The organism is Streptomyces sp. HNM0645 (assembly GCF_030056615.1).
GTDB lineage: Bacteria > Actinomycetota > Actinomycetes > Streptomycetales > Streptomycetaceae > Streptomyces > Streptomyces marianii.
The window spans coordinates 1-114211 of sequence record NZ_JASHLT010000002.1 but is presented as its reverse complement, the minus strand read 5'-3'; the positions used below and the strand labels follow the sequence as shown (position 1 = coordinate 114211).

Genomic DNA, 114211 nt, shown 5'->3' with positions numbered 1-114211 from the left:
CGCCGGGCGGGCGGGGGCGCCGGTCGCCGGTCACCAACCGTCCGCCGCGGGCGGCGCCGGACATGCCTGCGGCCGTGGTGGGGGCTCGGGGTCATCCCCGCCACGGCCGTCACGAGGTCTAACGCCTCACCTCGTCCTCGGTCACGCCCCGGACGCGGTGCATCGGCGACATGCCGGCGCCGGGCGTCGTCGGACCGGTCCGCGCCCGCCGTCCGCCTCCGGCGGGGGAACGCCCGTCCGTCCGCCCGTGGTCGGTATGCCCTTGTACTCCTTCTTTCGGCGGAGTCGCCCCGCTCACCTGTTGCCTGTCCGTCCGGTCCGCATTTGACTCGTTCTCTGCGGACGCCCGTCGCCCACGGGGTGCCTCACGGAGGTGGCAGTGATGCTCTCGGCCCGAAGCCTTTTCCAGGAGATCCTGGAGAACGACGATTCCTACCAGCTCTTCTGTTCGATCGCGGCCAGCGGTGAGGCCCAGGGCGGCTGGGAGAACGGCCGCATCGCCGCGCTCGTGCCCGACACCATGCGGGCGCTCGCGCCGAAGATCACCCGGCACGGCGCGGACGAGGACAAGCACGGCCGGATCTTCAACGCCCTGCTGAGGAAGCGGGGTCTGGACCCGGTCTGCGTCCCGCCCGAGACCGACTACACGATGCTCCTGGAGCGGCAGGGGATCGGACTGGCGCACGAAAAGCTGCGCCGCGACGAACGGCTCACCGAGCGGGACATCGTCGTCTACCTCTCGCACAGCCGGGTCACCGAGCAGCGCGCCGCCGACCAGATGGACATGCTGGTGAGGTTCTTCGGCGACCACCCCGAGGTCGGCAGGGCCGTCAGGCAGATCTGCAACGACGAGGACAACCATCTCTCCTACTGCCACGAGGAACTGCTCCGCCTCGCCCGCGCCGGGCACGGGCGCGCCATCCAGGGCACCCTGCGTGAGTGCGCCCTCACCGAGATCGCCGTCTACCGGGACGTCAGCCTCGCGGTCATGGCCCACATGGGGCGGATCCTGAAATGGCCCAGGTCCAAGTCGGCGGTGCTCGCCGGCGGTATCCACGCCCTGTACGCCTTCGAACGCGCCGGTGGCTGGCGGCGCATGGTCACGCTCAGGATGCCCGAGCGCCGCGACGCCCTCGGCGGTCCCGCGACCACGGCCCCCGTCGTCTGAGGCCCGGCGGGGCCTGGAGCCGATGCCGGTGACATCGCGGCGCTCCGGCGCCGGCCGCCCGCACTTCGTTGCGGGCCGTCCGCGTGCGGGAGTCCGCCGAGTCACCGGCCAGGGCACGGTCGCACGGCACTACAGCCAGCCGCGGCGCTTGAACAGCCGGTACAGCCCGTACACCACGAGGACCATCAGGGCGATCGCGGCCGGATAGCCCCACTTCCAGGTCAGCTCGGGCATGTGCTCGAAGTTCATGCCGTAGACGCCGGCGACCAGTGTCGGCACCGCCGCCATGGCGGCCCAGGCGGAGATCTTGCGCATGTCGTCGTTCTGCCGCACGCCCGTCTGCGCGAGGTGGGCGGACAGCACGTCGGACAGCAGCCGGTCCAGTCCGTCCACCTGCTCGTTGGCACGCGTCAGATGGTCGTCGACGTCGCGGAAGAACGGCTGGGAGTGCTCGTCCACGAAGGGCACCGACGCACCTGCGAGCTTGGCCATCGGTGTGGTCAGCGGCCCGGTCGCCCGCCGGAACTCGAGCACCTGCCGCTTGAAGCCGTAGATCTTGGCAGCCGTGTGCCGAGTGTCGCCGACGGGTGCGAAGACGGCGGCCTCCAGCTCCTCCAGATCCACCTGGAGCTCGGCGGCCACCTCGATGTAGCGGTCCACGACGGCGTCGCTGACGGCGTACAGCACGGTCGTCGGACCGTGGCGCAGGACGTCCGGGTCGGCCTCCAGCCGCCGTCGCACCGCCCCGAGGGGCGCGGCCTCGCCGTGCCGCACCGTCACGACGAAGCAGTCGCCGACGAAGACCATCACCTCGCCGGTGCTGACCGTGTCCGACTCCGGCTCGTACACGACGGGCTTGAGGACCACGAAGAGCGAGTCGTCGTAGACCTCCAGCTTCGGCCGCTGATGGGCCTTGAGGGCGTCCTCGACGGCCAGCGGGTGCAGCCCGAACTCACTGCTGACGCGGTCGAACTCCTCCTCGTTCGGCTCGTGCAGCCCGATCCACAGGAACGTGTTCCTGGACGTACGGGCCAGTGCGAGCGCGTCGGAGAGATCCTCGGGGCCCTCGGTCCGGCGGCCGTCCCGGTAGATGGCGCAGTCCACGATCACGGCGCGCATTCTTCCGCCCCCGCGCCCCGCGCGCACCTCGGCGGCGCGAACCGCCGGGGCGCACCGCCCAGTTCCCGCCGGAGGGAGGGCCGGACGAGCCGCCCGGCGTGCGGGTCATCACCCGGTCCCCCGAACACGTCCTAGGCTGGCCGTCATGGCCACGTTGATCCTCGTACGTCACGGACGGTCCACCGCCAACACCGCTGGGGTCCTCGCGGGCTGGACGCCGGGCATCGCGCTCGACGAGCACGGCACCGCGCAGGCGGCCGCCCTGCCCGCGCGGCTCGCCGGGCTGCCCCTCGCGGCCGCCGTCACCAGTCCGCTGCAGCGCTGCCGGGAGACCCTGCAGCCGCTGCTCGACGCACGGCCGGGCCTCCCGCTCCACGGCGACGAGCGGATCGGCGAGTGCCACTACGGAGAGTGGTCCGGCCGCAAGCTGACGGAACTCGCCGGCGAGCCGCTGATGGAGGTCGTCCAGCGGCACCCGTCCGCCGCGGCGTTCCCCGGCGGCGAGTCGATGCGGGCCATGCAGGGCCGGGCCGTCGACGCCGTGCGCGACTGGAACGCCCGGATCGAGCGGGACCACGGCGAGGACGCCGTGTACGTGATGTGCTCCCACGGCGACGTCATCAAGTCCGTCGTGGCGGACGCCCTCGGCATGCACCTCGACCTCTTCCAGCGGATCCACGTCGAACCGTGCTCCGTGACGGCGATCCGCTACACCCGTCTGCGGCCCTTCCTGCTGAGGCTCGGCGACACGGGTGACCTGGACTCCCTCCGGCCGCGCGAGAACGTGAACGAGCCCCGTGAGGGCGGGACGGACGGGTCGGCGGTGGTCGGCGGCGGCGCGGGCGCACCGTGATCGACGGGCGCAGTAGGGTGGACGGGCCGAACCCCGGAAGCCCGCTTCCGGCACCGAAGATCCTCTGAATCCAAGGGAGCAGGACGTGACCCGTCAGGTGTTCCTGTACGACCCGCCGGAGCGTTTCGTGGCCGGCACGGTCGGGCTGCCTGGACGTCGTACGTTCTTCCTACAGGCTTCCGCAGGGGGGCGGGTGACCAGCGTCGCCCTGGAGAAGACCCAGGTGGCCGCCCTCGCCGAGCGGATCGACGAACTGCTCGACGAGGTGGTGCGGCGCACCGGGGGCAACGCCCCCGTCCCGGCCGTCGCCCCCACGGACATCGCCGACACCGCACCGCTCGACGCGCCGGTCGAGGAGGAGTTCCGGGTCGGGACCATGGCGCTGGCCTGGGACGGCGAGGAACAGCGCATGATCGTCGAGGCCCAGGCCCTGGTGGAGTTGGACGCGGACTCCGAGGAGGACCTCGCGGAGGCCGAGGAACGGCTGTTGCAGGACGAGGAGAACGGTCCGCCGATGCTGCGCGTGCGGCTGACCGGCGCCCAGGCGAGGGCCTTCGCCAAGCGCGCGCTGGACGTCGTCAACGCGGGCCGGCCGCCGTGCCCGCTGTGCAGCCTGCCGCTCGACCCGGAGGGACACGTATGCCCGCGCCAGAACGGATACCGCCGCGGAGCGTGACCGCGCACGACGGGCACCTGGAACTCCTCGCCCGGGGCGAGATCACCGTGCGCGGCCGTATCCGCGAGGCGTCCAACGCCGCGCTGTACTGCGCCGTCGCCCTCGACGGCCGGGAGGCGCACTGCGTCTACAAGCCCGTCGCCGGCGAGCGCCCGCTGTGGGACTTCCCCGACGGCACGCTGGCCCAGCGCGAGGTGGCCGCGTACGAGCTGTCCGAGGCCACCGGATGGGGGCTGGTGCCGCCCACCGTGCTCCGGGACGGTCCGTACGGCGAGGGCATGTGCCAGCTGTGGATCGAGGCCGATCCGGAGCAGTCCCTCCTCGCCCTCGTCGACGGCGACGAACCGGAGGACGGCTGGAGGGCGGTCGGCCTCGCGGAGGTGGGGGAGGGGCGCACGGCGCTCCTGGTGCACGCGGACGACGCCCGGCTGCGCCGGCTCGCCGTGCTCGACGCGGTGATCAACAACGGCGACCGCAAGGGCGGGCATCTGCTTCCCGCGGCGGACGGCCGCCTGTACGCGATCGACCACGGTGTCACCTTCAACGTGGAGGACCGTCTGAGGACCCTGCTGTGGGGCTGGGCGGGAGAGCCGCTGACGGAGGAGGCCCTGGCCGTCCTGGAGGTCCTGGACGCATCCCTGGGCGACGGGGAACCGCTGGCCGGGCGGCTGTCCGAGCTGATCACCCGGGACGAGAAGGCCGCCGTGCGGGGCCGGGTACGGGCGCTGCGCACGAGCGCCCGCCACCCGGAGCCGGCGGGCAACTGGCCCGCGATTCCCTGGCCGCCCGTGTAGGGCCCACGGGGCATGCCGGAACCTCGCAGGCGCGACCAGGTTCCCGGGGCGGTCCGGAAGGCCGTGGCCGCACGTCCGGCCGGGTGCCGGCGTGGCCGGGCCGCCGAGTCGGCGATCCCACGCGTCCCGGCCGCGCGCCGATCCGCCCCCGGCCGTGGCCGAGTGCGGGTCCGCCCGGGCACCGGACCGCAGCCTCTACCCCCACGACCGGGGCAGGCGCAAGAGCGCCTAACCGGCCAAGAGAGGGCTCCGGTTCGTATCCGGAACATGCATCCGGTTACGCTCGTGACATGCATGCCTGGCCCGCTTCCGAGGTCCCCGCCCTGCCCGGCACGGGCCGCGACCTCCGGATCCACGACACCGCGACCGGCGGCCGCGTCACCCTCGCCCCCGGTCCCGTCGCCCGCATCTACGTCTGCGGCATCACCCCGTACGACGCGACCCACATCGGTCACGCGGCGACCTACAACGCGTTCGACCTCGTCCAGCGCGTGTGGCTCGACACCAAGCGGCAGGTTCACTACGTCCAGAACGTCACCGACGTGGACGACCCGCTGCTGGAGCGCGCCCAGCGCGACGGCCAGGACTGGACCGAGCTCGCGGAGCGCGAGACCACCCTGTTCCGCGAGGACATGACCGCGCTGCGGATGCTGCCCCCGCGGCACTACATCGGCGCCGTCGAGGCCATCCCGGGAATCGTTCCGCTCGTCGAGCGGCTCCGGGACGCGGGTGCCGCGTACGAGCTCGACGGCGACGTCTACTTCTCCGTCGAGTCCGACCCCCACTTCGGCGAGGTGTCGCACTACGACGCGGAGGCGATGCGCGCGCTGTCCGCGGAGCGCGGCGGCGACCCCGACCGCGCCGGCAAGAAGAACCCGCTCGACCCGATGCTGTGGATGGCCGCCCGGGACGGGGAGCCGAGCTGGGACGGCGGCAGCCTCGGGCGCGGCCGGCCCGGGTGGCACATCGAGTGCGTGGCCATCGCCCTCGACCACCTCGGCATGGGCTTCGACGTGCAGGGCGGCGGCTCCGACCTCGCGTTCCCGCACCACGAGATGGGCGCCTCGCACGCCCAGGTCCTCACCGGTGAGCACCCGTTCGCCCGGGCCTATGTGCACGCCGGCATGGTCGCCCTGGGCGGCGAGAAGATGTCCAAGTCCAAGGGCAATCTCGTCTTCGTCTCCGCGCTGCGCCGTGACGGTGTGGACCCGGCCGCCGTCCGGCTGGCCCTGCTGGCGCACCACTACCGTGCCGACTGGGAGTGGACCGACGAGGTGCTCCAAGAGGCCGTGGAGCGCCTCGGGCGCTGGCGTGCGGCGGTCTCCCGGCCCGACGGGCCCTCCGCCGACGCGCTCGTCGAGGAGATCCGCGCCGCCCTCGCCGACGACCTGGACGCGCCGGCGGCGCTCGCCGCCGTGGACCGCTGGGCCGAGACCCAGCGCACCGAGGGCGGTACGGACGAGGGCGCGCCCGGCCTGGTGTCGCGCGCCGTGGACGCCCTGCTGGGTGTCGCCCTGTAGTCCGGACGCGCAGCCGGGGGACCGCCCCCGGTGTACCGGCCGCCCCCGCACCCTCACGGGATGCTGTTGGTCGACCCGCAGCATCCCACGGGTCCGGGGGCGGCTGTTTGCCTTGCCCATGGCGGAACGCTCGCTCTGCGCCAAGGGCTGTCCCACAATCCCCGGGAGACCGGCGCGCGGCGTCGGATGCGGTGCGTCGCGAGGCGGAAGCTCGTCCTCGTACCCGGAGCGGTGACCGCTGCGAACTCGGCACCTCCGAGGTGACCCTGCGCGTCTGGAAGCCACCGCTGCGATCGGCCCGCCTTCGGCTCCGACCTGGACGCCGCCTCGAAAGCCGCCCTGGAGCGCGGCAAGCGGCCCTCCGCCGCGCCGACGGCACCCGGCTGGGCCGAGAAGACGCGGGGCCTGAGCGGGACCGGGAACCGGGACGCCCCGGATCCTGTCGCCTGGCGCGGAGGAGCAGTACCCCGGCGAGGGAACGCAGAACGGCCGCGGCAGCACCTCGCACCGCGACAGGACCGTCGGGGTTCGGGGTCGGGATCGACGGCGACTGGAACGACGGCGGCCACCCCAACCCCGTGTCGATCCCCCTCTCCTCGACCGGCTACGACGTCCACCGCAGCACCTACGCGCCCAACACCTCTTCTTCGGCGACCCGGTGACCACCACCGCCCGGGAACAGCGCTTCGGCGCCTACCGCTTGAGGCGGTGTTCCGATTCGAGACGGACGGCGAGGTCCGGTGGACCTCGCCCGAAACGACCGGGGCCTCGGCGACCGTACCCGGCGCGGGCGACGCCACCGGCGCCCGGTACGTACGCCCGAAGGCCATCGACACGGACGGCTCCAAGTCCGTCGACCACGCGGACTGGCCGGCGTCCCGCTTCCGCTGCGGCTGACGGATCCGCGGGTCCCGCGTGGCCCCGGCGGGACCGCCGGACCGGAACGGGAGACACGTGAGCGGGTGGTGCCGGAAAAGCCGGCACCACCCGCTCACGCGCGCTGAGTACGTCTCTCCGAGCAGCCTCCGAGGAGTCAGTCCTCCGAGGACTCCGAGGACTCCGGGGAATCGGGCGATTCGGAGGACTCGGGAGGCCCCGACGGCCCGGTGGACCCGGACGACTCAGGCGTCACGGAGTCGTCGTCCTCGGACCCGTCCGACCCGTGCTCGGCGCGCTGCGGCTTCGGCGGCCTCGTCCGTCCGCTCGCGGTGTCCCGCAGGTACGAGCCGTCCCCGCCCTCCGTGGCATGACCGCCCGGCCCCTGCCCGGGGCCGCCGTCACGACGGCGCAGGTACCGCTCGAACTCCCGGGCGATGGCCTCGCCGGACGCCTCGGGCAGTTCGGCGGTGTCCCTGGCCTCCTCCAGCGTCTGCACGTACTCCGCCACCTCGCTGTCCTCGGAGGCGAGTTGGTCCACGCCGAGCTGCCAGGCCCGTGCGTCCTCGGCCAGTTCGCCGAGCGGGATGCGGAGGCCGATGAGGTCCTCCAGCCGGTTCAGCAGCGCCAGTGTCGCCTTCGGGTTCGGCGGCTGGGAGACGTAGTGCGGTACGGCGGCCCACAGCGACACCGCCGGGACCCCGGCGTGGGTGCAGGCCTCCTGGAGGATGCCGACGATGCCGGTCGGGCCCTCGTAGCGGGTCTCCTCCAGATCCATCGTCCTGGCCAGATCCGGATCCGAGGTGACACCGCTCACCGGCACGGGCCGCGTGTGCGGGGTGTCCCCGAGCAGCGCGCCCAGGATCACCACCATCTCGACGCCCAGCTCGTGGGCGAAGCCCAGCAGCTCGTTGCAGAACGAGCGCCAGCGCATCGACGGCTCGATGCCGCGGACCAGCACCAGATCGCGGGGCTTCTCCCCGCCGACCCGCACCACGGAGAGCCGTGTCGTGGGCCAGGTGATCTTCCGTACCCCGCCGTCCAGCCACACCGTGGGCCGGTTGACCTGGAAGTCGTAGTAGTCCTCGGCGTCGAGCGCCGCGAACACCTCGCCCTTCCACTCGCGGTCCAGGTGCGCGACCGCGGTGGACGCGGCGTCGCCGGCGTCGTTCCAGCCCTCGAACGCGGCCACCATGACCGGGTCGATCAGCTCGGGAACCCCCTCGAGCTCGATCACCCAGGCCTCCTTCCGACGTTCCCTCTCGTACGCCCCAACCTTACGGCTTCGGGGGCGCCCGCCCGCAGTCCCCGTGCACGGCAGGGTGAACTTCCGTACGGCAGCGGCCCGGGCCGCGGGACGCCCGTTCCGGCCGGAGATCCATCCGAGCCGTCACCCCGATCCGCCGGGGCATGCCCGGACCTCCGGCCTGCGACGACGCCTTCCACCGGATGGCCGAGAGGCCCGGTGCCCGACGGTTGCGACGTCGTGAACGCGCAAGGGGCCGTCGCCGACGGACCGGGACGGACCGGGCCGACGGCCGGCGCGGACCTCGTCGAGGACGTACTACGACGGCTGGAACTCGCCCGTGGGACGGCCGGTCCGGCCGTCCTGCCGTTCGCCGCCCGCTGCGTCGAGTACCTCGACCACCTCCACGAGCACGTCACCGACCCGCCGTGGTCCACCGGGGACACCACATGGCACCACGGGTACCCGGCTTCTCCTCCCGCATGAGGGTCCGGACCACCCGCCGCGCGGTGCGAAGCGGTACGACGGCCCCGGACCGGCCCGGGCGTCCCACCCCGCGCGCCGGAACTCGGGTCGCCCGCCGAGTCCGGTGCGTTCCGGTCAGAGCGCGGACCCGAGCCACCGCTCCGCGCCCGCGATGTGCACCGTCGCCCAGGACCGGGCCGCCTCGGAGTCCCGGTCGCGCAGCGCCGCCAGGATCGCCCGGTGCTCGTGGAGCGTACGGCCGGCCGCTTCCCGCCGGGTGAGGGCCCGCCACCCCCGGGCCCGGACGGCCGGCCCGGAGAGCCCGTCCGGCAGGGAGCAGAGCACGGTGTTGCCGGAGGCCCGCACCATTCCGTGGTGGAACTCCAGGTCGGCGCGGACCAGTTCCTCCACCGAGGGCTCCGGACCGAGCGCGTCGAGCCGCGCCGTGAGTCGCTCGAGCTCGTCACCCGCGACGGCGGACGCCGCCATCGCCGGCGCAGCCGGCTCCAGGAACCCGGCGCACGGCCGGGAACTCCGGGACGGTGTCGTCGCGGTGGAAGTCCACGACGAAACCCAGCGCCTCCGGCGGCAGTCGGGGGTCCGGGCCGGTCACGTACGTGCCGTCGCCGTGGCGCACGTCGAGGACGCGCATCAGCGACAGCCGCTGACCGCCTCGCGGAGCGCGTTCCTCGACAGGCCCGGTCCGGCCGCGAGTTCGCTCTCCCCGGGCAGCCGGTCGCCGGGGCGCAGTGCACCGGGGACGATCATCCGCTTGATCTTCCACGGTCTCGGCGACGGACACGGTCTCCCCCTCGCGCCGCCGGGTCGCCCGGTGCCCGGGCGTACGACGAGGGCGGCTCCGCAAGGAGCCGCCCTCGCCGCACGGACCGCGCCCGCTGCGGTCCCGTCTCAGGCCCGCTTGTGCAGCAGGTTCTCGACCTTCCCCCGGATCTCGTCGGTGGCGAGGCCGCGGATCGTCAGCGTGGTGCGGCGGCGCAGCACGTCGTCCGCCGTCTCGGCCCATTCGTGGTCGCGCGCCCACACGACCTGGGCCCAGATCTCCGGGGCGTCCGGGTGGATCCGCTGTGCCAGGTCGGGGTTCTCGTTCGCCAGCCGGGCGATGTCGAAGGACAGCGATCCGTAGTGCGTGGCGAGGTGGCGCGCGGTGTCCGCCGACATCCGGGGCCCGGGCGCCGGGGCGTCCACCAGCAGCCGGTGCGCGACGGCGCGCGGGTTGGCGATACCGGGCAGCGGGAGCTTCTTCGGCAGGTGCGAGATCGGCTCCATGTCGTCGGCGAGCGGCCGCCCCGGAAGCTCGGCGAGCTTGTTCAGCACCGTGCGGCCGATGTGGCGGAACGTCGTCCACTTGCCGCCGGCCACCGACAGCATGCCGCCGCGGCCCTCGGTGACCACGGTCTCCCGCTTGGCCTTGGAGGTGTCGCCGGGGCCGCCCGGCAGCACCCGGAGGCCGGCGAAGGAGTAGGTGATCAGATCGCGCGACAGTTGCTGGTCGCGGATGGAGAAGGCGGCCTCGTCGAGGATCTGGGCGATGTCCTTCTCGTTGACCGAGACGTCCGCCGGGTCGCCCTCGAACTCCTCGTCCGTCGTGCCGAGCAGCAGCATGTCCTCCCAGGGGAGGGCGAAGGTGATGCGGTACTTGTCGATCGGGGTGGCCAGCGCGGCCTTCCAGGGGGAGGTGCGCTTGAGGACCAGGTGCGCGCCCTTGGAGAGCCGGATCGAGGGCGCCGCGTCCGGGTCCTCCATCCTGCGCAGGTGGTCCACCCACGGGCCGGTCGCGTTGAGGACCAGCCGGGCGGTGACACCGAACTCGGTGCCGTCCGTGCGGTCCCTGAGCTCGGCGCCGGTGACCCGGCCCTTGGTGAAGCGGAGTCCGGTGACCTCGGCGTGGTTGAGGACGACCGTACCCGACTCGGCGGCCGCGCGGACCGCCATGAGCGCCATGCGAGCGTCGTTCATCTGGTCGTCGCCGTAGACGGCCACGGCCTTGAGGTTCTCCGTGCGCAGCTCGGGCACGTCACGCTGGGCCTTTGCGGGCGAGATGACGTGGCCGACGCCGTCGCCGAACGCGGAGAGCGCCGAGTAGGCGAAGACTCCCGCGCCGAGCTTGGCCGCGCCGTGCGGTCCGCCCTTGTAGACGGGCAGGTAGAAGGTCAGTGGGTTGGAGAGGTGGGGCGCCACCTCCCGGGAGAGGGCACGGCGCTCGAAGTGGTTCTCCGCCACGAGCTTCACGGCGCCGGTCTGCAGATAGCGCAGACCGCCGTGGAGCAGTTTGGAGGAGGCGGAGGAGGTGGCGCCGGCGAAGTCGCCGGCCTCCACCAGCGCCACCCGCAGCCCGGCCTGCGCGGCGTGCCAGGCCGTGGAGATGCCCAGGATGCCGCCGCCTATCACCAGGAGGTCGTAGGTCGCCTTCGCAAGCTGCTCCCTCGTCTCGGCGCGGCTCGGGAGGGAACCGGAGGCCGGGTGCGTCCCCAGCGAGGGGACGCTCTGCAGGGTGGTCATTCTCGATTGCTCCTCGTCAGCTCTCGTCGTGCTCGAGCCAGCCCATGGTCCGCTCGACGGCCTTGAGCCAGTACTTGTACTCGTGATCACGCTTGGCAGCGTCCATGTGGGGGGTCCACTCGGCGGCCCGGCGCCAGTTGGCGCGGAGCGCGTCGGTGTCGGGCCAGAAGCCGACGGCCAGGCCGGCGGCGTAGGCGGCGCCGAGGCAGGTGGTCTCGGCCACCATCGGACGCACCACCGGCACGTCGAGGAAGTCCGAGAGGGTCTGCATCAGCAGGTTGTTGGAGGTCATTCCGCCGTCGACCTTCAGGGAGGTCAGCTCGACACCGGAGTCCTTGGTCATGGCGTCCGTGATCTCGCGCGTCTGCCAGGCCGTGGCCTCGAGCACGGCGCGCGCGATGTGCGCCTTCGTGACGTACCGGGTGAGGCCGGCGATCACACCGCGGGCGTCCGAGCGCCAGTACGGGGCGAACAGACCGGAGAACGCCGGGACGACGTAGGCGCCGCCGTTGTCCTCGACGGACGCGGCGAGCGTCTCGATCTCGGGCGCGGTGTTGATGAGGCCCATCTGGTCGCGCATCCACTGCACGAGGGCGCCGGTGACGGCGATGGAGCCCTCGAGCGAGTACACGGGGGCCTCGTCGCCGATCTTGTAACCGACGGTGGTGACCAGACCGGAGTAGGAGTTGATGATCTTGCTGCCGGTGTTCATCAGCAGGAACGTGCCGGTGCCGTAGGTGGACTTCGCCTCACCCTCGGAGAAGCACGTCTGGCCGAACAGCGCGGCCTGCTGGTCGCCCAGCGCCGAGGCGACCGGGACGCCCGCCAGGACGCCCTCCTTGACCTCTCCGTACACCTCGGCGGAGGAGCGGATCTCCGGGAGGACCTCCATCGGCACCTGCATGGACTGGGCGATCTTCTCGTCCCACTCCATGGTGTGCAGGTTCATCAGCATGGTGCGGGAGGCGTTGGTGACGTCGGTGACGTGGTGGCCGCCGTCGACGCCTCCGGTCAGGTTCCAGATGACCCAGGAGTCCATGGTCCCGAAGAGGATGTCGCCACGTTCGGCGCGCTCGCGCAGGCCCTCGATGTTGTCGAGCATCCAGCGGACCTTCGGGCCGGAGAAGTAGCTCGCCAGCGGCAGGCCGGTCTCACGGCGGAACCGGTCCTGGCCGACGTTGCGCCCGAGCTCCCTGCAGAGCGCGTCGGTGCGGGTGTCCTGCCAGACGATGGCGTTGTGGACGGGCTCACCGGTGTTCTTGTCCCAGAGCAGCGTGGTCTCGCGCTGGTTGGTGATGCCGATGGCCTTGACGTCGGCGGCGGTGATGCCGCCCTTCTCGATGGCCCCGGCGACGACCTCCTGGACGTTGTTCCAGATCTCGGTCGCGTTGTGCTCGACCCAGCCCGGCTTCGGGAAGATCTGCTCGTGCTCCTTCTGGTCGACGGAGACGATCCGACCGTCCTTGTCGAAGACGATGCAGCGGGACGATGTGGTGCCCTGGTCGATGGCCGCGATGAAGGGGCCGGCGGTGTGTGCGTCGGTCACGGTGTGCTCCTGGAAGTCTGAGGAAGGGACGTACGGCTCAGGCGAAGGCGATCTGGTAGATGCCCGCGGCGATGGCGGCACCGATCAGGGGGCCCACCACGGGGATCCATGCGTAGCCCCAGTCGGAGCCGCCCTTGTTCCGCATGGGGAGCAGGGCGTGCACGATGCGCGGGCCGAGGTCGCGGGCCGGGTTGATGGCGTACCCGGTGGGACCTCCGAGGGAGAAGCCGATGCTGGCGACCACGAGGGCGACGATCAGTCCGCCGAGGACGCCGAGGCCCTTTCCGCTGTCGTTGAGGCCCATGGTGAGTACGGCCAGCACCAGTACGAGCGTGCCGATCATCTCGGTGGCCAGGTTCTGCCAGGCGTTCCGGATCTCCGGACCGGTGCAGAAGATGCCGAGCACGGGGCCGGCCTTCGGGGCGGACCTCTCGTCGACGAGGCCCTCCTCGAGCGGCGGAGGCACGAGCTCCGGGTCTTCCAGATGGGCCTTGAAATGACCGTAGTACGTGACCCAGGCCAGGAAGGCGCCGACCATGGCGCCTATGAGCTCGCCCGCCATCTGCACGGGGACGTTGCTCCAGTCGCCGCTGGTGATCGCGATACCCAGCGTGACTGCGGGGTTGAGGTGCGCACCGGACAGGGGGCCCGCGATGTAGACCGCGGTCATGACCGCGAAGCCCCACCCGAAGGCGATGGCGACCCAGCCGGCGCCCTGTGCCTTTGAGCGCTTCAGTACGACGGCGGCGACCACGCCGGCGCCGAGGAGGATGAGTACGGCGGTACCAATGATCTCGCCGATGAAGATGTCGGAGCTGGACACCCGCGACTCCTTTGTCCTTCGTCCAGGGGAAGGCGAACCAACGGGTCCCTCCGTGGTTCGCGCCCTCGGGGTGAGAGCGATACCGGCCCTTGGCGTTGCCACACTCTAGCGCGTATTGCCGGTAGGTGTTCGACAATGCCGACCGATGCACGGCAGTTTTGTCCTCTGGTTAACACGACGTCAAGGGTTGTGTGGCCGAAAACCGTTTCGTTATCGATGGTGCGCCCGGAAGGGCGAAATCGCCCGCTGTGAGGGATCTCGGCCGGTGGGGAACCCGGCGCGGCGCCGGGTGCCGAGCGGTGTGGGACGGGTGCGGGCCGTGTCCGTCGGCCTGTCCGGTCGGCCGCGAGGGGGCGGCCTGGCGTGGGCGTGCGGGGGAGCGGCGGGGCGCCGGAAGGCGGGAGGCGGGAGGCGGGAGGCGGCCGTGCGGCGGCCGGGCCGTGCCGGACGGAGCCCTGCGGCTCGGTGCGGGGTGGCGCCCTGTGCGGCGACGGCGACGGGCGCCCGGGCCGGCCGAGGGCGGGTGGGGAGCGCGGGCCGGGGCCGAGGGGCGTGTCCGGCCGTGCGGCGGCCGAGCCGGTGGATCAGAAGCGGCCGGCGCCCAGGTCCCGGGAGACGGCGCGGGCGCAGTCCCGTACCGCGGCGACCAGCTCGGCCCGCAGCTCCTTGCCGTCGTCGCACACCCGTTCCACCGCGCCGGTGATGGCGATAGCGCCGACCGGCATCCGTCGGCGGTCGTGGATGGGCGCGGCCACCGCCGCGACGCCCTCCCAGGTCTCCTCCACGTCGGAGGCCCAGCCCCGTGCCCGGGTCCGGTCGAGCTCGCCCTCGAAGGCCCGCAGGGCGGTCACGGTGCGCGGGGTGAACGCCTCCCGGTCGATCTCCAGGGCCTCGCTGTGGGCGACGGGGTCGTACGCGGAGAGCACCTTGCCCAGGGCCGTGGAGTGCAGCGGCTGCATCGCGCCCACCTCCAGGACCTGACGGCTGTCGTCCGGGCGGAAGACGTGGTGGACGATCAGGACACCCTGCTGGTGCAGGACGCCCAGATGGACGCTCTCGCCGCTGGAGCGGGCCAGGTCGTCCGTCCAGACCAGCGCGCGGGCCCGCAGCTCGTGGACGTCCAGGTAGCTGTTGCCGAGCCGCAGCAGCTCCGCGCCGAGCTGGTAGCGCCCGGACGCCGGGTCCTGCTCGACGAACCCCTCCGCCTGGAGGGTGCGCAGGATGCCGTGGGCGGTGCCCTTGGCCAGATCCAGGGAGGAGGCGATGTCCGACAGGCCGAGACGGCGCTCGCCACCCGCGAGCAGGCGCAGCATCGCCGCCGCCCGTTCCAGTGACTGGATGTTCTTCGCCATCGTCCCGGCCCTTCTACCCAACCTCGTTCGACAATGCTGAACACTATCGGCCGATGCCGAATAGTTGTTACTGCCGGAACAGTGTGGCAAGTCCATGCTCACCCGGTCATCACCAGGGAGACACGGAGTCCACCTCCTGGACCGCTCCGCCGTGCCGCGCCCGGCACGGCTACGCTGGCCGGGTGCGCCTTCCGAGGGAAGCCGCAAAGCCGACAGCCGTCGCACTTCAGGGAGTACCTTCATGGCCTCGTTGCCGACCCCTTCCGCCGACAGCCCGACTTCCGCAGGCAGCGGTACGTCCCGCGACGGCCGTGCCCGAGCCGACGCCCTGCGCCGCGCGCTGGCGACCCGTGTGGTGGTCGCCGACGGTGCGATGGGGACGATGCTCCAGGCGCAGGACCCCACCCTCGACGACTTCCAGAATCTCGAGGGTTGCAACGAGATTCTGAACGTGACCCGCCCGGACATCGTCCGTTCGGTCCATTCCGCCTATTTCGAGGTGGGTGTGGACTGTGTGGAGACGAACACGTTCGGCGCGAACTTCGCCGCGCTGGGTGAGTACGACATCCCCGAGCGTGTGTTCGAGCTGTCCGAGGCCGGTGCCCGGATCGCCCGCGAGGTCGCGGACGAGTTCACGGCGTCCTCGGGGCGGCAGCGGTGGGTGCTGGGATCGATGGGTCCGGGGACGAAGCTTCCGACGCTGGGCCACGCCCCGTACGTAGCCCTGCGCGACGCCTATCAGCGGAACGCCGAGGGTCTGATCGCGGGCGGGGCGGATGCGGTGCTGGTGGAGACGACGCAGGACCTGCTGCAGACGAAGGCGTCCGTCCTGGGCGCCCGCCGGGCGATGGACGCGGCCGGCCTCACGGTGCCGTTGATCTGTTCGGTCACGGTCGAGACGACGGGCACGATGCTGCTCGGCTCGGAGATCGGTGCGGCGCTGACCGCGCTGGAGCCGCTGGGCATCGACATGATCGGTCTGAACTGCGCCACCGGCCCCGCGGAGATGAGCGAGCACCTCCGCTACCTCGCCCGGCATGCACGCGTCCCGCTGTCCTGCATGCCGAACGCGGGTCTGCCGGTCCTGGGCAAGGACGGCGCGCACTACCCGCTGACAGCCCCGGAGCTGGCGGACGCACAGGAGACGTTCGTGCGCGAGTACGGGCTCTCCCTGGTGGGTGGCTGCTGCGGGACGACGCCGGAGCACCTGCGGCAGGTCGTGGAGCGCGTCCGCGGTCTGGAGCCCGCCGAGCGCACTCCGCGCCCCGAGCCGGGTGCCGCGTCGCTCTACCAGACGGTGCCGTTCCGCCAGGACACCTCGTACCTGGCGATCGGGGAGCGGACGAACGCCAACGGGTCGAAGAAGTTCCGCGAGGCCATGCTGGACGGCCGCTGGGACGACTGCGTGGAGATGGCCCGGGACCAGATCCGCGAGGGCGCGCACATGCTCGACCTGTGCGTCGACTACGTCGGCCGGGACGGCGTGGCGGACATGGAGGAACTGGCGGGCCGGTTCGCCACGGCCTCGACGCTGCCGATCGTGCTCGACTCCACCGAGGTGGAGGTGATCCGCGCCGGACTGGAGAAGCTGGGCGGCCGTGCGGTGATCAACTCGGTGAACTACGAGGACGGCGACGGGCCCGAGTCGCGGTTCGCCAAGGTCACCGCGCTGGCCCGGGAGCACGGCGCCGCGCTGATCGCGCTGACGATCGACGAGGAGGGACAGGCCCGTACGGCGGAGAAGAAGGTGGAGATCGCCGAGCGGCTGATCGAGGACCTCACCTCGAACTGGGGGATCCGCGAGTCGGACATTCTCGTCGACACCCTGACGTTCACCATCTGCACCGGCCAGGAGGAGTCCCGCAAGGACGGCATCGCCACCATCGAGGCGATCAGGGAGCTCAAGCGCCGGCACCCCGACGTGCAGACGACGCTCGGTCTGTCGAACATCTCCTTCGGCCTGAACCCGGCCGCGCGGATCCTGCTCAACTCGGTCTTCCTCGACGAGTGCGTCAAGGCCGGCCTGGACTCGGCGATCGTGCACGCGAGCAAGATCCTGCCGATCGCCCGCTTCGAGGAGGAGCAGGTCGCCACGGCACTGGATCTGATCCACGACCGCCGCACCGAGGGATACGACCCCCTGCAGAAGCTGATGGAGCTGTTCGAGGGGGCGACGGCGAAGTCCCTGAAGGCGGGCAAGGCCGAGGAACTGGCCGCCCTCCCGCTGGAGGAGCGTCTGAAGCGGCGCATCATCGACGGCGAGAAGAACGGCCTGGAGCCGGACCTGGACGAGGCGCTCCAGGACCGCCCGGCGCTCGACATCGTCAACGACACGCTGCTGGACGGCATGAAGGTCGTCGGGGAACTGTTCGGCTCGGGGCAGATGCAGCTGCCGTTCGTGCTGCAGTCGGCCGAGGTGATGAAGTCGGCGGTGGCCTATCTGGAACCGCACATGGAGAAGTCGGACGCCGAGGGCAAGGGCACGATCGTGCTGGCCACCGTCCGCGGCGACGTCCACGACATCGGCAAGAACCTGGTGGACATCATCCTGTCCAACAACGGCTACAACGTCGTCAACCTGGGCATCAAGCAGCCGGTCTCGGCGATCCTGGAGGCCGCCGAGGAGCACCGGGCGGATGTGATCGGCATGTCCGGACTCCTGGTGAAGTCCACGGTGATCATGAAGGAGAACCTGGAGGAGCTGAACCAGCGCAAGCTGGCGGCCGACTACCCCGTCATCCTCGGCGGCGCCGCGCTCACCCGAGCCTACGTCGAACAGGACCTCCACGAGATCTACGAAGGCGAAGTCCGCTACGCCCGCGACGCCTTCGAGGGACTCCGCCTCATGGACGCCCTCATCGCGGTCAAGCGCGGCGTCCCCGGCGCCACGCTGCCCGAGCTGAAGCAGCGCCGGGTACGGAGTACCGCCACCGCGGTCCTCGAGGAGCGGCCGGAGGAGCAGGGTGCCGTGCGCTCCGACGTAGCCACCGACAACCGGGTGCCGGAGCCCCCGTTCTGGGGCACGCGGGTCGTCAAGGGCATCCAGCTCAAGGAGTACGCCTCCTGGCTGGACGAGGGGGCGCTGTTCAAGGGCCAGTGGGGCCTCAAGCAGGCCCGCACCGGCGATGGACCGTCCTACGAGGAGCTCGTGGAGACCGAGGGCCGCCCGCGGCTGCGGGGCTGGCTCGACCGGTTGCAGACGCAGAACCTGCTGGAGGCGGCCGTGGTGCACGGCTACTTCCCCTGTGTGTCCAAGGGCGACGACCTGATCCTGCTCGGCGAGGACGGCTCGGAGCGCACCCGCTTCACGTTCCCGCGCCAGCGCCGCGGCCGCCGGTTGTGCCTCGCCGACTTCTTCCGCCCCGAGGAGTCCGGCGAGACCGATGTCGTCGGCCTCCAGGTCGTCACCGTCGGCTCGAAGATCGGCGACGCAACCGCCAAGCTCTTCGCCTCCGACTCGTACCGCGACTACCTCGAACTCCACGGCCTGTCCGTCCAGCTCGCCGAGGCCCTCGCCGAGTACTGGCACGCCCGGGTCCGCGCCGAGCTCGGGTTCGCGGGCGAGGACCCGGCGGAGATCGAGGACATGTTCGATCTGAAGTACCGCGGCGCGCGGTTCTCCCTCGGCTACGGAGCCTGCCCCGACCTCGAGGACCGCGCCAAGATCGCCGAGCTGCTGGAGCCGGAGCGCATCGGCGTCAAGCTCTCGGAGGAGTTCCAGCTCCACCCCGAGCAGTCCACCGACGCCATCGTGATCCATCACCCGGAGGCGAAGTACTTCAACGCGCGGTGACGAACCGCGCGCTTCGATCGCGGGAGTCGTACACTGGTCGGTCCCATACAGGCCGGTCGCCCGATTTGGCGGCCGGCCTGTGCGTCCCCGATGGAGGTGTCCGGATGACCAGTACGGTCCCCGCGTCCCTGGCCCGCACGGCGGGCGGCTCCGCCCTGCAGGCCGTCTTCCTCGACATGGACGGCACCCTCGTGGACACCGAGGGCTTCTGGTGGGACGCGGAGCGCGAGGTCTTCGCCGACCTCGGCCACGAACTGGACGAGGCATGGCGTGACGTGGTCGTCGGCGGTCCCATGACCCGAAGCGCGGGCTACCTCATCGAGGCGACCGGTGCGGACATCACCCTCGCCGAGCTGACCGTGCTGCTCAACGAACGCTTCGAGGCCCGCATCACCCGCGGTGTGCCGCTGATGCCCGGGGCCGAGCGCCTGCTCACCGAGCTGACTGCGCACAACGTGCCCACTGCCCTGGTCTCCGCCTCCCACCGGCGCATCATCGACCGGGTGCTCGCCTCTCTGGGCCGCGACCGCTTCGCGCTGAGCGTGGCGGGGGACGAGGTGCCCCGTACCAAGCCCCACCCCGACCCGTATCTGCACGCGGCCCGGGGACTGGGCGCCGATCCCGCCCGTTGCGCGGTCATCGAGGACACCGCCACGGGTGTGGCCTCCGCCGAGGCCGCGGGCTGCAGGGTCGTGGCGGTCCCGTCCGTGGCTCCGATCGCCCCGGCGGACGGGCGCATGGTGGTGGGCTCGCTCGAGGAAGTGGATCTGTCATTTCTGCACACCCTGATCACCCGGATGAACTGAATCATTCACCGAGAGTGCAGAGGAATATCCACGGAAACCAAGGGCGGTTGACCGTGTATTTTCCGTGACCATCCATCGCGCGTGACGTTCATCACGCGCGATGCTGCATAAATAGCGCGGCGACGGCGGGCGAGGTCCGATCTGCGGTGATTCGGGTATGCCTATGTGTCCGGATTGATGATGCGGTGTACGAATCATTCCGGCGCGTGAATATCGACTCCTCGCCATGCCCGCTCATCGCGTCGCAGTCCCCAACTCGGGCCCGGTCAAGCGCTCCTGGCGCAGCCACTAATCTCGTCGCGAGAGCTTCGCCGCACCACCGGCGTGTCACGGGGACCACCCACTTCGCCGTGCCCGCAGGACCGATCGCCCCCGCATCCCGGCCCGATCGCACCGCCCCGAACGGGCGGCCGCGGCGGAGCATCCCGCAACCGCTGCATCCCAGTGAGGGATCGAGGGAGAAAGTCCAGGATGAACCGCAAGGCTCTGGTGCTGCCGGCCCTGATGGGCCTGCTCGCCCCCGTACTCGCCGCCTGTGGCACCACGCCCGGGGCGCCGGACGGAGGCAACGCCATAGTCGTCGGGACCACCGACCGGTTCGTCGTCGACAGCGGGAGCCCGGCGCCCTTCGACCCCGCCTTCGCCTACGACACCGGCGCCGAGGGGGAGGCCCTGGAGTCCGGCGAGATCGACATGATGGCCCGCGCCGTGTCCCCGGAGCAGATCAGGGATCTGCGGGAGCACCCGAAGGACGGCGTCGAGCTCAGTGAGGTCCCCGGGCTGGAGATCCGCTACCTCGGTTTCAACACCGATCACCCGTCCGTCGAGGACAAGGCGGTCCGCCAGGCCATGGCCTCGGTCGTCGACCGCGGAGAGATCGTGAGCAATGTCTACGGCGCCACCGCCGAGCCGCTCCACTCGCTGATCCCCACGAGCATCACCGGTCACACCAACGCGTTCTTCGAGCGCTACGGCGAGCCCGACCGCCGCAGGGCGGCCCGCGTCCTGGACGAGGTCGGCGTCGCCACCCCGGAGAAGCTCACCCTCCACTGCACCACCGACCACTACGGCTCCGGCACGGCGAAGGAGTTCGCGGCGCTGCGCGACCAGCTCAACGCCACGGACCTGTCCGACGTGACGGTCAAGGGCACGGACTGGTCCGAGTGCCGTCCCGCGCAGAAGCGGGGCGACTACGCCGTCTACGGCCTGGGCTGGTTCCCCGACTTCCCGGACCCGGACAACTACATCGCCCCGTTCCTGGACGAGGACAACTTCCTCAACACCCCCTATGTGAGCACCGCCGCGCGCAATCAGCTCATCCCGGAGTCCCGCCGCAAGGCCGACCGCAGTGCCGCCGCCCTCCCCTTCGCCAGGCTCCGGGACATCGTCGCCACCGATGTCCCGGTGCTGCCGCTGTGGCAGGGCAAGCAGCACGTCGCCGCCCGGTCGGACGTCAACGGAGTCGAGTGGACGCTGAACGCCTCCTCCGACCTCCAGTTGTGGGAACTCGAGCGCGGCACCGCCTGACCCTTCATGACCCGGTCGCGAAGGGCGCGGCCGGAAACGAGAGCAAGAGGCAAGGTTCTGTGAAGGCACGATTCAAGCGCACGACGGCGCCGCTGGCCGCGGGGCTGTCCGCCGTACTGCTGGCGGGCTGCGGCTCGGAGCACGGCGACGGGTCCGACGGCGACGGTGTCCGGGTCGCCGTCGGCATCTCCGACGACGTCCTCGCCACGGACCCCGCGGACGGTTACGACCCCGGCTCCTGGCTGCTGTTCAACAACGTCTTCCAGTCCCTGCTGGCCTTCCCGAAGGGCAGCTCCACCCCGCAGCCGGAGGCCGCGGAGAAGTGCGGCTTCGAGAGTGGCAGCACGGTCTACCGCTGCACTCTCCGCGAGGGCCTCAAGTTCAGCAACGGCAACGACCTGACCTCGAAGGACGTGAAGTTCTCCTTCGAGCGCGCGCTGAAGATCGCCAGCGACTCCGGTCCCGGCCCGCTGCTGTCGACCATCGACCGCATCGAGACGCCCGACGAGCGCACCGTCGTCTTCAAGCTGAAGGTCCCCGACGCCACCTTCCCGAGCAAGATCGCCTCCGGTGCGGGCTCCATCGTGGACCACCGCGAGTACGAGGCGGGCTCCCTGCGGACGGACGGCAAGGCGGTCGGCTCCGGCCCGTACAAGCTCGACTCCTTCAGCGACGAGGAGGCCGTCTTCTCGGTCAACCCCGAGTACAAGGGCAACGCCGAGGTCCGGAACACCGGCGTCACCCTGACGTTCTTCCGGGGCGACCAGAAGGGCCTCGGCTCGGCCCTGAAGCAGGGCGACGTCGACGTGGCCTACCGAGGCCTCACCGCCCAGGACATCGACGGCCTCCAGGCCTCCGTGGAGGCCGGCAAGCAGGGCATCGCGGTCGTCGAGGGCAACAGCGCCGAGGTCCAGCACCTGGTCTTCAACATGAACCACCCGGTCACCGGCAAGCTCGCCGTGCGCCAGGCCTTCGCCTACCTCGTCGACCGGGACGCCCTGGTCCGCGACGTCTACAAGGGCACCGCCGAGCCGCTGCACTCGATCGTCCCGGCCGGCATCGCCGGTCACAACACCGCCTTCTTCGACCGCTACGGGGGCCACCCGCAGCCGGACAAGGCCCGCAAGGCCCTGCGCGAGGCGGGCATCGACGAGAAGGTGAAGCTCACCCTCTGGTCCACCCCGAGCCGTTACGGCCCGGCCACCGACCTGGAGATGGCCGCGATCGCGCAGCAGCTCAACAAGAGCGGTCTGTTCCAGGCGGACGTCAAGTCGGTCGAGTTCGAGAAGTACGAGAAGGACGTCCAGGCCGGCAAGTACGGCGTCTACGTCAAGGGCTGGGTCCCCGACTACCCGGACGCCGACAACTTCACCCAGCCGTTCTTCGGCGACGGCAACGTCCTCGGCAACAACTACGAGAACAAGCAGATCACCGGCAAGATCATCCCGGAGACCGCGGCCGTGGCGGACCGGGCCTCCACCGGTGACAAGTTCGCCCAGCTGCAGAACATCGTCGCCGACGAACTGCCGATCCTCCCGCTGTGGCAGGGCAAGCAGTACGCCGTCTACAACGGCAACATCACCGGCCTGGAGTGGACGCTCGACGCCTCCACGGTCTTCCGCTTCTGGGAGATCAAGAAGGGCTGACACCCGTCCCACGGCCGGCCCGGTCCGGCCGTACGCGGAAGACCCCGGTGGCCGACGGCCACCGGGGTCTTCCGCAGGTGCGGCAGCGGCGGCCGGTCCATACGGAGGCGCGGCCGCCGTGGAGCGCTCACGGCTCGCCACGGGACGCCACGGCCGATTCCCGCGGCCGGGGGCGCCGCCGCCCCGCCCGGTACCGCAGGCCGCCGCCCGCGCCGGTCACTGCGCTCCCGGCCGCACCAGTCCGCTCTCGTAGGCGTACACCGCCGCCTGGACCCGGTCGCGCAGGCCCAGCTTCGTCAGGACGTGGCCCACGTGCGTCTTCACCGTCGTCTCGCTGACGAAGAGGTCCGCCGCGATCTCGGCGTTCGACAGTCCGCGGGCCACCAGCTTCAGGACCTCGACCTCGCGCTCGGTCAGGGTGTGCAGTGTGTTCGGCGCCGTTTCCTCGCCCGACGGCAGATGCCCCGCGTACTTGTCGAGCAGCCGCCGCGTGATGCTCGGTGCCAGCATCGCCTCGCCGTCCGCGACCACCCGGATCGCCTGCACCAGCTCGTTCGCCGGGGCGTCCTTCAGCAGGAAGCCGCTCGCGCCCGCCCGCAGCGCCTCGACGACGTACTCGTCGAGGTCGAACGTGGTCAGCACCAGCACCTTGGCCGGGCCGTCCCGCTCGGGGCCGGTGATCTGGCGGGTCGCCTCGACGCCGTCCATCCGCGGCATCCGGATGTCCATCAGCACCACGTCGGGCTGCAGCGCCCGCACCTGGTCCAGGGCCTGCAGGCCGTCCCCGGCCTCACCGACCACGGCGATGTCCTGCTCCGCCTCCAGGATCATCCGGAAGCCCGTGCGCAGCAGCGGTTGGTCGTCGACGAGTAGGACGCGGATAGCCACGGAATCTCCTCAGGAATACGGGACCGCCCCATTCTGCCCTGCCCGCCGGAGGCCGACCTCGCCGGGCGACCCCGCTCCGGGGCACCGGGCGCGCAGTGCGTCAACCCGCGGGGACCACGGGCAGCGGGTACACCGGCGGTGTTCCGCCGAACTCCGGGCACAGGGCCCGGTGGTCGCACCAGCCGCAGAGCTTGGTCGGACGCGGCCGCCAGTCTCCTGTCTCCGTGGCCCGCATGATCGCGTCCCACAGGGCCAGCAGCTTGCGCTCCACCCGCTCCAGGTCCGCCGGGACCGGGTCGTACGTGAGCACCTCCCCGCTGCCCAGGTACACCAGCTGCAGCCGCCGCGGCACCACGCCCTTCAGCCGCCAGACCACCAGGGCGTAGAACTTCATCTGGAACAGCGCGCCCTCGCTGTACTCGGGGCGCGGCGCCTTGCCCGTCTTGTAGTCGACGATCCGCACCTCGCCCGTGGGCGCCACGTCCACCCGGTCGATCACCCCGCGGAGCCGCAGCCCCGACTCCAGCTCCGTCTCCACGAACAGCTCGCGCTCGGCCGGCTCCAGCCGCGTCGGGTCCTCCAGCGAGAACCAGCGCTCGACCAGCGCCTCCGCCTCGGACATCCAGCGCGCCAGCCGCTCGCCGTCCTCGTCCCGGGCGAACAGCTCGCCGAGCTCCGGCCGCGACTCCAGCAGCCTGTCCCACTGACCGGGGACGAGCGCCTTGGCACGCGGCGGCGTGCGCTCCACGGCCGGCGCGTCGAAGAGCCGCTCCAGGACCGCGTGCACCAGCGTGCCCCTGGTGGCCGCCTCGCTCGGCTTCTCCGGCAGCCGGTCGATCACCCGGAAGCGGTAGAGCAGCGGGCACTGCATGAAGTCGCTCGCCCGGGAGGGCGACAGCGACATCGGCGGCCGTCCCTCCGGCGGGGAGGCGGGAGAACCCTCCGGCGGGACCGGATGCCCGTCGGCCGCGCCGGACTCGTCCACCGGAAGGGGCCGCGGCGGCACCACGGCGGCGGGTGGCGGCACCTCGGCCGCGGACGCCGGGGCCTCCGCGGCGGGCGGCGGCACCTCCACGGGGTGCGGCGGGCCTTCCGGAACGGGCGGCTGACTCGTACTCATGACTCAGACCCTACGGCCCGCCACCGACAGCGAGCGGCATACCATCGACGTCAGACCCTCTCGCACTGCATGATCGAGCGAGCCACGCCTCGCCACGAAGGGAACCCGTGAAGAAGGACGAGGAGAGCGGCGAGCGTACGCGCGCGCGGTCCGGCACGGGGGAAGCGGACCCCGGCGGCAGACACGACCGCTCCGCGGAGCCCGGCGGCGGCATCCTCATGGGCCGCCCCTTCGGCGTGCCCGTGTACGTCGCCCCCAGCTGGTTCCTGGTCGCGGCCCTCATCACCTGGGTCTTCGGCGGCCAGCTGGACCGGGTCCTGCCGGAGCTCGGCGGCGCCCGCTATCTCGTGTCGCTGTTCTTCGCGGTGGCCTTCTACGCGTCCGTGCTGGTCCACGAACTGGCCCACACCGTGGTGGCGCTGCGCTACAAGCTGCCCGTGCGGCGGATCCAGCTCCAGTTCTTCGGCGGAGTCTCGGAGATCGAGAAGGAGTCGGAGACCCCGGGCCGGGAGTTCGTCCTCGCGTTCGTCGGGCCGTTGCTGTCGCTCGTTCTCGCCGCCGTCTTCTACGCCGGTATGCGGGCCGTCGAGCCCGGTACGGTACCGGGCGTGCTGCTGGCGGGGCTGATGATCTCCAACCTCATCGTCGCCGCCTTCAACCTGCTCCCCGGACTGCCGCTGGACGGCGGCCGGATGCTGCGCGCGGTCGTCTGGAAGATCACGGGCAGGGCGATGAGCGGAACCGTCGCCGCCGCCTGGGTCGGCCGCGCCCTCGCCGTCGCCGTACTGATCGGACTGCCCCTCCTCACCCACACCGGCGCCCTCGGCAACCCCACCGAGGACATCGGCGGCATGGAGACCGTCACCGACGCCCTGCTCGCCGCCATCCTCGCCGCGATCATCTGGACCGGTGCGGGCAACAGCCTGCGCATGGCCCGCCTGCGGGAGCACCTGCCCGAACTGCGTGCCCGGGCCCTCACCCGGCGGGCCGTCCCCGTCGGCTCGGACACCCCGCTGTCCGAGGCGCTGCGGCGCGCCAACGAGGCCGGCGCCCGCGCCCTCGTCGTGGTCGACGGGCACGGCGACCCGACCGCCCTCGTCCGCGAGGCCGCGATCGTCGGCGTCCCCGAACACCGCCGTCCCTGGGTCGCCGTCGGCGGTCTCGCCCAGGACCTCACGGACGGCATGAAGGTCCCCGCCGAACTCGCCGGCGAGGCACTGCTGGACCGGCTGCGCGCGAATCCGGCCACCGAGTACCTGGTGGTGGAGGAGACCGGGGAGATCTACGGAGTGCTCTCCACGGCGGACGTCGAGCGGGCCTTCGTGGCCGCGATGGCCCGCCCCGGCTCCTGAACCTCGTGGCACGGGCGGCTTCCCGCACCCCATACACTGGTCACATGTCCGAACCGACCGGTGCCGCCCGCCGTCGCGGGCCCTTCAAGGTCGGGGACCAGGTCCAGCTCACCGATCCCAAGGGACGCCACTACACGTTCACGCTCGAGGCCGGGAAGAACTTCCACACCCACAAGGGTTCCTTCCCGCACGACGAGCTGATCGGCGCCCCCGAGGGCAGTGTTGTCCGTACCACGGGAAACGTCGCCTACCTCGCGCTGCGCCCCCTGCTCCCCGACTACGTCCTGTCCATGCCCCGCGGCGCAGCCGTGGTCTACCCCAAGGACGCGGGGCAGATCCTGGCCTTCGCCGACATCTTCTCCGGGGCCCGCGTCGTGGAGGCGGGTGTCGGCTCGGGCTCGCTGAGCGCCTTCCTGCTGCGCGCCATCGGCGACGACGGCATGCTGCACTCCTACGAGCGCCGTGAGGACTTCGCGGAGATCGCCAAGGGCAACGTCGAGCGCTACTTCGGCGGACCGCACCCGGCCTGGACGCTGACCGTGGGGGACCTGCAGGACAACCTCTCGGACGCCGACGTCGACCGCGTCATCCTGGACATGCTCGCGCCCTGGGAGTGCCTGGAGGCCGTCTCCAAGGCGCTCGTCCCCGGCGGCATCCTGTGCTGCTACGTGGCGACCACCACGCAGCTCGCCCGGACCGTCGAGTCCGTCCGCGAGATCGGCTGCTACGCCGAGCCGCAGCCGTGGGAGTCCATGATCCGCAACTGGCACGTCGAGGGGCTGGCCGTGCGGCCGGACCATCGGATGATCGGCCACACCGGCTTCCTGGTCACCGCCCGCCGGCTCGCGGACGGCGTGGAGCCGCCGATGCGCCGCCGCAGGCCCGCCAAGGGCGCCTACGGCGAGGACTACGAGGGCCCCAACAAGGGCTGAGCACCCGTCAGCGACCGCCCCGCGCCCGGATCCGGGCGCGGGGCGGAGGCGTTTTCACAACACTCCCGCACCCAAGCCGACTTCCGGTCACCGCGGGGGAACTCGACAGTGGCCCCGACGCGTTGGATCGCGCCGGGCGGATTGCACCGGTTTTTCGCCACGGCGGTTTCGCACCCCGCCGTTCCCGTGCCCTGTGACGTGTGGCACGATGCGGGCACCCCACCGGAACCGCTGCTCACAGGAGACGCCTCGGTGCAGACCTCCGCCGTCCCGGATCTCGCGCACACCCACGCCCGCCCGGTGCACTGGCTGGCCACCGCGACGGCGATGTCCGCGGTCGTCGCCTTGGCGGGACTGCTGCAGCCGGACCACGCCCGAGCGGGCCAGCCCGGGAGCCGGGAAACCGCCGCGGCGGCCGCCGCTCCGGCGCCCGCCCCCGACGCCGACGGCGTCGCGCTGCCCCTGGAGTGCGGCGGGGCGCAGACCGTGGTGGTCGGGCGGGCCACCGGAGACCTGGACGGCGACGGCGCCCGGGAGACGGTCGTGGCGGCGCGCTGCGAGGCCGGTTCCGGCACCCCGCCCAGCGGGGTCTACGTACTGGCCCGGTCCCGCGCCGGGGAGTCCCGCGTCGTCGCCACCCTGCTGGAGCCCGCGCGACGGCAGAGCGTCGGTGAGCTCGCCGTCCGTGACGGAGTCGTCACGGCCGAACTCCTCGGGTATTCGTCACCGGACGTACCGCGCTGCTGCCCGGACGAGCGGGAGACGGTCAAGTGGCAGTGGAGCGGGGGGAAGTTCGTCGAGTCCGGCGTGGACGGGGATGCCACCGGGAGTATGTGAGGGGTCACCCACGGTCCGCGGGGCGGGGCTACTCGGCGTCGGGCCCGTACACCTCGGTCCTGTCCGAGACGCGGCGTACATGGATGCAGTCGCCGGGGCACTCCTTGGCCGAATCGATGACGTCGGTCAGCAGCGGCAGCGGTACGGGTGTTGTGGCTCCCGGGTCCTGCAGCAGCTCGTCGTCGGCGCTCTTCACGTAGGCCAGGCCGTCGATGTCCAGCTCGAAGACCTCGGGCGCGTACTGGGCGCAGATGCCGTCGCCGGTGCACAGCTCCTGGTCGATCCAGACTTCGAGAGCCTCGTTCATGTCGCCTGCCGTTCCTGCGCGGTGTGCATCAAGCCGTGTGTGTATCAATACGGGCCAGCCCTGACGGGTGTTGACCGTTCCGACCATACAACCGCCCGCTTTCCGATGTTGATGGGTGGGTATTCCCCTGGCGTGAGGGGCAGCGCAAGGGTGAAGATCGGACACACCCCTTCCGTCTTTGTGATCTAGGGGTTTCAATCACCACCCACCCAGGTAGGGTCAGGAAGCGTCCAGCTCCCCTTGGAGGAGGTGAGGACCGTGGCAGCCCACGACGACGACAACAACCGCGGCTTCCGGCCGGGGCGGGGGTCTGAAGACCCCGCCGGCCAGGTCGCCTATCTCGAGCAGGAAATCGCCGTCCTGCGCCGCAAGCTCGCCGACTCTCCGCGTCATACGAGGATTCTCGAGGAGCGGATCGTCGAGCTGCAGACGAACCTGGCCGGCGTGTCCGCGCAGAACGAACGACTGGCGAACACGCTCCGTGAGGCCCGAGACCAGATCGTGGCCCTCAAGGAAGAGGTCGACCGGCTCGCGCAGCCGCCGGCCGGCTTCGGTGTCTTCCTGCAGGCCAACGAGGACGGCACCGCCGACATCTTCACCGGCGGCCGCAAGCTCCGGGTGAACGTCAGCCCCGGCGTCGAGGCCGAAGAGCTCCGGCGCGGCCAGGAGGTCATGCTCAACGAGGCGCTCAACGTGGTCGAGGCCATGGAGTTCGAGCGCACCGGGGACATCGTCACCCTCAAGGAGATCCTCGAGGACGGCGAGCGGGCCCTGGTGATCGGGCACACCGACGAGGAACGGGTGGTGCGGCTCGCCGAGCCGCTGCTGGACGTCACCATCCGCCCCGGCGACGCCCTGCTGCTCGAGTCCAGGTCCGGGTACGTGTACGAGGTCGTGCCCAAGAGCGAGGTCGAGGAGCTGGTCCTCGAAGAGGTCCCGGACGTCGACTACGACAAGATCGGCGGCCTCGGGGGTCAGATCGAGATGATCCGGGACGCCGTCGAGCTCCCGTACCTCCACCCCGACCTCTTCAAGGAGCACGAACTGCGGCCGCCGAAGGGCATCCTGCTCTACGGCCCGCCCGGATGCGGCAAGACGCTGATCGCGAAGGCCGTCGCCAACTCCCTTGCCAAGAAGGTCGCCGAGGTGACCGGTCAGCCCGCGGGGAAGAGCTACTTCCTCAACATCAAGGGCCCCGAGCTCCTCAACAAGTACGTCGGCGAGACCGAGCGGCACATCCGCCTGGTCTTCCAGCGCGCGCGTGAGAAGGCCGGTGAGGGCACGCCCGTCATCGTCTTCTTCGACGAGATGGAGTCCCTCTTCCGCACCCGCGGCTCCGGTGTCAGCTCGGACGTCGAGAACACGATCGTTCCCCAGCTGCTCGCCGAGATCGACGGCGTGGAGGGCCTGGAGAACGTGATCGTGATCGGCGCCTCCAACCGCGAGGACATGATCGATCCCGCGATCCTGCGGCCCGGCCGGCTCGACGTCAAGATCAAGATCGAGCGCCCGGACGCGGAGGCGGCGAAGGACATCTTCGCGAAGTACCTCACGCCGTCGCTGCCGCTGCACGCGGACGACCTCTCCGAGCACACCGGTTCCAAGGAAGCGGCCGTCCAGGGCATGATCCAGTCGGTCGTGGAGCAGATGTACGCGGAATCCGAGGAGAACCGCTTCCTCGAGGTCACGTACGCCAACGGCGACAAGGAAGTCCTCTACTTCAAGGACTTCAATTCCGGCGCCATGATCCAGAACATCGTGGACCGGGCGAAGAAGATGGCCATCAAGGCGTTCCTCGACCACGACCAGAAGGGTCTCCGCGTCGCGCACCTGCTCCAGGCCTGCGTCGACGAATTCAAGGAGAACGAGGACCTGCCGAACACCACGAACCCGGACGACTGGGCCCGGATCTCCGGAAAGAAGGGCGAGCGGATCGTGTTCATCCGCACCCTCGTCACCGGAAAGCAGGGCGCGGACACCGGACGCTCCATCGACACGGTGGCGAACACCGGTCAGTACCTGTAGATCGCAGCCCGGCTGCGGATGTCCTGGGGCTCCCCTTGGAAAACGGGGGAGGGCATCCGCAGCCGGCTGCTTTCCGAAGGGTTCCGGACGGGTAATCGCACCACACAGGGCAATGACCGAATTGATCTCCCCACCAGCGCAGAGGCGTTCTAGGCTCGTCCGTACCGCCGCGTCGCGCCGTGCGGGGACGGGCACCGCACACGCAACGGAGAACGAGCGGTACTTGAGCGCCGCTCCCGGACGGGAGCGCCGCCGGGCAAGGAGGGCCGCATGACCGTACGGCGAGTAATGGGCATCGAGACGGAGTACGGGATCTCCGTCCCCGGCCACCCGAACGCCAATGCCATGCTCACCTCGTCCCAGATCGTCAACGCCTACGCGGCGGCGATGCACCGGGCGCGCCGCGCCCGCTGGGACTTCGAGGAGGAGAATCCCCTGCGCGACGCCAGGGGCTTCGACCTGGCCCGTGAGGCGGCCGACTCCAGCCAGCTCACCGACGAGGACATCGGCCTGGCCAACGTGATCCTCACCAACGGCGCCCGGCTCTACGTGGACCACGCCCATCCCGAGTACAGCGCCCCCGAGGTCACCAACCCCCGCGACGCCGTGCTCTGGGACAAGGCCGGCGAGCGGATCATGGCGGAGGCGGCCGAGCGCGCGGCCCAGCTGCCCGGCGCCCAGCCCATCCACCTGTACAAGAACAACACCGACAACAAGGGCGCGTCCTACGGCACGCACGAGAACTACCTGATGAAGCGGGAGACCGCCTTCTCGGACATCGTGCGGCACCTGACGCCGTTCTTCGTGTCCCGCCAGGTCGTGACCGGGGCCGGCCGGGTCGGGATCGGCCAGGACGGCCACGAGCACGGCTTCCAGATCAGCCAGCGGGCCGACTACTTCGAGGTGGAGGTGGGCCTGGAGACCACCCTGAAGCGGCCCATCATCAACACCCGGGACGAGCCGCACGCCGACGCGGAGAAGTACCGCCGGCTCCATGTGATCATCGGCGACGCGAACCTGTCCGAGATCTCGACCTACCTCAAGCTCGGTACGACCGCGCTGGTGCTGTCGATGATCGAGGACGGTTTCATCAACGTCGACCTGGCCGTCGACCAGCCCGTGCGCACGCTGCACCAGGTCTCCCACGACCCGACGCTGCAGCGGCTGGTCACGCTGCGCAGCGGGCGGACACTCACCGCGGTCCAGTTGCAGATGGAGTACTTCGAACTGGCGCGCAAGTACGTCGAGGACCGCTTCGGCGCGGACGCGGACGAGCAGACCAAGGACGTCCTGGTGCGCTGGGAGGACACGCTCAACCGGCTCGAGAACGACCCGATGAGCCTGTCAGGGGAGCTGGACTGGGTCGCCAAGCGGGAGATCCTGGAGGGCTACCGCAGGCGCGACGACCTCGACTGGGACGCGGCCCGGCTGCACCTCGTCGACCTGCAGTACGCGGACGTGCGCCCCGAGAAGGGGCTCTACAACCGCCTGGCGGCCCGCGGCAAGATGAAGCGGCTCCTGGACGAGCCCGACGTCGAGCGGGCCGAGAGCAAGCCTCCTGAGGACACCAGGGCGTACTTCCGCGGCCGCTGCCTGGAGCAGTACGCGGACGACGTGGCGGCCGCCTCCTGGGACTCGGTGATCTTCGATCTGCCGGGCCGGGACTCCCTGCAGCGCGTACCGACGCTGGAACCGTTGCGTGGTACACGTAACCATGTCAAGGAGCTCCTTGACCGGTGCCGGACGGCGGAGGACCTGGTCCGTGTCCTCTCCGGGGGCTGAAACGGCCCGCGTCCGGGAATCATGGAGGTGGGCCCCGGACGTTGAGGAAAGTGCGGGGCCGATGTCGGACCCTCCTTGTAGGGTCTGATCTTGAGTCCGAACCAAGCGGGCGAACCGAGCGGGGTGAGGGATATGGCGACCAAGGACACCGGCGGCGGGCAGCAGCGGGCCACGCGCTCCACCGAGGATGTCGAGGAGCAGGCGCAGGACGCGCAGGCCTCCGAGGACCTCAAGGAGCGCCAGGAGAAGCTGTCCGACGATGTCGACTCCGTGCTCGACGAGATCGACGACGTCCTCGAGGAGAACGCGGAGGACTTCGTGCGGAGTTTCGTGCAGAAGGGCGGCGAGTAGCGCCCCCGGCTCCCGTTGGGACAGCCCCGTCCTCCGTTCCCGGCAGCGGTCCGCGCAAGGCGGCCGGTGCCGGGACGGATGACCGGCTACGGCACGGGTAGTGTCCGTGCAGTGCATGCAAGATCGGCCCGCGGCTCGTCAGCAGGCGGGCCGCCGCCTATCCGGAAGGAAACGCGTGGAAGCCAACCCTCGTAGCACCGGGCGTCTGCCGGCAGCCTTCCTGACGCCCGGCTCGTCGTCGTTCATGGATTTCCTCGGCGAGCACTCCCCCGAACTGCTCCCGGGCAAGCGTGTCCTGCCCCCGGTGCAGGGCGTGATCGAGGCACCCCACGGCACGACGATCGTCGCCGCGTCCTTCCCCGGCGGCGTGGTGCTCGCCGGTGACCGGCGGGCCACCATGGGCAACATGATCGCCCAGCGCGACATCGAGAAGGTCTTCCCGGCCGACGAGTACTCCGCCGTCGGCATCGCCGGCACCGCGGGCCTGGCGGTGGAGATGGTCAAGCTGTTCCAGCTCGAGCTGGAGCACTTCGAGAAGGTGGAGGGGGCCCAGCTCTCCCTCGAGGGCAAGGCGAACCGTCTGTCCACGATGATCCGCAGCAATCTCGGCATGGCCATGCAGGGCCTCGCGGTGGTCCCGCTCTTCGCCGGCTGGGACGTCGACCGGGAGAAGGGCCGGATCTTCTCGTACGACGTCACCGGCGGTCGTTCCGAGGAGCACGGCTACGCCGCGACGGGTTCCGGGTCGATCTTCGCCCGCGGGTCCATGAAGAAGCTCTTCCGCGAGGACCTGACCGAGGAGCAGGCGCTCACGCTGGTCATCCAGGCGCTCTACGACGCGGCCGACGACGACTCCGCCACGGGCGGGCCCGACGTGGGCCGCCGTATCTACCCGATCGTCACCGTCATCACCGACGAGGGCTTCCGCAAGCTGACCGAGGCCGAGACCTCCGAGATCGCCCACGCGGTCCTGGAGCGCCGGAGGGAGCAGCCCGACGGCCCGAGGGCCTCGCTGCTCTGATGTTCCCCAGGACACCGCTGGGCGGTGACTCCTCGCCACTGACAGAAAGGGACGGATAGCCGGTGTCGACGCCGTTCTATGTCTCACCACAGCAGGCGATGGCCGACCGGGCGGAATACGCCCGCAAGGGCATCGCGCGCGGCCGCAGCCTGGTCGTGATGCAGTACGCCGACGGCATCGTCTTCGTCGGCGAGAACCCGTCCCGCGCGCTGCACAAGTTCAGCGAGATCTACGACCGGATCGGCTTCGCCGCGGCCGGCAAGTACAACGAGTACGAGAACCTGCGCATCGGCGGCGTCCGCTACGCCGACCTGCGCGGCTACACCTACGACCGCGACGACGTGACGGCCCGCGGCCTCGCGAACGTCTACGCGCAGACGCTGGGCACGATCTTCTCCAGCGCCGGCGAGAAGCCGTACGAGGTCGAACTGGTCGTCGCCGAGGTGGGCACGTCGCCGGAGGGTGACCAGATCTACCGGCTGCCGCATGACGGCTCGATCGTGGACGAGCACGGCTCGGTCGCGGTCGGCGGCAACGCCGAGCAGATCAGCTCCTTCCTCGACCAGCGGCACCGGGACGGGATGTCCCTCGCGGAGGCGCTGAAGCTAGCGGTGCAGGCCCTGTCCCGTGACACCAACGGCGGCGAACGGCAGATCCCCGCGGAGCGCCTGGAGGTCGCGGTCCTGGACCGCACCCGTCCCCAGCAGCGCAAGTTCAAGCGGATCGTGGGCCGCCAGCTCTCCCGCCTGCTCGGGGCCGACGACGCCGCCGCGGCTCCGACGGAGGCCCCGTCGGACGAGGAGACCCCGGAGGACGAGGCGTAGCCCGCGGCTCCGTCCGTTCTCTTCTCCCGCCCGCACACGCCCGTGACCCGCGGGCGGGGCGCGGGCGTGTGCGGGCGGGGCCACGGCACGGTCAGGGGCCGCTGACGCGTCCCCGCGGCCCCCTGTGCGCGAGGCCCCCCTCCGGGCAGGTGTGCGGGCGCGCCCTCAGGCCCTCGCTGCGGGGCCCGTGGAGCCCCTGGGGACGAGGGTGACCGGGAGGGCGCCGGACGCCGGGGGGCGGGACGAGAGGACGTCGAGGAGCGCGGTCATGCCGGCCTGGCCGATCCGTTCGGCCGGGAGGCGGACCGTGGTGAGCTCCGGCTCCACCGCCGTCGCCAGGGCCAGATCGTCGAAACCGGTCACCGAGACGTCCTCCGGTACCCGGAGCCCCAGGCGGCGGACCGCCTTGCAGGCGCCGGCCGCGAGGATGTCGTCGTCGCAGACCAGGGCGGTGGGCCGCGGTCCCGGACCGGTCAGCGTGCGCCCCGCCGCCGTCAGCGCACCGGACACGTCGAGCGGCGACGGGACCGTCCGCAGCTCCGCCTCCGGCACCGTCCGCAGGGCCGCCTCCAGGGCCCGGGCCCGTACCTCGAAGGTCCAGGACGGCACCGCGGAGGCGAGATGGACGAAACGACGGTGCCCGAGGCCGAGCAGATGGTCCGTCACCTGCCGCATGCCGTCCGCGACGTCCAGGTTCACATGGGCCGCGGACCCCTGGTCCGAAGGGTCGCTGTCCAGCATCACCAGCGGCAGATCGGATCCGCGGATCGCGTCCAGCGCCCCGACCGCCATCGAGGAGGCGATCACCCCGTCCAGGGCGGCACGCGCGGACGCGAAGGGGTCCCGGGCGGGTCCCACGCCCTCGGGGGAGGGGTACAGCACCACACCGAAGCCGTGCTCGGCGGCCACCGCGGCGGCGCCCCCGTACACGCGTGCGAAGAACTCGTTGGTCAGGGCGGGCACCACCAGCAGAGCCGTCCGCGTCCGGCCGAGCCGCAGATTGCGCGCGGCGAGATTCGGCCGGTAGCCGAGGTCGGACGCCGCGTCGCGCACCAGCCCGGCGGTGCGCTCGGACACCCGGCCGCGCCACTTCCCGCCCAGCACCAGCGACACCGTGGCCTGGGACACCCCGGCCGCGCGCGCCACGTCCCTGCTGGTCGGTCGTGCTCCGCCGGCGGCGGGCTCCCGGGTCTGCACACTCGCCTCCGCGCTCGGTCCCCTGCGCCGCGGGAGTGGACTCGCGGCTTCTGACATGGTACGTATGACGCATCAAGTTATACGTAAAACTTCCCTGGTCCGGACGCGAGCCGGCCAGGGCGGGAGCGAAGAGGCGGAAGCGATGGGCGCCGGAGCATCCGGGTACGTGGACATCCTCAAGGCCCCCCACGCGGCACGCCTGCTCGCAGGCACGCTCGTGGGCCGGCTGCCGAACGGAGTCGCGCACATCGCGATCGTGCTCTTCACCCGGGCCGAGGGCGGGAGCTACACCCTCGCCGGCGCCCTCGCGGCCGTCTACGGACTGACCACCGCCGTGGGCCAGCCGCTCCTCGGCCGCATGGTCGACCTGCACGGGCAGCCCCGTGTCCAGCTCCCCGCCGCCGTCCTGTCCGGTCTCGGCATGGCCGCGCTCGCCGTGGCGGGCATCGGCTCGCTCCCCGTGGCCTACGCCGCCGTCGCCGTCGCCGGGTTCTTCACCCCGCCGCTCGAAGGCGGGCTCCGCGCCCTCTGGCCGGACGTCCTCGGCCACCGGGAGGACCGGGTGCACCGTGCCTACGCCATGGACGCGATAGCCCAGGAAGTCATGTTCACAGTCGGTCCGCTGCTGGTCACGCTGCTGGTCTGGCTGATGTCGCCGGCCGCCTCGCTGCTCGTCGTCAACGCACTGGGCGTGCTCGGCGCACTCTCCGTGGTGGTCTCCGGGCCCTCCCGGGCCTGGCGCTCCGCGCCCCGCGAGGCCCACTGGCTCGGCGCTCTGCGCTCACCGGGGCTGCTCGCCCTGCTCGGCTCCTTCTTCTTCGTCGGCCTGGCCCTCGGTTCGATCACGGTCGCCGCCTTCGCCTACGCCGACGGCCGCGGTGGTGACGCGGTGTACGGATGGTTCATGGCGGCCCTGGGTCTCGGCGCCCTGGTCGGCGGCGTCGCCTACGGTGCGCGCGACTGGGCCGGCGCGCCCGAGCGGCGGCTGCGGGTCATCACGGGGCTGCTGGCCCTGGGCTATCTGCCACTGATGCTCACCCCGGGCGTTCCCGCGATGACCGCGCTCGGTGTCGTCTCGGGGCTGTTCCTCGCACCCGCGATCGCCTGCGCCTTCATCGTCGTCGACCGGCACGCGCCCCGCGGGACCGTCACCGAGGCGTTCTCCTGGCTGGTGACCACCTTCGGTGTCGGTGCGGCCGTCGGCACGGCCGCCGCCGGCCCGGCCGTGGAATTCGGCGGGACCACCGCCGGTTTCGCCGTCGCCGGCTGCGGCGGGATCACCGCACTGGTCGTTCTGCTGGCCACCGGACGGTTCCTCGCAGCTCCCGGCCGCGGCGCGGTCGCGGCGTCCGCGGATGAAAATGATCGAAGCGGTGCCGTCGAACCCGGTTTCAGCTCAGGCCATCGGGCGTAATGTTCCCTCATGGACCGCCGCATTTTCGGGCTGGAGAACGAGTACGGCGTCACGTGCACGTTCAGGGGACAGCGCCGACTGTCACCTGACGAAGTGGCGCGCTACCTCTTCCGCCGAGTCGTGTCATGGGGCCGCAGCAGCAATGTCTTCCTGCGCAACGGGGCCCGCCTCTACCTCGACGTGGGTTCGCATCCGGAATACGCAACTCCCGAATGCGACAACGTGACCGAACTCGTCACCCACGACAAGGCCGGGGAGCGCATCCTCGAAGGCCTGCTCGTCGACGCCGAACGCCGCCTGCACGAGGAGGGAATCGCGGGCGACGTCTATCTCTTCAAGAACAACACCGATTCGGCCGGAAACTCCTACGGGTGCCACGAGAACTACCTCGTGGCACGGCACGGAGAGTTCTCCCGGCTCGCGGACATCCTGATCCCGTTCCTCGTCACCCGCCAGCTGCTCTGCGGGGCGGGAAAGGTCCTCCAGACCCCGCGCGGCGCGGTGTTCTGCGTCAGCCAGCGTGCCGAGCACATCTGGGAGGGCGTCAGCTCCGCGACCACCCGCTCCCGGCCCATCATCAACACCCGGGACGAGCCGCACGCGGACGCCGAGCGCTACCGCCGCCTGCACGTCATCGTCGGCGACTCCAACATGTCGGAGACGACGATGCTGCTCAAGGTCGGCGCCACCGACCTGGTGCTGCGCATGATCGAGGCGGGCACGGTCATGCGCGACCTGACGCTGGAGAACCCGATCCGCGCCATCCGCGAGGTGAGCCACGACATCACCGGCCGCCGCAAGGTGCGTCTGGCCAGCGGCCGAGAGGCCTCCGCCCTGGAGGTCCAGCGCGAGTACTACGAGAAGGCCGTGGACTTCGTGGACCGCCGGGGCATCCGCACCGGCACGGTGGCGCAGGTCCTGGAGCTCTGGGGCCGCACCCTCGACGCCATCGAGCAGGAGGACCTCGACCGGATCGGTACCGAGATCGACTGGGTGATGAAGTACAAGCTCATCGAGCGGTACCGGGCCAAGCACAACATGACGATGTCCCACCCGAGGGTCGCTCAGATAGACCTCGCGTACCACGACATCCACCGCAGGCGCGGGCTCTACTACCTGCTGGAGAAGAAGGGTCAGGCCACCCGGATCTGCAACGACCTCAAGATCTTCGAGGGCAAGTCCGTGCCCCCGCAGACCACGAGGGCGCGGCTGCGCGGCGATTTCATCCGCCGGGCCCAGGAGCAGCGGCGGGACTTCACCGTCGACTGGGTGCACCTCAAGCTCAACGACCAGGCGCAGCGCACCGTGTTGTGCAAGGACCCGTTCCGTTCCGTCGACGACCGGGTGGAGAAGCTGATCGCCGGTATGTAGCGGCCGGTCCCGCCCCGCCGCAGGCGGCGGGGCGGGCCGGGAACGTCACCCGGGCCCCGTACGTTTCGCGTACGGGGCCCGCGGCACGGCCTAGAGTGTCGACCGACCGATGTGCCGTCTGAGATCTGAGGAACACGTGCGCCGACTTGCCGGCCTGCTCGTCGTGCCCCTGCTGCTGCTCTCCACAGCGGCCTGCGGCGACGACAAGGGCTCCACTTCCGCCCAGCCGTCGAACGGGCTGCCCGCCATCACCGCGGGTGCCGATTTCGGCGAGAAGCCCACGCTCGCCAAGGGCGAGGGCGAGCCGCCCAAGGACCTCAAGGTCGAGGTCCTCAGCGAGGGCAAGGGCCAGGTCCTCAAGAAGGGCGACCAGGCCCAGGTCGACTACCTCGGCCAGGTGTGGGACGGCGACAAGCCGTTCGACAACAGCTTCGACCGGGGCGAGCCCTTCGCCGTGACGATCGGTGGCGGCGGTGTCATCGAGGGCTGGCAGAAGGCCCTCGACGGAAAGAAGGTCGGCAGCCGTCTCGAGGTGGCCATCCCGCCGTCGCTCGCCTACGGCAGCAGCGGTCAGGGCGACATCCCGCCGAACGCCACGCTCGTGTTCGTCATGGACATCGTCAAGGGCACGACGCTCCCCGTGTCCGCCAAGGGCACCGAGGTCGCCCAGGACAACATCGACCTGCCCAAGGTCGGGACGAACACCGACGGCAAGGCGCCCTCGATCACCGTGCCGAAGAAGCCCGCCCCGACCAAGCTGGTCTCCAACTACGTCATCGAGGGCAGCGGTCCCGCGGTCAAGGCCGACGACACGGTGGCCGTCCAGTACAAGGGCGTCCTCTGGAAGGACGGCAAGGAGTTCGACAGCAGCTACTCCAAGGGTGCTCCCGTCACCTTCCCGCTCTCCGGCGTGATCCCCGGCTGGTCGAAGGGCCTGGAGGGCAAGAAGGTCGGCAGCCGGGTGCTGCTCGTGGCGCCGCCGGACATGGCCTACGGCGACCAGGCCCAGGGCCCCATCCCGGCGAAGTCCACGCTGGTCTTCTCCGTCGACATCCTGGCGGTTCTGTAAGACTGTCAGCGTTGACTCGCACAGAGAACGCAAGGAGCAACACGTGAGCATCGAGAAGCCCGAGATCGACTTCCCGGGCGGCGAGCCGCCGGCCGACCTTGAGATCAAGGACATCTGGGAGGGCGACGGGCCCCAGGCCAAGGCGGGCGACACCGTCTCCGTCCACTACGTGGGCGTGGCCTTCTCCACGGGCGAGGAGTTCGACGCTTCCTGGAACCGCGGCACCCCGCTGCAGTTCCAGCTCGGCGTCGGCCAGGTCATCCAGGGCTGGGACAAGGGAGTGCAGGGCATGAAGGTCGGCGGCCGCCGCCAGCTGACCATCCCGGCACACCTCGCCTACGGCGACCGCGGTGCCGGTGGCGGCCGTATCGCCCCGGGCGAGACGCTGATCTTCGTCTGCGACCTGGTCGCGATCTGATCGCAAGCGGTCCGGTGGGGCCCATGCCCGTACGGGCATGGGCCCCGCGCTTTTGCGACGACGCTCCGTAGCGGTAGGTTCGACGATCAGAAGAACGGTGAGGAAGGGCGGAAGGGCGTCGATGGCCATTGCCAAGGCCGAGCGGCTGATGAACCTGGCGCTGTGTCTGCTCGGGACACGGCGACCGCTCAGCAAGCGGGAGCTGCGCGGCTCCATCGAGGCCTACCTGGAAGCCGCCTCCGACGACGCCTTCAACCGGATGTTCGAGCGCGACAAGGACGACCTTCGCGAACTCGGTCTCGTCATCGCCACGGTGGACAACCTCGACGGCGAGACCGGCTATCTCGCCCGCCGCGACTCCAACCGGCTGCCCCCCATCACCCTCGACGCCGAGGAGGCGGCGGCGCTGGGCCTGGCCGCCAGGGTCTGGCAGCAGGCACGGCTCGCCGGAGCGGCCAGCGGAGCCCTGCAGAAACTGCGCGCCGCCGGGATGCCGGAGGCGGAGGACCTGTACGAAGCCCAGCACGGCGCCCTCGAGCCGCGCATCCCCGTCCACGAGGCGGCTTTCGAGCCCTTGATGCTCGCCTGCCGGGACCGGCGCCCCGTCGTCTTCGACTACCGCAAGTCCAACGCCGTGCGCCCCGAGACCCGCCATGTCGAGCCCTGGACGCTGGAGTGCTGGCGAGGGCACTGGTACCTCGCGGGCTGGGACCGCGACCGCGGTGCCGAGCGGGTCTTCCGCCTCTCCCGCATCACCGGGAAGGTCCGCTCCCGCGCCGGCTCCTTCACCGCGCCGGTGCCCGACGTGGTCACGGTGCGCGAGACGGTCGAGAGCTGGGCCGGCGAGACCGCCACCAGGTCCGCGCGGATCAGGCTGCGTGCGGACGCGGGTTACCCGCTGCGCGCCCGCGCCTCGTCCGTCCGGGAACTCGGCGACGGCTGGGACGAGTTGGAGATTCCGTACGGGCACGGGCTGGACGCCTGGCTGGTGGAGTTCGGACCGGACGTCGTCGTGCTCGAACCCGCGGATCTGCGGGCCGATGTGGTGGACCGGCTGCGCGCCGTGGCCAAGGGCTGAGGGAGACTCGTACAGGCATGGCCGCGAACGCCATCGACCAGACCCGGCGGATGCTCTCGCTGGTGACCTACCTGCGTGAACGTCCCGGGGCGCGTGTCGGGGACGTCGCCCGGGCCTTCGGGATCACCGAGGACGAGCTGATCTCCGACCTCGACGTGCTGCCCATGTGCGGGACCAGCTTCCGCGGCGGCGATCTCCTCGACATCGACACCGACGGTGAGCGCATCTGGTGGCACAACCCCGACGATGTCGCCGAGCCGCTCCGGCTGGCCGCCGACGAGGCGACCGCGCTCCTGGTCGCCGCGCGGGCCGTCGCGACGCTGCCCGGACTGCGGGAGGGCGACCGCGAGGCGCTGGTGCGGGCCACCGCGAAGCTGGAGGCCGCGGCCGGTGAGTCCGCGGGCGCCAGCTCCCGGCTCTCCGTGACCTTCGAATCCGAGGGGGGTGTCTTCGCCGACGTCGACCGCGCCATCTCGGAGCGCCGCAGACTGTGGCTCCGCTACTACTCCCCGGCGCGGGACGAGCTCACCGAGCGAGAGGTCGACCCGATCCGGCTCTTCGCCGTCGGCCACACGTACATGGAGGGCTGGTGCTACCTCTCCGAGGCGCGCCGGACCTTCCGGCTCGACCGGGTGGCCGAGATCCGGCTGCTGGACGAGCCGTCGGCACCGCCGGAGACGGAGCTGCGCGATCTGTCCGAGGGGCTGGTGCAGCCCTCGGCGGAGGATCCCGAGGTCGTCGTCGAGGTCGGCCCGGGAGGCCGTTGGGTGGCCGAGTACTACCCGCACGACAGCGCGGAGGAGCAGCCCGACGGCGGATTGCGGATCAGTCTGCGCACCCCCGACCCGGCGTCCCTGCGGCGGCTCGCGCTCCGGCTGGGGCGCGACGGCCGGATCGTGTCGCCGCCCGGTCTCGCGGAGAGCGCCCGGCGGGCGGCGCGTGAGGCGCTCGCCGCGTACGACAGTCAGGACTGACGGCCGACCGATGGGAACCAAGAGGGATATGTCCGCTCTGTCCGGAATTAGGGCGCCGAAGGTCCCGATCCTCTTCAAGGCCGCCTGCCCCGACTGCCGCGGCCGCTTCGAACTCGCGGCGGGCGCGTTGTGCCTCGCGATCGGCGCGAGCAGGCGGACCACCTTCTACTCCTTCACCTGCCCCGAGTGCGGGGCGGCCGTCCGTAAGCCCGCGGGGGAGCGGATAGTCGAGCTCCTCACCGGGGGCGGCGTGCGGACGCTGCGCCTCCACTCCACCGTCTGACCCCTCCGACATCTAGGCTCTGCCCATGTTCTGGCCCATGCTCGCCATCGCCCTGGGATTCCTCGGGATCGCCGTCCTCGGCGTCCTCGGCGTCCGCGTCTTCCTGGAGGCCCAGCGCCTGGGCCGGCAGGTGGCCGCCACCGCCGAACGCGTCGACCGTGCCGCGGAGGACCTGGAGAGAGCGGCGGCGGGGCTGGCGCGCGCGGGCGAGGCGCTGAGGTAGAGGCGGGTGGTCTCCTCCGTCGGGCGACCCGGAGGTACCCTGCCAGTGGCGGACCCGCTGTCGGTTCGGGTCGCAATCGCCGGTACGTGCGGGCATTGCCCTGCGTTTACTCCGGCGGGTTACGATCGCTGTCAAGTCGGTGATCGGACTCCTGTCCGACCGCCCCCCGGGCAGCCCGCCCTTCAGCCGCCTCAGTGAGAAGGAAGTCGCACATGATCGGCAATCTGAAGCCCCTCGAGATCATCCTGATCATCGTGGTCATCCTGTTGCTGTTCGGCGCCAAGAAACTGCCCGACATGGCCCGTTCGCTGGGCAAGTCCGCCCGGATCCTGAAGAGCGAGGCCAAGGCGATGAAGAAGGACGACGAGCCGGCGGGCGGCCAGACGACGCCGGGCGCCGACCCCGCCGCGCATAAGGACGTCCCTCGCACCATCCAGGCCGCCCCCGGCGATGTGACGAGCAGCCGTCCGGTCTCGGAGCCGAACCGCACGACCCAGAGCTGACCCGGTTCCCCCGACGGTTCCCGCACGAGACGAGGAAGTGGGTTGCTCAAGTCTGCCCGCAAGCTGGAAAGGGACGCCGAGGGGCGCATGCCTCTCGGAGAACACCTGCGTGAGTTGCGCAACCGGCTGATGAAGTCGGTGCTGGCGATCGTGGTGGTGACGATCGTCGCGGCCTTCTTCCAGAAGGAGATCTTCGAGTTCCTGATGCGGCCGATCCTCGAGTCGGTCGGCTGCGTGAACGGTCAGGTCGTCATGCGGAACGGCCAGCTCTGTGCCGAGATGACGACACAGGGCCTCCTCTCGCCGTTCACCATCGCGCTGAAGGTCGCCCTCATGGCGGGCGTGCTGGCGGCGACCCCGGTCTGGCTCTACCAGCTCTGGGCCTTCGTCGCCCCCGGGCTGCACAACCACGAGAAGCGCTATGCGCTGAGCTTCGTGGCCGCCGGCGTACCGCTCTTCGTGGGCGGCGCCTACCTCGCGTACTCGATCCTGCCGCAGACCGCCGAGATCATGCTCGGCTTCGCCCCTTCCGGCGCGAAGCCGCTGCTGCCGCTGGACGACTATCTGGACCTGATCACCCGCATGGTGATCGTCTTCGGCGTCGCCTTCGAGCTCCCGCTGCTCCTGATCCTGCTCAACATGACCGGTGTGCTGACCGGCAGGCGGATGCTCCGCTGGTGGCGCGGAATGATCATCGGCCTCACCGCCTTCGCCGCGATCGCCACGCCGGGTGGTGAGCCGATCTCGATGCTGCTCCTGGCAGGCCCCCTGGCCGTGCTCTACTTCCTCGCCGTGGGCTTCTCCTTCCTCAACGACGCCCGCCGCGGACGCAGGAACCCGGACGCCGGCCTGAGCGACGACGAGGCCTCCGAGCTCGACCTCACGCCCGAGGCCGTCGGCGACGTCGAGGCCGTCCCCGCCGCCCGCGCGCTCCCCGAGCAGCAGAGCGGCGACCGGGACCGGATCAACGGCTACGACGACGTCACCTGATCATGGACGGACATCCCGGGGCCCGGGGTGTCCCGCGGGTGTGGGCGCGGCACGTCCGAACGCCCGTCCCGGGCCTCCGCTCGCGCTCGAATAAGATCGCGCCCACTGTCGGACCCGGCGGGTAGGCTCGACCACAAGATGACAGAGGACCTCTCACCAGCTGAGCGATACGCAGCTGCTCGGACCCGCGCCGCCGAGCAGGCCACCGCGCTCGCTCCCTTCCGCGAGATGTACGACTTCGAGCTGGACCCCTTCCAGATCGAGGCCTGCGAGGCGCTCGAGGCGGGCAAGGGCGTACTCGTGGCGGCTCCCACGGGCTCCGGCAAGACGATCGTCGGCGAGTTCGCCGTGCACCTCGCCCTCACCCAGGGGCGCAAGTGCTTCTACACGACCCCCATCAAGGCGCTGTCCAACCAGAAGTACTCGGACCTGGTGAAGCGGTACGGCCCCGGGAGGGTCGGCCTGCTCACCGGCGACAACAGCGTCAACTCCGAGGCACCGGTGGTGGTCATGACCACCGAGGTCCTGCGCAACATGCTGTACGCCGGCTCCCAGTCGTTGAACGGCCTCGGCCATGTGGTCATGGACGAGGTGCACTACCTCTCCGACCGCTTCCGCGGGGCCGTCTGGGAGGAAGTGATCATCCACCTCCCCGAGTCGGTGACGCTGGTGTCGCTCTCGGCGACGGTGTCCAACGCGGAGGAGTTCGGTGACTGGCTGGACACCGTCCGCGGCGACACCGAGGTGATCGTCTCCGAGTCCCGCCCCGTGCCCCTGTGGCAGCACGTGCTGGCCGGGCGCCGGATGTACGACCTCTTCGAGGAGGAGACCGACCACGGCGGCCGCGGCGCGGCCCGTCGGGAGGTCAACCCCGACCTGGTCCGCCTGGCCAGGATGGAGAACTCGCGCACGTACAACCCGCGGGACCGACGCCGGGGCAAGATGGTCCGCGAGGCCGACCGTGAGCGCGAGCGCCGGCAGCGCGGCCGCATCTGGACCCCGGGGCGGCCCGAGGTCATAGAGCGACTGGACGCGGAAGGGCTGCTGCCCGCCATCACTTTCATCTTCAGCCGCGCCGGCTGCGAGGCCGCCGTCCAGCAGTGCCTGTACGCGGGGCTGCGGCTCAACGACGAGGAGGCCCGCGTCGAGGTACGGGCGATCGTCGAGGAGCGCACGGCGTCCATCCCGCGTGAGGACCTCCACGTCCTCGGCTACTACGAGTGGCTGGAGGGCCTGGAGCGGGGCATAGCCGCGCATCACGCCGGAATGCTCCCGACGTTCAAGGAAGTCGTCGAGGAACTCTTCGTCCGCGGCCTCGTCAAGGCCGTCTTCGCCACCGAGACCCTGGCCCTCGGCATCAACATGCCGGCCAGGTCCGTCGTTCTGGAGAAGCTCGTCAAGTGGAACGGCGAGCAGCATGCCGACATCACCCCCGGCGAGTACACCCAGCTGACCGGACGCGCGGGGCGACGCGGTATCGACGTGGAGGGCCATGCCGTCGTGCTCTGGCAGCGCGGGATGGACCCGGGGGCGCTCGCCGGCCTCGCCGGCACCCGCACCTATCCGCTGCGCTCCAGCTTCAAGCCGTCGTACAACATGGCGGTCAACCTCGTGCAGCAGTTCGGCCGGCACCGCTCGCGCGAGCTTCTGGAGACCTCCTTCGCGCAGTTCCAGGCGGACAAGTCGGTCGTCGGGATCTCGCGCCAGGTGCAGCGCAACGAGGAAGGACTCGAGGGCTACCGGGCGGGCATGGCCTGCCACCTGGGCGACTTCGAGGAGTACGCGCGGCTGCGCCGTGAGCTGAAGGACCGTGAGACCGAACTGGCCAAGCAGGGCGCCGCCCAGCGCCGGGCGGCGGCCGCGGACTCGCTGGAGAAGCTCAAGCCGGGCGACGTCATCCACGTACCCACCGGCAAGTTCGCCGGGCTCGCGCTGGTCCTCGACCCCGGGCTGCCGGCGGGCCGGGCCAACGGCCACCGCGGGTACGAGTACCACGACGGACCACGCCCCCTGGTGCTGACGGCCGAGCGGCAGGTCAAGCGGCTCGCGTCGATGGACTTCCCAGTCCCCGTCGAGCCGTTGGAGCGGATGCGGATCCCCAAGTCGTTCAACCCTCGCTCGCCGCAGTCCCGGCGCGACCTCGCCTCCGCCCTGCGGACCAAGGCGGGGCACATCGTGCCCGACCGGCACCGCAAACCGCGCGCCGCCGCCGCGGACGACCGCGAGATCGCCCGGCTGCGCAAGGAACTCCGCGCCCATCCCTGCCACGGTTGCGACGAGCGCGAGGACCACGCCCGCTGGGCCGAGCGCTACCACCGGCTCCAGCGCGACACCCGGCAGTTGGAGCGCCGCATCGAGGGCCGGACGAACACCATCGCCCGTACCTTCGACCGCATCGTCGCGTTGCTGACCGAGATGGACTACCTCCGCGGCAACGAGGTCACCGAGCACGGCCGGCGGCTCGCCAGGCTCTACGGCGAGTTGGACCTGCTGGCCAGTGAATGCCTGCGTGAAGGAGTGTGGGAGGGGCTGAGCCCGGCCGAACTGGCCTCCTGCGTCTCGGCGCTGGTGTACGAGGCGCGGCAGGCCGACGACGCGGTGGCGCCGAAGCTCCCGTCCGGCAGAGCGAAGGCCGCACTCGGTGAGATGGTGCGCATCTGGGGCCGGCTGGACGCGCTGGAGGAGGAGTTCCGGATCAACCAGGCGGAGGGCGTGGGGCAGCGCGAGCCCGACCTCGGCTTCGCCTGGGCCGCGTACCAGTGGGCCTCGGGCAAGGGCCTGGACGAGGTGCTGCGCGAGGCGGAGATGCCGGCAGGCGACTTCGTGCGCTGGAGCAAGCAGGTCATCGACGTGCTCGGCCAGATCGCGGCCGCGGCGCCCGGGGAGAACTCCACGGTGGCGCGCAACGCCCGCAAGGCCGTGGACGCGGTGCTGCGCGGCGTGGTGGCGTACAGCTCGGTCGGCTGACCGTCACGGCCCGGTGCGCCGCCCCGGCGCGGGCGCACACCGGGCCGTGCGGGCGGCCCACCCCCGGGTGCCGGGACGCCGCACCGCGAGCGGCGCCCGTCGGCTCGGTGGCACCACGGGACCGATCAGCCGGCGCTGCCCTGAAGAGGGGGCCGCGAGCCGAGGTCTCCGCCAGGCGCCCGGCCCGACGCCGGTGTCGGTGGCCGAACGGTGCACCGCGGTGCGGGCGCTCGGCCGGCACGAGGCAGGGAGACGCCGTACCCCGTTGCGACGCCCGGCTACCGCCCGAACGCGAGTGCCAGGCGCCGCAGGTCCGGCGCGCGGAGGACGCGGCGTCCGCGTAGCGGGAGAGGGACGTGAAGTGCACGCGTCGAGCGGGCGGGGACCGCCCCCACTCCGTACACCGCCCCTGCGGGGCGGCGCGTCCCTCCCTGCCGCACCCGCCCTACCCGGCCGGGAAGCTGAGCAGGCCCAGTGGTTCGGAAGTCGGGGCCGGGGAGCCGCCGGAGGGTTCGACGGTGATGCCCATGCCCGTAGCCCGGCCGACCGCGCCGTCCATGAGCAGTGCCTCCGCGCTTCCCGCCGAGGCGAGCAGCCCGGCCGGACGCATGGTCTCGCCGTCCGCGAACCAGAGTTGGTACACCTTGCCGCTGCCCGGCCGGGGCAGGCCGGACGCGAGGAAGACGGCCCGGTCGCGTTCCCGGGAGAGAGCCACCGTGCCGGCGGCACCCTTGCCGAGCGCCGTGCTCAGCGTGCGCACGTCGGGTGCGGTGAGCACGTCCGCGAGTGCCTGAATCCGCCGCTGCGCCAGTTCGGCGACCTCGCGGGCCTCGGCCCGCGCCTCCTCGGCGGCGCGCTGCTGCGCGACCGTGACGCCGCCGAGCGCCGCGAGCCCCGCGACGCAGGCGGCGAGGACGAACCGCGAGAGCCTGCGCCGGCCGGCCGGGCGGGCCCGGTGAACCGGGGCCGGGATCCGGCCGGCCTCCGCGGCGGCGACCTTCGGGGGTTCCTGGCGCACGGTCGAGATCCGGGCCAGCACCTGGGACTTCATCGCGGACGGCGGGGTCTCGGTCGCGGCGAGTCCGAGCCGTGACGCCGTGGCGCCGAGCTCCCGCACCTCCTGCTCACAGGCCGCACACACGGCCAAGTGCCGTTCGAACCGGGCGCGTTCCCGGTCGCCGAGCGCGTTGAGGGCGTATGCGCCCGTCAGCGTGTGCAGCTCGGCGTCCCGCCCCGCTCCCTTCGCCGCGGCGCTCATCCGTTCACCCCCAGGCAGTCGCGCAGACGGATCAGCCCGTCGCGCATCCGTGTCTTGACCGTGCCCAGCGGCACCGCGAGCAGTTCGGCGACCTCCCGGTAGGCGAGGCCGCGGTAGTAGGCCAGGGTCACCGACTGGCGCTGGAGTTCGGTCAACGTGCGCAGACAGCGCCGTACCTGCTCCCGTTCCAGCCGGGCCTCAACCTGTTCGACGACGTCGTCGAACGCCGGTGTGCCGCCGAGCCTTGCGGCTCTCTGCTCGCGTTCGGCGGCCGCCTGGGCGGAGCGTACGCGGTCGACGGCGCGGCGGTGGGCGAGGGTGAGGGTCCAGGTGAGGGCGGAGCCACGGGACGGCTGGTAGCGCGCGGCGGTGCGCCACAGCTCCACCAGTACCTCCTGCGTCACTTCCTCCGACTGTGCCGGATCGCGCAACACCCCGCGGACGACGCCGAGTACGGGTCCGCAGACCGCGTCGTACACACGCGAGAAGGCCTGCTGATCGCCGCGCGCGACCCGGACGAGCAGTTCGTCGAGTCCCGGCCCCGCCGATGGTGCCCCTGTGATGCGTATCGCTTCCTTCACCGCTCTCCCCTCGCCGCGGTCTGCTCCGGCCGGCCCCTCTTCCCCGGACCTGCGTCGCCGCGGGTGTCACTTCCCCTATACGGAGCGGAGGCGGGTCTTGACTGCCGTCGCGCCGAACTTTTTGCGCGTCCGTGTTCCGGCCGAGTTCTGCGCCCGTCCGGGGTGGACGGACGGCGAAGGGCCGGCGGGGGAGAGGGGCCCATGAGCAGCGGAGACGGTTCCGCGGCGGGGCTTGCGGGGCGGCTGGCGGTGCGGGTGCGCGCGAGGCCCCGGTGACGTGCGCCCCGCGGGTCGGCGGGGCGCCCCGGCCGACCGGACGCCGGGCGTGGTCGCGGCCACGGCGCGCGGCGGCCGTGCGTCCTGCGGGGAGGGCCGGCGTCCGTGCCGAGGCGGGCCGGGCGCGAGTGCCGTACCGGCCGTGACCTCTCCGCGCGCCGCATCCCCGTCGTTGGGCGCTCCTGCAGCCCGCAGCGGCTACGCCCCCTGCTCGCGCTCCACTTCCGCGTTCCAGTCGCGCTTGACCGCCCGCCAGGCCTCGTCGGACTTGCCCAGGCGCCAGTAGCCCGAGAGGGAGAGCCGCTCGCGCGGGACGCCCCGCTCCAACCGGAGGTGGCGGCGCAGTTCGCGCACCGCGCCCGCCTCGCCGTGGACGAACGCGTGCACGTCCCCCTCGGGGAACTCCAGTCCACGCACCGCGGCGATCAGAGCCTCGCCGACGGGACGCGCGCCCCGGTGCAGCCAGGTGACGGTCACGCCGTCCGGGGTGGCGATCTTCTGCTCCTCCTCGGGACCGGAGACCTCGACGAAGGCGTGGACCCGTGCGCCCGCCGGCATCTGCTCCAGCGAGGCGGCGATCGCCGGGAGCGCGCTCTCGTCGCCCGCGAGCAGGTGCCAGTCCGCCGCCGGGTCCGGGGCGTAGCCGCCGCCGGGGCCCAGCAGCCGCACGGTCTCACCGGGCCGCACCGCGGCCGCCCACGGTCCCGCGAGTCCCTGGTCGCCGTGGACCACGAAGTCGATGACGAGCTCCCGGTGCGCGGCGTCCCAGGAGCGGACGGTGTACGTCCGGTTGCTCGGCCACTGGTCGCGGGGCAGTTCCTCGCGGATGCGGGCCATGTCGAACGGCTCGGGGTACGTCACTCCGGGCGCCGGGAAGACGACCTTCACATAGTGGTCGGTGAACCCCTCCGTGGCGAACGACGCCAGGCCCTCGCCGCCGAGCACGAGTCGCACCATGTGCGGGGTGATCCGTTCCGTACGCAGGACCAGCGCCTCGTGGACCTGCGGTGCCCTGCGGGCGGCTGTCTCTGCCACGGCGGTCTCCCCTGACTGTAGATGCTTAGGCTTGCCTAAGCTAACACCTCAGTCGCGCGGACTCGCGCTCGCCAGCTCCGTGCGCAGCCGGCCGACCGCCCTGCCGAGCCCCCAGCGCGCGGCCAGTTCATCCAGCCCGGCCGGGTCACGGGGTGCCCTGGGCAGCGCCGGATCGAAGGCGGGCAGGGGTACGTCGTCCGCGACCCGGACGACCTTGGGGGCGACCGCCACATAGGGACGCGACTCGTCCAGCCGCCTGCGCTGTGACGGCGTCAGCCCGGACGCGGGGTCGTCGACAGCTGCCATGATCCCGGCCAGGTCGCCGTACGCGGCCAGGAGCTTCGCCGCCGTCTTCTCGCCGATGCCCGGCACCCCTGGCAGCCCGTCGCTGGGATCGCCGCGCAGCAGCGCCAGGTCCGCGTAACCCGGGCCGTCCACGCCGTACTTCTCGCGGAGTACCGCCTCGTCGGTGGCCTGCATCATGCCCACCCCCTTCAAGGGGTACAGCACGCGGATCCCGCGGGCGTCGTCCACGAGCTGGTACAGGTCGCGGTCGCCGGTGACGATGTCGACCGGCCCCGTCGCCCGTGCCGTGAGCGTGCCGATCACGTCGTCCGCCTCGTACCCCGCGACGCCGACCCGCGCGATGCCGAAGGCGTCAAGGACGTCCTCGATGACGGGCACCTGCGGCGACAGGGTGTCCGGGACCTCCTCCTCGTCCGGTCCCGCCTCGGTCTCCACCGCGACCCGGTGGGCCTTGTACGAGGGGATCAGCTCGACCCGCCAGTGCGGGCGCCAGTCCGCGTCCATGCAGGCCACCAGCTCGTCCGGACGGTGGTCCTGGACCAGCCGGGTGATGAACTCGAGCAGCCCGCGCACGGCGTTGACGGGCGTGCCGTCGGGGGCGCGCACGGAGTCCGGCACCCCGTAGTACGCACGGAAGTACAGGGAGGCGGTGTCGAGCAAGAGAGCCTTACGTAGGCTGCGCGTCGTCATGCGCCCAGGATGCCCGTTGGACGGCGGGAAAACGAAGGTGCCCCCCGCCGGTCACGGCAGAGGCCTTCACGCCGTCGGCCGGGCGTCAGGCGCCGCCGCCCGCCACGGTCGCGGCGCACCCCGAGCGCCGATCGGCGGGACGGCGGCGGGCGGTCCACGCGTCGCGGTGGCGCTGTGGAACCGCAGCTCGCCGCAGTCGATGCACGGGGCCGTCCGATGCCGCCCCGGACGGACCGCCGGGACCACGGCTTCCGTTCCCTTCTCCTCCTCGGCCCCCTGACCGGACTGGTCGGTCTGGGTGTCATGCGGAGCGCCCGAGTGCGTGCGGTGGGCTGGCGGAGCCGTCCTGCCCGGTGATCACCAGGTGAGCGGGGTGCTGGGCATCGATCGCCATGTCGTTGTCGTTCGTCTTCGGCCGGACGACCGTCTGGCGCTCGGCGGCGATCCGGCCGTACGGCTCCTCGAGGGCACGGACCTCGGCGGCGCCCCGGCCGACGGGGACACTGGTGGTCGTCGTCCGCCTCGTGGCCCGGTCGCGGTGACCGGGGCAGCGGCATGGGCGCAGCCCACCGGCCCGGAAGCGAGGATCCAGGAAGCCGGCAGGGGCGAGGAGCAGGGACGTCGTGAGCACCTGGCCGGCGGAGAACCCGGACCCCGCCGGCAAGGGGCCGCCCCCGGCCGGGGGCGCGGCGAAAGGCGCACGGCCGTAACAGACCAGCGGAATCCGCCACCGGTGAGGGCCCCGTCACATAACGTGGCGGGGACCTCGTCGTTGCGGCAGGGGCAACGGAGGGTTGCCCGGGCCGGAACGTGCGTAAGGTACAGAGAGAGGAGGGAGGGACCTCAGCCATGGGAGACAAGGAAGCGCTCCGCGTGGGCTCCGCCGTCCGCCGAAGGCGCCGGGCCCTGGAACTGACGCTCGCCGCCGTCGCCGGACGCAGCGGCCTGTCCGTGCCCTTCCTCAGCCAGATCGAGAACGAACGGGCCCGGCCCAGTATGCGCTCGCTGCACCGCGTCGCCGACGCGCTCGAGACGACCGCCGCCGAGCTGCTCGCCGCCGCCGACTCCTGCCGGGTCGTCGACGTCGTCCGCGCGTACGACACCGGTCTCGTCGCCCGGCCGGGCGTGCGCCATCTGGTGCGCGGTCACCACCAGCTCCACGCCGTCGAGTTCACCGGCGAGCAGGACGCCGGAGGCGAGCACCAGCACCGCAACGACGAGCTGATGTACGTGGCCGACGGTGGCGCCGAGGTCGAGGCCGAGGGCCGTGCCCACCGTCTGGAGAAGGGCGACACGCTCTTCCTCTCCGGCGGGGTGCTCCACCGCTGGCGGGCCACCCGTCCCGGCACCCGCCTCCTCGTCGTCGCCGTCGCCGACCACATCGAGGCCGTCGCACCGTGACCCGGGTCGTCTCGCTGGTGCCCTCGCTCACGGAGGCCATCGCGGTCAGCGCGCCCGGGCTGCTGGCCGGTGCCACGGACTGGTGCACCCGTCCCGCCGGCCTCCGCGCCGCCAGGATCGGGGGTACGAAGAACCCCGACGTGGAGGCGGTGGTCGGGCTGCGGCCCGATCTCGTGGTCGCCAACGAGGAGGAGAACCGGGAGCCCGACCTCGCCGCGCTGCGTGCCGCCGGGCTCGACGTGCTCGTCACCGAGGTGAGGACGCTGACGCAGGCGTTCACCGAGCTGCAGCGGGTGCTGGACGCCTGCGGGGTGCCCCGTCCCCGGTGGCTCGACGACGCCGAGGCCGCCTGGGACGCCGTCGAACCGCCGGCCGCGCCGCGCCGTGCGGTGGTGCCGGTCTGGCGGCGGCCCTGGATGGTCCTCGGCCGCGACACCTTCGCCGGCGACGTGCTCGCCCGGCTCGGCGTCGACAACGTCTACGCCGCGCACCCGGACCGCTATCCCCGCATCCCGCTCGACGAGCTGAACGCCGCGGGCGCGGACCTGGTCGTACTGCCCGACGAGCCCTACCGTTTCACCGCGGACGACGGTCCGGAGGCCTTTCCGGGGCTCCCCGCCGCTCTCGTCGACGGGCGCATGCTCACCTGGTACGGGCCGTCGCTGGCGGCGGCGCCGACGGCGCTGCGAGCAGCGCTCCGCGGGTGAGGCCCCGCACCGTGAGGGTCCCGGCCACGGCCCAGGCCACGACCAGGAAGGCGTACAGCACGGCCGCCGCCCACGCCGGAGCGGCCGCACCCGAGCGCGCCGACAGCGCCGCCGCCCCCGTCACGCACGTACCGACCGGGAACGTGAAGGCCCACCAGGTCATCGCGAACGGCATGCCCCGGCGGGCCGCCCGCACCACCAGCGCCGCGGCCGGGAGGAGCCACAGCAGCGCGAGGCCGAGCGCCACGGTCCCGTAGGCCGTCGCGAAGGAGCCGAGGACCGCCGCGTCCGCCGGTCCGACCGCCGAGGGGGCCGCGTCCGCCAGCTTGTGCACGGCGGTCGTGGACTGGCCCAGCGGGCCGAGCACGAGGAACAGGGCAGGCGTGAGGGCGAGCGGCGGTGGGCCCTCACGGAGGAGCCGCAGGGTCACCAGCGGCAGGATCACGAGCACGGCGAGCAGGCTCACGGCGAACAGCCCGTAGCAGCCCAGCAGCGCGGCCCCGCGCAACGGTCCGGCGGGCACCCTGCCCACGAGGAGCGCGCCCAGAGTCGCCGCCACCATCGGGGCCACCACGGGCAGCAGCCACACCGGTGAGGCGTCCCCCGCCGTCACCCTGCGCCGGGTGACGAGAAGACACGGAATCGCCACCGCGGCCGTCAGCCCCGTCAGCGTGCCGGCGGCGAACAGGGCCGTCGCCGTCAGAACCGCCGCGTGTTCGCCGACGACGCCCCCGCCGACCGTGAGCGAGCCGATGCCGACCGCGAGGAGCGCCATCGCCGTACAGCCCTGGAACGGGGCGACCGCCGGATCGAGGAGATCGGCACGCGCCCGGTCGCGGTGGCGTGCCCAGTGCGCGGCGCGCGCGACCAGCACGGTGGCGAGCGCCAGCGCGGAGAGCGCCCATACCGCCCCGAGCGCGTCCCGTGTTCCCGCGGGCCCCACCGGCAGGGCCGCACCGGCGATGGCCACCGCGGCCGTGCCCATGACGGCGGAGTACCAGTTCGGCCCGAGCCGGCGCAGTGCCGGCTCGGGCCGCTGCGGGCGGACCGGGCCGGGCGGCACGGCGGGGGAGGAGGCGCGGGGGTGGGCGACGGTGACCATGGCCCCACACTGTGGTCCCGACGCGCCGCCCACCAGGCACTCCGTCACTATGGCCCCATAAGCTGACCTTATGAGCGAAGGAGAACGCGGGCCCGTGGCCCACCGGGTGCCCGACCTCGCCGCGCTGGAACTGCTGCTCGCGGTCGCCCGGCACGGGAGCCTGGGGCGCGCCGCACGTGAACTCGGCGTCACCCAGCCGGCGGCGAGCAGCCGGATCCGTTCCATGGAGCGGCAGTTGGGCGTCGCGCTGGTGGACCGCTCGCCGCGCGGGTCCCGGCTCACGGACGCGGGCGCGCTGGTCACGGACTGGGCGCGGCGGATCGTGGAGGCGGCCGAGGCGTTCGACGCCGGCGCGCAGGCGCTGCGTGACCGGCGCGACTCCCGGCTGAGGGTCGCCGCCAGCATGACCATCGCCGAGTACCTGCTGCCCGGCTGGCTGATCGCACTCCGCCTGGAACGACCCGGCACCGCGGTGTCACTGCTCGCGGGCAACTCGGCGGCGGTGGCGGAGCGTCTGCTGCGCGGCGAGGCGGACCTCGGGTTCGTCGAGGGGCTGGCGGTGCCGGAGGGGCTCGACGGCACGGTCGTCGGCCACGACCGGCTCGTGGTCGTCGCGGCGCCCGGCCATGCGTGGGCGCGCCGGCGTTCGCCGCTGTCGCCGGACAAGCTGGCCGCGACCCCACTGGTGCTGCGCGAGCGCGGCTCGGGCACCCGGCAGGTGCTCGACTCGGCGCTCGCGGACCACGGCGGTCTCGCGGAGCCGCTGCTCGAACTCGCCTCCACCACGGCGGTGAAGGCGGCAGCCGTGAGCGGCGCCGGTCCCGCGGTCCTCAGCGAACTCGCCGTGACGGAGGAACTGGCGTCCCGCCGCCTCGTCCGCATCCCCGTCGAGGCGGTCCGCCTGCGCCGCGACCTCCGCGCCGTCTGGCCCCACGGCCACCGCCCCACGGGCCCGGCCCGCGACCTGCTGTCGCTGACGCGGTCCGGGGGCTGAGGGCCGGGCGGGCGGGAGCGTGCACCCTCGGGGGACAGCCCTGAGTGAGCGGTCAGGAGGCGGCGCGGACGAGACCCGCCATGACGCGGGTGTCGTCGGCCATCTCCGGGTGCCACTGCACCCCGAGCACCCAGGCCGGGCCCGGGAGCTCGACGGCCTCCACGGTGCCGTCGTGCGCGTGCGCCGAGACGACGAGGCCGTCGCCGAGGCGGTCCACGGACTGGTGGTGGTACGTGGGAACGGACGACTCGTCCGCCACCAGCGAGGCGTACCGCGTGCCGGCGACCGGCGTCACGGCGTGCCGGCCGAACACGCCGACGGCCTCCACGTGCCCGTCGAGGTGCTGGACGAGCGTGCCGCCGAGGGCGACGTTCAGCAGTTGCATCCCCCGGCAGATCCCGAGCAGCGGGGTGCCGGTGTCGATCGCAGCCCGGATCAGGGCCAGTTCCCAGGCGTCCCGCTCCCGGGCCGGCGGTCCGGTGCGGGGATGGGGTTCGGCCCCGTACCGGACGGGCTCGACGTCGGGCCCGCCCGCGATGACCAGCCCGTCGAGCCGGGCCACGGTCGCGGCGGCCCGGCCGGGCTCGTCCGGCGGCAGCATCGCGGCGATGCCCCCGGCCGACTGGACGAGGCGCGGATAGCCGACGGGCAGCAGTGCGGCGGGCAGGCGCCACACGCCCCACGAGGCGTCCTCCAGGTAGGTGCTGACGCCGATGAGCGGCTGGGTCACGGTCGCGGGTCCTCCGGTCGTGATGCGGTGGTGCGGTTGTCTGGTGCTGCGTGGACGTCCTGGTCCGGCCTCCGTGACGCGGGACCACGGGCGATGTGCGCACGGTGCCGGACGCCCGGCTCCGGGGTGAAGGGCCACGGAGGCCCGGTCCGCCCGGGGCGGAGCCGTGAGGCCCGACCGCCCGGGCAGGGCCGCGAGGCCCGGGACCACGGCCGCCGGCAGCGGGTGCGCGCCCCCGGGTTCCATGGTGCGGCGTCCGCGGTCCGGCGCCCGATCGGCGGGCGCCGGACCGCGGACGCCGGCGCGTCAGTCGCGGGCCAGTTCCGCCTCGGCCGCGGCGAGTGCCGCGAACTCCTCCTCCGGGGCACGGGCCACGAGACGGTTCCGACTGTAGAAGGCGAAGTAGGCGAGGGCGACGCCGTACACGGCGAGTGCGATGAACGCTGCGTCCTTGTCCACCAGGAAGGTCGCCACCAGCGCGGACAGCGCGAGGACGAAGGCGACGGACGAGGTCACCACACCGCCGGGGGTGCGGTACGGACGCGGCAGGTCCGGCTCGCGCCGCCGCAGCACGATGTGGGACAGCGCCATCAGGGCGTAGCTGATCGTCGCGCCGAAGACGGCGATGTTCAGCATCCGCGCCCCGTCCCCGGTGCCGGCGGCCAGTGCGAAGCCGATCGCGCCGGGGATCAGCAGACCCAGGTAGGGCGACTTGCGGCGGCTGGTCAGCGACAGGAAGCGGGGCAGGTAGCCCGCGCGGGAGAGGGCGAACAGCTGGCGCGACCCGGCGTAGATGAGCGAGAAGAACGAGGCGACCAGGCCGGCGAGTCCGGCGTAGTTGACGAAGCGGCTCAGCGCCGTCGGGTCGCCGTCGCCCTGCAGTGCCACCACCAGCGGGTTGCCCGCCTCCTGGATCGCGGCCGAGCCGCGGGCACCGGTGGCGGCGAAGAAGGTGATCAGGGCCAGCAGCACCAGGATCGACATCGACAGCGCGAGTGCCTTCGGCATGGACCGGACCGGGTCCTTGGCCTCCTCCGCTGCGAGCGGTACACCCTCCACGCCGAGGAAGAACCACATGCCGAACGGGAACGCGGCCCAGATGCCGAGCAGTCCGAACGGCAGCCAGGAGTTGGAGCCCATCGCGTCGTCGTCGACCGGGATGTCGTTGAGTCCGCTCACCTGGAAGTCGGTGAACGCTCCCATGGCGAAGATCAGCAGCGCGGCGACGGCGATCACGGTGACGATGAGACTGAAGCGCAGCGCCTCGCCCACGCCCCACAGGTGAATGCCGATGAAGACAGCGAAGCAGGCGAGGTAGACGGGCCAGCCGGACTCCAGTCCGAAGAGCCCGAGTGACTCGACGTAGTCGCCGATGAAGATCGAGATGGCGGCGGGCGCCAGGATGTACTCGATGAGGATGGCCGTACCGGTGAGGAAGCCGCCCCAGGTGCCGAGTGCCCGGCGCGCGAACCCGTAGCCGCCGCCCGCGGTCGGCAGGATGGCCGACAGTTCGGCGAGGGCGAAGACGAGACAGGCGTACATCAGGCCCATCAGCACGGTGGCGGCGGCGAGTCCGCCGAAGCCCCCCTTGGACAGGCCGATGTTCCAGCCGGAGAAGTCGCCGGAGACGACGTAGGCGACGCCGAGCCCGGTGAGCAGCAGCCAGCCCGCGCTGCCTCGGCGCAGGGTCCGGCGTTCGAGATAGTTGTCCGGTGGAGTGTTGCCGCTCCCGGTGGTGTCGGTGTCTTCCAGCGTCATGGCAGAGCTCCCGCGTCGGGCCCAATGGAATGGAGCCATACCTTTGCGGTGACGGTGGGGAAACGCAAGACCCCTGCGTTACTTTCGGATTACGCCGTCCCGGTCCCGGGGGTGAGCGGCGGCGTGTCCGCGACCCCTTCCGCCCGCCGCCGACGGCATACGGGCCGGGCCTCGCCGGCCTTCCGCCGGCCCGCGCCGACCGCGCCGGGCGGGGTGCCCGGCCCTGGCGCGGCTCGTCCGGAGGGCGGTGGAAGGGGCCGTTCCCGAGGTCCGTACCGGGCCTTCCCGGTCCTGCCGGTGATCCGCACGGCGCTTCTCGCGCACGGGAGGCGTCCGGCGGAGCCCGTACGGGGCATCCGTGCGGCGGACCTCACGCGAGGAAGCCGCGCAGCAGCGCAGCCGTGCCCTCGCAGTGCTCCCGCATCACCTCGCGCGCCGTGTCCGCGTCTCCCTCCAGGACCGCCTCGACCAGCGCGACGTGCTGCTGCTGGGAGTGCTCCAGATTGCGCACGAGCAGCGGGATGCAGTCGAGCAGATCGTTCACGGCCGCTCGGACGGCCGCGTACTGCTTGGTCAGCGTGGGTGAACCGGACAGCTCGGCGAGCGTGAGGTGCAGAAGCGTGTCGCACCGCCGGTAGGCGTCCAGGGGTGCGTCGTGCGTCGCCGTCAGTGCCGTGCGCAGCCGCCCGGCGCCCTCCTCGGAGAGGCCGTGCGCCGCGCACAGCCCCGCCGCGCCGACCTCCAGGACCTCCCGGAAGCGCAGCGTGTCCTCGACGTCGACGGCCGCGATCCGGCGGCGCAGCTCGTCCTCGCCCTCGGTGCGCGGGCGGTGCAGGACGAACGTTCCTCCGTAGCGGCCGCGCCGGCTCTCCACCAGGCCCTCCTCCTGGAGGACCTTGAGCACCTCGCGCAGCGTGACCCGGCTGATGCCCATGCGCTCGGCGAGTTCACGCTCGGCGGGCAGCCGTTCGCCGCCGGGCACCAGTCCCAGCCGCACGACCTGCAGGACCTGTTCGAGGGCCTCCTCGAAGCCGTTTCCCCCGCGCACCGGCCGCAGCACGGACGTGAGCCGGTCCCCGGACTCGCTCTTCTCGACCACGTTGCGGTTTCCCCTTCCCAAGCAATGGTCTTCGGCAATACCTTATGGCTCCCGGCTGACCTTAGGAGGCGCAATCCCGTGGCAGACCGCACACCCCCGCTGAGCGTCGAGGAGCTCAGAGTCCTCGTCGCGAGCGGTGAGATCGACACCGTAGTCCTGGCCTTTCCCGACATGCAGGGCAGGCTCCAGGGAAAGCGGTTCGCCGCCCGGTTCTTCCTCGAAGAGGTCCTGGAACACGGTACGGAGGGCTGCAACTACCTGCTCGCCGTCGACACCGAGATGAACACCGTGGACGGCTACGCCATGTCCTCGTGGGAGCGTGGTTACGGCGACTTCGCCATGCACCCCGACCTGGCCACACTGCGCCGTGTCCCGTGGAACGAGGGCACGGCCATGCTCATCGCCGACCTGGCGTGGAACGACGGCGCTCCGGTCGTCGCCGCACCCCGCCAGATCCTGCGCCGCCAGCTGGAGCGCCTGGCCGAGCACGGCTGGACCGCCCAGGTCGGCACCGAGCTGGAGTTCATCGTCTTCAAGGACAGCTACGAGCAGGCCTGGGACAGCGGCTACCAGGGCCTCACCCCGGCCAACCAGTACAACATCGACTACTCGGTCCTCGGCACCGGCCGCATCGAGCCGCTGCTGCGCCGGATCCGCAACGAGATGGCCGCCGCCGGCCTGACCGTCGAGTCCGCCAAGGGCGAGTGCAACCCCGGCCAGCACGAGATCGTGTTCCGCTACGACGAAGCCCTCGTCACCTGCGACCAGCACGCGATCTACAAGACCGGAACCAAGGAGATCGCCGCCCAGGAAGGCGTCTCGATCACCTTCATGGCGAAGTACAACGAGCGCGAGGGCAACTCCTGCCACATCCACCTCTCCCTCGCGGACGCCGACGGCCGCAACGCCATGGCGGGCGACGGACCGGACGGCATGTCGCCGGTCATGCGGCACTTCCTCGCCGGGCAGCTCGCCGCCCTGCGCGACTTCTCCCTGCTGTACGCGCCGAACATCAACTCGTACAAGCGGTTCCAGCCGGGTTCCTTCGCCCCGACCGCCGTCGCCTGGGGCCACGACAACCGGACCTGCGCCCTGCGCGTCGTCGGCCACGGTCGTTCGATGCGCTTCGAGAACCGGCTGCCCGGTGGCGACGTCAACCCCCACCTCGCCGTCGCCGCACTGGTCGCGGCCGGCCTGTACGGGATCGAGCAGAAGCTGGAGCTGCCCGAGGTCTGCGCCGGCAACGCCTACGCCGCCGGCTACGAACAGGTCCCGACGACCCTCCGTGAGGCCGCCGAGCTCTGGGAGAACAGTCCCATCGCCAAGGCCGCCTTCGGGGACGAGGTCGTCGCCCACTACCGCAACATGGCCCGGGTCGAGCTCGAAGCCTTCGACGCCGCGGTGACCGACTGGGAGCTCCGCCGCTCCTTCGAACGCATGTGAGGCACCACTTGTCGCAACCGTACGCACTCGACGTGCTCAACCCGGCCACCGAGGAGGTCGTCGCCACCGTTCCCGGTGCGGACGCCGCCGACGTCGACGCCGCGGTGGGCCGGGCCGCGCGTGCCCAGCGCGCCTGGGCTGCCGCGGCCCCCGCCGACCGGGCCAGGCTGCTGCGCCGATTCGCCGCCGTCGTCGACGACCACATCGAGGAACTCGCCCTGCTCGAGGTCCGCGAGGCCGGGCACACCATCGGCAACGCCCGCTGGGAGGCCGGTAACGTCCGCGATCTGCTCGACTACTCCGCGGGGGGAGTGGAGCGCCTCACCGGCCGCCAGATCCCCGTGCCGGGCGGCATCGATCTGACCCTCCTCGAGCCGCTCGGCGTCGTGGGCGTCATCGCTCCCTGGAACTTCCCCATGCCGATCGCCGCGTGGGGCGCCGCACCCGCGCTCGCCGCCGGCAACGCCGTCGTCCTCAAACCCGCCGAGACGACCCCGCTGACCGCGCTGCGCCTCGCCGAACTCGCCCTGGAGGCGGGCCTTCCCGAGCACCTCTTCCAGGTGCTGCCCGGTTACGGGGCCGTCGCGGGCGACGCGCTGGTCCGCCACCCCGGCGTGGCCAAGATCGTCTTCACCGGCTCCACCCGGGTCGGCAAGCAGATCATGGCGCTCTGCGCCGAGCGTGTGAAGCGGGTGACCCTCGAACTCGGCGGCAAGAGCCCCAACATCGTCTTCGCCGACGCCGACATCGAGGCGGCGGCCGCCGCGGCACCGATGGCCTTCCTCGACAACGGCGGCCAGGACTGCTGCGCGCGCACCCGCATCCTCGTGCAGCGTCCGGTGTACGACGCCTTCCTCGACCGCCTCGCCCCCGCGCTGAAGTCGGTCGTCGTCGGCGACCCCGCCGACGAGGCCACGCAGATGGGACCGCTCATCTCGCGGGCCCAGCTCGACCGCGTACGGGCCTATGTCACCGACGACCTCGCGACGGTCCGGGGCAGCGCCCCCGACGGCCCCGGCTTCTGGTTCCCGCCGACGCTCGTCACCGGAGTCGCCCCCGAGGCGCCCGTCGCCACCGAGGAGGTCTTCGGCCCCGTCGCCGTCGTGCTGCCCTTCGACGACGAGGACGACGCCGTACGCCTCGCCAACGCCACCGAGTACGGGCTCTCCGGGTCCATCTGGACCCGTGACGTCGGCCGGGCGCTGCGGGTCTCCGGGGCGGTCGCCGCGGGCAACCTGTCCGTCAACTCCCATTCCAGCGTCCGCTACTGGACGCCGTTCGGCGGATACGGGCAGTCCGGCCTCGGCCGTGAGCTCGGTCCCGACGCCCTCACCGCTTTCACCGAGACCAAGAACGTCTTCATCAGCACGGAGGCCTGAGATCCCATGACCACTGCCCACAGCGACACCCCCGTCTGCCGCCGGCTCGTCGGCCGCACCGCCGTCATCACCGGCGCCGGCAGCGGCATCGGCCTCGCCGCCGCGCGCCGTCTCGCCTCCGAAGGAGCCCACGTCGTCTGCGGCGACATCGACGAGACCGCGGGCAAGACCGCCGCCGAGGAGGTCGGCGGGACCTTCGTGAAGGTGGACGTGACCGACGCCGAGCAGGTCGAGGCGCTGTTCCGGACCGCCTTCGACACCTACGGCAGCGTCGACATCGCCTTCAACAACGCCGGCATCTCGCCGCCCGACGACGACTCCATCCTGGAGACGGGTCTCGACGCCTGGAAGCGGGTGCAGGAGGTCAACCTCACCTCCGTCTACCTGTGCTGCAAGGCCGCCATCCCCTACATGCAGCGCCAGGGCCGGGGCTCCATCATCAACACCGCCTCGTTCGTGGCCCGGATGGGCGCGGCGACCTCCCAGATCTCGTACACCGCGAGCAAGGGCGGGGTCCTCGCCATGTCCCGCGAACTGGGCGTGCAGTTCGCCCGCGAGGGCATCAGGGTCAACGCCCTGTGCCCGGGACCGGTCAACACCCCGCTGCTGCAGGAGCTGTTCGCCAAGGACCCCGAGCGGGCGGCACGCCGGCTGGTGCACATCCCCGTAGGCCGGTTCGCCGACGCCGAGGAGATCGCCGCGGCCGTGGCGTTCCTCGCCAGCGACGACTCGTCCTTCGTCAACGCCACCGACTTCCTCGTCGACGGCGGCATCTCGGGCGCGTACGTCACCCCTGTGTAGGCCCGTGCCCGGCCGCTCATAGGGTGGCCGGATGAGCATGACGACCCCTCCCCCTATGCCTGGCGGCCTGGGGGGACCTCCAGGCTGGTACCCGGACCCAGGCACGCCGACCCACGAACGCTGGTGGGACGGGCGTGCCTGGACCGGTCACACCCGCACCGCCGGTGCCCCGCAGCCGCCGGCCGCCACCGCGCCCGTGCCGCTCGCCGGGGGGTCCGGGCACGCCGGAGGCATCGGCAAGGGAGCGATCGTCGCGCTCGTCACCGCCGTCGCGGTCCTCGTGGCCGCCATCGCCACCGGTGTCGCCGTCCTCGGCGAGGACGGCGAACGGACGGCCCCGCAGTCCGCGGGGGCCGCCCCCTCGGCGCAGCCCACCGCGAAGGGGAACGACCCGGAGCCGGGCCCGCCGGCCGCCGGCGACCCCGACGTCCTCGTCGACCAGCTCAACGGCATCTCCCTGCCGCTGCTCGACGGCTGGGAGAAGTCGACCTCCGGCATCGATCCGGTGCCGACCATGGTGACCGCCGACTCCTACAAGTGCCCCGGTGACTCCGCAGAGTCCTGCCGCCACGGCACGGTGTCCTCCCGCACGGCCACGGTCACCAACGTGAAGTCGCCCGAGAAACTGGCCGGCCAGGACGTAGGCGTCGCCGCGGACTGGGCGTACGACAACGACCGCGTCGGCAACCGCATCCACGGTGGCATCAAGGGCCACGAACTGGTGAAGTCCGCCCCCGTCACGGTCGCCGGGCGCACCGGTCACGTGGTGCGCTGGCGGGTGACGACGGGAGCCGGCCCGGGCGGCTACGTCCAGTCCCTCGTCCTCCCCTCCGCCGTCGGCTCCGAATCGCTGGTCATCGTCCGCTTCGCCTTCGACGCGGGGCCCGACGCCCCGCCGCTCGCCGACATGGACCGGATCATCAGGGGCATCCGGCCGCTGACGGACGTCAGTGGGGGAGTCGGCTCCACGGTCGAGCCGTGAACGCCGGGCCGAGTCCCCGGGCCCGCCGGGCCGAGGCTCTACGGGTCATCGAGGCATCCGGGCCCTCCCGCCCGACGGCTCAGAGGAACGTACGGCCCTCGCCCCGGTACGTCGGCACGGTGGCCGTCACCCGCTCGCCCTCGACCAGGAGCAGCGAGGCGAAGCGCTCGCACAACTCCCCGGCCTTCGCGTGCCGGAACCACACCTTGTCGCCGACGAGCAGATCGTCCGCCGGCGGGCCCAGCAGCGGAGTCTGCACCTCGCCCGGCCCCTCCATCGGGTCGTAGCGGAGCCCTTCCGGCAGGTACGGCACCGGCAGCCGGTCCCGCCCGGCGGCGCCCGAGGCCGGGTAGCCGCCGCCGAGCACCGTCACCACGCCGACTCCCGGGCGGCGCACGACGGGCTGCGCGAACAACGCCGCGGGACGCCCGCTGAACGACGTGTAGTTGTCGAAGAGCCTCGGCAGATACAGGCCGGACCCCGCGGCGATCTCCGTGACCGCGTCCTCCGCCGCCGTGTGCTGCACACTGCCGGTGCCGCCGCCGTTCACGAACTCCAGGTCCGGGGCCACCGACCGCACCGCCCGCACCACGTCCGCCCGCCGCCGTGCCAGCTCGTGCCGGGCCGCGGACTGCATCAGCCTGACCATCCGCGAGCGCAGCGGACTGCCCGCGACCGCGTCACCGACACCCGCGACATGCCCCTCGTAAGCCATCAGCCCCACCAGCCGGAAGCCGGGGCGGGCGACGATCGCGCGGGCGAGCTCGGCCAGGTCCTCGGGGGCGCGCAGTGGCGAGCGGCGCGCACCGAAACGGATCCGGCCGCCCAGCAGACGGAGGGAGGTGTCCAGTTCCAGACAGACCCGGATCTCCTCGGCGCCGCCGTCCCGGGAGCGGTCGATCAGGTCCAGCTGCGCGGGGTCGTCGACCATGACCGTCACGACGCCGGCGAGCTTGGCGTCACCGGCCAGTTCGGCGAAACCGGCGCGGTCGGCGGACGGGTAGGCGAGGAGCACATCGCCGAAACCCGCCCGGGCCAGCCAGATCGACTCCTCCAGCGTGTAGGACATGATCCCCGAGAAGCCGTCCTTCGCCAGCGCCCGCTCGAGCAGTGCCCGGCACCGCACGGACTTGCTGGCCACCCGGACCGGTTTCCCGCCGGCGCGCCTGACCAGATCCGCCGCGTTGGCGTCGAACGCCTCCAGGTCCACGATGGCCAGGGGCGCGTCGAGGTGTGCGGTGGCCCGGTCGTACCGGGTCCTGAGAACGGCACGGGGAGTCATGCGCAGAGCTTGCCAGACCGGTCTACCCGAGGGTAGAGGGACGTTCTGCGCAGATCCCCCCGGGGGCGCTGTCCATTCCCTTCCGGCGTGCGCCAGCCCGTAGAGTGAGGGGCGCGGCGACGAACGGGCCTGCCCCGAAAGGCGATCCAGCGGCGGTACGAGCACCAGGAAACGGGGGGCGGATGAGCACCGAGGCACAGCGCCCGCGTGTCCCCTCCCGCCCGCCCCACGCCCCGCAGGTCCCAGCCCCCGGACCCGCCGAGACGGCCACCCGTCTTCGTCCGCTCGAGGACACCGCCCCGGACCCCCGAGCCGGCTCCGTCCCGCAGGCACCCCGCCCGCGCACCGCACCAGCTGACGCCCCTTCAGCCCCCGTGCCCCGATCCCGCACGGCCGCCACCACGGGCCACGCCGACTCGATGTACCCGGCCGGCGCCGGGAACGACCCTGCCCGGGCCGGGAACGACCCTGCCCGGGCCGGGAACGAACCCACCCGGGCTGGGAACGGCCCCGCGGGCACCGGGAACGAACCCGTCCGGGCTGCGACTGTTCCGGGCCGCGTCGCGAAAGACCCGGCCCGGGCCGGGAACGGCCCCGCGGGCACCGGGAACGACCCCGTCCGGGCTGCGACTGTTCCGGGCCGCGTCGCTAAAGACCCGGCCCGGGCCGGAACGGGCCCGACCGGCCCGGCCCCCGGGCAGGTGTCCCCCCGCTCGCCGCAGTCGTCGGCACCTCGGGCCACGGGGAACCCGAGCGCTCCGGCGCCCCGTGGGGCGGGCCCGGGCGTTTCCGGTGGCCGTCCCGCCCGGCCGTCCGCACCCCCGTCTCCCGTCAGCCGCCCGGACGCTCGCGCGCCCCGTGCCGTGGATGAGATACCTCCGCGCCCCCTCACGGCGCCGCGCGCCGGTGGTGCGCCCGGAACGCCCTCCGCGTCGGCAGGAGCCCCGGCACCCGTGACGCCCCCGGCACCGGTGAGGGCCACCGCCCCCGGAGGGCCGCCGGCCGTCACCGCTCCTTCCGTGCCCGCGCCGCCCGGGCCGCCCGCACCCCCGCCCCCCGCCCCGGCGGCCGGCGGGCCGGCGGGGACCGTAGGTGTCCCGGGTGCCCCGGGCAGCCCCTGGCCGTGGACGTCGCCCGGCGTTCCTCCGAGGCCCTGCGCGGGCCCCTTCCCCGAGACGCCCACCGAGATCACCACCCGGCTGCGCCCCGTCCGGGACCGGCGCCCCGCCAGGACCGCGGGTGCCGTGGTCTGCCTCGTACTCGGGCTCGGGCTGATCGGCGGAGCGGTCACCGGAAGCTGGCTGGTGGACGATTCGGCCGCGTCGCCCGCCTCGCAGCCCCTCTACACCGACGCCCGTACGCTCTGGCACAGCGTCCCCGTCGACTCGCTCTTCCCGCGCACGATCAAGGGCGCCGGCGCGGGACCCGGCGGCGCCGACCGGGTGTGGACAAGGGTCGCGGTCGCGCCCGACGGCCCGTGCACCGGCGCGTTCGACCCGTTGCTGCTCAAGGCGCTCCAGCCGGTCGGCTGCCTGCGCGTCCTCCGCGCCACCTACACCGACGCCACCGCCTCCAGCGTCACCACCGTCGGCATGGTCGTCACCGAGGCGGACCGGGACGGCATGGCGGCCCTGCGCAAGCGGTTCTCCGAGGAGGAACTGGACGAGCGCACCGATCTGCTGCCCCGCGCATACGCGGTCCCCGGCACCGTCGCCGCGGGGTTCGGCGACCGTCAGCGGGCCAGTTGGACCGTCAGTGTGCTCACCGACGCGCCCGTCGTCGTCTTCGCCGTCTCCGGGTTCGCCGACGGCCGCCCCGTCGCCGACCCCATGCCCGCCGCCGAGGCCACGGTCCCCGGCGACGCGTCCGCCCCCGCCCAGGCCGGCCTCGGCCACGAGGCCAAGGGAATCGCGGACCGTATCGAGCGCGCCCTGCGCGAGTCCGCCACCCCACCGGAGCGCCCCGAATGACGGCAGCACGCCTCCGCACCCGCGCCACGCCCCGACGGCTTCTGGGGGCGGTGGCCACGGCCGTCGCGTTCTCCCTCGTCTCCGCCGCGCCCGCGCAGGCCGACGGGATCCGGGTCCGTCAGTGGGCCCTGGACGCCCTGCACACCGAGGACGCGTGGCGTACGACCAAGGGCGCGGGTATCACCGTCGCGGTGCTCGACACCGGAGTCGACGACAGCCATCCGGATCTGGAGGGCAGCGTCCTTCCCACGAAGGACCTCATCGGGTTCGGGGCGAAGCGGGGCGACCGCGCCTGGGCCCGGCACGGCACGGCGATGGCCGGGATCATCGCCGGGCACGGCCACGGTCCCGGCCGTGAGGACGGAGTGCTCGGGATCGCCCCCGAGGCCAGGATCCTGCCCGTGCGGGTGATCCTGGAAGGTGCCGACCCCGCCCGCAGCAAGGCGCGGAACACCCGTGGCACGGCTCTCGCCCGGGGAATCCGCTGGGCCGCGGACAACGGCGCCGACGTCATCAACCTCTCCCTCGGCGACGACAGCGAGTCCGCCCACCCCGACGCCGGTGAGGACGCCGCCGTGCAGTACGCCCTCGCCAAGGGCGCGGTCGTCGTCGCCTCGGCGGGCAACGGGGGCGAGAAGGGCGACCACATCTCGTACCCGGCCGCCTACCCCGGTGTCATCGCCGTCGCCGCCGTCGACCGCTACGGCACCCACGCCTCCTTCTCCACCCGGCGCTGGTACGCCACGGTCAGCGCCCCGGGCGTCGACGTCGTCATCGCCGACCCCGACCGCAAGTACTACGAGGGCTGGGGCACGAGCGCGGCGTCCGCCTTCGTCTCCGGCGCGGTCGCGCTCGTCCGTGCCGCGCACCCCCGCCTCACCCCCGCCCAGATCAAGCGTCTTCTCGCCGACACCGCCCGAGGAGGTCCGAAGAACGGGCGCGACGACTCCAAGGGGTACGGCATCGTCGACCCGGCGGCCGCGATCGAGGAGGGCGGCAGGCCGGCAACCGGTGGCGTCGACCCGAAGACCGCGTCCGTCCAGGGCCACCGCAAGCAGTACTTCGGCACGGGACCGGACGACTCCCCGGCCGAGCCGGGCGGCGGCTGGCTGGCCCCCGTCACCGGCGGCCTCGGTGCGCTGCTGCTGGCCGCGGCGGTCGTACTGTGGCGCGGCCGCCGGGCCTGACCCCTGCCGGGGCCCCGGTGCGGCTCCCCGCCGTCCCGGGCACCACCGCCGACGAACTAGGCTCGTCGCGTGGCGCTCAAGAACATTCCCGACCCCGGCTTCTCCGACGACGACGGCACCGCCGACCCGGCCCTGGAAGCGGCGCTCGCCGCGTGGGCCCGGGACCGGACGGCCGAGGGGCCCGTGCTGGAGGCGCTCAAGGGTGCCCGGCTCCTCGTCCCCGTCGTCGCCGTGCTCGGGGAGGTCGAGGAGGACGAGTCGGGACTGCGCCGTGAGAAGACCAGCGACATGGCCGTCCCCACGCTGACGGCGGGGAACCGCCGCGCCCTGCCCGCGTTCACGTCGACCGCCGCGCTCGCCCTGTGGGACCCGCAGGCCAGGCCCGTCGCCGTGCCCCTGCACCAGGCCCTCCGGGCGGCCGCACACGAGAAGGCCGACACCGTGGTCCTGGATCTCGCCGGTCCGGTGCCGTACGAGCTGACCGGGCGTGCGCTGCTCGCCCTCGCAGAGGGGCGCACCAGCACCGACCCGCTGGCCGACCCGGCCGTGGCCCGGGCGGTACGGGCCGTGGTGGCCGCCGAGCCCGCGGTGCTGCGCGCCCATCTCGGCCCCGGCAACGCCGACGGCACGCTCGCGCTCGTCCTCGACGAAGGGGCCGGCGCGTCCCCCGCCGAGGCCGCACAGCGCGTCGCCCGTGCCCTGGCCGAGGACGAGACGCTCAGGGCGCGGCTGGTGCGCGGACTCGACCTCGCGCTGCTGCCCGCGTCGGCGGTGCCGCCGGGAGAGCCCCTGTACGTGAGGGCCTGAGGGCACCGCATATCGTGTGCTCCATGAGTGACGCGACCCCCACCCCCGAGCAGCCCGCGGGCGAGCAGGCTCCCGACTTCGCCGCCATGACCCGCGACATCGCGGAGGTCCCCGCGGTCGAGGTGATCGTCACGGTCGCGGTGAACCTGATGAGCGCCGCCGCGGTGAAGCTGGGACTCACCGAGGACGGCGACGAGCACAAGGACCTGGACGAGGCCCGGAAGCTGGTCCACGCGCTGGCCGGTCTCCTCGACGCGGGCGCCACGGAGATCAGCTCGTTCCACGCGGCACCGCTGCGGGACGGGCTGAAGTCCCTCCAGCTGGCGTTCCGCGAGGCCTCGGTCGTCCCGGACGAGCCGGGCCAGGGCCCGGGCGAGAAGTACACCGGACCGGTCTACGGCTAGCCGGCCCCGTCGGAGGCAGGGCGGTACGTCCGCCGCCCCCGGGAGCCTGTGTTCCGCGAGCCCGCCCTTGCTCCGGTTCGCCCCTTCGGGCCGGAGCTGCTAACCTTGTGTAACGACCGGTCGGACGCGCATGTGCCCGACCCACAAGTGGAGGCTCCGATCTCCCACCTGGCCGCCCTCAGGGACGGCGGGTCACCGGTCAGACGGCGCCCATCGTTCCGTACGGACGATGGAGCCGTCCGAAGCAGCGCCCCGCGGCTTACGCGGCGGTGCTCCGGTATCCGAGGAGCCCCGCCTGTGTCCCGTCGGGGCATTTTTGTTGCACCGGCGCGGTTGGTCCATACAGAAACAGACGTTGCGTGGCTGTCCGCCAGACCGCCGCGTAGTGCTACCGAGGAGGATCCATCAGCGCCGAGCCCCGCATCAACGACCGGATTCGCGTTCCCGAAGTGCGACTTGTCGGTCCCAGCGGCGAGCAGGTCGGGATTGTTCCGCTTGCCAAGGCCCTGGAGCTTGCGCAGGAGTACGACCTCGACCTCGTCGAGGTGGCGGCGAACGCCCGTCCGCCGGTCTGCAAGCTCATGGACTACGGGAAGTTCAAGTACGAGTCGGCCATGAAGGCCCGTGAGGCGCGCAAGAACCAGGCGCACACGGTCATCAAGGAGATGAAGCTCCGGCCGAAGATCGACCCGCACGACTACGACACCAAGAAGGGTCACGTCGTCCGGTTCCTCAAGCAGGGCGACAAGGTCAAGATCACGATCATGTTCCGTGGTCGCGAGCAGTCCCGGCCGGAGCTCGGCTACCGGCTGCTGCAGCGACTGGCGGAGGACGTCCAGGACCTCGGTTTCGTGGAGTCGAACCCGAAGCAGGACGGCCGCAACATGATCATGGTTCTCGGTCCGCACAAGAAGAAGACCGAGGCGATGGCCGAGGCCCGTGAGGCGCAGGCCGCCCGCAAGGCGGAGCGCCAGGGGGACCGGTCCGCCCAGGCCGCGGCCACCCCCGAAGAGCCCGCCGAGGCCTGATTCCGGGGCGCCCGTCCCGGACATCAACCGATACATCTGACGCTTTCGCCTGCCGGTTTGCGACCGGTGACGGAAGCGCCACTGACGAGGAGAGAACGGCGCGATGCCGAAGAACAAGACGCACAGCGGTGCCAAGAAGCGCTTCAAGATCACCGGCTCCGGCAAGGTGCTTCGCGAGCGCGCCGGCAAGCGCCACCTGCTCGAGCACAAGTCGTCCAAGCTGACGCGTCGCCTCACCGGCAACGCCGAGATGGCCCCGGGTGACGCCGCCAAGATCAAGAAGATGCTGGGCATCTGATTGACCTCGTGCCCTCGGTGACCGGGGGCTTCCGGGCAAGACCGGGACCAATTCGTTTCCGGGCCGTGTGAGGACAACCACGGCCCCGCTACAAGGAGTCAAAAAGTGGCACGCGTCAAGCGGGCAGTCAACGCCCACAAGAAGCGCCGGGCGATCCTCGAGCAGGCCAGCGGTTACCGCGGTCAGCGTTCCCGGCTGTACCGCAAGGCGAAGGAGCAGGTCACCCACTCCCTCGTCTACAACTACAACGACCGCAAGAAGCGCAAGGGCGACTTCCGTCAGCTGTGGATCCAGCGCATCAACGCCGCTGCCCGCGCGAACGGCATCACCTACAACCGCTTCATCCAGGGTCTGAAGGCCGCCAACGTCGAGGTGGACCGCAAGATCCTGGCGGAGCTCGCGGTCAACGACGCCAACGCGTTCGCCGCGCTCGTCGAGGTCGCCCAGAAGGCGCTCCCGAGCGACGTCAACGCCCCGAAGGCCGCGGCCTGACGGTCGCGTCCCACCGGACGACAGCCCGGACCCGCAGGCCGACGGTCTGCGGGTCCGAGTGTGTTCCGGACCGGCGCGTGCGGGGCCGTACCGCCGCACCGCACGTTACGCACCGACACCGCACCGAACGCGCCGCCGACCGCGTACCGCGGAACGCCACAAGGAAGTGAGAGCCCCCATGGGGACCCCCGAGCTGATCTCCCCGCGGTCTCCGCGGGTCGTCGCCGCGCGGCGGCTCGCCAAGCGGAACTTCCGCTCCAAGGAGCGGCTCTTCCTCGCCGAGGGACCGCAGGCCGTGCGTGAGGCGGTCGCGCACCGGGGCGGCGACGGCCTGCCGACGCTCGTCGAGCTCTTCACCACCGTCGAGGCCGCCGAGCGCTACGCGGACATCGTCGACGCCGCCCGCGCCGCCGGGGCCCGGATCCACCACGCACCCGACACCGTGCTCGCGGAGGTCTCCCAGACCGTGACGCCGCAGGGCCTCGTCGGGGTCTGCCGCTTCCTCGACTCGCCGTTCGAGGACATCCTGGCCGCCCGTCCGAGGCTCGTGGCCGTGCTGGCGCACGTACGCGACCCCGGGAACGCCGGCACGGTGCTGCGCTGCGCGGACGCGGCCGGAGCCGACGCGGTCGTGCTCACCGACGCCTCGGTGGACCTCTACAACCCCAAGTCGGTCCGGGCCTCGGTCGGCTCGCTCTTCCATCTGCCCGTCGCGGTCGGCGTCCCCGTCGAGCGGGCCGTCAGCGGGCTGGGGGCGGCGGGCGTGCGCGTCCTCGCCGCCGACGGCGCCGGTGAGGACGACCTGGACGACGAGCTCGACGCCGGGACCATGTCCGGGCCGACCGCGTGGATCTTCGGCAACGAGGCGTGGGGCCTCCCCGAGGAGACCCGGGCACTCGCCGACGCCGTCGTTCGCGTGCCGATCCACGGCAGGGCCGAGAGCCTCAACCTCGCCACCGCAGCCGCAGTCTGCCTCTACGCCTCCGCACGGGCCCAGCGCACCCCCGGCGGCTGCAGCGCCGCCACCGGCCGCCGGGACGGGTCCGGCGGTCCCTCCGGGCCCGCCTGATCAGTCCGCCCGGCCGGTGGTACCGGCCGGGCCGCGGCCGCGAGTGCGCCCGGCCGGCGACGCCCGGCGGTCCGGGCGGACGGCGCCGCTTTCCGGCCACGCGTCGGCCGACGTCGACCGCCGGTGGACGCAGGGTGTCGCTCCGTCACCGCCGACTAGTAGGGTGACGGGCTCGGGGACCCACTGCACCGGTTCGAGAGGTGGGGTACGGGGATGAGTGTCGGCACCAGCGGGCCGTCCGAGGCGTTCCTGGCATCGGCACGCGCCGAGGACGGTGCGGGTCCGGGCATCGGCCCGGACGACCTCCCCGACGGCCTCGTCGTCGCCGACGAGAACGGCCGGATCGTCTGCTTCAACGCCGCCGCCGCGCGCATCACCGCCGTGCCCGCCGACCGCGCTCTCGGCCGGCCGCTGGAGCACGTGCTGCCCCTGGAGGACCTCAAGGGCCGCCGCTGGTGGCCGCTCACCGATCCGTACGGCGGCCTCGCCACCCGGGTCGGCCAGCCCGAGCGCAATCTGCTGCTGCCGGGCGGCCGCGAGGTCCTGGTCTCCGCCCGCTACGTACGGGAGGCGCCCACGGGCCCCGTGCGCCGCGTCGTCGTCAGCCTCCGCGGCACCGAGGCGCGCCGCCGCACCGAGCGCAGCCACGCCGAGCTGATCGCCACCGTCGCCCACGAACTGCGCTCCCCGCTGACCTCCGTCAAGGGGTTCACCGCCACCCTGCTCGCCAAGTGGGAGCGCTTCACCGACGACCAGAAGCGGCTGATGCTGGAGACCGTCGACGCCGACGCCAACCGCGTGACCCGGCTGATCGCGGAGCTCCTCGACATCTCGCGCATCGACTCCGGCCGGCTGGAAGTGCGGCGCCAGCCCGTCGACGTCGCCGCCGCCGTCGGCCGCCACGTCCAGGCGTACACCGCGGGCGGCCAGTCCCCGGACCGCTTCTTCGTCCGCGTCCACCACGATCTGCCCGAGCTGTGGGCGGACCCCGACAAGATCGACCAGGTTCTCGGCAACCTCCTCGAAAATGCGGTGCGCCACGGGGACGGAACGGTCACCATCGAGGTGGCACCCGCGTCCGGCAGCAGCGATGAGAAGGGAACGGTCGTCACCGTGAGCGACGAAGGCCCCGGCATCCCCGAGGAGTCGATGGGCCGTGTCTTCACCCGCTTCTGGCGGGGGAGCAAGCGGGGTGGCACCGGTCTCGGCCTGTACATCGTGAAGGGCATCGTCGAGGCGCACGGCGGGACGATCACCGTGGGCCGCGGCCCGGGCGGCGGCGCGGAGTTCCGATTTACGTTGCCCGTGGGCACGCCCGCCTATCTCACCTGATAAGCGCCCCGGCGGCCCACGGGCTCATTCGCGTACCGTCACCCCGCTAAACTCGTCCTTTGGCACCTTTGCGTCCTCGGTCGTCGAGCGGGGGCACCAGCCACCCCATCGGAAGCACGGGAAGAGATGTCGGCACCCAACAAGTCGTACGACCCTGTCGAGGTCGAGGCACTGAAACCGGAAGAGATCGAGCGCATGCGGGACGAGGCGCTTGACGCCTTCGCCGCCGCGGGCGACCTCGACGCGCTCCACGAGGCGAAGATCGCGCACACCGGCCCCACCTCGCCGCTCGCGCTCGCCAACCGTGAGATCGGCGCCCTGCCGCCGCACGCCAAGGCCGAGGCCGGCAAGCGTGTGGGCCAGGCCCGCGGTGCCGTCAACAAGTCCCTGGCCGCGCGCCAGGCCGAACTGGAGGCCGAGCGCGACGCCCGGGTGCTGGTCGAGGAGGCGGTGGACGTCACGCTGCCCCACGACCGCACCCCGTCCGGCGCCCGCCACCCGCTGACCACGCTGTCGGAGCGCATCGAGGACATCTTCGTGGCCATGGGCTACGAGGTCGCCGAGGGCCCCGAGGTCGAGACCGAGTGGCTGAACTTCGACGCGCTGAACATCGCGGCCGACCACCCCGCCCGCGGTGAGCACGACACCTTCTTCGTGAAGGGCGCCGAGGGAACCGGCGGCGAGGGGGACGAGTCCGCCTCCGGCGTGGTGCTGCGCACGCACACCTCGCCCGTGCAGGTCCGCTCGATGCTGGACCGTGAGCCGCCGCTGTACGTGATCTGCCCCGGCCGCGTGTACCGCACCGACGACCTGGACGCCACCCACACCCCGGTGTTCCACCAGGTCGAGCTGCTCGCCGTGGACGAGGGCCTCACCATGGCCGACCTCAAGGGCACCCTGGACCACATGGTCCGCGCGCTCTTCGGCGGCGAGGGAATGAAGACCCGGCTCCGGCCGAACTTCTTCCCCTTCACCGAGCCGTCCGCTGAGATGGACATGGTCTGCTACGTCTGCCGGGGCGAGTCCGTCGGCAACCCGGACCGGCCCTGCCGCACCTGCTCCAGCGAGGGCTGGATCGAGCTCGGCGGCTGCGGAATGGTCAACCCGAAGGTGCTGACCGCCTGCGGCGTCGACCCCGAGAAGTACAGCGGATTCGCCTTCGGGTTCGGCATCGAGCGGATGCTGATGTTCCGCCACAACGTCGAAGACATGCGAGACATGGTCGAGGGTGACGTCCGGTTCACCCGGCCCTTCGGGATGGAGATCTGATGCGGGTCCCGCTTTCATGGCTGCGGGAGTACGTCGACCTGCCGGCGACGGAGACCGGCCGTGACGTACAGGCCAAACTCATCTCGGCCGGCCTCGAGGTCGAGACCGTCGAGCAGCTCGGCGCCGGGCTCACCGGCCCGCTGGTCGTCGGCCGGGTGCTGACCGTCGAGGAATTGACCGAGTTCAAGAAGCCCATCCGCTTCTGCACGGTCGACGTGGGCCGGTCCAACCAGACCGGCGAGCCCCAGGAGATCATCTGCGGCGCCCGCAACTTCGCCGTCGGCGACAAGGTCGTCGTGGCGCTGCCCGGCGCCGTCCTGCCCGGCGACTTCCGCATCGCCGAGCGCAAGACGTACGGCCGGATGTCCCGCGGCATGATCTGCTCCGCCGACGAGCTCGGCCTGGGCGACTGGGGGGCGGGGACGCACGGCATCATCGTGCTGCCGCCCGAGATCGAGGTCGGCACCGACGCCACCGAACTGCTGGAGCTGTACGACGAGGTCCTTGACATCGCCGTCACCCCCGACCGCGGCTACGCCCTCTCGATGCGCGGTGTCGCCCGCGAGACCGCCACCGCCTACGGGCTGCCGCTGCGCGACCCGGCGCTGCTCGACGTGCCCGCGCCGAACTCGTACGGCTACCAGGTGCGGATCGCCGACCCGATCGGGTGCGACCGCTTCACCGCGCGTACCGTCGTCGGGCTCGACCCCGAGGCCCGCTCGCCGATCTGGATGCAGCGCCGGCTGCAGAAGGCCGGGATGCGGCCGATCTCGCTGGCCGTGGACATCACCAACTACGTGATGCTGGAGCTCGGCCAGCCCCTGCACGCCTACGACCGCAACCGGCTCGACGGCCCGATCGGGGTCCGCCGGGCCGAGGCCGGCGAGAAGTTCACCACCCTCGACGGGGTCAAGCGCGTTCTGGACGCCCAGGACCTGGTCATCACCGACAGCCGCGGGCCGATCGGCCTCGCCGGCGTGATGGGCGGGGCGAACACGGAGATCGCCGACTCCGAGACCGACCCGCAGACGGGTGAGGTGCGCGGTACCACCGAGGTCGTCGTCGAGGCCGCCCACTTCGACCCGGTCGTCATCGCCCGCACGGCCCGCCGCCACAAGCTGTCGTCCGAGGCGTCCCGGCGCTTCGAGCGAGGAGTGGACCCGCAGGCCGCCGCCGCGGCCGCGCAGCGCACCGTCGACCTGCTCGTCCTGCTGGCCGGCGGCACCGCCGAGGCCGGGGTCACCGAGATCGTCGCCCCGTCCGCGCCGCGCACCATCACGATGCGCGCCGACCACCCGGACCGGGTGGCCGGTGTCGCCTACGGCCGCGAGACCGTGGTCCGCCGGCTGCAGGAAGTCGGCTGCGACGTGTACGGCCAGGACGAGCTCCTGGTGACCGTCCCGTCGTGGCGTCCCGACCTGCACGAGCCGAACGACCTCGCCGAGGAGGTCATCCGGCTGGAGGGTTACGAGAACCTCCCGTCCACACTGCCCACCCCGCCCTCCGGCCGTGGGCTCACCGCACGCCAGCGGCTGCACCGCCGCGTCGGCCGCGCACTGTCCGGCGCCGGCTACGTCGAGGCGCTGAACTACCCGTTCGTCGGCGAGGCGGTCCTGGACCAGTTCGGTCTGGCGGCCGAGGACCCCCGGCGCACGGTGGTCACGCTGGTCAACCCGATCTCCGACGAGGAGCCGGCGCTGCGCACCACGCTGCTGCCCGGACTGCTCTCCGCGCTGCGCCGCAACGTCGGCCGGGGTTCGCACGACCTGGCGCTCTTCGAGACCGGGCTGGTCTTCCGGCCCACCGGTGAGGAGACGGTCCCGGGCGTGCTGCCGGTCGACCGCCGCCCGACCGACGAGGAGATCGCGGTGCTGAACGCGGCGCTGCCGCACCAGCCGCGCCGGGTCGCCACCGTTCTGGCGGGGGCGCGAGAGCAGGCCGGCTGGTGGGGCGAGGGCCGTCCCGCGGACTGGGCGGACGCGATCGAGTCCGCTCGGGCGGTCGCCCGTGAGGCCGGTGCCGGGCTCACCGTCCGTGCCGACCAGCACATGCCGTGGCACCCGGGCCGCTGCGCCGCGCTGTACGCCTCGGTGGACGGCGAGGAGACCCTCGTCGGTCACGCGGGCGAACTGCACCCGCGCGTCATCAAGGCGCTCGGACTGCCGGAGCGCACCTGCGCGATGGAGCTGGAGCTGGACCTGCTGGAGCGGGCCGGCGAGGGCGCCCTCCAGGCACCGCGGATCTCCACCTTCCCGGTGGCCACGCAGGACGTCGCGCTGGTCGTCGCCGCGGAGGTGCCCGCCGCCGACGTCGAGAAGGCGCTGCACGAGGGCGCCGGCGAACTGCTTGAGTCCATCCGCCTGTTCGACGTCTTCGAGGGCGAGCAGATCGGCGAGGGCAGGAAGTCGCTGGCGTACGCGTTGCGGTTCCGCGCCCCCGACCGGACGCTGACCGTCGAGGAGGCGTCGGCCGCCCGCGACGCCGCCGTCGCGCTCGCCGGCGAGCGCACCGGAGCGGTACTGCGCGGCGCCTGAGCGTCCACCGCCGACAGGGCAAGGGGGCGCGTCCGGATCAGGTCCGGACGCGCCCCCTTGCGCATGCACACCACCGTCCCGCTCCTTCGAGCCCACTCGTCCGGTGAGGTCGCGCCGGGGGATCGCCGCGGTGAGGCCCCGGCCCGTCCGGCCGCCGCACCGCTCGGGCCCCGCGCCCGCGCTGCCCGTGTCGCCCCGTCGGTGCGCTCCTCGGCCTGGTCACCCCGGACCGCGGGCCGAGCCGTGCCCCCGGGCACGCCGCCGTCGCGCGAGGGCTGGACACGGGTGCCGGCGCAGTCCGTCACCGGAGCTGCGCCGTTCCCGCCCTGATCCCTCCAATCACCGACGGGGAAAGGGCTGTTCGCGGCCGGCGCCGTCCGTCCTGCCGCGGAGTGTCGGGCAGATCAGCAGGACGGACGGCGCGGATGCGGGCCGCCGCACTGTACGAGGGGGAGCCGGCGGCCCGGCCGCCTCCTTGAGAGGAAGAACAGTCAACCGGCGCGGGCGGGACGGCGGCAGAGCGCGCACGGCACGGATATATGCACTTGTTTCACACCCCGTGCGAAGCCCGCTCCACTACCCTGGGCCACACCGAGCCAACGGAGGGGCCCATGCAGCCCAACACCCTGCTCGACGCGCTGCTCGACGAGGCGGGCATCTCGCACGCGGGTCTGGCTGCCCGTGTGAACCAGGCGGGCCGGGCGAGAGGGCTCTCGCTTCGCTACGAACACACGGCCGTGGCACGCTGGTTGAAGGGTCAGCGTCCGCGGGGTCAGGTGCCGGACCTGATCTGCGAGGTGCTCGCCGTACGGCTGCGCCGCCCCGTCACCCTCGACGACATCGGACTCGGCGTACCGGGGGAGACCGCGGTCCAGCACGGGTCCCCGCTCTCCGGCTTCGTGGAGCGTGCCACGGCGCTGTGGCGCTCCGACGAGCAGCAGCGTCCCCATGTCATCGGCGCACCGGCGGTCACCGGCACAACCGCCGTGATGCCCGTGTGGGAGTGGGAGAACCCGCCGGAGGACGCGGACGTGTCACGCGACGGCCGCACCCGGGTCAGCATGGCGGACATCACGATGCTCCGCGCGGCCCGGGCCCACTACGAGCTGATGTACCGCAAGGCCGGGGGAATCGCCACCCGCTCCCGGATCGTCGGCTTCCTCGACAGCGAGGCGGCCCCGCTGCTGCGCGGCGCCTACAGCGACGCCCTGGGCCGCCAGTTGCACCGGGCGACCGGCGGACTGGTGGCCGTCGCGGGCATCTGCGCCTACGACTCGGACGCCCACGGGCTCGCACAGCGCTACTTCCACCAGGCGCTGCGGCTGGCGAAGGCGAGCGGCGACCGGGGACTCGGCGCGTACGTGATCGCGTTGCTCGTCAACCAGTCCCTGTTCATGGGGGAGTACCGGCAGGCGGTCGCCTTCGCCGAGGCGGCGCTGCGGGCGGCCGGCCGGCAGATAACCCCGGCGCTGGCCACCGACCTCTACGCGATGCAGGCGAAGGCGTACGCCCATCTCGGCGACGGGGGCGCGGCGCTGGGCCGGATCCGGCGGGCCGAGGAGGAGGCGGAGCGGATCCTCCCGGGGCACGAGCCGGACGAGACGGGCTATGTGCAGCCGGGACTGGTGAACGTCCAGGTCGCCGAGGCGCTGCAGTGCCTGGGGGAGCTGGGGGCGGCCAGGGAGCACGCCGACGCGGCGGCCGCCGTGCCGTCCCACGACCGCGGCAGGGTGCATCGGCTGGCCGTCCTCAGCCAGATCGAGCTGCGGCAGGGGGAGGCCGAGCGGGCGGCGCGGACGGCCGTCGAAATGACCGAACGGGCCAGGGGGATGGAGTCGCTGAGGCTCAGGGACCGCCTCCGGACGGTGCGGGCGCACCTGGCGGCGAACGGCTCCGCCCAGGCCGCCGAAGCGGCCGAAATCATCGAAGGGGCCCTGCGCGTACCCATGTGAGCCCTCCTGCGCCTCCTGTGAGCGTTCCCCTGGGACCGAGCTCCTGCTGCGATATTGCCATCTACTTGTCGGAAGGTGGCACAACCGTGCAGTGGACGAAGCTGAGCGAGCAAACCGTCTATGAGAACCGCTGGTTCAGGGTCAATCTCGCGGACGTCGAGCTACCGGACGGCCGGCATCTCGACCACTTCCTGATCCGGCTGCGCCCGGTCGCCGTCGCGACCGCCGTCAACGAGGCCAACGAGGTCCTGTTGCTCTGGCGGCACCGGTTCATCACCGACAGCTGGGGCTGGGAGCTCGCCGCGGGCGTCGTGGAGGACGGCGAGGACGTCGCCTTCGCCGCGGCCCGGGAGATGGAGGAGGAGACCGGTTGGCGCCCCGGACCGCTCCGGCACCTGATGACCGTGGAACCGTCCAACGGGCTGACCGATGCCCGGCACCATCTCTACTGGTCGGACGGAGCCACCTACATCGGCCCTCCCGAGGACGACTTCGAGTCCTCGCGCCGTGAGTGGATACCGCTGAAGTTGGTCCCGGACATGGTCGCCCGCGGCGAGGTCCCGGCCGCCAACATGGCGGCGGGGCTGCTGCTGCTGCACCATCTGCGCCTGGGATGAGCCGGGGCGGGTACCCGGCGGGCCCCGACGGCTCCGTACCCGTGCCGGGGCCGGGCGGCGCTTCCACGGGCCGGCCCCAAGTAGCTAGTGCTGTGACCGGAAGGGTTCACCGGCTCGAGACGCCCGGCACGGTACCTCGCGGCGTTGTCGGAGTCGCCCGAGTACGCCCGGTGCGAGGGCGATCCTCCGCCTTGCGATGCACCGCACCGTACGCCGCGAGCTTCCCGGCGAACCTTTCCGGCCACAGCCCGGCCGGCCGCCTGCCGGACCGCGACCGCCGGCGCACCCAGTGCGGCGGCGACCGCGGGCAGGGGCCACCTGGTGTGCTCGAGCGTCGCCACTCGCGCGGCCAGATCGTCCAGGTCCCGGTCGATCCGGTCGTGGCGCTGGGCCAGCAGGGCGAGGTGCCCGTCGATACGGGCGAGGCCGACGTCGAGGGCGCGGCGCAGTTCGGCGTACTCCTCGACGGCGGCCAAGTGATCGGGGTCGGTGGTCACCTTTCTGCTCCTGTTCGGGATGGTCGTCCGGTGGCCCCTCGGTCGAGCGATCCCGAGTCAACACTCCCCGGTGGGCGCCGGAGAGCGTGTGCGCACGGCATGTGCGGACACGCCCCTCACGCCCCGTGTGAAACACCTGTGCGAATCATGCGGCGCGCACCGAGCGGCACGGCGCGGAGAGCCGGACACGACGGCGGATGATGCGACGCGGCTCCGGACGTACGGCCCGGCTCAGGAACGGACGCGGCTCGGGCGTACGGCCCGGCTCACGAGTAGGTGTAGAAACCCGAGCCCGTCTTGCGGCCCAGGCGCCCCGCGTCCACCATCCGCTGCAGCAGGGGCGGAGCGGCGTACAGCGGCTCCTTGAACTCGGTGTACATGGAGTCGGCCACCGAGGCGACCGTGTCCAGCCCGATCAGGTCCGACAGCTTCAGCGGCCCCATCGGGTGGGCGCAGCCGAGCTCCATGCCGTTGTCGATGTCCTCCCGGCTGGCGATCCCCGACTCGAACATCCGGATCGCCGAGAGCAGGTACGGGATGAGCAGGGCGTTCACCACGAAGCCCGAGCGGTCCTGGGCGCGGATCGCGTGCTTGGCCAGCACCTGCTCGACCACGGCCTCGGAGCGCTTGATGGTCTCCTCCGACGTGGTCAGTGCCGGGATCAGCTCGACGAGCTTCTGCACCGGTGCCGGGTTGAAGAAGTGGATGCCGATGACCTGGTCGGGGCGGGAGGTCGCGACGGCCAGCTTCACCAGCGGGATCGACGAGGTGTTGGAGGCCAGAATGGCGTCCCGGCTGGTCACCACCTGGTCCAGAACCTGGAAGATCTCGGTCTTGACCTGCTCGTTCTCCACGACCGCCTCGATGACGAGGTCGCGGTCGGCGAACTCCCCGAGGTCGGTGGTGAAGGTCAGCCGCTCCAGCGTCGCGCGGTGCTCCTCCTCGCTGATCTTGCCGCGCTCGGCGGCCTTCGAGAGGGAGTTGTACAGTCGCGTCCGGCCGATCTCCAGGGCTTCGCCGGTGGTCTCGGCGACCTTGACCTCGAGTCCGCTGCGGGCGCACACCTCGGCGATGCCGGCGCCCATCTGGCCACAGCCCACCACTCCGACGCGGGATACGCCGGCCACAGTGTCGGTCACATCGTGCCTTTCGCTGATCTCGGTGCGGCGGGCCCCGTATGGTTCCGGCGCCCGCCTCGACGCCACGACGTTACTCCGCCGGTGCGTGTGGACGGGTGCCCGGGGCGGGCATGCTGTGCGCGGACGCCCGCGAAGGCGCGGTGCACGGTGGTGCGGAGGCTCGGTACATGACCCGGCATATGAGGCAGATCACTCGGCGGGGATTCGTCACGGCGGCCGGCGCACTCGCCGCGCTGGGCATGGCGGCGGACGCGGCCGCGGCACCCGCCCGGGTCCGCCGGCGGGGCTGCCCCCAGGAGTTCCGCGGGATGTGGGTGGCCACGGTCGCCAACCGGGACTGGCCCTCCCGGCCCGGACTGACCGCGGCCCGGCAGCGTTCGGAGCTGCTGGGCCTGCTCGACCGCGCGGTGGCCCGCCGGCTGAACACCGTGATCCTCCAGGTGCGGCCGACCGCCGACGCGCTGTGGCCCTCCCCGTACGAGCCGTGGTCTGCCTGCCTGACCGGCGTGCAGGGACGGAATCCGGGGTGGGACCCGCTGGGCACCGCCGTCGCCGAGGCCCATGCGCGCGGACTGGAGCTGCACGCCTGGTTCAACCCCTACCGGGTCGCCGGCCACACCGACCTCGGCCGTCTCGCGGCGAACCATCCGGCCCGCCGGCACCCCGAATGGGTGCTTCCGTACGGTGGAAAGCTCTACTACAACCCCGGTCTCCCGGAGGTCAGGGCCTTCGTGCAGGACGCGATGCTGCACGCGGTGGAGCGCTATCCCGTCGACGCGGTCCACTGGGACGACTACTTCTACCCCTATCCGGTCGCGGGCCAGGTCTTCGACGACGATGACGCGTACCGGCGGTACGGCGGGGGGTACGTGGACAAGGCCGCGTGGCGCCGCAACAACATCGACCTGCTGGTGCGGGAGACGGCCGCACGCATCAGGCGCATCGACCGCGGGATCCGCTTCGGCATCAGCCCGTTCGGGGTCTGGCGCAACTCCTCCACCGACCCGCTCGGCTCCGCCACGCGGGCGGGCGTGGAGACGTACGACGACCTACACGCCGACACCCGGAAGTGGGTCCGCCAGGGCTGGATCGACTATGTGATCCCGCAGCTGTACTGGAACATCGGTTTCGCGGCCGCCGACTACGCGAAGCTGGTGCCCTGGTGGGCCGAGGTGGCCCGGGGCACCGGCGTGGACCTGTTCGTCGGAGAGGCGCTCTACAAGGCCGGCGATCCCGCTCAGCCCGCCGCCTGGCAGGACCCGGCCGAACTCTCCCGTCACCTCAGCCTCGCCTGCCGCCACCCGGAGGTGCGCGGCCACTGCTTCTTCGCCGCGAAGGAAGTCGTCACGGACCGGATCGGCGCCATGGCCAGGGTGGTGACCGACCACTATCCGACCCGGGTCCGGCCGCCGCGCTGAACCTCGGGCCGGGGACTCGGCTCAGGACTGCTGGCGGTGGCGTACGACGCAGTCGGGGCCGGGTGACATCAGGCACTCGTGACCGTCGTCCTCGAAGCGGACGCGGTAGGGCGGGGTGCCCTTGTCCCCGAGTACCTCGACGACTTCGGCCGTCCGGTCGTGCTGACCGACGACGCGGCCGTGCACGAGCAGCTTGTCTCCCACACTGGCTTCCATCGTGCCTGACCTCCTTGACGGGGGTTGACGGTATTCAGAGTCTACGTCCCGATGTGTGGCTTGTGTCACCCTCGGATACTCGTGCGCTGGGTGATCGCGATGCAGACGAGAACGGCGACGGCGGCGACGGGAGCGGCGGGAGAGAGGGGCTCCGCGAGCAGCAGCACGGACCAGACGAGGGTGAGCAGGGGCTGGGCCAGTTGCAGCTGACTGGCCCTGGCGATGCCGATCGCCGCCATACCGCGGTACCAGACCCAGAGCCCGAGGAAGGTCGATCCCGCGGTGACCCAGAGCAGCCCGGCGAGCCCCTGCACGCTCGGCCGGACCGGTTCGGCCATCAGAGCGAACGCCGACCCCACGAGACCGAGCGGCAGGCACATCACCAGGGCCCAGCCGACCACCTGCCAGCCCGGCATCAGCCGGGCGAGCCGGCCGCCCTCCGTGTACCCCGCGGCACAGACCAGCAGCGCCCCGAACAGGTACAGGTCCCCCGTCGAGACGGTGCCGCCGCTCTGGGTCAGGGTGAACCCAAGCACCACGGCCGCACCGGCGAGGGCGGCCGCCCAGAACGTCCGGGACGGCCTGCGGCCCGTGCGCACGGCGGCGAAGGCTGCGGTCGTCAGCGGCAGCAGACCGACGACCACCGCGGCGTGCGACGTGGTCGACGTCCGCAGCGCGAGGGTCGTGAGCAGTGGGAAGCCGACGACCACTCCGCCGGCGACCACCAGGAGGGAACCCCCGTGGCGCCACTCGGGCAGCGGCGCCCGAAGGGCGAGCAGAAAGCCTCCCGCGACGGCGGCGGCGAGGACGCTCCGTACGGCGACCAGCGACCAGGGCCCGAAGGACTCCAGTCCCCAGACCGTGGACGGGAAGGTGAGGGAGAAGGCGAGGACGCCGAGCGACGCGAGCAGGGTGCCGCGCCGGGCCGCCGATGCCGAGGTGGACGGCCCCTGCGGCGGCGGATCGGTGACCGCTACCGTGCCGGCTGCAGTAGCGCTATTCTGTGCTTCCATGCAAGAGCGTAGCAGTGTCGCCGATCTGGTGAGATCCCTGAAGGGGGATCTCAACCGCTACTCTCCTGGTGAGAAGCTGCCATCGAGTCGGGCTCTGGTCGAACGGCACCGTGTCTCACCCGTCACGGTCTCCCGCGCCCTGGCCCAGCTCGCCGCCGAGGGGCTCGTCGTCACCCGCCCGGGAGCCGGGGCCTTCCGGGCACAGCCGAGGACGGACCCTGCCTCAGTCGACACCTCCTGGCAGGAGGTCGCGCTCAGCGCGGACGCCACCGCCGAGGTGGTCCCCCGTGCCGTGGACGCCTCCGGCGTGCTCGTCACACTCGCCGCGCCCCCGCCCGGCGTCGTCGAGTTCAACGGCGGCTATCTGCACCCCTCGCTCCAGCCCGAGCGGGCGATGGCCGCAGCGCTCGCCCGTGCCGGCCGGCGCCCCGGCGCCTGGGGCCGTCCGCCGACCGACGGGCTGCCGGAACTCCGCGACTGGTTCGCCCGCGGCATCGGCCCGGGCTTCACCGCCGCCGAGGTGCTGGTGACCGCCGGTGGCCAGTCCGCGCTCACCACCGCCCTGCGCGCCCTCGCCCCGCCCGGCTCGCCGGTGCTCGTGGAGTCACCCACCTACCCGGGGATGCTGGCCATCGCCCGGGCCGCGGGGCTGCGGCCGGTGCCGGTGCCCGCCGAACCCGCCCACGGCGTCCGCCCCGACCTCCTCGCCGAGGCCTTTCGCGCGACCGGTGCCCGGATCTTCGTCACCCAGCCGCTCTTCCAGAACCCGACCGGGGCCGTGCTCGCCCCCGACCGCCGCGGCGAGGTGCTGGGGATCGCCCGCGCCGCCGGGGCGTTCGTCGTCGAGGACGACTTCGCCCGGCGCCTGGTCCACGCCGACGCCGGCCCGCTGCCGGCCACGCTCGCCGCAGACGACCCCGACGGAGTCGTCGTCCACGTCTGCTCCCTCACCAAGGCCACCTCCCCGAGCCTGCGCGTCGGCGCCCTCGCCGCGCGCGGACCCGTCCTGGAGCGCTTGCGGGCCATCCACGTGGTCGACAACTTCTTCGTCCCCCGGCCCCTGCAGGAGGCCGCGCTCGAACTCGTCGGTGCCCCTGCCTGGAACCGCCACCTCCGCTCGGTCGCCGCCGAGCTGAAGACCCGCCGCGACACCATGACGGCCGCCCTGCGTCTGAGGCTGCCCGAACTCGCCCTGCCGCACGTCCCGGCCGGCGGCCACCACCTCTGGCTGCGCCTGCCCGACGGCACCGACGAGACCGCCCTCGTCGCCGCGGCACTCCGCGCCGGCGTCGCCGTGGCACCGGGCCGCCCGTACTTCAGCGCCGAACCGCCGGCCGGGCACATCCGGCTGAGCTTCGCCGGGGTCGCCGGGGCGGCCGAGATCACCGAGGGGGTACGGCGGCTGCGCACCGCATGCGACGAGACCCTGAGTCGCGGGACGGGCTGACGGGACCGGCCGGGCGAGCTCCGGACGGGCGGGACGCCCGGCCGGTCGGTGCGGGCCGGGTGCGGGCGGCGTGCGGACCGGGTGCGGGCCCGGCCTGCGGTACGCACCGCCGTGCCCCGGACGTCCGCGGCCCCGCCGCTGACGGCGGGCCCCGGTGGTGCGAAGGTACGGGGATGAGCGACACGACCGTCATCCCCGGCGAGTACGAGATCTCTTCGGACCCGGCCCGCCTCGACCCGGCCCGGATCCACCACTGGCTCTCGACCGACGCGTACTGGGCACTCGGCCGCAGCCGGGAGCAGCAGGACCGGGCCATTGCCGGCTCGCTCAATTTCGGGGTCTACGACCGGGCTTCCGGCGAGCTCGTCGCGTACGCGCGCGTGGTGACCGACCACGCCACCTTCGCGTACCTGTGCGACGTCTACGTCGACAGGGCCGCGCGCGGCAAGGGGCTCGGCACCGGCCTGGCCGAGGCGGTGCGCGACCGTCTCGCCCCGCTCGGACTGCGGCGCATCGTCCTCGCCACGGACGACGCGCACGGGGTCTACGAGAGGGCCGGCTTCGCCCCGCTCGCCGACCCGGAGAAGTGGATGGCCCTCAAGCCGCGGTGACCGCCGTCAACGGTCAGTAACCCCTCTTGACCTGGGGAGCGTCCGGTACCACGATCCCGCCATGAGTGTTCGGGTCACCCTCGTCACCGCCGCGCGTTGCGCGTCGCGGCTGGCCGAGCGCTTCGACGACGACCGGCCCCTGGACCAGGCGGGCTGGTACGAGGTGCAGCTCGCCGCACCCGCGCTCGTTCCGCTGGGCGGGGCGGAACTGCGCTACTGCTCGCCGACCGCCCGCAGCCGGGCCACCGCCGACGCCCTCGGCTACGCCACGCTGGCACAGCCCGCGCTGAGCGACTGCGACATGGGCCGGTGGCGCGGCCATACGCTCGCCGAGGTGGCGGCGGTGGAGCCGGGCGCGGTGGACGAGTGGCTCGCCGATCCGCGCTCGGCGCCGCACGGCGGCGAGCCCCTGCTGGGCTTCATCACCCGGATAGGAGGCTGGCTCGACACCCGGCCCGCCGACGACGGGAGCTCGGTGCTGGCCGTCGCCGAGCCCGCCGTGGTCCGCGCGGCACTCGTGTACGCGCTGAATGCGCCACCCGGGACGTACTGGAACGTGGACGTACGGCCGCTGTCCACGGTGGTGCTGACCGGCCGACCGGGCCGCTGGAACCTCCGGCTGGACACCGGCGGGTGACGCACGCGTATCCGCTGTCCGGGCAGGTGCGTCCGAGGGTGGGGCGCGGCCCGGGCCCGCGGCCGTCCCGCATGGGGCCGGGCGAATCTCCTCCTCCAGGCGCCGCGCCGTCCCCGGCATTTCCGTGCGAGGGGACGCGCCTCCGCATCCGGCGGCGAGGGACGGGCCCGGTGACCTGTCGGCGCTGACCGCTGACCACTGGGGCCGGCTCGGCCGACGGCCGACGGGCAGCCCGGACGCTTCCCCGGCACTGCTGGAGGACCTGGTGCGGCACGACCCGCCGGTCCGGCGGGTGTTCAGGGAGGTGGCCGCACTCCGGGCGGCGAGGGCCCCCGCTCTGCTCGCCTGCCTGGCGGACGGGCGCGGGGGAGGCGCGCCGCCGGGTAACCCCGCTCTGCCGCCGCCGTCCCTGGCCGAGCTGCTCGACGACGACGACTGGCTCGTGGTGTGGGCGGCGGCTGCGAACCCGGCGCTGCCCGTCGCCGTGATGACCCGGCTCGTGCCGTGATTCCGAGACCCGGCCCGGCCGCCCGGCCGCAGAGGTGAGTCCGGCCGGCGAGCCCGGCCCGTCCGGGGACGCCCCCGGCGGTGCCCTCGGCCGCCGGGGTGGCGGTTCCGCCGCGGGGAACGCCATGCCGGCGGTGACGGAGCCCGGCGGCGGCTCGGGGTCAGGACCGGATGTCGTCGCAGGCGATGGGCAGGTGCCGGGGGCCGCGAAGGACCGCGTTCCGGCGGTACGGCGGCGGGTCCTCCAGCAGCCGGGGGTTGTGCAGCCTGCGTGCCAGATGACTCAGCGCGAGCTGGGTCTCCTGGCGGGCGAGCGGCGCGCCGAAGCAGATGTGGAGTCCGCTGCCGAAGCCCAGGTGCTGGGCGTCCCCGCGGTCGGGGTCGAACCGGTCGGGGTCCGCGAAGCGCTGGGGGTCCCGGTTGCCCGAGCCCGGCACCAGCCACACCGCGGCCCCCTTGGGGATGGTGACACCACCGATGTCGATGTCCGCGACGGCGGTGCGGTTCGGCAGGAGTTGCACCGGCGGCTCGAAGCGCAGCAGCTCCTCCACCAGGGGCACGGCCAGCCGGGGGTCGTCGCCCAGCCGCCGGAGGACCTCCGGGTTGCGCAGCAGGGTGAGCATCCCGTTGGTGATCAGGTTGACCGTGGTTTCGTGGCCGGCGATCAGCAGCAGGGCCGCAGTGGTGATGGCTTCCATCGTCGACAGCGTGTCGACCGCCCCTGAGCCGGTCGCGAGCTCGGAGAGCATGTCGTCGCCCGGCTTGCGGCGGCGTTCCTCGAGTAGCTCGGCGAGATAGCCGCCCAGTTGCATTTTTGCGTCACGGGTCCGTCGGTTGCGTTCCGTCGGGTCTTCCCCGGGCATGGGGTCCAGGCTGGCCGCGAGAGTGTCCGCCCACGTGTGGAAGCGCGACTCGTCCTCGCGGGGGACGCCGAGGAGGCGGCAGATCGCGGTGACCGGGAACGGGTACGAGAACTGTTCGACGAGGTCGATCCGTCCCGTGTCCTCGATGCCGTCGATGAGCCCGGTGACGACCGCCTCGAGTTCACCGCGCATCTCGTACACGCGCCGGGGCGAGTGGGGCGGCCCGAACGAGCGGTTGGTGATGGTGCGCAGCCGGTCGTGCTCCGGGGGGTCCAGGCGCAGGAACGGCTGCGGCAGGGCCGAGGCCTCGTCCTCTTCCTCGGACAGGCCGTACACGTCCCGCACGGTGCGCTTGCGCCGGTCGGAACTGACCCGGGGATCGTGCAGGAGGCTCAGGATCTCCCAGTAGGTGCTGACGACGTAGGTGCCGCCTTCGTCGTGGAGCACGGGCGTCTTTCTGAGCTCCGCGTACAGGGGGTAGGGGTTCGCGCGGTTGTCGTAGTCGAGGATCTGCCGGATCAGCGGTTGTGTCATGACGAGTCCTTGGAAGTCCCTCACGGGTCGGTGCCGGGCGGGCCCGTCGGCGTACCGCGCCGGGAGAAACGGGGTGGAGGCGATTGGTGGCCCCGCGGCCCGAGGGCGACCCGCGGGGCGCCGCATGACGACCCTGCCGTTGCCGGCACCTGGCCGGGCGACTGCTGTCCGTCCGCGCCAGGTGGGGCAGGCCGAGCACCCGTCCGTCGTCCCCTGCGCCGAGCGGTCGTGGACGAGGAGAGGGGGGACGGCCCGTCCGCCGGCTCCACCATCAGGATGATGGCCCGCGGCCGACTGTGCGAACGGGAGCGCGACGGAGCCCGTCCGCGGGTGGGACCGGATCACCACCGGCCCCACCCGGTAACGGTCTGTCGGTGTGACGCCGGGCGCGGACCCGCGCGGACTCAGGCGAAGCGCTGCTGCGCCGAGCCGTCGCACGGGCGCAGGCGCAGGTCCCCCCCGGCGGAGGCCAGGCTCAGGCACAGGTGCTGCGCCTGCCTCGGCCTGATGGTCTCGCCCCTCAGGACGAACCGCTGGTTGGGCCCGCCGTGGCAGTTCCACAGGTGCGGCGAGGCCCCCGCCGAGTAGTCGCTGCGGGGCACGTCCAGGCATCGGTCGTGTGTGAGCGCGCTGTGCAGGGAGCCCCGTTCCCCGTCGTACCACCACTCCTGGTTGCGGCCGCCGTGGCAGTCCCAGCCACCCACGTCCGAACCGTTCGCCGTCTTCGAGCGGCCCACGTCGACGCAGGTGCCGGTCGCCCGATTGCGCAGCGGACGGAACATGTCGTCCCACGCACCCTCGTAGAGCACGGGCCGTGAGGTGCTGGCCGGGTCGGCACAGCTCGCCTCGCGCCAGTCGACGGCGTACAGCTGGGTCAGGCAGGCCGCGAACGCGGCATGCCCGCGCCTGTTCGGGTGGAAGGACTGCCGGAGGGAATTGGCGTTCGGGGGGAAGGGGTTGAGCAGGTCGATGTAGAGTCCTCGCGCCCACGCGTTGTCCATGCACACCTCATGCCCGTGGAAGAGGCGCGAGTTGTCGAGGTAGACCGCGCCGGCCCCCCGAGCCGCTTCGCGGATCCCACGCTCGAACGCGGGGACGGCCTGGTCGCGACCCCAGGCGGCGTCGGAGTCGTGACCGGTGCAGCCGCCGAGCAGCTTGCCCTTGAAGCCGGGGTTGTCGTACACGTCCGGGCCCACGGGGCTCGGGTAGCCCATGACGACGAGTCTGTAGTCGGTGTCCGCGTACCCGGCGTCGCGCATCACGGTCCGCAGGTCCCGTGCCGCCTTCTCGACCTTGGGCCGCAGTCCGTCGACCCGAGCCTGCCAGCCGGGGGCGTAGGTGGGCGCACAGGTTCCCTTGAACAGGAACCAGTGCTTGACGCAGTCGGTCATGACGGACCCGAAGCGCAGGTCGTCGTTGGCTCCGACGACCAGCAGCACCATTCTGACGGTGGTGTTCCGTGCCTTGATGGCGAGGTGGTCGCTCTGCACGAGCTCGTCGTCGTGCTGCTTGCTGCCGCCTATCACGATGTGGCCGGTCCGGGCGCCGGAGCAGGCGAGGTTGTACGTGGTGTCGGTGGCGATACCGGTGCGGTGGATCGCCGCGTCGGGTGAGCGATGGCACCAGTTGTCGGGCCCGTTGGTGCCCCGCTCGTAGGTGCCGATGCCTTCACCGGAGATCTCGCTGTCGCCGAGCGAGACGATGGAGGTCCTGCGCTCGTCGAACGGGCGCTCGGCGGGGTTTCCGTAGAGCGCTGCGGCTTCCGCCGCCCGGATGCGCTCCAGTTCCGCAGGCAGCGGCGCCGAGACGGCCGGCTGGGTGTCGGTCCCGGCTGCCGACGCCGTTGCCGTCAGGCCGCCGAGTGCGACGGCCGAGGCGACGACGGCCACGAGCGTACGTCGGAGCTTGCGTCTTCTGCGGTGCATGGACGTCCTCCTGTCGGTTGAAAGGGTTACCGCCGGTTTCTACGGGTGGGTAGGGCCGGTGGGAACGCCGAGAACGAGACAAAAGAGGCCGGTTCGCGTCGTACGCCGTGACCGCGGTCCACCTGTACGGTCCGACTGCACCGCCGGGCCTGGACAGTTCACGAGCCGTTGGGTAAGTGGTGTGCGCACGAGCCGACGGCACCTCGGGACGACCCTGCGGCCGCCGCTCGTCGGCGATCGCCGGGGACCGTCGCCGCACGGGAGACCACCGTGCCGGCGCACGCCGATCCCCGGGGGCCCGCCGTCCGGTCCTCGCCCAAGGAGTGAGATGACTTTCACCGTCACCGAGTACGCCGACCGCGTCTGGAACGGCGAGATCGACGACAGCATCGTGAGCACCCCGAAGAGCGGCGCCGGAGTGATCGACGTCATCGACGGCGTCGGATGGCGCCCGGGGTTCGGCAACGCCTTCGCGTTCCGCGCGGCGGGCGAGCTGCTCCTGTTCGACACGGGGAATCCGTATGACGCCTCGGGCCTCCACCAGGACCTGCGCCGGTGGAGCAAGATGCCGGTCACCACCGCGGTCTTCTCGCACGGCCACGTCGACCACGTGGGTGGAACCGGCCCGTTCGACGCCGAGGAAGGCCCGGCGCTCACCGTCGTCGCTCACGAGATGACCGGGGCGCGCTTCGACCGGTACGTCCTCACCAACGGCTACAACGCGGTGATCAACCAACGGCAGTTCCAGCTTCCGGACCTGACCTGGCCCACCGAGTACCGCCGCCCGGACGTCACCTACCGGGACGGCATGACCCTCACGACCGGCGAGCTGACCTGCGAGCTGTTCCACGTCCGCGGCGAGACCGACGACGCGACCGTGGCCTGGTTCCCCCGGTGGCGCATCCTGTGCCCCGGTGACATGTTCATCTGGCTCGCCCCGAACTGCGGCAACCCCCAGAAGGTGCAGCGCTATCCGAGGGAGTGGGCCCTCGCGCTGCGCCGCATGGCCGCCCTGGGCGCGGAGATCATGCTTCCCTCGCACGGCGCGCCGGTCTTCGGCGCCGATCGCGTCCGCCAGGCGCTGGAGGAGACGGCGGAATGGCTGGAGAGCCTGGTGGAGCAGACCCTGGCGGGACTCAACGCGGGTGCACGGCTGGACGACCTCCTGCACACGGTCAGCCCTCCGGCTCATCTGTCCAGCCGCCCGTACCTACGGGCCGCCTACGACGAGCCAGAGTTCGTGGTGCGCAACCTGTGGCGCCAGTACGGCGGTTGGTACGACGGCAACCCGGCCCGGCTGAAACCCGCTTCCGACGCCCGGCTGGCCACCGAGCTCGCCGGGCTCGCCGGCGGGGCCGGGGTGCTGGCCGACGCCGCGCGGCGCCACGCCGACGCCGGCGAGTACCGGCTGGCCGGGCACCTCGCGGAGCTGGCCGTGCTCGCCGAGCCCGACAGGGCGTCCCTGCACCGTGTACGGGCGGAGGTCTACGAGGCACGGGCGGCGGAGGAGGCGTCCTTGATGGCCAGGGGCGTCTTCCGCTGGGCCGCCTCGGAGTCGCGGCGCAAGTGCGAGGAGGATGCCCAAGGGCCGGCCGCGTGCGAGGGGACGGAGCCGCACGGGGCCTCTTCGTCGGGGTAGCCGCCGCGCCTTCGCCCGGGCCCACCGCTCGACGGCCCGGGGTTGCGACGGGTGCGGGCGAGCGGGAGGGACAGCGCCGCACCGGCCAGTCCGGTCGCCGGCGTGCCGGCGGCCAGGGCCTGCTCACCGCGTTGAAGCCCCCATGCCGCCAGCAGGGGGGAGAGCGTCCCCGCGGCGGCGAGGACGGTGCCCCGGATCCCCTGGTAGCGGCCGCGCCGGTCCGGGGGAGCCATCTGCCGGAGGATGTGGGACGTGGCGACGAACCACGCGATCTCGCCGGGGGCGCACGCCGCCGCGGCCACGGCGAAGCCGGACGTCGTACGGGCGAGTGCCGCCGCCGCCATGGGGACGGCGACGGCCACCGAAGCGGCCGCCACCATGCCCGGCACCGAGCGTCCGCCGGCGGCCCAGCGGCTCAGCCAGGGTGCCATGGCGGGGGTGAGCGCGATGACGGCGGCGGAGTTGACCAGTGCCGTGAGGCCGTAGGCCCCGGGGGAGAGACCCTGGGCGGCCATCATCATCGGCACGGCCGCGGCCATGCCGACCAGGGCCGTCATCGTGGCCAGGCCGGAGGCGAGCAGGAGGGCCAGACGCCCGGTGAGCCGGACACCGCCGCTCCGGCTCGTTCTCACGCGGCTTGCGCGGCCCCGGCGGTCGGCCGGCAGCCGGCGCAGCGCGCCCACGGCGAAGGCCGCGCATGCCGCCGCGTTGACCCAGTGGAGGGCGTCGACGCCCCACCCGGCGGCCAGCAGGCCGCCGAGGCCGCCGGCGACGAGGGCGCCGCCGTTGACCACCAGCCCGTACCTCAGTGCGTTGACCTTCGCACGCCGTTCGGGATCCGGAACGAGTTCGTCGATCGCGGCGCCGACCACCACGCGCGGTGCGTCGAAGACGAGGCCCAGCGTCACGGCACCGGCGATCAGCAGGGCCGGCGACGACACGGCCGTCAGCAGGGGCAGCACCGCGGCGGAGACCAGTGCCGCGGCCACCAGGGCCGGCCGCCGGCCGACGCGGTCGAGCAGTCGGCCGCACGCGGCCTGTCCGCTCATCCAGCCCGCGCCGAAGGCGGCGAGCACGACGCCGGCGGTGTCCGGCCCGTGCCCCTTCCCGGCGAGCAGGTAGCTCAGGAACGGGTAGGCGAAACCGGCCGCACGCAGGAGCAGTATCCCGGCCAGGAGCAGCCTGAGCTCCTGCGGGCACCAGGCGCGCACCCCGGCGGCCCGCCGGCCGGCCCCGGCCGCGAGGGCACGGACACGCACCCGGTGTGTGCCCTCCGTCATGGTTCGAGGGCGACCGCTCCCAGCCGCGCGAGGGTCTTCACGGCTTTGACGGAGTCCTCCGGTGCGGCGTTCGGCACGAACCGCCCGGCCGGCACCACCGCGCCCGCGGCGCAGGACCGCAGGGCGTCGGCTACGGATCGCGGCACGGCCACCGTCTTCCCGTCGAACCGCACGCCGACGCGGTCCCCGGCGACGCTCTGCGTGAACGAGAAGTCGGCGTGGGCCGCCCGCACGGGAGTGGACGCCTCCGTCTCGTCCACGGTCGCGGCGGAGGCGAAGCGGTGCCCGGCCGCGACTCCCTCGGCGTCGCGACCCTCGGCCGTGAGACGTGCGACCTCCGCGCGCGGGTCGATCGCCCGCAGGCGTTCCACCCGGAGCTCGATCCGGTCCTTCAGGGCCGCCGCCTGCTCTTCCCTCGTCTCCTCGGTGAGATGGGGGAAGCCGCGGTGCTCCGGGTCGACCGGCATCGCCTCGGCCACCGTGGAGCGCAGCAGTTCGGGCCAGGTGCGCGGTGTCACGGTCACGGTCAGGTGGAGCGAGACCGAGTCCTCGGCGGCGGCCACATGGGGGGGTGCCGCTGGGCAGGTACAACATGTCGCCGGGCCGCAGGGTCACATCGAGCAGGGGCTCGCCCAGATGCTCCGCCCGGTACTCCTCCCCCACCTTGTAGGGGCGGCCGTCGGGCCTGAGGACCTCGGCCGTGGGCCAGACCCTCCACCGCTTGCTCCCGTGGAGGTGGATGACGAAGGTGTCGTTGGGGTCGTGGTGGATGACGAACCCCTGCTGCAGGGCCGGAGTGAGGAAGGCGAGGGAGTCGCTCCGGGTCGCGAACCTCTGCGCCGGCATCGCGTTCAGCGCGCGGAGGTTGGGCCGGAAGTGGTTCATGGAGTGCCAGACGACGCTGGCTCCCGTGCGGAAGTGCTCGTACACGCGCTCCGGCACGACGCGGTCGGGGACGTACTTCCGCTGTACGCGCAGCGGTTGCGTGTAGGTGCCCTCATGGATCAGGTCCCCGCGCTTGACCAGTCTCAGGTACTGGGTGCGCAGGGCCTCCTGGTGGAGGCAGTCGTCCAGGTCCGCCACCGAGAGGAGTTCCTCCGGCGGGCCGGTGAGTGCTTCCCTCCGCAGGAGGGGGAGCTGCCGAAGTGCTCGGCGAAGAACCTCTCCTCGTCGCCGACGAGGGAGGCGAACGTGGGTACGTACACGGGTGGCTCCTGTCCGCAGGGGGTCCGCCGGGAAGTCCGGGCGTTCGGAAAGGGGGGACCGGCGGCCGGTGGCGGCCCGGGGCGTACGGGCAACCCCCCACGTCGCCGTTACGGGACGTACTGGGTGATGAGATCGTCCGCGTCGGACTCGATCAGCTCGATCTCGATGACCGTGTCCATGTCCGTCTCCATGCCGCGTACCTCCTTCGGGGAACTGGACCGGCGCGGCGTCAGGACCGCGCCGGCCATGGGTCCACCCTGGCGCGTCCGGGCGCCCCGGGGCCTCGTGCGATCGGCCGACCGGCCGGTGGAACGTCCGGTCCGCCCGTGGGGGGACGGCACGGTGCTGCGCGGGCGTCGGAACCCTCGTCGAACGTCGCGGTCGGCCTCGAACGGACCTCGTCGACCGATGTCCGGCCCGCTCGGCGCGGACGACACACCCCGGGCACATCACGGACTGACGGATGATCAGTTCCCGCTGTCAGTGGCCCCATTGAACACTGAGTTGAACTCAACTTAGGCTGAGGGCGTGACCATGCCCACACGCCCCCGCGGTGCCGCCTCGCGCGCCCTGCTGCTGCGCACCGCGGCCGAGGAACTGGCCGGGAACGGGACACTGGAGGTCGCTGCCGTCGCCCGCCGTGCCGGAGTCAGCGTCGGCCTGCCCTATCGCTACTTCGGCACCCGGAGCGGGCTTCTCATCGCCGTCGTCGAGTCCTTCTACGAACGGCTCGCGGAGGCCTGCATGCTGCGCGAGTACGACGATCCGACCTGGGTCGAACGGGAGTCGCGGCGGGTCCGCGACTGGGTCGGGTTCCTCTACGCCGAACCACTCGCCCCGTTGGTCCTCGGCGGGCACGTCGGCGACGGCGAGGTGGCCGCCTTCCAGACGCGCCGGCGCTCCGTCCTCGTCGAGCTGGCGGCACGCAACATCGCCCGTGCCCAGCGCACGGGGGAACTCCCGCCCCGAAGCGACCCAGAGCTGTTGGCCGCCGCCACCCTTGCGGGAGCCTCCGCGATGGTCTCGGTGGCCCTCACCCGCACCCCGCGCCCACCCGCCGAGGAGGTGACCGCCCAGGTGTGGGCTTTCCTCCGCGGCGCGGTGAACCTGTCCGGCACCGCCGCCTGAGAGGACCCACGCCGTGCCCCCGAGCCATGATGCCCTCCGTCGTGCAGGCGGCGATCGCGTCGAAACGCCGGAAGACCTCGCCGCAGACCTGACTGCCGGGTACCCGCGCGCGCCCGGCGCGGGCGCGCGGGTCGACCGCGCCACCGTCGAGGGCGACCTCGCCGCCGTCGCGCGCGACGGCTACGTGCTTCTTCCCGAACTGCTCACTCCCCGGGAGTGCGCCGAGATCAGGCAAGCTGTGACGCCGCTGCTCGACAGGACCGGCCGCAACGCCTTCGAGGGCCACCGGACACAGCGCGTGTACAGCCTGCTCAACAAGACCCGCTGCTGCGACCGGCTCGTCGACCACCCCAGGGTCCTGGCCCTGCTGGACCGGCTGTTCGAACCCGGCTATCTGCTGTCCCAGCTCCAGGTCATCAACATCAACCCGGGCGAGCACGCCCAACTGCTGCACACCGACGACGCGTTATACCGTTCACCGCGCCCGCGGCCACCTCTCGGAGCGGCCACGATATGGGCCGTCGACCCGTTCACCCACGACAACGGGGGCACCGTCATCCTGCCGGGCAGCCACCGCTGGGGCGACGACCGCCGCCCCAGCGGCCGTGACCCCCGCATGACGGCCGTGATGCCCCCCGGCTCCTGCCTGTTCTTCGTCGGCACCCTGTGGCACGGCGGCGGTGCCAACCGCTCAGGCGGCGACCGCCTCTCCCTGACCGCCCAGTACTGCCAGCCCTGGCTGCGGCCGCAGGAAGCCTTCACCCTCTCCGTCACGCGCGACACCGCCAGGACGGTGTCCGAGGACATCCGGCGCATGATCGGCTACAGCGTCCACCCCCCGTTCATCGGCATGGTCGACGGCATGCACCCTCGACGCCTGCTGGAAGCGCGGCCCTCCGCCTCGCGACCGGCGGGCGGGTGACCGGCCGTGCTCTCGGCGCTCGGGCTCCGCGAGCACGGCCGCCCGCATCCTGTGGACTCCGGGGCGCGGCCCCTGGTCTCGAGGAGCCCGGAGCGGGAGCGGTGATCGCCGAGACCGTGGCCCCCGCGCTGGGGATCGCCCTGTCGCCGTTCCCGCTGGTGCCCGCGATCCTCCTGCTGCTCACCGCGCGGGCGCGGCAGAACAGCAGTGCCTTCATCGTCGGCTGGATGGCCGGAGTCGCCGGTGCGGCCGCCCTGTCCACCCTGCCGACCTCCGTCGTCGAGATCGCCGGGGAGCCGCCCGCCTGGGTCTCCTGGGGGCGGATCGGCCTGGGTGGCCTGCTGGTCCTCCTGGGCGCGGGCCTGTGGACGCGACGGAGGCGAAGGGGAGCGAAGGCGGATCCGACGTGGATACGGGCGCTGGAGACCGTCACCTGGCCGAGGGCGCTGCGGCTGGGCCTGCTGCTCTCGGCCGCCAACCCGAAGATCCTGGCCCTGATCGCGGCCGGTGGCGTCGCGATCGGTTCGGCCCGGCCGACGGCTGCGGGCAGGGCGGGCTCCATCGCCCTGTTCACGCTCATCGCCTCCGCGGGCGTCGCCCTTCCGCCTCTGCTGCGCCTGCTCGCCGGTGAGCGGATCCTGCCACCGCTGGGGCGGGCCATGGACTGGCTGAAGGTCCACGGCACCACCGTCGTAGCCGTCGTGATCGGCTTGATGGGGATCATGCTGGTGGCGAAGGGTGCCGGTGGGCTGTGACGCCGTTCGCGGCCGGGCGCGCCCGTCGGGCTGCGGAGCCGCTCCCGGCTGCGTCGCGTCAGCGCCGGGCATTCCCCGGAACAGCTCGGTTCACCCCGTGCGGCCACACCGAGCGGCGTACGGTCCGCGGCATCGGCCGGTCGCCCTCCGTGCGGCTCTCACCGTCCGCTGCCGACATCCGTGCCGCGATTCGAGATCCGGAGCGCGTGCGCCCCGGAGACCCTGCCCATGCGCGCCCCGGGCGGCGGACGCTCATCCATTGGTGGGCGGCTGGCATCACGAAGGAGACGGCACTCCTGTGTATTGGCTCGCGTGCGGCAGTTGGTGCCCGGCTACTCGTTGCTTCGCTCCGTTCGGCGGCGATGGTTCTCAGGCTGTGGTTCGCGCCCGTACCGGCGAGCCAACTGCGGTGCGACGAGTCCGAGGACGAGCATCACGCCTGCGGCGGCCGAGGGGGCGACCGCCATGATGACGCCCGCGCTGATGAGCGCGCCGGCGGTCACGCCCAGGGCAGGATGAAGTTCCCCCCTGATGTTGGACATCGTGTTTCTACGCTGCGGGGGTGAGGTCTCGCTGCAGCAGGATCCGGTTCTCGAGCGGGGTGAGGTACCCGTGCTCGGGGTGCCGGCGGAGTCTGGTGCGGTTGTACTCGACCTCGATGAAGCGGAAGACGTCGGCCCGGGCCGCCTGGCGGCTGCCCCACACAGTGATGCCGATCTCCGCCTCGAGCAGGCCGAAGAAGCTCTCGGCCGCGGCGTTCGCCGGCCCCTTCACCCGGGAGGCGATGACGCCGCAGGACGGGCAGGCTCGCGCCGCCTCGTCTGCCGTGATCAGGTGCACCCGACGCGTCCCGTCGGCCAGTGACTCGATCCGCGCGACGGACACCCCGTCGAGACCGAGCAGCAACGTCGTATCGTTGACCACGCCCGTGGCTCCCCAATGATCCTTCTGCGTAGAGAACAGAAATGATCAACCAGGACCACGGGCGTCCTGCGTCCAGGGGCCCGTCCCGCCATGCACATCACGCAACGTGACGAACAGCCAGCGTGCTTGATTAGACGCACCGCTCAAGTTCGAAGACCCGGTTTCACGACCCTCATGACGGCGGGGCGCGGCGGGCATCGGCCACGCAGGCCCGGAGCCGGCTGGTGCCAGGGTGCAGGCGGCGGCGGTGGAACGCGCGGACCCTGCCGTCGCCCACCTGCCATGTCGAGCTCCACCGACGTACCCAGTCATCGCCGAGCCGCAACCGATCCCGCAGCCCGGCGTCCCCGTCGTACACCGTGACAAGCTGGTCCAGATGACTTGAATCCGACGGGATCTTCGCAAACGTTGCCTCGCCCACTCACTCAGAGCAGCACCACTCGGCCGACGATGAGGGCGCTTCCTCGGTACCGACCGCAACACAGCGTTACGGGTCCAAGATCTGCCAACTAGCACTCTCAATGTGCCAACTAAAAGTCTCGGTCACACAGACGTGGACCCGGGAGAGATCACTCCATTGCATAAAACTGCAGTGATGCGTATAGTCATGCCATCACGTACGGAGGAAACCGATGGCACTGAGCGCAGCAGTCGCAGGAGCGAGCGGATATGCGGGCGGGGAACTGCTCCGACTGCTCCTCGCGCACCCCGGGGTCGAGATCGGGGCCCTGACGGCCAACTCGAACGCCGGACAGCGGCTCGGCGCGCTGCAGCCCCATCTGCTGCCGCTCGCCGACCGGGTACTCGCGGCCACCACCGCCGATGTGCTCGCCGGGCATGACGTGGTGTTCCTCGCGCTGCCGCACGGCCAGTCCGCCGCGGTCGCCGAGCAGCTCGGCGACGATGTCCTGGTCGTCGACATGGGCGCCGACTTCCGGCTGCGCAGCGCCGCCGACTGGGAGCGGTTCTACGGTTCCGCGCACGCCGGGACCTGGCCCTACGGCCTCCCCGAACTGCCGGGTGCCCGCGCCGCGCTGGAGGGGTCCAGGCGCATCGCGGTGCCCGGTTGCTATCCCACCGCGGTCTCGCTCGCGCTGTTCCCGGCGTACGCGGGCGGCCTCGCCGAGCCCGAGGCCGTGATCACCGCCGCCAGCGGCACCTCCGGCGCCGGCAGGGCGCTCAAGCCCCATCTGCTCGGCTCCGAGGTCATGGGCTCCATGAGCCCGTACGGTGTCGGCGGCGGCCACCGGCACACCCCGGAGATGATCCAGAACCTCAGCGCGGTGGCGGGGGAGCCCGTCACCGTTTCCTTCACCCCCACCCTCGCGCCCATGCCCCGCGGCATCCTCGCCACCTGCAGCGCCAAGGCCGTGCCGGGCGCCACCGCCGAGGCCGTACGCGCCGCGTACGAGAAGGCCTACGCGGACGAGCCCTTCGTGTGCCTCCTCCCCGAGGGGCAGTGGCCGGCCACGGCGTCCGTCCAGGGTTCCAACGCCGTTCAGGTCCAGGTCGCCCTCGACGCCGCCGCCGGCCGCATCATCGCGATCAGCGCCATCGACAACCTGACCAAGGGCACGGCGGGCGGCGCGGTCCAGAGCATGAACATCGCCCTCGGTCTGGACCAGACCACGGGCCTTTCCACGATCGGAGTGGCACCTTGAGCGTCACCGCTGCACAGGGATTCACGGCGGCCGGGATCGCCGCCGGGATCAAGGAGAACGGCAACCCGGACCTGGCCCTCGTGGTCAACGGCGGACCCAGCCACGCCGCCGCCGGCGTCTTCACGTCCAACCGCGTCAAGGCCGCCCCCGTCCTCTGGTCCGAGCAGGTCCTCAAGGGCGGTGAGGTCTCCGCGGTCGTCCTCAACTCCGGTGGCGCGAACGCCTGCACCGGTCCCAAGGGCTTCCAGGACACCCACGCCACCGCCGAGAAGGCCGCCCAGGTCCTGCAGGGACACAGCGCCGGCGAGATCGCCGTCGCCTCCACCGGCCTCATCGGGGTCCTGCTGCCCATGGACAAGCTGCTGCCCGGGATCGAGAAGGCGGCGGCCGAACTGAGCGCCCACGGCGGCGAGAAGGCCGCCATCGCGATCATGACCACCGACACCGTGCACAAGACGGCCGTCGTGACCCGGGACGGCTGGACCGTCGGAGGCATGGCGAAGGGCGCGGGCATGCTGGCCCCCGGCCTCGCCACCATGCTCGTCGTCCTCACCACCGACGCCGACGTGGACAGCGCCGGTCTGGACGAGGCCCTGCGCGACGCCACGCGCGTCACCTTCGACCGGGTCGACTCCGACGGCTGCATGTCCACGAACGACACCGTGCTGCTCCTGGCCTCCGGCGCCTCCGGGATCACCCCGGACCACGACGAGTTCGCCGACGCCGTACGGGCCGTCTGCGACGACCTCGCCCGCCGGCTCATCGGCGATGCCGAGGGCGCCAGCAAGGACATCCGCATCGAGGTGGTCAACGCCGCGAGCGAGGACGACGCCGTCGAGGTGGGCCGCTCCATCGCCCGGAACAACCTCCTCAAGTGCGCCGTCCACGGCGAGGACCCCAACTGGGGCCGCGTCCTGTCCGCCATCGGCACCACCGGGGCGGCCTTCGAGCCGGACCGGCTCAACGTCGCCATCAACGGCGTCTGGGTGTGCCGCAACGGTTCCGTCGGCGAGGACCGCGAGCTGGTCGACATGCGGTACCGGGAGGTGCGGATCACCGCCGACCTGGCCGCCGGGGCCGAGTCCGCCGTCATCTGGGCCAACGACCTCACCGCCGACTACGTCCACGAGAACAGCGCCTACTCCTCCTGAACGAGCCCTTCCACTCTCCCGGACGGGATTCCGCGGAGGCCGCATCGCGCAGTCGGGCCCGGCCCCGGGCGAGCCCCAGCCCCAGGCGAGCCCGAACCCGAGCCGAACCCGAACCCCAGCCCGGACTCGGGCCCCGGCGCGGGAGCGAGTCCCGGGCGAGCGAGCAGTGAAGTGAGTTCTGAGCGAGACCCGAGAAAGCCGGAGCCGATGAGCACCCGCAAGCACACCGCACTCCCCAAGGCGCAGACGCTGATCGAGGCGCTGCCCTGGCTCACCCGCCACCACGGCCGGACGGTCGTCATCAAGTTCGGCGGCAACGCCATGGTCGACGACGAGCTGAAGGCCGCCTTCGCCCAGGACGTGGTGTTCCTGCGGCACGCCGGACTCAAGCCCGTCGTCGTGCACGGCGGTGGGCCGCAGATCAGCGCCCAGCTGGACAGGCACGGCCTGGTCAGCGAGTTCAAGGCCGGACTGCGCGTCACCACCCCCGAGGCCATGGACGTCGTCCGCATGGTGCTCGCCGGACAGGTCCAGCGCGAACTGGTGGGCCTGCTCAACCAGCACGGCCCCCTCGCCGTCGGCCTCACCGGCGAGGACGCCCACACCATCACGGCCACCCAGCACCGGCCCACCATCGACGGCGAACTCGTCGACATCGGCCGGGTCGGCGAGATCACCGAGATCGACACCGGCGCGATCAGGGCCCTCCTGGACGACGGCCGGATCCCCGTCGTCTCCTCCATCGCCCGCTCCGCCGACGACGGCCACGTCTACAACGTCAACGCGGACACCGCCGCGGCCGCGCTGGCCGCCGCGCTCGGCGCGGAGACGCTGATGGTCCTCACCGACGTCGAGGGCCTCTACGAGGACTGGCCCCGCAGCGACGAGGTGATCAGCCGACTCACCGCCACCGAGCTGGAGAAGCTCCTGCCCGAGCTCTCCAGCGGCATGGTCCCCAAGATGCAGGGCTGCCTCCACGCCGTGCGCAACGGCGTGAACACCGCGCGCGTCATCGACGGCCGGGTGCAGCACTCCATCCTGCTGGAGATCTTCACCGACGAGGGCATCGGCACGATGGTCGTGCCCGACGGGACCGAAGGGGGACCGGCATGAGCGACGCCACCGCCAACCAGCGGCTCTCACAGCGCTGGCAGGGCTCGATGATGGACAACTACGGCACCCCGGCGCTCTCACTGGTGAGCGGTGAGGGAGCCAGGGTCCGGGACGCGGACGGCACCGAGTACCTGGACTTCGTCGGCGGCATCGCCGTCAACGCGCTCGGCCACGCCCATCCGGCCGTCGTCGAGGCCGTCACCCGCCAGATCGGCACGCTCGGCCACGTGTCGAACCTGTACGTCGCCGAGCCGCCCGTCGCGCTCGCCGAGCGGCTGCTCCGGCTGTCCGGACGCCCCGGCCGCGTCTTCTTCTGCAACTCGGGCGCCGAGGCCAACGAGGCCGCCTTCAAGATCGGCCGGTTGACGGGCCGTCCGCACATGGTCGCCACCCAGGGCGGCTTCCACGGCCGGACGATGGGCGCGCTCGCGCTCACCGGCCAGCCGGCGAAGCAGCGGCCCTTCCTGCCCCTCCCGGGAGACGTCACACACGTGCCGTACGGGGACGCCGACGCGCTGCGGGCCGCCGTCACCGAGGACACCGCCCTGGTGGTCGTCGAGCCGGTGCAGGGCGAGAACGGCGTGGTCGTACCACCGCCCGGTTACCTCCGGGCCGCACGGGAGATCACCCGCGCCACCGGGACGCTGCTCGTCCTCGACGAGGTGCAGACGGGCATCGGCCGGACCGGCCACTGGTTCGAGTACCAGGCGCACGAGGGCGTCGACCCCGACGTCGTCACACTCGCCAAGGGACTCGGCGGCGGCCTGCCGCTCGGGGCCGCCATCGCCTTCGGCCCGGCCGCCGAGCTGCTCCGGCCGGGGCAGCACGGCACCACGTTCGGCGGCAACCCGGTCGCCTGCGCCGCCGGGCTCGCCGTCCTCACCGCCCTCGACGGCACGCTCGACGAGGTCAAGCGGACCGGGGAGAGACTGAGGGACGGGGTCGAGTCCCTGGGGCACCCGCTGGTCTCCCACGTCCGCGGGGCGGGCCTGCTGCTGGGTATCGTGCTCACCGAGCCTCTCGCCGCCCAGGTGCAGCAGGTGGCTCAGGGTGCCGGACTCCTGGTCAACGCGCCCGCCCCCGACGTCGTACGGATCATGCCGCCACTGATCATCGGCGACGCGGAGGTGGACGCCTTCCTCAGGGTGCTCCCGGGCATCCTCGACGAGACACGCGGGGACGGACGATCCGGAGAATGAGACGACGATGACCGATGCGCAGGGCACCGAGAACTGGGCGCCCCCCCGGACGGAGCCCGGGGGAGGGCCGTCCGTGCCGCAGACCCGCACGGCCCGCCACCGCCGGATCGTGGACATCCTCAACCGGCAGCCGGTGCGCTCCCAGAGCCAGCTGGCCAAGCTGCTCGCCGACGACGGGCTGAGCGTCACCCAGGCGACCCTCAGCCGCGACCTCGACGAGCTCGGAGCGGTGAAGATCCGGAACACCGGTGGAGAGCTCATCTACGCGGTGCCGAGCGAGGGCGGATTCCGCACCCCGCAGGCCCCGTTGGGAGAGTCCGCCAAGGAGGAGCGGATGCGCCGCCTCTCCGGCGAGCTGCTGATCTCCGCGGAGGCCTCGGCGAACCTGGTGGTCCTGCGTACGCCCCCGGGCGCGGCCCAGTTCCTCGCGTCGGCCATCGACCAGGCCGAACTCCATGCGATCCTCGGCACGATCGCGGGCGACGACACCCTGCTGCTCATCTCCCGCGATCCGGCGGGCGGCCAGGCCCTCGCGGACCATCTGCTGCGACTGGCACAGAGGGAACGCTGACCGGCCCGGTCGGCTGCGGCCGCGCGCGGCCGCAGCCGACCGGGCCGGCGACGCCCCGCGAAGGCTGCGCCGCCCGTCCGACTGCCCGCTTCCCGGGTCGACGGCCCTCAGGCCGCCCGACCCTCCCCGTCACCGTGCCGTGCCAGATGCCGGGTGAACCCGCTGGTCTGCCAGGTGGTGCCGTCCGCGGCGACGGCGAACCCCTCCGTGCCGGGGAGCTGTTCCAGCCAGGCGCGTGCTTCCGGGCCCATGGCGTACGCGGCCGTCGCCCGCGCGTCCGCCTGGGTCAGCCCCCGGCTGACGACGGTCATCGACGCCAGGCCGTCGTCCGGAGCGCCGCCGGTGCGCGGATCGACGATGTGGCAGCCGCGTTCGGCCGGACCCGAGGTGGCGACGGCGAGGCCGTCGTGTGCCTGGACGACCGCCGCGAGACCACCGGGGTGCAGCGGATCGGAGATGCCGATCCGCCATGGGCCGCCGTACGACTGGACGTCGCCGCCGCCGTTGAGGCAGACCGCCGCAGCGCCGGAGGAGGCGATCATGTCCACCGCGCGCTGCACGGCCCATCCCTTCACCAGGCCGGTGGGATCGAGCCCGCCCGCGTAGCGCGGGGTGAACCAGCCGTCGCTCAGGCGTTCCTCGGTCTCGCAGAGCCCGAAGACCTCGGCGACGTCCGGCCCGCAGCCGGCGAGGGTGAGCTCCCCTCTGGCGAGCCTGCTGATCCGGCTGTCCCGGCGGTAGGGGGAGAACACCTCGTCCACGTGGTGCAGTCCGGCCACGGCGGCGGCGAGCCCGGCGCGCACGCGCTCGCGGTCGGCATCGCCCTCCAGCCGTACGTCGAACGAGAACACCGTGCCCATCACGTGCTCGACATGGCGCATCCGCGCCCGTTCCCCGGTCACAGGCCCGCCTTGTCGAGGGCGCTCTGCAGGGAGCGGATGTAGCCCTCGCTGGTGTAGGTGGCGCCGGAGACGGCGTCGATCTCGNCCGTGCCCATCACGTGCTCGACATGGCGCATCCGCGCCCGTTCCCCGGTCACAGGCCCGCCTTGTCGAGGGCGCTCTGCAGGGAGCGGATGTAGCCCTCGCTGGTGTAGGTGGCGCCGGAGACGGCGTCGATCTCGGCGCTCTGGGCGGCGACGGCCGCCTGGTTGAGCTTGGGTACCGCGTCGGCGGCGATCTTGCGGCTGTTGGCGTCGGAGTCGGGCGCCTTGACGGTCTCGGCGGCGGTGACCCGGCCGCCGCTGACGGTGAGGCGCACCTGCACGTCGCCGTACTGCGTGCCCGCCACGTCCCCGAGCACCGACTCCGTCGCGCCACCCGAGCCGGCGCCCTGCCCGGATCCGGAGCCGGAGTCCGCACCTTCGCCGGAGCCGCTGCCCGTCTCCCCGCCCGGGGCGTCCGCGTCGCTCCCGGCGCCGGGTGTCGCGCCCTGCTCCGCACCCTCCCCGCCACCGGTTCCCGCCGCCCCCGCCTTGTCGAGGGCGCTCTGCAGGGAGCGGATGTAGCCCTCGCTGGTGTAGGTGGCGCCGGAGACGGCGTCGATCTCGNCCCGCCTTGTCGAGGGCGCTCTGCAGGGAGCGGATGTAGCCCTCGCTGGTGTAGGTGGCGCCGGAGACGGCGTCGATCTCGCCGTTCTGGGCGGCGACGGCCGCCTGGTTGAGCTTGGGTACCGCCTCGGCGGCGATCTTGCGGCTGTTGGCGTCGGTGCTCGGCACCTTGACGGCCCGGGCCCCGGTGATCCGGCCGTTGCTCAGCGTGAGTTCGACCTGCACCGGCCCGAACTGCGTGTCGGCCTCGTCCCCCAGCACGGTCTCGCCGCCCGCCGGTACGGCGCCGCTGCCGGCGGGTGCAGAGGCGGCGGGCGGTGCGCCCCCGGCCTGCGACGCGGAGCCCGCCACCGTGGTGCCCGGCTGCTTCAGCGTCAGGAGCAGCGCGACGGCCGACGTGGTGCCGGCGACCGCGATCATCATCCGGAGCAGTGGATGCTTCCTCTTCACGTACGGCCTCACATCTCGAACGACTCGTGATGGATGCGACGCGACGGCACGCCCGCCGCCCGCAGTGCGTTGTAGGACTCCTCGGCGAGCCCGGGCGGGCCGCAGAGGTACACGTCGTGCTCGTCGATGTCGGGGAACACTTCCTTCAGCCGCTCGGTGGTGATCTCCGGACGCGCCCCGTCCGGCCCGTTCACGGCGTACAGCAATTTCGCCCGGCGGGTCTCGGCGATCTCCTGGAGCTCGGTCCACAGCGCCAGGTCCTCCGTCGAACCGGCACGGTAGAGCAGCGACAGGTCCCCCGGGCCGCCGGGCAGCGTCTCGAACAGCGCCCGCAGCGGGGTGATCCCGGCGCCTCCGGCGATCAGGAGCACCTTGTTCCGGCTGCGCCGGCCCGCGGTCATCGCCCCGTAGGGACCCTCGGCCCAGACCCTGGTCCCCGGCTCCAGCCGGCTGAGCGCCCTGCTGTGCTCCCCGGCGGCCTTGACGGTGATGCGCAGCAGATCGGGACGGGGCGGCGCGGAGAGCGAGTACGGGTTGGAGCTCCAGCGCAGGCCGTCGGCGAGGAACCGCCAGCGGAAGAACTGGCCCGCCTCGGCGCCGATCCTGTGCAGCCGCCGTCCCGTGATCAGGACGGACACCACGCCCGGGGCCTCGTCCACCACGGATTCGACCCGCAACCGGTGCATGAGGTTGAGCCGCACCGGCGCCAGGATCCGGTACCAGAGGAGCAGTGCGCCGACCGTGCCGTAGAGCAGGTACCAGATCGTGCGGGCGGTCGCGCTCGCCACGAACTCCGAGCCCGTGGCGAGCTGGTGCCAGAACGTCAGGTACACGGCGACGTAGGTCAGCAGATGCAGGTAGTACCAGGTCTCGTAGCGCATCCGGCGGCGCACGACGCCCGCCGAGACGAAGCCGACCAGCAGCAGCAGTGCCGTACCGATCGTCGCCTCGATCATCTCGGGGAAGTCGACGACGACGGTGACGGTCTGCTCGACCAGGCCGGTGCGGGCCTGGACGGAGTACCCCCAGACGGTGAGGACGACATGAGCGGTGACCAGGCTGATCGCGTACCGGCCGCTCATCGCGTGCCAGCGCGTGGCCCGGTCGGAGCCCACCCTCCGCTCCAGCGCCGGGACGCGTGCCATCTGCAGCACCACGAGGGCGATCATGTAGCCGCCGAGCAGTCCCGTGATCCGGCCCGCGCCGATCAGCCACTCCGCGGTGTCCATGTGGACGACCGCGGTGTTGTCCCACCACAGCCACATGACGGCGGCGGCCCCGGTCCAGGCGGCGACCAGCAGCACCGTCGCCGGATTGCGGCGCGGCCGGATCGCCTGCATGGTCAGGCGTCTGGCGGCCCGACCGCTCTGAATCATCGTCACCGCTGCTCCTCGGTCATCCGTATCGCTCAGGTGGATACGGAGAGGAGGTACGGGGAGTTCAATCGCCGGGCGGACTGCTCGGAGCGCCGACGGGCGAGGCGCCCGCGAGGCCGCCGGCCCGCCACCCGGAAGGGGTTCTCCGTGGCCCTGTCCCCTGTTCCCCACGGCCGCCCCCAGGGCCCGGCCTGCGTCCGGGCGCGGCGCCGGGGAGGTGCCGAGGGACGTACGCGTCCGGCCTCCGGGCGCGGTTCGGTCGGTGCCTGCGGCCCGGCCGGCACGCGTCCCGGGTCCGGGCGCGGCTCAGTCGGTGCGTGCGGGCAGCGGCAGCGGCAGCGCCGGCAGCCCGTCCAGGCTCACTCCCACGTGCGGCTTCTTCTCGCAGTAGGCCGCGAACTCCTCGTCGCTCATGCGTGCGAGGTGCTCCGCGTGATGTGTGCGCTCCTCGCGGTAGTCCATGAAGGGGACGGCGAACCCGCAGGCGTCGCCGATGCGCCTGGCGCGTACGACGATCACCGCGCGGGCCCCGTCGCCGTCGGCGTCCCGGAAGTGTGCGAGGTACCCGGCCCAGCGCGGGTCGTCCCGGAAGACCGCCTCGCCGTGCCCGTGCACCCGCAGCACCTTCGGCGCCCCGCTGAACGCACACCACATGAGGGTGATGCGGCCGTTCTCCCGGAGGTGGGCGATGGTCTCGGCGCCGCTGCCGCCGAAGTCCAGGTAGGCCAGGGTCAGTTCGTCGAGGACGACGAGGGTGCCCTGGCGGCCCTTGGGGGAGATGTTGACATGGCCGTCGGGGGCGAGCGGCGCGGTGGCGGTGAAGAAGACCGGCTGCTCCTCGATGAAGGTGCGGATACGGCCGTCTATGCGTTCGTACGTCTGACCCATGCCCGGATTATGGCCCGGACGGGCTCGCCGCACCCGGCGAGTCCGAGCGGTGCCCAGGCCGGTATGCCGCGGTCGGCCGGGTCGGCGCACAGGGCGCGGTGGACGGGGAGCGGTTCGGCCCCACCCTGCCGCAGCACATGGCGGGCGCAGGCCCGTACCGGCCCCGAGCGGTCGGTGAGGTACGGACGGGCGTCGCCGTGGCGTCAGGCCCGGCGCAGCGCCGTCACCCCGGCGGACCGCGCCCGTCCCCCTGGTCGGCATGGGGGTGAGGGTGTGCAGCGGGGTGACCGGCGGCCACCGGACTTCCCGTGCGTTGACAAAACATACGGAGGACTGCATAGTTATACCCATCACCGCATGCACCGTAAGGAGAAACCCGTGACCGAGCGCGTCGTACTCGCCTACTCGGGCGGTCTGGACACCTCCGTCGCCATCGGCTGGATCGCCGAGGAGACGGGCGCCGAGGTCATCGCCGTTGCCGTGGACGTCGGCCAGGGCGGCGAGGACCTGGACGTCATCCGCAAGCGCGCGCTCGCCTGCGGTGCCGTCGAGGCCGAGGTCGCGGACGCCAAGGACGAGTTCGCCGAGGAGTACTGCCTCCCGGCGATCAAGGCCAACGCCCTCTACATGGACCGCTACCCGCTGGTCTCCGCCCTCTCCCGGCCGACCATCGTCAAGCACCTCGTGGCCGCCGCGAAGAAGCACGGCGCCTCGATCGTGGCCCACGGCTGCACCGGCAAGGGCAACGACCAGGTGCGGTTCGAGGCGGGCATCGCCTCCCTCGCCCCCGACCTGAAGTGCATCGCGCCGGTCCGTGACTACGCGATGACCAGGGACAAGGCCATCGCGTTCTGCGAGGCGAAGCAGCTCCCGATCGCCACCACCAAGAAGTCGCCCTACTCGATCGACCAGAACGTCTTCGGGCGCGCCGTCGAGACCGGCTTCCTGGAGGACATCTGGAACGGGCCGATCGAGGACATCTACGAGTACACCTCCAACCCGGCCGAGGTCCGCGAGGCCGACGAGGTGATCATCTCCTTCAAGGAGGGCGTGCCGGTCGCCCTCGACGGCAAGCCCGTGACCGTCCTGCAGGCGATCCAGCAGCTCAACGAGCGGGCCGGCGCCCAGGGCATCGGCCGGATCGACATGGTCGAGGACCGGCTCGTCGGCATCAAGTCCCGTGAGGTGTACGAGGCCCCGGGCGCGATCGCGCTGATCACCGCCCACCAGGAGCTGGAGAACGTCACCGTCGAGCGCGAGCTGGCGCGGTACAAGCGGCAGGTCGAGCAGCGCTGGGGCGAGCTCGTCTACGACGGCCTGTGGTTCTCCCCGCTCAAGCGGGCGCTGGAGGGCTTCGTCGACGAGGCCAACCAGCACGTCACCGGCGACATCCGGATGACCCTCCACGGCGGCCGCGCCGTCGTCACCGGCCGGCGGTCCGAGCAGTCGCTGTACGACTTCAACCTCGCGACGTACGACACGGGTGACACGTTCGACCAGTCGAAGGCCCAGGGCTTCATCGACATCTTCGGTCTCTCGTCGAAGATCGCCGCGAAGCGCGACCTCGCCTGATTCCCTGGGCCCACCGCCTTCCGCAGGTGCACCGCCGCCTCCCCTCCCGTCCGTCGGGGCCCGGGCCCGCAGAGGGCCGGGAGCAGGGAGGCGGCCGCACATCCGAAGCCCGGCAATTCTTGAGGAGCAAGTGCTGTGAGCAGCAACAACGGTGACGTCCGGCTCTGGGGCGGCCGGTTCGCCGACGGGCCCGCCGAGGCGCTGGCGAAGCTGTCGGCGTCGGTCCACTTCGACTGGCGGCTCGCGCCGTACGACATCGCCGGCTCCCGTGCGCATGCCCGTGTGCTCCACAAGGCGGGCCTGCTCACCTCCGACGAGCTGGAGCGGATGCTCGCCGGGCTCGACCGGCTGGAGGCGGACGTCGCCGACGGGAGCTTCACCGGCACCATCGCCGACGAGGACGTCCACACGGCCCTCGAACGCGGCCTCCTGGAGCGCCTCGGCCCGGACCTCGGCGGCAAGCTGCGCGCCGGCCGGTCCCGCAACGACCAGGTCGCCACGCTCTTCCGGATGTACCTGCGCGACCACGCCCGGATCATCGGCGGGCTGATCGCCGAGCTCCAGGACGCGCTGGTGGGGCTGGCGGAGTCCCATCCCGACGTCGCCATGCCGGGCCGCACGCACCTCCAGCACGCCCAGCCCGTGCTCTTCGCCCACCACGTGCTCGCCCACGTCCAGTCGCTCTCCCGGGACGCCGAACGGCTGCGCCAGTGGGACGAGCGGACCGCCGTCTCCCCGTACGGCTCCGGCGCGCTCGCCGGGTCGTCGCTCGGACTGGACCCGGAGGCGGTGGCGCAGGACCTCGGCTTCGAGCGCGGCAGCGCGGGGAACTCCATCGACGGCACGGCCTCGCGGGACTTCGTCGCAGAGTTCGCCTTCATCGCCGCGATGATCGGGGTGAACCTCTCCCGGATCGCCGAGGAGGTCATCATCTGGAACACGAAGGAGTTCTCCTTCGTGACGCTCCACGACGCCTTCTCCACCGGTTCGTCGATCATGCCGCAGAAGAAGAACCCCGACATCGCCGAGCTGGCCCGCGGCAAGTCGGGCCGGCTCATCGGCAATCTGACCGGTCTGCTCGCCACGCTGAAGGCCCTGCCGCTCGCCTACAACCGCGACCTGCAGGAGGACAAGGAGCCGGTCTTCGACTCCTGCGACCAGCTGGAGGTGCTGCTGCCCGCGTTCACCGGGATGATGGCCACCCTGACCGTCAACCGCGAGCGGATGGAGGAGCTCGCGCCCGCCGGCTTCTCGCTGGCCACGGACATCGCCGAGTGGCTGGTCAAGCAGGGCGTGCCGTTCCGCGTCGCGCACGAGGTCGCGGGCGAGTGCGTCAAGGAGTGCGAGGCGCACGGGATCGAGCTGGACCAGCTCACGAACGAGCAGTTCGCGAAGATCTCGCCGCACCTCACGCCGGAGGTCAGGACCGTGCTCGATGTCCCCGGCGCGCTCGCCTCCCGCAGCGGCCGCGGCGGTACGGCCCCCTCGGCCGTGGCCGCCCAGCTCGCCGAGGTCAAGGCGGACCTGGCCGCCCAGCACGCCTGGGCCACCGCCAAGCGGTAACCGTCACGGCGCCGCCCCGCCCCCGCCGGAGCCGCCACCCACGGCACCCGGCGGCTCGCGGCGCTCCCCGCGATCAAGCACCACCGAAGTTCACAGCGCCGCCGCCCAGTCCGCGAGCGCGTCGAAGTCCGGCCGGATCAGTCCGATCCGGTGGTCGACGTGCAGCAGCAGGGCGGCGGTGCTGTGCTTCCGGTCGACGTACTCACGGTCCAGATCCGTGATCTCGTCGTCGATCCAGGCGAACGGCCGTCCGGCCGCGTACTCCAGCACGTACTGCGTCTTCCAGAACGTCCCCCGCGGCGAGGCGCCGTGCATCACGGGCCAGTCGACGAACGGCAGCTCGGGCAGCCCCAGATGCGGTCCCACCCAGACGTTGGCGTCGCCCTTCCACGTCGTCGCCCAGACCAGTTCGTACCGGTCCCCGAGCGCGAGCAGTTCCTCGCCGTGCCCCGGGTTGAGCCAGACCCGCAGGGGCTTGTCGTGCGCCCAGCCGCCGGGCCGCATCCGGTGCGTCGTGTACCCGTCGGGGCGACGCTGCGGCTTACCGCCGTACGGATTGAGCGGGCCGTCGATGTCGATCAGCAGGAGCGGCTTCATGGGCTCAGCATCCCTTTCCGCCTCTGTATGAGGCATCGATTTATTGAATGAGACATTGACGTCTCATTTAGTGTATGGTTGTCTCATGGCCATGGATCGTGAACAGGTGCTGCGCGCCGCCGCCGCCCTCCTCGCCCGCAAGTCGACCGCGACGATGGACGAGGTCGCCCGCGCGGCGGGCATCGGCCGCGCCACCCTGCACCGGCACTTCGCCGGGCGGGACGCGCTCGTGAAGGCGCTTGAAGCCTTCGGCATCGAGGAGTTCGAGGCGGCCGTCGACCGCGCCGCGCTCGAGGACGGTCCCGCCGGCGACGCGCTGCGCCGGCTGATTGCCGAGATGGAGCCCGCGGCGGAGCTCCTCGCGTTCCTGATCACCGAGAACCAGCTGTTCGAGGGCGACCAGGTCGACGAGGGCTGGGCCCGGCTCGACGCCCGGGTCGGCGCCCTGTTCCGGCGGGGCCAGGAGCAGGGCGAGTTCCGGATCGACCTCCCGCCCATCTGGCTCACCGAGGCCCTCTACGGCCTCATCAGCACCTGCGCCTGGGCCGCCATGGACGGCCGGGTCGCCAAGAACGACTTCCAGTACATGATCGCCGAGCTGCTGCTCGGCGGAGCACGACGGAGTGTGGAGAAATGACCAGCAGTACCGTCCAGCGCGTGAGCGGGGCGGACGAGACCCCGTACCGCCCCGGACGATGGCTGGCCCTGGCGGTGCTGGTCCTGGCCGTCCTGTTGGTGGCCGTGGACGCCACCGTGCTCGGCCTCGCGACGCCCTTCCTCAGCGAGGACCTCAAGCCCACCGGCACCCAGCTGCTGTGGATCGGTGACGTCTACTCGTTCGTCATCGCGGGCCTGCTCGTCTCCATGGGCAGCCTCGGTGACCGGATCGGCCGCAAGAAGCTGCTGCTGACCGGTGCCGTCGCCTTCGGTGCCGTGTCCGTGCTCAACGCCTACGCCACCACGCCCGAGACGATGATCCTCGCCCGGGCCCTGCTGGGCGTCGCCGGCGCCACGCTGATGCCGGCCACACTGGCGCTGATCCGCAACATCTTCCACGACCCGCGCGAACGCAGCATCGCCATCGGCATCTGGGGCGCCATGGCCTCGGCCGGTGCCGCCGTCGGACCGGTCGTCGGCGGCTTCCTGCTGGAGCACTTCTGGTGGGGCTCCGTCTTCCTCATCAACCTGCCCGTGATGGCCGTCCTGGTCCTCGTCGGCATCAAGCTGTTGCCCGAGTCGAAGAACCCGGTCGCCGGCCCCTGGGACCTGATCAGCGTCGCCCTGTCGCTGATAGGCATGGTCGGCGTCGTCTACGCGATCAAGGAGGCCGCGAGCCACGGAGTGGGCTGGGAGTCCGGCGCCTCCGCGCTCATCGGTGCCGCCGCGCTGTACGGATTCGTCCGCAGGCAGTTCACCCTGCCGTCGCCACTGCTCGACATGCGGCTGTTCCGCCACCGCGGCTTCTCCGGTGCGGTGCTCGCCGACCTGCTGACCATCCTGGGCCTGTCGGGACTGGTCTTCTTCCTCTCCCAGTTCCTCCAACTGGTCCAGGAGCGGCCGCCGCTGGAGGCCGGGCTGGCGGAACTGCCCGCCGCGATCGGCGCGGTGGCGACCGGGCTCGTCGCCGGCCGTTTCGCCCGGCGGTTCTCCGTCCGGTCCGTCGTGGCCGGGGGACTCGCCGCCGTGGGCGTCGCGCTCGCCGTGCTGACCGTCATCGGCAGCTCCACGGGCTATCCGCTGCTCGGCGCGGCCCTGCTCGTCGTCGGTGTCGGCGCCGGCTTCTCGTTCACCGTCACGGCCGACGTCATCCTCTCCAGCGTGCCGAAGGAGCAGGCCGGCTCGGCATCGGCCGTGTCCGAGACGGCGTACGAACTCGGTGCGGCACTCGGCATCGCGCTGCTCGGTTCGATCGTGACCGGTGTGTACCGGGACTTCGCGACACCGGCCGGGGTTCCGGCGGACGTGGCGTCCGCCGCCCATGAGTCGCTGGGCGGGGCGGTGGAGGCCGCGGCCGTGTTGCCGGCCCACCAGCAGGCCGAACTGGTCGGCGCGGCACAGGAGGCGTTCGTCGAGGGGCTGCGGCTCGCGTCGGGCGCGGGCGCCGCGGTGCTGCTGGCCACCGCGGTGGCCGCCTGGTTCCTCCTGCGTGGCCAGAAGCTGGCGGACGGCAAAGAGCACTGACGCCCGGGTGCGCCGGCGCCTCCGGTGCGCCCGGGCCACGGGCCCGCGCACAGGAAGGGCCACCCCCCGTTATGTTTTTCGCGGTCCTGCAAGAGGGCCGCTGGCCTCCGGGCCCGGCATGACTGTTGCCCCCTGTCGAACGGATGACCTGGGGGGTGGTGTCACCGGGTCCGAGGGGTGCCGTCGGAGACGCTGATGAGAGGTCCGACCACCGCCCGGCCGGGCGCAACGCCCGGCCGC

General features: G+C 72.2%; 102 protein-coding genes and 6 pseudogenes. 68 read left to right on the top strand and 40 right to left on the bottom strand.

Going from position 1 to position 114211, the window contains the following annotated elements; translation table 11 throughout:
• Nucleotides 1-382 precede the first annotated feature (382 nt).
• Nucleotides 383-1168, top strand: coding sequence for a ferritin-like domain-containing protein (locus QMZ92_RS01690; RefSeq protein WP_283295407.1), 786 nt, complete (start codon nt 383-385; stop codon nt 1166-1168).
• A gap of 129 nt (nt 1169-1297) precedes the next feature.
• Here QMZ92_RS01690 and corA read toward each other — a convergent pair whose 3' ends face one another.
• Nucleotides 1298-2287 carry a magnesium/cobalt transporter CorA gene (corA, locus tag QMZ92_RS01685; protein WP_283295406.1) on the bottom strand — a complete coding sequence of 330 codons (990 nt, stop codon included), beginning with the start codon at nt 2285-2287 and terminating at the stop codon, nt 1298-1300.
• Between the two features lie 145 nt (nt 2288-2432).
• Here corA and QMZ92_RS01680 point away from each other — a divergent pair, with 145 nt between their 5' ends.
• The 5 genes from QMZ92_RS01680 to QMZ92_RS01660 all read left to right on the top strand — a co-directional run bounded on the left by QMZ92_RS01680 (nt 2433) and on the right by QMZ92_RS01660 (nt 7027).
• The gene (locus tag QMZ92_RS01680; RefSeq protein ID WP_283295405.1) at nt 2433-3140 is read left to right on the top strand and encodes a histidine phosphatase family protein; all 708 of its coding nucleotides are present in this window, start codon (nt 2433-2435) and stop codon (nt 3138-3140) included.
• Nucleotides 3141-3225: 85 nt separating this feature from the next.
• Nucleotides 3226-3816, top strand: coding sequence for a DUF3090 domain-containing protein (locus tag QMZ92_RS01675; protein ID WP_283295404.1), 591 nt, complete (start codon nt 3226-3228; stop codon nt 3814-3816).
• Nucleotides 3780-4610 carry an SCO1664 family protein gene (locus tag QMZ92_RS01670; protein WP_283295403.1) on the top strand — a complete coding sequence of 277 codons (831 nt, stop codon included), beginning with the start codon at nt 3780-3782 and terminating at the stop codon, nt 4608-4610. Before QMZ92_RS01675 ends, QMZ92_RS01670 begins: the two co-directional genes overlap by 37 nt.
• A gap of 290 nt (nt 4611-4900) precedes the next feature.
• Nucleotides 4901-6130: a cysteine--1-D-myo-inosityl 2-amino-2-deoxy-alpha-D-glucopyranoside ligase gene (gene mshC, locus QMZ92_RS01665; RefSeq protein ID WP_283295402.1), complete on the top strand. Its 1230-nt coding sequence runs from the start codon at nt 4901-4903 to the stop codon at nt 6128-6130.
• 708 nt (nt 6131-6838) lie between these two features.
• Nucleotides 6839-7027 (top strand): NPCBM/NEW2 domain-containing protein, encoded by a 189-nt coding sequence (locus QMZ92_RS01660; RefSeq protein ID WP_283295401.1) that lies wholly within the window; start codon nt 6839-6841, stop codon nt 7025-7027.
• Nucleotides 7028-7163: 136 nt separating this feature from the next.
• Here the strand turns inward: QMZ92_RS01660 and QMZ92_RS01655 are convergent, their stop codons facing one another.
• Nucleotides 7164-8243: a PAC2 family protein gene (locus QMZ92_RS01655; protein WP_283295400.1), complete on the bottom strand. Its 1080-nt coding sequence runs from the start codon at nt 8241-8243 to the stop codon at nt 7164-7166.
• 249 nt (nt 8244-8492) lie between these two features.
• On the opposite strand from QMZ92_RS01655, the gene QMZ92_RS01650 reads away from it, so the two are divergent.
• A complete protein-coding gene (locus QMZ92_RS01650) occupies nt 8493-8738 on the top strand; it encodes a hypothetical protein (protein WP_283295399.1) in 246 nt (81 codons plus the stop codon).
• 114 nt (nt 8739-8852) lie between these two features.
• Here QMZ92_RS01650 and QMZ92_RS01645 read toward each other — a convergent pair.
• The 5 genes and pseudogenes from QMZ92_RS01645 to QMZ92_RS01625 all read right to left on the bottom strand — a co-directional run bounded on the left by QMZ92_RS01645 (nt 8853) and on the right by QMZ92_RS01625 (nt 14958).
• Nucleotides 8853-9485 (bottom strand): annotated as a pseudogene (locus tag QMZ92_RS01645) (FadR/GntR family transcriptional regulator).
• 141 nt (nt 9486-9626) lie between these two features.
• Nucleotides 9627-11237: a glycerol-3-phosphate dehydrogenase/oxidase gene (locus tag QMZ92_RS01640; RefSeq protein ID WP_138056186.1), complete on the bottom strand. Its 1611-nt coding sequence runs from the start codon at nt 11235-11237 to the stop codon at nt 9627-9629.
• A 16-nt stretch (nt 11238-11253) separates the two neighbouring features.
• Nucleotides 11254-12783, bottom strand: a complete 1530-nt coding sequence (glpK, locus tag QMZ92_RS01635) for a glycerol kinase GlpK (protein ID WP_283295398.1) — start codon at nt 12781-12783, stop codon at nt 11254-11256.
• A 37-nt stretch (nt 12784-12820) separates the two neighbouring features.
• Nucleotides 12821-13606, bottom strand: a complete 786-nt coding sequence (locus QMZ92_RS01630; protein WP_283295397.1) for an MIP/aquaporin family protein — start codon at nt 13604-13606, stop codon at nt 12821-12823.
• 584 nt (nt 13607-14190) lie between these two features.
• On the bottom strand, nt 14191-14958 hold the full coding sequence (locus QMZ92_RS01625; protein ID WP_283295396.1) for an IclR family transcriptional regulator: 768 nt from the start codon (nt 14956-14958) through the stop codon (nt 14191-14193).
• A 241-nt stretch (nt 14959-15199) separates the two neighbouring features.
• Here QMZ92_RS01625 and metH point away from each other — a divergent pair, with 241 nt between their 5' ends.
• From metH to QMZ92_RS01605, 4 genes are all read left to right on the top strand, one after another.
• A complete protein-coding gene (metH, locus tag QMZ92_RS01620; RefSeq protein ID WP_283295395.1) occupies nt 15200-18751 on the top strand; it encodes a methionine synthase in 3552 nt (1183 codons plus the stop codon).
• Between the two features lie 104 nt (nt 18752-18855).
• Entirely contained in the window at nt 18856-19557 is a 702-nt protein-coding gene (locus tag QMZ92_RS01615) for an HAD family hydrolase (protein WP_283295394.1), read from the top strand.
• A gap of 471 nt (nt 19558-20028) precedes the next feature.
• On the top strand, nt 20029-21084 hold the full coding sequence (locus tag QMZ92_RS01610) for an ABC transporter substrate-binding protein (protein ID WP_283295393.1): 1056 nt from the start codon (nt 20029-20031) through the stop codon (nt 21082-21084).
• Nucleotides 21085-21143: 59 nt separating this feature from the next.
• Entirely contained in the window at nt 21144-22730 is a 1587-nt protein-coding gene (locus QMZ92_RS01605) for an ABC transporter substrate-binding protein (RefSeq protein ID WP_283295392.1), read from the top strand.
• A gap of 216 nt (nt 22731-22946) precedes the next feature.
• Here QMZ92_RS01605 and QMZ92_RS01600 read toward each other — a convergent pair whose 3' ends face one another.
• Together QMZ92_RS01600 and QMZ92_RS01595 are read right to left on the bottom strand one after the other, a co-directional pair.
• Nucleotides 22947-23618 carry a response regulator gene (locus tag QMZ92_RS01600; RefSeq protein WP_283295391.1) on the bottom strand — a complete coding sequence of 224 codons (672 nt, stop codon included), beginning with the start codon at nt 23616-23618 and terminating at the stop codon, nt 22947-22949.
• Between the two features lie 100 nt (nt 23619-23718).
• Nucleotides 23719-24738, bottom strand: coding sequence for a RecB family exonuclease (locus QMZ92_RS01595; RefSeq protein ID WP_502961965.1), 1020 nt, complete (start codon nt 24736-24738; stop codon nt 23719-23721).
• A gap of 107 nt (nt 24739-24845) precedes the next feature.
• On the opposite strand from QMZ92_RS01595, the gene QMZ92_RS01590 reads away from it, so the two are divergent.
• From QMZ92_RS01590 to QMZ92_RS01580, 3 genes are all read left to right on the top strand, one after another.
• Entirely contained in the window at nt 24846-26090 is a 1245-nt protein-coding gene (locus tag QMZ92_RS01590) for a site-2 protease family protein (RefSeq protein WP_283295390.1), read from the top strand.
• 44 nt (nt 26091-26134) lie between these two features.
• Nucleotides 26135-27022: a tRNA (adenine-N1)-methyltransferase gene (locus tag QMZ92_RS01585; protein WP_283295389.1), complete on the top strand. Its 888-nt coding sequence runs from the start codon at nt 26135-26137 to the stop codon at nt 27020-27022.
• Between the two features lie 252 nt (nt 27023-27274).
• A complete protein-coding gene (locus tag QMZ92_RS01580) occupies nt 27275-27859 on the top strand; it encodes a hypothetical protein (RefSeq protein WP_283295388.1) in 585 nt (194 codons plus the stop codon).
• Nucleotides 27860-27887: 28 nt separating this feature from the next.
• Here the strand turns inward: QMZ92_RS01580 and QMZ92_RS01575 are convergent, their stop codons facing one another.
• A complete protein-coding gene (locus tag QMZ92_RS01575; RefSeq protein ID WP_283295387.1) occupies nt 27888-28166 on the bottom strand; it encodes a ferredoxin in 279 nt (92 codons plus the stop codon).
• Between the two features lie 258 nt (nt 28167-28424).
• Here QMZ92_RS01575 and arc point away from each other — a divergent pair, with 258 nt between their 5' ends.
• The 5 genes from arc to prcA all read left to right on the top strand — a co-directional run bounded on the left by arc (nt 28425) and on the right by prcA (nt 34169).
• Nucleotides 28425-30191 carry a proteasome ATPase gene (gene arc / locus QMZ92_RS01570; RefSeq protein WP_283295386.1) on the top strand — a complete coding sequence of 589 codons (1767 nt, stop codon included), beginning with the start codon at nt 28425-28427 and terminating at the stop codon, nt 30189-30191.
• A gap of 270 nt (nt 30192-30461) precedes the next feature.
• Nucleotides 30462-31973: a depupylase/deamidase Dop gene (dop, locus tag QMZ92_RS01565; RefSeq protein ID WP_349307699.1), complete on the top strand. Its 1512-nt coding sequence runs from the start codon at nt 30462-30464 to the stop codon at nt 31971-31973.
• A 132-nt stretch (nt 31974-32105) separates the two neighbouring features.
• Nucleotides 32106-32324 carry a ubiquitin-like protein Pup gene (locus QMZ92_RS01560; RefSeq protein ID WP_283295385.1) on the top strand — a complete coding sequence of 73 codons (219 nt, stop codon included), beginning with the start codon at nt 32106-32108 and terminating at the stop codon, nt 32322-32324.
• 175 nt (nt 32325-32499) lie between these two features.
• Entirely contained in the window at nt 32500-33345 is an 846-nt protein-coding gene (gene prcB / locus QMZ92_RS01550) for a proteasome subunit beta (protein ID WP_502961964.1), read from the top strand.
• Between the two features lie 62 nt (nt 33346-33407).
• Nucleotides 33408-34169 (top strand): proteasome subunit alpha, encoded by a 762-nt coding sequence (prcA, locus tag QMZ92_RS01545; RefSeq protein ID WP_283295384.1) that lies wholly within the window; start codon nt 33408-33410, stop codon nt 34167-34169.
• Between the two features lie 165 nt (nt 34170-34334).
• Here prcA and QMZ92_RS01540 read toward each other — a convergent pair whose 3' ends face one another.
• Complete coding sequence (locus tag QMZ92_RS01540) at nt 34335-35366, bottom strand: LacI family DNA-binding transcriptional regulator (RefSeq protein ID WP_283295383.1); 1032 nt, start codon at nt 35364-35366, stop codon at nt 34335-34337.
• 142 nt (nt 35367-35508) lie between these two features.
• Between QMZ92_RS01540 and QMZ92_RS01535 the strand changes: the two genes are divergently transcribed.
• From QMZ92_RS01535 to QMZ92_RS01485, 11 genes are all read left to right on the top strand, one after another.
• Complete coding sequence (locus QMZ92_RS01535) at nt 35509-36780, top strand: MFS transporter (protein ID WP_283295382.1); 1272 nt, start codon at nt 35509-35511, stop codon at nt 36778-36780.
• Between the two features lie 9 nt (nt 36781-36789).
• Nucleotides 36790-38151, top strand: coding sequence for a Pup--protein ligase (pafA, locus tag QMZ92_RS01530; RefSeq protein WP_283295381.1), 1362 nt, complete (start codon nt 36790-36792; stop codon nt 38149-38151).
• A 136-nt stretch (nt 38152-38287) separates the two neighbouring features.
• Complete coding sequence (locus tag QMZ92_RS01525) at nt 38288-39220, top strand: FKBP-type peptidyl-prolyl cis-trans isomerase (protein ID WP_283295380.1); 933 nt, start codon at nt 38288-38290, stop codon at nt 39218-39220.
• A 43-nt stretch (nt 39221-39263) separates the two neighbouring features.
• Nucleotides 39264-39638 (top strand): FKBP-type peptidyl-prolyl cis-trans isomerase, encoded by a 375-nt coding sequence (locus tag QMZ92_RS01520; protein WP_138056209.1) that lies wholly within the window; start codon nt 39264-39266, stop codon nt 39636-39638.
• Between the two features lie 121 nt (nt 39639-39759).
• Entirely contained in the window at nt 39760-40716 is a 957-nt protein-coding gene (locus QMZ92_RS01515; RefSeq protein WP_283295379.1) for a helix-turn-helix transcriptional regulator, read from the top strand.
• 17 nt (nt 40717-40733) lie between these two features.
• Nucleotides 40734-41690, top strand: a complete 957-nt coding sequence (locus tag QMZ92_RS01510) for a helix-turn-helix transcriptional regulator (RefSeq protein WP_138056211.1) — start codon at nt 40734-40736, stop codon at nt 41688-41690.
• 10 nt (nt 41691-41700) lie between these two features.
• A complete protein-coding gene (locus QMZ92_RS01505) occupies nt 41701-41973 on the top strand; it encodes a hypothetical protein (RefSeq protein WP_502961963.1) in 273 nt (90 codons plus the stop codon).
• Between the two features lie 25 nt (nt 41974-41998).
• On the top strand, nt 41999-42196 hold the full coding sequence (locus QMZ92_RS01500; protein WP_138056212.1) for a hypothetical protein: 198 nt from the start codon (nt 41999-42001) through the stop codon (nt 42194-42196).
• A gap of 212 nt (nt 42197-42408) precedes the next feature.
• A complete protein-coding gene (gene tatA / locus QMZ92_RS01495) occupies nt 42409-42699 on the top strand; it encodes a Sec-independent protein translocase subunit TatA (protein ID WP_283295378.1) in 291 nt (96 codons plus the stop codon).
• A 42-nt stretch (nt 42700-42741) separates the two neighbouring features.
• Complete coding sequence (tatC, locus tag QMZ92_RS01490; protein ID WP_283295377.1) at nt 42742-43689, top strand: twin-arginine translocase subunit TatC; 948 nt, start codon at nt 42742-42744, stop codon at nt 43687-43689.
• Nucleotides 43690-43827: 138 nt separating this feature from the next.
• The gene (locus tag QMZ92_RS01485; RefSeq protein WP_283295376.1) at nt 43828-46656 is read left to right on the top strand and encodes a DEAD/DEAH box helicase; all 2829 of its coding nucleotides are present in this window, start codon (nt 43828-43830) and stop codon (nt 46654-46656) included.
• A 445-nt stretch (nt 46657-47101) separates the two neighbouring features.
• Here the strand turns inward: QMZ92_RS01485 and QMZ92_RS01480 are convergent, their stop codons facing one another.
• The 5 genes from QMZ92_RS01480 to QMZ92_RS01460 form a co-directional block, all read right to left on the bottom strand.
• Nucleotides 47102-47914: an anti-sigma factor gene (locus tag QMZ92_RS01480; RefSeq protein WP_283295375.1), complete on the bottom strand. Its 813-nt coding sequence runs from the start codon at nt 47912-47914 to the stop codon at nt 47102-47104.
• A complete protein-coding gene (locus QMZ92_RS01475; RefSeq protein WP_283295374.1) occupies nt 47911-48495 on the bottom strand; it encodes a sigma-70 family RNA polymerase sigma factor in 585 nt (194 codons plus the stop codon). Before QMZ92_RS01475 ends, QMZ92_RS01480 begins: the two co-directional genes overlap by 4 nt.
• Before the next feature lie 474 nt (nt 48496-48969).
• Nucleotides 48970-49806: a siderophore-interacting protein gene (locus QMZ92_RS01470; protein WP_283295373.1), complete on the bottom strand. Its 837-nt coding sequence runs from the start codon at nt 49804-49806 to the stop codon at nt 48970-48972.
• 48 nt (nt 49807-49854) lie between these two features.
• A complete protein-coding gene (locus tag QMZ92_RS01465) occupies nt 49855-50802 on the bottom strand; it encodes a 5'-3' exonuclease (RefSeq protein ID WP_283295372.1) in 948 nt (315 codons plus the stop codon).
• 301 nt (nt 50803-51103) lie between these two features.
• Nucleotides 51104-51433 carry a hypothetical protein gene (locus QMZ92_RS01460; protein WP_283295371.1) on the bottom strand — a complete coding sequence of 110 codons (330 nt, stop codon included), beginning with the start codon at nt 51431-51433 and terminating at the stop codon, nt 51104-51106.
• Nucleotides 51434-51651: 218 nt separating this feature from the next.
• On the opposite strand from QMZ92_RS01460, the gene QMZ92_RS01455 reads away from it, so the two are divergent.
• The gene (locus QMZ92_RS01455; protein WP_283295370.1) at nt 51652-52203 is read left to right on the top strand and encodes a helix-turn-helix domain-containing protein; all 552 of its coding nucleotides are present in this window, start codon (nt 51652-51654) and stop codon (nt 52201-52203) included.
• Entirely contained in the window at nt 52200-52910 is a 711-nt protein-coding gene (locus tag QMZ92_RS01450) for a helical backbone metal receptor (protein WP_283295369.1), read from the top strand. Before QMZ92_RS01455 ends, QMZ92_RS01450 begins: the two co-directional genes overlap by 4 nt.
• On the opposite strand, the gene QMZ92_RS01445 is transcribed toward QMZ92_RS01450, so the two are convergent.
• Complete coding sequence (locus QMZ92_RS01445; RefSeq protein WP_283295368.1) at nt 52846-54012, bottom strand: SLAC1 family transporter; 1167 nt, start codon at nt 54010-54012, stop codon at nt 52846-52848. The genes QMZ92_RS01450 and QMZ92_RS01445 overlap by 65 nt on opposite strands.
• A 70-nt stretch (nt 54013-54082) precedes the next feature.
• On the opposite strand from QMZ92_RS01445, the gene QMZ92_RS01440 reads away from it, so the two are divergent.
• Nucleotides 54083-55006, top strand: a complete 924-nt coding sequence (locus QMZ92_RS01440) for a LysR family transcriptional regulator (RefSeq protein WP_283295367.1) — start codon at nt 54083-54085, stop codon at nt 55004-55006.
• 52 nt (nt 55007-55058) lie between these two features.
• Here the strand turns inward: QMZ92_RS01440 and QMZ92_RS01435 are convergent, their stop codons facing one another.
• From QMZ92_RS01435 to QMZ92_RS01425, 3 genes are all read right to left on the bottom strand, one after another.
• Nucleotides 55059-55736: a gamma-glutamyl-gamma-aminobutyrate hydrolase family protein gene (locus tag QMZ92_RS01435; RefSeq protein ID WP_283295366.1), complete on the bottom strand. Its 678-nt coding sequence runs from the start codon at nt 55734-55736 to the stop codon at nt 55059-55061.
• Nucleotides 55737-56042: 306 nt separating this feature from the next.
• Nucleotides 56043-57494 (bottom strand): ethanolamine permease, encoded by a 1452-nt coding sequence (gene eat / locus QMZ92_RS01430; RefSeq protein WP_283295365.1) that lies wholly within the window; start codon nt 57492-57494, stop codon nt 56043-56045.
• Between the two features lie 370 nt (nt 57495-57864).
• Nucleotides 57865-58593, bottom strand: coding sequence for a FadR/GntR family transcriptional regulator (locus QMZ92_RS01425; RefSeq protein ID WP_283295364.1), 729 nt, complete (start codon nt 58591-58593; stop codon nt 57865-57867).
• Between the two features lie 78 nt (nt 58594-58671).
• Here QMZ92_RS01425 and QMZ92_RS01420 point away from each other — a divergent pair, with 78 nt between their 5' ends.
• The 4 genes from QMZ92_RS01420 to QMZ92_RS01405 are packed head-to-tail and all read left to right on the top strand — an operon-like array spanning nt 58672 to nt 63198.
• Nucleotides 58672-60036, top strand: a complete 1365-nt coding sequence (locus tag QMZ92_RS01420) for a glutamine synthetase family protein (RefSeq protein ID WP_283295363.1) — start codon at nt 58672-58674, stop codon at nt 60034-60036.
• An 8-nt stretch (nt 60037-60044) separates the two neighbouring features.
• Entirely contained in the window at nt 60045-61415 is a 1371-nt protein-coding gene (locus tag QMZ92_RS01415) for an aldehyde dehydrogenase family protein (RefSeq protein WP_283295362.1), read from the top strand.
• A 6-nt stretch (nt 61416-61421) separates the two neighbouring features.
• Nucleotides 61422-62216 carry a 3-oxoacyl-ACP reductase gene (locus QMZ92_RS01410; protein ID WP_269731335.1) on the top strand — a complete coding sequence of 265 codons (795 nt, stop codon included), beginning with the start codon at nt 61422-61424 and terminating at the stop codon, nt 62214-62216.
• Nucleotides 62217-62247: 31 nt separating this feature from the next.
• Entirely contained in the window at nt 62248-63198 is a 951-nt protein-coding gene (locus tag QMZ92_RS01405) for a DUF2510 domain-containing protein (protein WP_283295361.1), read from the top strand.
• A 79-nt stretch (nt 63199-63277) separates the two neighbouring features.
• Here the strand turns inward: QMZ92_RS01405 and QMZ92_RS01400 are convergent, their stop codons facing one another.
• On the bottom strand, nt 63278-64480 hold the full coding sequence (locus QMZ92_RS01400) for an amino acid deaminase/aldolase (protein WP_283295360.1): 1203 nt from the start codon (nt 64478-64480) through the stop codon (nt 63278-63280).
• A gap of 1187 nt (nt 64481-65667) precedes the next feature.
• On the opposite strand from QMZ92_RS01400, the gene QMZ92_RS01395 reads away from it, so the two are divergent.
• The 13 genes from QMZ92_RS01395 (at nt 65668) to QMZ92_RS01335 (ending at nt 79439) form a co-directional block, all read left to right on the top strand.
• The gene (locus tag QMZ92_RS01395; protein WP_502961971.1) at nt 65668-66450 is read left to right on the top strand and encodes a hypothetical protein; all 783 of its coding nucleotides are present in this window, start codon (nt 65668-65670) and stop codon (nt 66448-66450) included.
• The gene (gene mycP, locus QMZ92_RS01390) at nt 66447-67637 is read left to right on the top strand and encodes a type VII secretion-associated serine protease mycosin (protein ID WP_283295358.1); all 1191 of its coding nucleotides are present in this window, start codon (nt 66447-66449) and stop codon (nt 67635-67637) included. Before QMZ92_RS01395 ends, mycP begins: the two co-directional genes overlap by 4 nt.
• Nucleotides 67638-67706: 69 nt before the next feature.
• Nucleotides 67707-68444, top strand: coding sequence for an SseB family protein (locus QMZ92_RS01385; RefSeq protein WP_283295357.1), 738 nt, complete (start codon nt 67707-67709; stop codon nt 68442-68444).
• 23 nt (nt 68445-68467) lie between these two features.
• Nucleotides 68468-68848, top strand: a complete 381-nt coding sequence (locus tag QMZ92_RS01380; RefSeq protein ID WP_283295356.1) for a DUF1844 domain-containing protein — start codon at nt 68468-68470, stop codon at nt 68846-68848.
• A 404-nt stretch (nt 68849-69252) separates the two neighbouring features.
• The gene (gene infC, locus QMZ92_RS01375; RefSeq protein WP_138057848.1) at nt 69253-69876 is read left to right on the top strand and encodes a translation initiation factor IF-3; all 624 of its coding nucleotides are present in this window, start codon (nt 69253-69255) and stop codon (nt 69874-69876) included.
• A 103-nt stretch (nt 69877-69979) separates the two neighbouring features.
• Nucleotides 69980-70174, top strand: coding sequence for a 50S ribosomal protein L35 (gene rpmI, locus QMZ92_RS01370; protein WP_019884943.1), 195 nt, complete (start codon nt 69980-69982; stop codon nt 70172-70174).
• A gap of 105 nt (nt 70175-70279) precedes the next feature.
• Complete coding sequence (gene rplT / locus QMZ92_RS01365) at nt 70280-70666, top strand: 50S ribosomal protein L20 (RefSeq protein WP_017945472.1); 387 nt, start codon at nt 70280-70282, stop codon at nt 70664-70666.
• A 178-nt stretch (nt 70667-70844) separates the two neighbouring features.
• A complete protein-coding gene (locus tag QMZ92_RS01360) occupies nt 70845-71735 on the top strand; it encodes a TrmH family RNA methyltransferase (RefSeq protein WP_283295355.1) in 891 nt (296 codons plus the stop codon).
• Nucleotides 71736-71948: 213 nt separating this feature from the next.
• Nucleotides 71949-73067 (top strand): sensor histidine kinase, encoded by a 1119-nt coding sequence (locus QMZ92_RS01355; RefSeq protein WP_283295354.1) that lies wholly within the window; start codon nt 71949-71951, stop codon nt 73065-73067.
• 126 nt (nt 73068-73193) lie between these two features.
• The gene (gene pheS / locus QMZ92_RS01350; RefSeq protein WP_283295353.1) at nt 73194-74336 is read left to right on the top strand and encodes a phenylalanine--tRNA ligase subunit alpha; all 1143 of its coding nucleotides are present in this window, start codon (nt 73194-73196) and stop codon (nt 74334-74336) included.
• Nucleotides 74336-76870 carry a phenylalanine--tRNA ligase subunit beta gene (pheT, locus tag QMZ92_RS01345; protein WP_283295352.1) on the top strand — a complete coding sequence of 845 codons (2535 nt, stop codon included), beginning with the start codon at nt 74336-74338 and terminating at the stop codon, nt 76868-76870. The genes pheS and pheT overlap by 1 nt, the downstream gene beginning before the upstream one ends.
• 611 nt (nt 76871-77481) lie before the next feature.
• Nucleotides 77482-78822, top strand: a complete 1341-nt coding sequence (locus QMZ92_RS01340) for an NsdA family TPR-like regulatory protein (protein WP_283295351.1) — start codon at nt 77482-77484, stop codon at nt 78820-78822.
• Between the two features lie 86 nt (nt 78823-78908).
• Nucleotides 78909-79439, top strand: a complete 531-nt coding sequence (locus QMZ92_RS01335) for an NUDIX hydrolase (protein ID WP_283295350.1) — start codon at nt 78909-78911, stop codon at nt 79437-79439.
• A gap of 251 nt (nt 79440-79690) precedes the next feature.
• Here QMZ92_RS01335 and QMZ92_RS01330 read toward each other — a convergent pair.
• A pseudogene (locus QMZ92_RS01330) lies at nt 79691-79936 on the bottom strand (hypothetical protein); the annotation flags it as partial.
• A gap of 266 nt (nt 79937-80202) precedes the next feature.
• On the bottom strand, nt 80203-81063 hold the full coding sequence (locus QMZ92_RS01325; RefSeq protein WP_283295524.1) for a 3-hydroxybutyryl-CoA dehydrogenase: 861 nt from the start codon (nt 81061-81063) through the stop codon (nt 80203-80205).
• A 251-nt stretch (nt 81064-81314) separates the two neighbouring features.
• Between QMZ92_RS01325 and QMZ92_RS01320 the strand changes: the two genes are divergently transcribed.
• Entirely contained in the window at nt 81315-82493 is a 1179-nt protein-coding gene (locus QMZ92_RS01320) for a glycoside hydrolase family 10-like protein (RefSeq protein WP_502961970.1), read from the top strand.
• A gap of 21 nt (nt 82494-82514) precedes the next feature.
• Here QMZ92_RS01320 and QMZ92_RS01315 read toward each other — a convergent pair whose 3' ends face one another.
• Nucleotides 82515-82709: a DUF1918 domain-containing protein gene (locus tag QMZ92_RS01315; RefSeq protein ID WP_138056243.1), complete on the bottom strand. Its 195-nt coding sequence runs from the start codon at nt 82707-82709 to the stop codon at nt 82515-82517.
• 65 nt (nt 82710-82774) lie between these two features.
• Complete coding sequence (locus QMZ92_RS01310; RefSeq protein ID WP_283295348.1) at nt 82775-83722, bottom strand: DMT family transporter; 948 nt, start codon at nt 83720-83722, stop codon at nt 82775-82777.
• Here QMZ92_RS01310 and QMZ92_RS01305 point away from each other — a divergent pair.
• The 4 genes from QMZ92_RS01305 to QMZ92_RS01290 all read left to right on the top strand — a co-directional run bounded on the left by QMZ92_RS01305 (nt 83622) and on the right by QMZ92_RS01290 (nt 86925).
• Nucleotides 83622-85169, top strand: a complete 1548-nt coding sequence (locus tag QMZ92_RS01305; RefSeq protein ID WP_502961962.1) for an aminotransferase-like domain-containing protein — start codon at nt 83622-83624, stop codon at nt 85167-85169. The genes QMZ92_RS01310 and QMZ92_RS01305 overlap by 101 nt on opposite strands.
• A 173-nt stretch (nt 85170-85342) precedes the next feature.
• Nucleotides 85343-85780 carry a GNAT family N-acetyltransferase gene (locus QMZ92_RS01300; protein WP_283295346.1) on the top strand — a complete coding sequence of 146 codons (438 nt, stop codon included), beginning with the start codon at nt 85343-85345 and terminating at the stop codon, nt 85778-85780.
• A gap of 61 nt (nt 85781-85841) precedes the next feature.
• Nucleotides 85842-86417, top strand: coding sequence for a histidine phosphatase family protein (locus QMZ92_RS01295; protein WP_283295345.1), 576 nt, complete (start codon nt 85842-85844; stop codon nt 86415-86417).
• A 124-nt stretch (nt 86418-86541) separates the two neighbouring features.
• A complete protein-coding gene (locus QMZ92_RS01290; RefSeq protein ID WP_283295344.1) occupies nt 86542-86925 on the top strand; it encodes a hypothetical protein in 384 nt (127 codons plus the stop codon).
• 160 nt (nt 86926-87085) lie between these two features.
• Here QMZ92_RS01290 and QMZ92_RS01285 read toward each other — a convergent pair whose 3' ends face one another.
• Nucleotides 87086-88321: a cytochrome P450 gene (locus tag QMZ92_RS01285; RefSeq protein WP_283295343.1), complete on the bottom strand. Its 1236-nt coding sequence runs from the start codon at nt 88319-88321 to the stop codon at nt 87086-87088.
• 404 nt (nt 88322-88725) lie between these two features.
• The gene (locus tag QMZ92_RS01280; protein WP_283295342.1) at nt 88726-90246 is read right to left on the bottom strand and encodes a ricin-type beta-trefoil lectin domain protein; all 1521 of its coding nucleotides are present in this window, start codon (nt 90244-90246) and stop codon (nt 88726-88728) included.
• Between the two features lie 328 nt (nt 90247-90574).
• Between QMZ92_RS01280 and QMZ92_RS01275 the strand changes: the two genes are divergently transcribed.
• Nucleotides 90575-91885 carry an alkyl sulfatase dimerization domain-containing protein gene (locus tag QMZ92_RS01275; protein WP_283295341.1) on the top strand — a complete coding sequence of 437 codons (1311 nt, stop codon included), beginning with the start codon at nt 90575-90577 and terminating at the stop codon, nt 91883-91885.
• Between the two features lie 578 nt (nt 91886-92463).
• Here QMZ92_RS01275 and QMZ92_RS01270 read toward each other — a convergent pair.
• The 4 genes and pseudogenes from QMZ92_RS01270 to QMZ92_RS01260 all read right to left on the bottom strand — a co-directional run.
• Nucleotides 92464-93051: pseudogene (locus QMZ92_RS01270) on the bottom strand (MFS transporter); the annotation flags it as partial.
• Nucleotides 93052-93161: 110 nt separating this feature from the next.
• Entirely contained in the window at nt 93162-93728 is a 567-nt protein-coding gene (locus QMZ92_RS01265) for a hypothetical protein (protein WP_283295340.1), read from the bottom strand.
• A 52-nt stretch (nt 93729-93780) separates the two neighbouring features.
• Nucleotides 93781-94011: pseudogene (locus QMZ92_RS36250) on the bottom strand (JmjC domain-containing protein); the annotation flags it as partial.
• A gap of 467 nt (nt 94012-94478) precedes the next feature.
• Nucleotides 94479-94619, bottom strand: a complete 141-nt coding sequence (locus QMZ92_RS01260; RefSeq protein WP_283295339.1) for a hypothetical protein — start codon at nt 94617-94619, stop codon at nt 94479-94481.
• A 286-nt stretch (nt 94620-94905) separates the two neighbouring features.
• Between QMZ92_RS01260 and QMZ92_RS01255 the strand changes: the two genes are divergently transcribed.
• From QMZ92_RS01255 to QMZ92_RS01245, 3 genes are all read left to right on the top strand, one after another.
• Nucleotides 94906-95499 (top strand): TetR/AcrR family transcriptional regulator, encoded by a 594-nt coding sequence (locus QMZ92_RS01255; protein WP_283295523.1) that lies wholly within the window; start codon nt 94906-94908, stop codon nt 95497-95499.
• A gap of 13 nt (nt 95500-95512) precedes the next feature.
• Nucleotides 95513-96421, top strand: a complete 909-nt coding sequence (locus QMZ92_RS01250) for a phytanoyl-CoA dioxygenase family protein (RefSeq protein WP_283295338.1) — start codon at nt 95513-95515, stop codon at nt 96419-96421.
• Between the two features lie 101 nt (nt 96422-96522).
• Nucleotides 96523-97176, top strand: coding sequence for a GAP family protein (locus QMZ92_RS01245; RefSeq protein ID WP_283295337.1), 654 nt, complete (start codon nt 96523-96525; stop codon nt 97174-97176).
• A gap of 332 nt (nt 97177-97508) precedes the next feature.
• Here the strand turns inward: QMZ92_RS01245 and QMZ92_RS01240 are convergent, their stop codons facing one another.
• Nucleotides 97509-97718: a hypothetical protein gene (locus tag QMZ92_RS01240; RefSeq protein ID WP_283295336.1), complete on the bottom strand. Its 210-nt coding sequence runs from the start codon at nt 97716-97718 to the stop codon at nt 97509-97511.
• 7 nt (nt 97719-97725) lie between these two features.
• Entirely contained in the window at nt 97726-98100 is a 375-nt protein-coding gene (locus QMZ92_RS01235; RefSeq protein WP_283295335.1) for an IS3 family transposase, read from the bottom strand.
• 632 nt (nt 98101-98732) lie between these two features.
• Between QMZ92_RS01235 and argC the strand changes: the two genes are divergently transcribed.
• The 5 genes from argC (at nt 98733) to QMZ92_RS01210 (ending at nt 103795) form a co-directional block, all read left to right on the top strand.
• Nucleotides 98733-99761 (top strand): N-acetyl-gamma-glutamyl-phosphate reductase, encoded by a 1029-nt coding sequence (argC, locus tag QMZ92_RS01230; RefSeq protein ID WP_283295334.1) that lies wholly within the window; start codon nt 98733-98735, stop codon nt 99759-99761.
• A complete protein-coding gene (argJ, locus tag QMZ92_RS01225) occupies nt 99758-100912 on the top strand; it encodes a bifunctional glutamate N-acetyltransferase/amino-acid acetyltransferase ArgJ (protein WP_283295333.1) in 1155 nt (384 codons plus the stop codon). Before argC ends, argJ begins: the two co-directional genes overlap by 4 nt.
• A gap of 207 nt (nt 100913-101119) precedes the next feature.
• Nucleotides 101120-102025 (top strand): acetylglutamate kinase, encoded by a 906-nt coding sequence (gene argB / locus QMZ92_RS01220; protein WP_283295332.1) that lies wholly within the window; start codon nt 101120-101122, stop codon nt 102023-102025.
• Nucleotides 102022-103224: an acetylornithine transaminase gene (locus QMZ92_RS01215; RefSeq protein WP_283295331.1), complete on the top strand. Its 1203-nt coding sequence runs from the start codon at nt 102022-102024 to the stop codon at nt 103222-103224. The genes argB and QMZ92_RS01215 overlap by 4 nt, the downstream gene beginning before the upstream one ends.
• A 7-nt stretch (nt 103225-103231) precedes the next feature.
• The gene (locus tag QMZ92_RS01210) at nt 103232-103795 is read left to right on the top strand and encodes an arginine repressor (protein ID WP_283295330.1); all 564 of its coding nucleotides are present in this window, start codon (nt 103232-103234) and stop codon (nt 103793-103795) included.
• Nucleotides 103796-103902: 107 nt separating this feature from the next.
• Here QMZ92_RS01210 and QMZ92_RS01205 read toward each other — a convergent pair whose 3' ends face one another.
• From QMZ92_RS01205 to QMZ92_RS01185, 6 genes and pseudogenes are all read right to left on the bottom strand, one after another.
• Nucleotides 103903-104655 (bottom strand): FAD:protein FMN transferase, encoded by a 753-nt coding sequence (locus tag QMZ92_RS01205; protein WP_283295522.1) that lies wholly within the window; start codon nt 104653-104655, stop codon nt 103903-103905.
• Between the two features lie 38 nt (nt 104656-104693).
• Nucleotides 104694-104786 (bottom strand): annotated as a pseudogene (locus QMZ92_RS01200) (FMN-binding protein); the annotation flags it as partial.
• A gap of 44 nt (nt 104787-104830) precedes the next feature.
• The gene (locus QMZ92_RS36245; RefSeq protein WP_502961969.1) at nt 104831-105340 is read right to left on the bottom strand and encodes an FMN-binding protein; all 510 of its coding nucleotides are present in this window, start codon (nt 105338-105340) and stop codon (nt 104831-104833) included.
• 151 nt (nt 105341-105491) lie between these two features.
• A pseudogene (locus QMZ92_RS35980) lies at nt 105492-105764 on the bottom strand (FMN-binding protein); the annotation flags it as partial.
• 38 nt (nt 105765-105802) lie between these two features.
• Complete coding sequence (locus QMZ92_RS01190) at nt 105803-107170, bottom strand: ferredoxin reductase family protein (RefSeq protein ID WP_283295521.1); 1368 nt, start codon at nt 107168-107170, stop codon at nt 105803-105805.
• Between the two features lie 306 nt (nt 107171-107476).
• Nucleotides 107477-108058: a pyridoxamine 5'-phosphate oxidase family protein gene (locus tag QMZ92_RS01185; RefSeq protein ID WP_283295328.1), complete on the bottom strand. Its 582-nt coding sequence runs from the start codon at nt 108056-108058 to the stop codon at nt 107477-107479.
• 378 nt (nt 108059-108436) lie between these two features.
• Here QMZ92_RS01185 and QMZ92_RS01175 point away from each other — a divergent pair, with 378 nt between their 5' ends.
• On the top strand, nt 108437-109630 hold the full coding sequence (locus QMZ92_RS01175; protein ID WP_138056265.1) for an argininosuccinate synthase: 1194 nt from the start codon (nt 108437-108439) through the stop codon (nt 109628-109630).
• Between the two features lie 135 nt (nt 109631-109765).
• The gene (argH, locus tag QMZ92_RS01170; protein ID WP_283295327.1) at nt 109766-111193 is read left to right on the top strand and encodes an argininosuccinate lyase; all 1428 of its coding nucleotides are present in this window, start codon (nt 109766-109768) and stop codon (nt 111191-111193) included.
• A 90-nt stretch (nt 111194-111283) separates the two neighbouring features.
• Here the strand turns inward: argH and QMZ92_RS01165 are convergent, their stop codons facing one another.
• On the bottom strand, nt 111284-111790 hold the full coding sequence (locus tag QMZ92_RS01165; RefSeq protein ID WP_283295326.1) for an HAD domain-containing protein: 507 nt from the start codon (nt 111788-111790) through the stop codon (nt 111284-111286).
• A gap of 85 nt (nt 111791-111875) precedes the next feature.
• On the opposite strand from QMZ92_RS01165, the gene QMZ92_RS01160 reads away from it, so the two are divergent.
• Both QMZ92_RS01160 and QMZ92_RS01155 read left to right on the top strand, forming a co-directional pair.
• Nucleotides 111876-112427, top strand: a complete 552-nt coding sequence (locus QMZ92_RS01160; RefSeq protein ID WP_283295325.1) for a TetR/AcrR family transcriptional regulator — start codon at nt 111876-111878, stop codon at nt 112425-112427.
• A complete protein-coding gene (locus QMZ92_RS01155) occupies nt 112424-113971 on the top strand; it encodes an MFS transporter (RefSeq protein ID WP_283295324.1) in 1548 nt (515 codons plus the stop codon). The genes QMZ92_RS01160 and QMZ92_RS01155 overlap by 4 nt, the downstream gene beginning before the upstream one ends.
• Nucleotides 113972-114211: the final 240 nt, after the last annotated feature.

Excerpts from the sequence above, each read along its gene's own strand:
- QMZ92_RS01690 (WP_283295407.1), top strand. The coding sequence starts at position 383 with ATGCTCTCGGCCCGAAGCCTTTTCCAGGAGATCCTGGAGAACGACGAT.
- corA (WP_283295406.1), bottom strand. The coding sequence starts at position 2,287 with ATGCGCGCCGTGATCGTGGACTGCGCCATCTACCGGGACGGCCGCCGG.
- QMZ92_RS01680 (WP_283295405.1), top strand. The coding sequence starts at position 2,433 with ATGGCCACGTTGATCCTCGTACGTCACGGACGGTCCACCGCCAACACC.
- QMZ92_RS01670 (WP_283295403.1), top strand. The coding sequence starts at position 3,780 with ATGCCCGCGCCAGAACGGATACCGCCGCGGAGCGTGACCGCGCACGAC.
- mshC (WP_283295402.1), top strand. The coding sequence starts at position 4,901 with ATGCATGCCTGGCCCGCTTCCGAGGTCCCCGCCCTGCCCGGCACGGGC.
- QMZ92_RS01640 (WP_138056186.1), bottom strand. The coding sequence starts at position 11,237 with ATGACCACCCTGCAGAGCGTCCCCTCGCTGGGGACGCACCCGGCCTCC.
- QMZ92_RS01625 (WP_283295396.1), bottom strand. The coding sequence starts at position 14,958 with ATGGCGAAGAACATCCAGTCACTGGAACGGGCGGCGGCGATGCTGCGC.
- metH (WP_283295395.1), top strand. The coding sequence starts at position 15,200 with ATGGCCTCGTTGCCGACCCCTTCCGCCGACAGCCCGACTTCCGCAGGC.
- QMZ92_RS01615 (WP_283295394.1), top strand. The coding sequence starts at position 18,856 with ATGACCAGTACGGTCCCCGCGTCCCTGGCCCGCACGGCGGGCGGCTCC.
- QMZ92_RS01610 (WP_283295393.1), top strand. The coding sequence starts at position 20,029 with ATGAACCGCAAGGCTCTGGTGCTGCCGGCCCTGATGGGCCTGCTCGCC.
- QMZ92_RS01595 (WP_502961965.1), bottom strand. The coding sequence starts at position 24,738 with ATGAGTACGAGTCAGCCGCCCGTTCCGGAAGGCCCGCCGCACCCCGTG.
- QMZ92_RS01585 (WP_283295389.1), top strand. The coding sequence starts at position 26,135 with ATGTCCGAACCGACCGGTGCCGCCCGCCGTCGCGGGCCCTTCAAGGTC.
- QMZ92_RS01575 (WP_283295387.1), bottom strand. The coding sequence starts at position 28,166 with ATGAACGAGGCTCTCGAAGTCTGGATCGACCAGGAGCTGTGCACCGGC.
- dop (WP_349307699.1), top strand. The coding sequence starts at position 30,462 with ATGACCGTACGGCGAGTAATGGGCATCGAGACGGAGTACGGGATCTCC.
- QMZ92_RS01560 (WP_283295385.1), top strand. The coding sequence starts at position 32,106 with ATGGCGACCAAGGACACCGGCGGCGGGCAGCAGCGGGCCACGCGCTCC.
- QMZ92_RS01535 (WP_283295382.1), top strand. The coding sequence starts at position 35,509 with ATGGGCGCCGGAGCATCCGGGTACGTGGACATCCTCAAGGCCCCCCAC.
- pafA (WP_283295381.1), top strand. The coding sequence starts at position 36,790 with ATGGACCGCCGCATTTTCGGGCTGGAGAACGAGTACGGCGTCACGTGC.
- QMZ92_RS01515 (WP_283295379.1), top strand. The coding sequence starts at position 39,760 with ATGGCCATTGCCAAGGCCGAGCGGCTGATGAACCTGGCGCTGTGTCTG.
- QMZ92_RS01510 (WP_138056211.1), top strand. The coding sequence starts at position 40,734 with ATGGCCGCGAACGCCATCGACCAGACCCGGCGGATGCTCTCGCTGGTG.
- QMZ92_RS01505 (WP_502961963.1), top strand. The coding sequence starts at position 41,701 with ATGGGAACCAAGAGGGATATGTCCGCTCTGTCCGGAATTAGGGCGCCG.
- QMZ92_RS01500 (WP_138056212.1), top strand. The coding sequence starts at position 41,999 with ATGTTCTGGCCCATGCTCGCCATCGCCCTGGGATTCCTCGGGATCGCC.
- tatA (WP_283295378.1), top strand. The coding sequence starts at position 42,409 with ATGATCGGCAATCTGAAGCCCCTCGAGATCATCCTGATCATCGTGGTC.
- QMZ92_RS01485 (WP_283295376.1), top strand. The coding sequence starts at position 43,828 with ATGACAGAGGACCTCTCACCAGCTGAGCGATACGCAGCTGCTCGGACC.
- QMZ92_RS01480 (WP_283295375.1), bottom strand. The coding sequence starts at position 47,914 with ATGAGCGCCGCGGCGAAGGGAGCGGGGCGGGACGCCGAGCTGCACACG.
- QMZ92_RS01465 (WP_283295372.1), bottom strand. The coding sequence starts at position 50,802 with ATGACGACGCGCAGCCTACGTAAGGCTCTCTTGCTCGACACCGCCTCC.
- QMZ92_RS01455 (WP_283295370.1), top strand. The coding sequence starts at position 51,652 with ATGGGAGACAAGGAAGCGCTCCGCGTGGGCTCCGCCGTCCGCCGAAGG.
- QMZ92_RS01445 (WP_283295368.1), bottom strand. The coding sequence starts at position 54,012 with ATGGTCACCGTCGCCCACCCCCGCGCCTCCTCCCCCGCCGTGCCGCCC.
- QMZ92_RS01440 (WP_283295367.1), top strand. The coding sequence starts at position 54,083 with ATGAGCGAAGGAGAACGCGGGCCCGTGGCCCACCGGGTGCCCGACCTC.
- eat (WP_283295365.1), bottom strand. The coding sequence starts at position 57,494 with ATGACGCTGGAAGACACCGACACCACCGGGAGCGGCAACACTCCACCG.
- QMZ92_RS01410 (WP_269731335.1), top strand. The coding sequence starts at position 61,422 with ATGACCACTGCCCACAGCGACACCCCCGTCTGCCGCCGGCTCGTCGGC.
- QMZ92_RS01405 (WP_283295361.1), top strand. The coding sequence starts at position 62,248 with ATGAGCATGACGACCCCTCCCCCTATGCCTGGCGGCCTGGGGGGACCT.
- QMZ92_RS01400 (WP_283295360.1), bottom strand. The coding sequence starts at position 64,480 with ATGACTCCCCGTGCCGTTCTCAGGACCCGGTACGACCGGGCCACCGCA.
- mycP (WP_283295358.1), top strand. The coding sequence starts at position 66,447 with ATGACGGCAGCACGCCTCCGCACCCGCGCCACGCCCCGACGGCTTCTG.
- QMZ92_RS01380 (WP_283295356.1), top strand. The coding sequence starts at position 68,468 with ATGAGTGACGCGACCCCCACCCCCGAGCAGCCCGCGGGCGAGCAGGCT.
- rpmI (WP_019884943.1), top strand. The coding sequence starts at position 69,980 with ATGCCGAAGAACAAGACGCACAGCGGTGCCAAGAAGCGCTTCAAGATC.
- QMZ92_RS01360 (WP_283295355.1), top strand. The coding sequence starts at position 70,845 with ATGGGGACCCCCGAGCTGATCTCCCCGCGGTCTCCGCGGGTCGTCGCC.
- QMZ92_RS01355 (WP_283295354.1), top strand. The coding sequence starts at position 71,949 with ATGAGTGTCGGCACCAGCGGGCCGTCCGAGGCGTTCCTGGCATCGGCA.
- pheS (WP_283295353.1), top strand. The coding sequence starts at position 73,194 with ATGTCGGCACCCAACAAGTCGTACGACCCTGTCGAGGTCGAGGCACTG.
- pheT (WP_283295352.1), top strand. The coding sequence starts at position 74,336 with ATGCGGGTCCCGCTTTCATGGCTGCGGGAGTACGTCGACCTGCCGGCG.
- QMZ92_RS01340 (WP_283295351.1), top strand. The coding sequence starts at position 77,482 with ATGCAGCCCAACACCCTGCTCGACGCGCTGCTCGACGAGGCGGGCATC.
- QMZ92_RS01320 (WP_502961970.1), top strand. The coding sequence starts at position 81,315 with ATGGCGGCGGACGCGGCCGCGGCACCCGCCCGGGTCCGCCGGCGGGGC.
- QMZ92_RS01315 (WP_138056243.1), bottom strand. The coding sequence starts at position 82,709 with ATGGAAGCCAGTGTGGGAGACAAGCTGCTCGTGCACGGCCGCGTCGTC.
- QMZ92_RS01310 (WP_283295348.1), bottom strand. The coding sequence starts at position 83,722 with ATGGAAGCACAGAATAGCGCTACTGCAGCCGGCACGGTAGCGGTCACC.
- QMZ92_RS01300 (WP_283295346.1), top strand. The coding sequence starts at position 85,343 with ATGAGCGACACGACCGTCATCCCCGGCGAGTACGAGATCTCTTCGGAC.
- QMZ92_RS01295 (WP_283295345.1), top strand. The coding sequence starts at position 85,842 with ATGAGTGTTCGGGTCACCCTCGTCACCGCCGCGCGTTGCGCGTCGCGG.
- QMZ92_RS01285 (WP_283295343.1), bottom strand. The coding sequence starts at position 88,321 with ATGACACAACCGCTGATCCGGCAGATCCTCGACTACGACAACCGCGCG.
- QMZ92_RS01280 (WP_283295342.1), bottom strand. The coding sequence starts at position 90,246 with ATGCACCGCAGAAGACGCAAGCTCCGACGTACGCTCGTGGCCGTCGTC.
- QMZ92_RS01275 (WP_283295341.1), top strand. The coding sequence starts at position 90,575 with ATGACTTTCACCGTCACCGAGTACGCCGACCGCGTCTGGAACGGCGAG.
- QMZ92_RS01260 (WP_283295339.1), bottom strand. The coding sequence starts at position 94,619 with ATGGCCGGCGCGGTCCTGACGCCGCGCCGGTCCAGTTCCCCGAAGGAG.
- QMZ92_RS01255 (WP_283295523.1), top strand. The coding sequence starts at position 94,906 with ATGCCCACACGCCCCCGCGGTGCCGCCTCGCGCGCCCTGCTGCTGCGC.
- QMZ92_RS01240 (WP_283295336.1), bottom strand. The coding sequence starts at position 97,718 with ATGTCCAACATCAGGGGGGAACTTCATCCTGCCCTGGGCGTGACCGCC.
- argC (WP_283295334.1), top strand. The coding sequence starts at position 98,733 with ATGGCACTGAGCGCAGCAGTCGCAGGAGCGAGCGGATATGCGGGCGGG.
- argB (WP_283295332.1), top strand. The coding sequence starts at position 101,120 with ATGAGCACCCGCAAGCACACCGCACTCCCCAAGGCGCAGACGCTGATC.
- QMZ92_RS01215 (WP_283295331.1), top strand. The coding sequence starts at position 102,022 with ATGAGCGACGCCACCGCCAACCAGCGGCTCTCACAGCGCTGGCAGGGC.
- QMZ92_RS01210 (WP_283295330.1), top strand. The coding sequence starts at position 103,232 with ATGACCGATGCGCAGGGCACCGAGAACTGGGCGCCCCCCCGGACGGAG.
- QMZ92_RS01205 (WP_283295522.1), bottom strand. The coding sequence starts at position 104,655 with ATGGGCACGGTGTTCTCGTTCGACGTACGGCTGGAGGGCGATGCCGAC.
- QMZ92_RS01190 (WP_283295521.1), bottom strand. The coding sequence starts at position 107,170 with ATGATTCAGAGCGGTCGGGCCGCCAGACGCCTGACCATGCAGGCGATC.
- QMZ92_RS01185 (WP_283295328.1), bottom strand. The coding sequence starts at position 108,058 with ATGGGTCAGACGTACGAACGCATAGACGGCCGTATCCGCACCTTCATC.
- QMZ92_RS01165 (WP_283295326.1), bottom strand. The coding sequence starts at position 111,790 with ATGAAGCCGCTCCTGCTGATCGACATCGACGGCCCGCTCAATCCGTAC.
- QMZ92_RS01160 (WP_283295325.1), top strand. The coding sequence starts at position 111,876 with ATGGCCATGGATCGTGAACAGGTGCTGCGCGCCGCCGCCGCCCTCCTC.
- QMZ92_RS01155 (WP_283295324.1), top strand. The coding sequence starts at position 112,424 with ATGACCAGCAGTACCGTCCAGCGCGTGAGCGGGGCGGACGAGACCCCG.